This window comes from Pseudomonas guangdongensis, from assembly GCF_900105885.1.
GTDB lineage: Bacteria > Pseudomonadota > Gammaproteobacteria > Pseudomonadales > Pseudomonadaceae > Geopseudomonas > Geopseudomonas guangdongensis.
The window spans coordinates 2,124,670-2,234,847 of sequence record NZ_LT629780.1; the positions used below are offsets into that span (position 1 = coordinate 2,124,670).

Consider the following 110,178-nt stretch of genomic DNA (forward strand, 5'->3'; position numbering starts at 1 on the left):
CGAGATCAACCTCCTGCGCGCGGGGCGCAACTACGGCTGGCCGCGGGCGACCCACGGCATCAACTACAGCCTGCTGCCGATTCCCGAGGCCGAAGGGCGGACGCTGGCCGGGACCGAGGCGCCCCTGCACGTCTGGGCGAAGTCGCCGGCGATCAGCGGCATGGCCTTCTACGACGGCCAGCGCTTCCCGGCCTGGCGGCATAGCTTGTTCATCGGCGCGCTGGCCGATCGGGCGCTGCTGCGACTGACTCTGGAGGGCGACCGCGTGGTGGCCGAGGAGCGGCTGCTGGAGTCGCTGCAGCGGCGCATTCGCGACGTGCGGGTGGGGCCGGACGGCTGGCTCTATCTGCTCACCGACGAGCGCGACGGTCGGGTACTGCGCCTGGGACTGGCGCAGCCCTAGAGGGCTGCATGGCGGAGGAGGTTGCCCGGCCTGATGTACGGGCAACTGCGCGCGTGGCTCAGAAACGCTCGTGAGCGCCCAGGTAGCGCCACTGGCCGGCCGGCAGCTTGGCCATGGCCAGACGACCGATGCGGATACGGCGGATGCCCTGCACCTGCAGGCCGACGGCCTGGCACATGTGCTGCAACTGGCCCGGTTGTGGCGCCTTGAGGGCAAAACGCAGGCGGGTTTCGCTTTGCCAGCTGACCTTGCAGGGCGTCAACGGGCGGCCCCGGTAGCTCAGGCCGAATTGCAGGCGCTTGAGCTGCTCCTCGCTCAGGCTGCCGTCGACCTCGACGATGTATTCCTGCTCGATCTTGCTGAAATCGTCGGTCAGCTTGCGGATCACGCCCCAGTTCTGGGTCATCACCAGAAGGCCGGAAGCGCTGTTTTCCAGCGCCAGCGGCGTGCTCAGGCGCTGCAGGTGGCGTTTGAGCAGGCGCTGGCCGGAGGCGTCGTCGGTGCTGCGGGTGGCGGCACCGAGCAGGGCCTGGGCCTGCTCGACGGAGACGCCGGCCGGCTTGTGCAGGATCAGGGTGAGCGGCGGTTGGGATTCGGCGCGGGCGCCGGGCAGCAGGACGACGTCCTGCCCCGGCTGCACCTTGAACTGCGGCTCCTCGACCGTCTGGCCGTCCACGCTGACCCAGCCGCCCTCGATGTACAGCTCGGCCTCGCGGCGCGAGCAGGGCAGCAGTTCGGCGAGGCGCTTGGACAGACGGACCGGATCGCTCATGGGATCACTTCTTGCCAATGGTGATCTGGCGCGAGCTGCCGTAGACCTGGCCGCTCACTCCGCGGGGGATCTGCTGGACTTCGCCGCCGGCCTTGAGGAAGGCGGCCATCTGCTCTTCGAGCGTGCGGCGGGCCTCGGCGGAGGGCACGGGGGCAATCTTCTGCTTGGACGCACCGGGTTTGCTTTGCATGATGGTTCTCCTGTCTGCAGATGAAAAGACCGACCATTGTACACGATCTGGAGGGTATTTTTTAGCGAACTGGCAGGATCTGGAAAGTATTCCCCGCAAACCTGCCGAGGTGCGCAGTTCAGAGCCCCGCCGCCAGCAGCCGGTAGCTGTTCAGGCGGTCGGCGAAGCTGTGGGTCACGGTGACCAGGCCCAGCTCGTCGAGCTGGTAGTCGCGGGCGTGGGCATGGAACTGCTCCCAGCACTGCTCGGGAGTGCCGACCACCATGGCGTCGCGGGTGGCGTCCAGCTCGGCCAGGTCGCTGGCGCTCAGGCTACGGCGCCGCTGGTCGATCTCCTCGGGGCTGAGCAGTGGTTCGCGGGCGCCGCGGCCGGTCATCATCTTGCGCCAGGCGGCGGTGCTGGCGACGCGCTGCGCCTCCTCCTCGGTTTCCGCGCAGATCACCGCCAGGGCCAGCATGCGCGACGGCCGGTGGTCGTGGCCCGCTTCGCGGAAGTGGCGTTCGTAGTTGGCGAAGATCGTCGGCGAGCAGGCCTGCGGGGCGATGAACTTGGCCACCGACAGGCCCATGCCCAGGTAGCCGGCCAGCGACGAGCTGCCGCCCCCGGAGCCGAGCATCCACAGCTGCGGTGCCGGGTCGTTGTCCGGCAGGCAGTGCAGGCGGCCGTAGGGGTGGCGGGCGGGGAATTCGTTGCGCAGGAAGGCGCACAGCTCGGCGGCCTGTTGCGGGAAGGTGTCTTCCTCCAGTTGCTCGTAGGGGGCGGCGAGGGCGGCCGAGGCCAGCGGCGTACCGCCCGGGGCGCGGCCGATGCCGAGGTCGATGCGTTCGGGGAACAGGCTGGCGAGCATGCGGAACACCTCGGCCACCTTGTACGGGCTGTAATGGGTCAGCATCACGCCGCCGCTGCCGATGCGCATGTGCTGCGTGGCGCTGGCGATCCGCGCGATCATGATTTCCGGACAGGGGTTGGCAAACTGGATGCTGTTGTGGTGTTCGGCCAGCCAGTAACGGTGATAGCCCAGCTCGTCGCAGGCGCGGGCCAGCTCTACCGAGCTGTCGGGGGCTTGGCGGGACGGGCGGTCGCCGTGGACGGGGGTCTGGTCGACGATGGTCAGCTTCAACGACATCGGCTGTATCTCGTGGCGGGGGAGCAGGAGCGGGCGGCCCGGTGTGGGGCGCCAGAAAGCAAGAACCCCGCACGAGGGCGGGGTTCCTTGTACAGCGCGAGGCGGGTGATCAGATCACCTGCACCTCGTCGGCCTGCAGGCCTTTCTGACCTTGCACGACCAGGAAGGAGACCGCTTGGCCTTCCTTCAGGCTCTTGAAGCCGTCAGATTTGATAGCGCGGAAGTGAACGAAGACGTCCGGGCCGCTCTGCGGGGTGATGAAGCCGAAGCCTTTTTCATCATTGAACCACTTGACGGTGCCGGTCTGACGATTAGACATGAATGTCTCCTTGAAACAGTATTGACTGCGACGCCGGAACTGCCCGGGGTCGGAACTGAGTGCAAGGAGCCAAGAAAACCGCGATGGGATTGGATCAAGATCTAAACCAGTCGATTACGATGACACTGCAACACAGTGGCACCACCCTACGCGGTAATGCGGTCGGGTGCAAATCCTTTCTGCGGCCTGCGCGCGGGAGTAGTCAGGCGTATGTTTTGCTATCACGCAGAGTGCCTTTGAAATCAAGGAGTTGGGTCACTCTGACGAAAGTCTGGGGTTATGCGCAGTCGTCGGTCGGGCGCCCGCAGTCATGTCTCATGGCCTGCGTCGATCGGCCGGTATTTGCCGGGCGATCTCGGCTAGAATGCTGCCCCTGGCAATCAAGGTATGCGACATGGCACTGATCGGGCAGTTCAACACTCTGCAGGTGGTCAAACACACGGATTTCGGCCTCTATCTGGATGGCGGTGCCGACGGCGAAATTCTGCTGCCTCGGCGCTATGTGCCCAAGGACGAACCGTGCGAGGTGGGCGACTGGCTCAACGTGTTCGTCTACCTGGACAGCGAGGATCGCATCATCGCCACCACCCAGAAGCCCAGGGTGCAGGTCGGCGGTTTCGCCAGCCTCAAAGTGGTGGCGATCAACCATGTCGGTTTGTTTCTCGACTGGGGACTGCCCAAGGACCTGTTCCTGCCGCATTCCGAGGAAAAGCGGCCGCTGCAGGTCGGCGACTACTGCGTGGTGCATGTCTATCTCGATCCGCGCACCCGGCGCATCACCGCCACCGCGCGTCTCGACCGCTATCTCGACAAGACGCCGCCCGCCTACCGGCCGGGCCAGGCGGTCGACCTGCTGGTGGTCGAGCGCACCGACCTGGGCTTCAAGGCCATCGTCGAGGGCCGCCACTGGGGGTTGATCCACAAGAACGAGCTGTTCAAGTTCCTCCGGGCGGGCCTGCGCGAGACCGGCTACATCAAGGAAGTGCGCGCCGACGGCAAGATCAGCCTGAGCCTGCAGCCGGTCGGTCGGGCGGCGGGCGACCAGTTGAGCGAGCAGATTCTTTCCCGGCTGCGCGAGGCCGGCGGGCGTCTGGCGCTGAACGACAAGAGTGCGCCGGAAGAGATCGTTCGCCTGTTCGGGGTGAGCAAGGGCAACTTCAAGAAGGCCATCGGCGGCCTGTACAAGCAGGGGCTGATCGTCATCCACGACGACGGCATCGAGCTGCGCTGAGCGGCCGCGCGGCGGCAGAGGTCGCGGCGCTCCTTTGCGGCGGGCTGGCGCGATAGTCGGCAGCCCGCGGTACGTCTCCCTCAATTCCAGACTGATTCACTGTGTGCCGCGCCCGATGCGCTCCGGAGGCGGCGGCTTGCGGCTGCGCGTTCTGCGTCGCCGTGACTCCCGCGGTGGATGACCTGCCGTTTTGGCAGTGACTGTAGCGCCGCCCGTCGCCCGTCGGGGTTTTCAGCAGTACGGCCGCGATTTGTGCAAGTGCAGTTGAGCCCGCTCTTTCGGTTGTTTGGCGCTCGGTGTTCCGTTTCGTTGCGATGTCGCGCGTTTCGCTGAAAAACCCGGCGAACCAGCGAGTTGTACTGCTCGCTGGAGCTGTCCTGGGCTGTTTGGTGGGCTATTCGTACGCTTGGTCAGGCCCCATGCTTGCCACGAAAAGTGCAATTGACTCTATGAAAGGTGCATTCAGCACGGCTGTTCGGCAACCCATAATGCCGGCCACGGACCGCTGGCCGGCCGGGCAAATCGCCTGGAATCGACCAGACTGAGAGCGTGTGGTCATTCCTGCCAAGCGTCCTCGTGCCTTGTGTCCCCGACGTATCGACAGTACACACAATAAGTATCTGCCCGGACATCACCATCATGAAACGATCGAATCCCCTGCTGGAAAAGCTGCAAACCATCCTGCCGGCCATCGCCGCCAACGCCGCCAAGGCGGAGCAGGAGCGCAAGGTGCCGGAGGAGAACATCGCTCTGCTGAAGAGCATCGGGATGCACCGCGCCTTCCAGCCCAAGGCCTACGGCGGTCTGGAAATCTCCCTGCCCGAGTTCACCAACTGCGTGGCCGCGCTGGCCGGCGCCTGCGGCGGCACCGCCTGGGCCTTCAGCCTGCTGTGCACCCACAGCCACCAGCTGGCGATGTTCCCCAAGCAGCTGCAGGACGAGATCTGGGGCGACAACCCCGACGCCACCGCCAGCAGCAGCATCGCACCGTTCAGCACCATCGAGGAAGCCGAGGGCGGCGTGCTGCTCAGCGGCGAGATGGGCTGGAGCAGCGGCTGTGACCACGCCGAGTGGGCCATCGTCGGCATGCGCCGCAAGAATGCCGAAGGCGAGCTGGTCTACAGCTTCGGCGTGCTGCCGCGCAGCGATTACGAGATCCGCGACGACTGGTTCTCCGTCGGCATGCGCAGCAGCGGCTCGAAGACCCTGGTGATCAAGAATGCCTTCATCCCCAACCACCGCATCCAGGCGGCCAAGGACATGATGGAAGGCAAGTCCGCGGGCTTCGGTCTGTACCCGGACAGCAAGATCTTCTACACCCCGTACCGTCCGTACTTCGCCTGCGGTTTCTCCGCCATCAGCCTGGGCATCGCCGAGCGCATGCTGGTCGCCTTCAAGGAAAAGCAGAAGAACCGCGTGCGCGCCTACACCGGTGCCAACGTCGGTGCCGCCACCCCGGCGCTGATGCGTCTGGCCGAGTCGACCCATCAGGTCGCCGCTGCCCGCGCCTTCCTCGAAAAGACCTGGGACGAGCATGCCGAATACGGCGAGCGCAAGCAGTACCCGAGCCGCGAGACCCTGGCCTACTGGCGCACCAACCAGGCCTATGCGGTGAAGATGTGCATCGAGGCCGTCGACCGCCTGTTCGGCGCCGCCGGTGCCACCAGCTGGTTCGAGAACAGCGAGATCCAGCGCCTGTTCCGCGACTCGCACATGACCGGTGCGCATGCCTACACCGACTACGACGTCTGCGCGCAGATCCTCGGCCGCGAGCTGATGGGCCTGGAGCCGGATCCGACTATGGTGTAAGGCTGGCTTTGCCCGGAGATTCCGGGTGGCGAAACGAAAGGGGGTGCTGCTTGCAGCACCCCCTTTTTGCGTCCGGGTCAGAGCGATGGCCGGAAGCTCAGTGCGCCAGCTTGAGCCCGATCAGTCCGCAGACGATCAGCAGCACGCTGCACAGCCGCAGCGGGGCGAGCGACTCGCCGAACAGCAGGATGCCGGCGATCACCGTGCCGACCGCGCCGATGCCGGTCCAGATCGCATAGGCGGTGCCCAGCGGCAGCTCCTTCATGGCCAGACCGAGCAGGCCGATGCTGACCAGCATGGCGGCGACGGTAAGCAGGGTGGGCAGCGGGCGGCTGAAACCGTCGGTGTATTTCAGGCCGATGGCCCAGGCGACCTCGAACAGGCCGGCGAGCAGCAGGATGAGCCAGGACATGGCGAACCTCCGTGGGTGGCAGGTTGGGGCCGTCCCCGGATGGTCGCAGGATGCGGTGAGGTCGTCCTCACAGGAGGCCGCGATTGTGCACGGAATCCGTCCTCGGGCCAATCGTGGCGGGGCCGGGAGCGCGTGCGTCGAGCCGGTGCGGGTCGCCATGTGCATGCCCGGCATGCCGATGGGCTCCGCCGGTCGGCGGGCATTGCAGGTAAATACTTAGTTTGCTAATAATTAGCTCATTGAGTATTTCCGAGGGCTTGCCCGTGGCTACCACAGATCATCAGTTCGGTGCGGAAATCGCCTTGCTGGCGCGCACCTGGCGCGCCGAACTGGATCGCCGGCTCAATCATCTAGGCTTGTCACAGGCGCGCTGGCTGGTGCTGCTGCACCTGGCGCGACACCCGCAGGCGCCGACACAGAGCGAACTGGCCGCGCTGGTGGGGGTGGAGTGCGCCACGCTGGCGCGTCTGCTCGACGGCCTCGAGGCGCAGCAACTGGTGCGCCGCGTCACGGTCGCCGAGGACCGGCGCGCCAAGCGCATCGAACTGCTGCCGCCGACCGCGGCGCTGATCGAGCGGATCGAGGCGATCGCCACCGAGTTGCGCGGCGAGATTCTCGCCGACATCGACGATGAAGAACTGCGTGTCTGCCAGCGTGTGCATGCGCGGATGCTGGCCAACCTGGAGCGGCGCTGATGGGCCACGATCTCGACAGTCTCAAGCAGCGTTTCGGTGCCGGCTACCCGCGCTGGCTGCTGGCGTTGCTGATCGTTTCGACCATGACCATGGTGCTGGCCTCGACCAGCGTCAACGTGGCGCTGCCCTCGATCATGCAGGAGTTCGCCATCGGCCGGCCGCTGGCGCAGTGGCTGATCACCGGCTTTCTCGCGGCGATGACCTCGGGCCTGCTGCTGTCTTCCTGGGCGCAGGCGCGTTTCGGCGCTCGCGCCACTCTGCTGTCGACCTTCGCGGTGTTCCTGCTCACCTCGCTGCTGGCGCCGCTGCTGGAGTCGATCTGGGCGCTGATCGCCGTGCGCATCCTGCAGGGCGTGTGTGCCGGCATCGTCCAGCCGCTGTCGATGGTGCTGATCTTCCGCGCCTACCCGGACCGGGGGCGCGGGCTGGCGCTCGGCCTGTTCGGCCTGGGGGTGATGATGGCGCCGGCGCTCGGTCCGACCCTGGCCGGCTATCTGGTCGACCATTTCGGCTGGGGAGCGATCTTCTGGCTGCCGGCGCCGATCTGCGTGCTCAGCCTGATCGGCGGGGCGCGACTGCTGCCCAGCCTGCGCGCGCTGGCCCCGCCGCGTCTGGACGTGCCGGGCTTCATCCTGCTCAACCTGGCGCTGTTCGGCACGCTCGGTGCGCTGGCCGAGGCGCAGCGCTTCGGCTGGCTGGCGCCGATCACCGTGTTGCCCGGGGTGGTCGGTCTGTTCGCGCTGCTGGCCTTTCTCTGGCGCTGCAACCGCCATCCGGCGCCGCTGCTGGCGCTGCGGCTATGGCGCGACGCCAGTTTCCGGCGAGCCAGTTGGGTAGCGCTGGTGCTGGGGCTGGGGCTGTTCGGCATCACCTACCTGATTCCGCTGTTCGTGCAGACCGTGGAGGGTTACAGCGCCGGCGAGGCCGGTCTGCTGCTGCTGCCCACCGGTCTGGTGCTGGGCGTCGCGGCCTTCTGCGGCGGCTGGCTGAGCGACCGGCTGGCCGCGCGCTGGCTGCTGGTCGGCGGGCTGGCGCTGCTGGCCCTGTCCGCCGGCGGGCAGGCGTTGCTCGGCAGCGGCGCGGGATTCTGGGTCATCTGCCTGTGGGCGTCGCTGGGGCGTATCGGCCTGGGCGGCATCCTGCCCGGGGTGAGCACCGCGGCGGTGCAGGATCTGCCCGCCGAGGAGCTGTCACGCGCCACAGGGGCGATCACCTTCATGCGCCAGCTCGGCGGGGCCTTCGGCATCAACCTGCTGACCTTCTTCCTCGAATGGCGGCATGTCGCCGAGGGCGCCAGTCTGGCCGGCGATGCCCGGGCGTTCCAGCAGGGTTTCTGGCTGCTGGCGGTGCTGTTCGCCCTGGCCATCGTGCCAGCCTGGCGCCTGCGCCCGGCGGCCGTGCGCGCCTGAGGACGGGGCAGGGCGCTATGATGGCGCCCCGACCACTGCCCGTCAGAGCGCCTGCCCCATGAGCCAGAGCAAGCCCGAGATCGTCATCACCTACTGTACCCAGTGCCAATGGTTGCTGCGCGCCGCCTGGCTGGCCCAGGAGCTGCTTTCCACCTTCGGCGAGGACCTCGGTCGGGTGAGCCTGGAGCCCGCCCGCGGCGGCCAGTTCCGCATCACCTGCGATGGCGTGGAAGTCTGGGAGCGCAAGGCCGACGGCGGCTTCCCCGAGGCCAAGGTGCTCAAGCAGCGGGTACGCGACCGGATCGACCCGGACCGCGATCTGGGGCACAGCGACCGTCATACCCGCTAGCCTGCTCGTTCAGCGGGGCAGGCGCACGCTGAGGATGATCGCCAGGACGATCAGCGCGCCGCCGGCGAGGGTGCGTGCGCCGGGCACCTCGGCGAACAGCAGCCAGGCGAACAGGATGCCGTAGACCGGTTCCAGGGCGAAGACCACGGCGACGCTGCGGGCCTTGAGCACGCTCAGGCTGGCGACGAACAGGCTGTGCGCCATGCCGGTACACAGCACGCCGAGCAGGGCCACCCACAGCCAGTCGCTGGGCGGCAGTTGCGGGACCTGCGCGGCGGCCAGCGGTAGCAGGCAGAGAGCGATGGTCAGGTTCTGCCACAGGGCAGCCTGCACCGGGCCGATGTCGCGGGCGCTGGCGCGGTTGAGCAGCGACAGCAGGGCGAACAGCAAGCCGGAGAGAATGGCCCAGAGCAGGCCACGGCTGGCGTCGGCGTCGAGATCGAAGCCTGGGGTGACCAGCAGCAGGCCCATGGCGATCAGGCCGACCACGGCGAACTCCGGCAGGCGCAGGCGCTCGCGGAACAGCAGGCCTTCGAGCAGCAAGGTAAAGGCCGGAAAGCTGGCGAAGCCCAGGGTCGCCACCGCGACGCCGGAAACCTTCACCGCGACGAAGAAGGTCAGCCAGTGACTGCCCAGCAATATTCCCCCGAGAGCCAGCCGGGCGAGCTGCGCGAGGCTCGGCAGGGCGCGGCCGCCCCGCGACAGGCTGGCAAGCAGGCCCAGGGCCAGCACGGCGAAGGCGGCGCGCAGGGCGGTGATCGCCAGGGGCGAAGCCTCGGCCAGCTTGCCGAGTACGCCGGTAAGGCCGAACAGCAGGGCGCCGGCATGCACGGCGAGCAGCGCCTGGCGAAGGGTGAGGGGCGAGGAAAGCATGGGTGTCCGCATCCTGAACGGGCCGGCAGTTTAAATCTGTCCGGGTGACGGCGTCCGCGTACCGTGCGCTAACCCTGATCTTCGCCGCGTTGCTCGCCGGTGAAGCGCAGCGGCCCCCGGCAGCGCCGGCACAGGTACTGGCGACCGCGCAGCACCAGCGCATGGCGCTGCGGGGTGAAGGCGAACTCGCCGTCCGGGCATCGGCAGCGATATAGATAGTGGCGCTGCCGACGCTCGACCGCATAGTGGTGGCAGCGCTCGGCCGGCAGATCGTAGACCTGGCGCATGATCGCCTGCCAGTGGCTGCCGTGCGGGCGGATGCGGGCGCCGTAGAGCTGGTGGGCGACCAGATGGGCGACCTCGTGGGCCACGGTCTGGCGCAGGAAGTGTTCGCGGTTCTCGCGATACAGCTGGGCGTTGAAGCGCAGGCGGTTCTCGTCGAGATGGGCGACGCCGGCCTTGAGGCCGCGCAGGCGCAGGCTGACTTCGGGGCGGGCGAAACGGCGGTCGAAGAAGCGCTCGGCCTGCAGGAAGCAGGCCTCGACACGGGCGAGCAACTGTTCGGGCATGGGCGGGTCCATGGGAAGGGACGCACGATTATGCCGTGGCCGACAGGGAAACAGCAGAGCCGCCTGCAGGCGGCTCAAGTGACGGCTTGTTCTTGTTGACACCGCCTGTTGTTGTTCTCGCGGCTAGCTGGTGTAGACCGGGCCGAGGCCGAAGCCCCACAGCACCACGGATACGGCGATCATCGCGACCAGCACCACCAGGCCGACGGCCAGCACCGAACTGGAGAACATGAACCCCTCGTCCTTGGGAATGTTCATGAAGGCCGGGATACCGACATACAGCAGGTAGGCCGTGTAGCACACCGCCGCGGTGCCGATGAACATGGCCAGCCACAGGTTGGGATACAGGGCGGCCAGCCCGCCGATGAACAGCGGCGTGGCGCAGTAGGCGGCAAACACCACGCAGTCGGTCAGGCTCGGCTTGGCATCGTAGGTGCGCGACATCCAGTGGATGAAGGCCCCCATCACCGCAACGCCGGCGAGCATCGCCAGGTAGGACAGCACGGTCATCTGCAGGGCGCTGCCGGTGGTCAGACGCACGGCATCGCCACCGCCGATCGACCAGCCGACCTGGGTGGTGCCGATGTAGGCGGATACGACGGGAATGGCGGCAAGGATGAGCACATGGCTCAGATACATGTGGCTGATGGTTTCTTTCTCGCCACGAATCTCTTGCCATTCTTGATCAGGATGGGCGAAGAGCCCCCAAACGTGGTGGATCATGGTCGTTCACCTCCTCGTTATATGGGGATCGCCCCTGACACATCACGGCGCCGCCTGTGCGGCAGGCGTCGGTATCGAGCTGTCCGTTGCGACCCTGTGTCGCAGTATAGGTGCGCCACGGGCCGGCAGGCGGCCGCCCTATAGAGCGATTTGTCCTTTCAAGGGTATCGGCTGATAGCCAGGCTGCATGGGTGGCACGGCGACCGTTGGCGCCGGCGAGTGCGCGAATGGGCTGGGGCGGCGGCGTGTTTGTGCGTAAAATCGCCGGATTTCGCAACTCCCCGGATTTCACGCTCATGGGCACCCTTTCGGTCAACCAGAACAAGCTGCAGAAACGCCTGCGTCGCCTGGCCGGCGAAGCTGTCACCGACTTCAACATGATCGAGGACGGCGACAAGGTCATGGTCTGCCTGTCCGGCGGCAAGGACAGCTACACCATGCTCGACGTGCTGCTCTATCTGCAGAAGGTCGCGCCGATCAAGTTCGAGATCGTGGCGGTGAACATGGACCAGAAGCAGCCGGGCTTCCCCGAGCACGTGCTGCCCGAGTACCTGAAGTCCATCGGCGTCGAGTACCACATCATCGAGAAGGACACCTACTCGGTGGTCAAGGAGAAGATCCCCGAGGGCAAGACCACCTGCTCGCTGTGCTCGCGCCTGCGTCGCGGCACCCTGTACACCTTCGCCGACCAGATCGGTGCGACCAAGATGGCCCTCGGTCACCACCGCGACGACATCGTCGAGACCTTCTTCCTCAACATGTTCTACGGCGGCACCCTCAAGGCCATGCCGCCCAAGCTGCTCTCCGACGACGGCCGCAACGTGGTGATCCGCCCGCTGGCCTATTGCAGCGAGGCCGACATCGAGGCCTACGCCAGGCTCAAGGAATTCCCGATCATCCCCTGCAACCTGTGCGGCTCGCAGGAGAACCTGCAGCGCCAGGTGGTCAAGGAGATGCTCCAGGAGTGGGAGCGCAAGTCGCCGGGGCGTACCGAGATCATGTTCCGCGCGTTGCAGAACGTGGTGCCCTCGCAACTGGCTGACCGCAACCTGTTCGATTTCACCAGCCTGCGCATCGACAGCCAGGCCACACCGCGCTTCATCGACGTGATGAGCCTCTGAGGCGCAGCGGCCCACCATGCGCGACTACCCATGGCTGCACGAGTACTGTCTGAACCGCTTCGGCTCGGCCGCGGCGCTGGAGGCACGCCTGCCGCAGGCGAGGTCGGCGGACGAGCTGCGCGCGATCCCCGACGACCGCTACCTGTCGCTGCTCAGCCTGCGGGTGTTCCGCGCCGGTCTCAAGCACAGCCTGGTGGATGCCAAGTGGCCTGCCTTCGAAGCGGCGTTCTTCGCCTTCGATCCGCACAAGGTGGTGCTGATGGGCGCCGAGCATCTGGAACGGCTGATGCAGGATGCGCGGCTGATCCGCCATCTGGCCAAGCTCAACAGCGTGCCGCGCAACGCCCAGTTGGTGCTCGACATCGCCCGCGAGCACGGCAGCTTCGGCGCTTGGCTGGCCGACTGGCCGGTCGATGACATCGTCGGCCTGTGGCGCCAGCTGGGCAAACGCGGCAGCCAGCTCGGCGGCCTATCGGCGCCGCGCTTCCTGCGCATGGCCGGTAAGGACACCTTTATCCCCACCGACGACGTGGTCGCCGCGCTCAGGGCCCAGGGCGTCGTCGACAGGGCGCCGACCAGCCAGCGCGACCTGGCCGCGGTACAGGCCGCCTTCAACGCCTGGCAGATCCAGAGCGGACGGCCGCTGTGCCAGCTGTCGGCGATGCTGGCCTTCACGGTCAACCACTGAGTCGCCGAGCCGGGGCGCGCCTAGACGGTCCGGCGCAGGCGGCGAGTCACACTCCGGGCAATAAAATTTGCAAATGAGGTCGATAGACGGCATAGTCCCGCGTCATCAATTTTCAACGACACGGCTGTGCCCATGCTCAAACGCTTCGCACCCCTCGTGCCAATTACCCTGGCCCTTCTGCTGACCGCCTGTGCCACGACCCAGGCTCCGCAGCAGTCCTACGACTCGGCGCAGCACGCGCTGTCCTTCGAACGCGAGACCGCCGCGGTCGCCAAGGCCGAGGAGTCGGCCGCCGAGCAACAGCTGCTCGACGACAAGCCCTACGAGCTGCCGACCCTGAGCGCGATCCTCGAACGCGGTTTCGAACTGATCGGTACGCCCTATCGCTACGGCGGCTCCTCGACGCGCACCGGCTTCGATTGCAGTGGTTTCATCGGTTACCTGTTCCGCGAAGAGGCCGGCATTCAGCTGCCGCGCTCGACCCGCGAGATGATCAAGCTCGATGCGCCCAAGGTGGCGCGCCACGACCTGCAGCCGGGCGACCTGATCTTCTTCGCCAACCGTGGTCGCGTCGACCATGCCGGCATCTATATCGGCGACGGCGAGTTCATTCACTCGGCCAGCAAGCGCAGCGGTGGCGTGCGGGTCGACAAGCTGTCCAGCCGCTACTGGAACAGCCGTTATCTGATGGCCAAGCGCGTGCTGGACTGATCGCCCGCCGCTTCCGAGCCCTTCTCGAAAAGCCCATCGGTCCCCCGATGGGCTTTTTGCATCATGGCCATCTATATTTGCCCCACCTTGCCTGGCCGGGCTTGCGGGCGCGTGCGACGCGCGGCACAGTGGCAGGCGTTTTTTCGCAGGGATTCGCTGCTCATGTCCGTACCCGCCCGCCTTCTCGTCGTGACCCTCAGCCTGCTGCTCGGCGCCTGCGCGTCACGGGCGCCGGTCGCGCTACCGCCGGTCAGCCAGACCCTGCCGGCGTCCGGGGTCGCCGAGGATGTGCTGATCCGCGCCATCGGCCTGGTCGGCACCCCCTATCGCTGGGGCGGCAACACCCCGGACAGCGGTTTCGACTGCAGCGGGCTGATCGGCTACGTCTATCGGCATGCCGCCGGGCTGCAGCTGCCGCGCACCACCGGCGAGATGAGCGCGCTGCGCGTGCCGCAGGTGGCGCGTCAGCACCTGCGCTCCGGCGATCTGGTGTTCTTCGCCACGGCCGGCGGGCGCCGGGTCAGTCATGCCGGCATCTACGTCGGCGACGGCCGCTTCGTGCACGCGCCACGCACCGGCGGCACGGTGCGTCTGGACAGCCTGAGCAACAGCTACTGGCAGCGCCACTACCTCGACGCCCGCCGCGTGCTCGGCGACGGCCAGCTGGCCGGCAATCCCTGATACGGCGGCGCTCCCTGCCGCCCCTTCGCATTCCTGCCCGCTCGGCACTGCGCCCTGTCGTTGCCCTGCGCGACCGATGAGCCCTGCGTCGTTCGCAGGCCTCAGTCGCGCTTCCAGCTGACGTCGAGGTGGGTTTCGTTGTCGGTGTAGGTGTAATGCGCGGTGCCGTCGTAGGCCGCCTCCAGGGCGTGCGCGATGCGGTTGGCCAGGTGCGTGCCGGTGGTGCTGACCATCAGCCGTTCGCCCTCGTCGGCGATGTCGATCAGCCGCTCCAGGGCGTGTTCCTTGCTCTCCTGGGCCTCGGTGTGGCGGATCAGGTTGACGATTTCCGTGCGATGGGCCTGCAGGAACGCCCCCGACAGGCTGAGGTTGCCCGCCGCGTTGTGCTCGGCGATGCGCCGGCAGGCCGGGCAGGTGACCGTTTCGCAGGGGCTGTCGGCCGGCGGCGCCTGCCAGGACCAGCGCCCGGTGCTGAAATAGGCGCCGCAGCCGCTGCAGTGCTGGTGGCCGGCGTGATGCTGGTGAGCCCGATCCCGGTCGTGGTGCTGTGGCTGGGTCAGCGCTGCCTTGTTGCCTCGTTGATGCTTGTCCATGACCGACTCCCGCTTGAAGGAATTCATCTGCCGAACGCAGTCCGTCTGCGCGGCTCGCATGTCCTTTCCAGTGTCGAAAAGCGAACCGGCGGACAGTTTGAGTATGGTCAAGGCCTGCACGGTTTCTTTAGGCGCTTTTGCTGTTTGCAGAGTGCTGCAGATCGCCAAGGGTGATCAGACGAGGCCGCCTTGCGAGCGTCGCCGGCCGGTATAGGCTGTCGTAACCAGGCCATGCCCGCAGGAGGTTCCATGCAGCCCAAGACGCCGATGGCAGTGCCGATTCCCGACCGGATGGCGGCCGGGCGTGCCCTGGCCGGATTGTTGGAAGACTATCGTGGCAGCGACGCCATCGTTCTCGCCCTGCCGCGCGGCGGCGTGCCGGTGGCCTGGGAAATCGCCCGCGCCCTGGATTTGCCGCTGGATCTGCTGCCGGTGCGCAAGCTCGGCATGCCCGGCCATGCCGAATATGCCCTGGGCGCCATCGCCGGCGGTGGCGTGCGGGTGCTCAACCCGCAGGCGCTGCACGGCGCGGCGCCCGATCCCGAGTATCTGGAGCAGGTCACCGCGCGCGAGCGCCGCGAGCTTGAGCGCCGCGAGCAGCTCTACCGCGGCGAGCGGCCGCCGCCATCGTTGCGTGGGCGTACGGTACTGCTGGTCGACGACGGCCTGGCTACCGGCGCGACCATGCGCGCGGCGGTGCAGGCGGTGCGCCGTCAGGCCCCGGCGCGCATCGTGCTGGCGGTGCCGGTGGCCTCCCGCGAGGCGCTGGCCGAGCTGCGTGCGCGGGTCGAGGAGATCGTCTGCCCGCTGGTGCCGGACTGGCTCTCGTCGATCGGCGAGTGGTATCTGGACTTCGCCCAGACCGAGGATGCCAGGGTGCTGGCGATCCTCGCCGAGGCCTGGGCGCGCCCGCTCTGAGCCGGCGCCCCGGGACTCACTCCCAGCGGCCGGGCTGGTAGGAGAACACCGGCAGCGACCACGACCAGCGGATCGCCGCCAGGCGCAGGGCCAGGCCGAAGCTGAAGGCGGCCAGCAGGTTGATATCGTGGTTGATCCCCAGTTTCTCCATCAGCAGGTAAAGCATCGCCACCAGCATCGACACGCTGGCGTACAGCTCGTGGCGCAGCACCACCGGCACGCGCTGGCAGAGGATGTCGCGCAGGATGCCGCCGAAGATGCCGGTGATCATGCCGGCCATGATCACCACCGGGGTCGAGTACTCCAGCTGCAGGGCGACGTTGCAGCCGATCACCGTGAAGGCGATCAGGCCCATGGCGTCGAGCACCAGGAACACCTTGTGCAGGTGGTGCATGAAGCGCGCCACCAGCATGGTGAACAGGCCGGCGCCGATGGTCAGGTAGATGTAGGGCGGGTGCTGGGTCCAGCCGACCGGGAAGTTGCCGAGCAGCAGGTCGCGCACGGTGCCGCCGCCCAGCGCGGTGATGAAGGCGATCAGCGCGACGCCGAACATGTCCATGTTGCGCCGCCCGGCGGCGAGCGCGCCGGACATGGCCTCGGCGGTGATGGCGATGATGTAGATGTAGGTGAGCACGGGAGGACTCCTCGAAGTCTGGGGTCGCCTCTCCCTCTGTCCTGTGTACCTGAGAGTTTTCACGGCCGTTCGGCCGCTTTGCCCCTTCGGTGGGTTGCTCGCGGCAACCTCTCTCCAGTTGGCGTCATGGGTGCTTCGCAGTTCAGGGGCCTGAGCGATTATGGGAGTTTGCGCCTTCGGCGGAGCGTTCGGGGTGGCCGCAACGCTCGCTCTCCTGCGAGCGGGTGGATTATACGGTGCGCGTCGCGGCTTTGCCGAGGTTCGCCGGCGCCGTCGGACGCAACAGTTCGATGCTCAGCTCGGCCTCGTAGGGCGGTACATGGCACTCGACCACATCCCCCGGCGCCACCTGCAGGTGCAGACCGACCACGTCGGCATGCACCGGCTGGCGACTGACGCGGCGGTTGACCAGCACCGCGGTGCGCAGCTCGGCGGCGCCCAGGCCGGCCAGCCAGGCGCAGGCGCGCAGCAGCGAATGGCCCTGGTAGAGCACGTCGTCGACCAGCAGCAGGCGGGTGCGCGGCAGGTCGAGGGCGGCCAGTTCGGGATTTTCGGTCAGCGCGGTGTGCGGGTGCAGCAGGCGCAGGTCGTCGGCGTAGCGCTGCAGGCGCAGCGGGTACAGCGGCCAGCGTGGCGCACCGCGGGCGACCAGGTGCTGGCGCAGGCGCTCGGCCAGCGGCATGCCGCGGCGCAGGATGCCGACCATCGCCACGTCGCGGCGCTCGCCGAGCAGGGCGGCGATGCGCGCGGCCATGTCGGCCAGCACGGGTTCGAGCTGGGCGGCGTTGTAGAGGCGAAAGCGCTCGCCGGCGGGATGATCGGTCATGGCGGCCTCGCGGGGCAGGGGCGACTGTCTACAGCGTAGCCAGTCGCCGGCGCCGGGCCATCAGTCGGAGAGGTAGTACTCGACGGTCGAGACCACCCGCACGCGCTTGATGTGCGGGTTGTTGGTGTCGCGCGGCTCGATGCTGAACTGGCCCTGGGAGGCCTTGCGGATCTTGCCCAGGCTGCTCTGCGAGTCGGCGGCGAACTTCTCCGCCACCTCGCGAGCCTGGCGGGTGGCCTCCTCGATCATCTGCGGCTTGACCGCGTTGAGGCGGGTGAACAGGTACTCGGGCGCGGCCTGGAAGTCGCCGCCGCCGAGGGCGATGCCCTGCTTGCCGAGTTCGCCCAGGTTGCCCATGGCCGCGCGCACCGGGTCGATCTGCGGCGAGTAGACGGTGACCGTCTGGGTGGCGGTGAAGCGGAAGGGCGCCTGGCCGGCGTCGCCGTAGCGCTGCGCCGACTTGTCGGTGATCTCCGGAGCCGAGACGCTGATTTCCGCCGGGTCGATGCCGTTCAGGGCGAGGAAGGCGCGCACCTTGCCGGTGCCGTCCTCGATCTGCGCGTAGAGGCCGGCCAGGTCGTTGTCGGCCACTGTGAACTGCACCGGCCAGATGACGATGTCGGCCGGGTACTCGTGTTCCGAGAGGCCCTTGACCGTGACGCTGCGCTCGAAGGCCTTGACCTGCACGGCGGCGCTGCCCAGCTGGTAGCCGAGGCCGGCGAGGCCGAAGAACAGTGCGGCGCCGAGCACCAGGGCGCCGGAGCGGTTGATGAGTGGGTTCATGTCTGCTGGCAGGCGGGCGGCCAAGGACGGCGCACCGCGCCCGCGTCCTCCCTGGTGGCGGTGGGTGTATGGATCGGACCGCGCGGCGCGGCGAAGGTTGCCGGCTCAGTGTGCCCCGGCGCGCTCCAGGGCCGCCAGCAGCGGGGCGTCGAGACGGTACAGGTCGGGGCGGTACAGCGCGCCCTCGGCATCGGTGGCGACGGTCCAGTAGGCCATCAGGATCGGCAGCGGGCGCGGCAGGTCGACGTTGCGCGTCTCGCCGCTGGCGAACCAGGCGTCGATGCGCGCGCGCCGCGCCGGGGTGGCGCCGTCGAGCAGCAGGTCCATCAGGCGTAGCGCGCCCTCGACCCGCACGCAGCCGGAGCTGAACACCCTGGGCAGCTTGTCGAACAGGTACTGGCTGGGGGTGTCGTGCAGGTAGACGGCGAACGGGTTGGGGAAGCGGATCGCCACCCGGCCGAGGGCGTTGTGGCGGCCGGGGTCCTGGCGCAGCAGCACGGCGCCGGGGTTGTTCCAGTCGATGCCCTGCGGGTCCAGTTCGTTGCCGGCGTAGTCGAGCACCCGCAGGTGGTTGCGCTGCAGGTAGCCGAGATCGCGGCGGATCTCCGGCAGCTTGTCCTGCTTGAGGATGGTCGGCGGCACCGTCCAGGTCGGATTGAGGGTCAGGTGGCTGATTCGCGACTTGAGCTGCGGCGTCGGCCGCTCGGCGCGGCCGACCTGGGTGCGCGACTGCCACTGGAGGGCGTCGTCGCGGTAGTAGCTCAGCTCGGCGCCGGCGATGTCGACCAGCAGCAGGTTCGGCTCCAGCTCACCGGCCAGCCAGCGCCAGCGTTCGAGGTTGACCCGCAGCTGGTCGCGGCGGGTCTGCGCCGGCACGTTCAGCTCGGCCAGGGTGGCCGGTCCGAGCACCCCGTCGGCCTGCACGTGGTGGCGCTGCTGGAAGCGGCGCAGCGCGGCGACCAGCGCCGCGCCGTAGTGCTCGTCGGCGGCCGCGGCCTCGGCTGCGGACAGGTAGCCCTCGGCGGCCAGCCGCTGCGCCAGTGCCGGCACCCGCGGGTCGCGCCGTTCGGGGCGCAGCAGCGCGCCGGCCGGCAGGCTCGTCCAGCTCGGCAGCGGCTGGCGGCGTTGCGCGGCGTAGACGCGGCGCAGCTCGCGGTATTGCGCCGCCGCCGGGCGCGCCTGCTCGAAGGTTGCCGGCAGGTCGTCGAGTCCGCGCAGGGCGACATCCGGGGCGAGCACCGAGGCGACCGGCGGCGGGGTGCTCTGGGCGTGCCACAGGGCTTCGCGCGCCTGCGCAGCGAGACGGCCGTGGCGCAGGTGCTGCAGGGCGAGCAGGTAGGCGTGGCTGGCCAGCGCCTCGCGGCAGGTCGGGGCGAGGTCGTCGGGCCGCGCCAGCGCCTGGCGGTGGTAGTGACCGGGGTCGAGGCCGTCGTCGGCCAGGGCGTCGAGCTGCTGGCGCAGCGCGGCCAGGCGCGTGGCGTCCCACAGCGGCGCGAAGTGCTGCATCTGGTAGAGCGCCTGCAACGCCGCGCGCATTGCGGCATCGGGCTCCTGTGCCGCGCAGCCCAGGCGCGGCTGCTGGAGCAGGCGCTGCAGGGCGTTCTCGGCGGTCGTCGGCGTTTCCGCCAGCGCGTTCGGCAACGGCCCGGCCAACAGCAGAATGGCCAACCAGCGTGTACATTTTCTAGACAAGCGTGCGACTCCAGTCCGTGGCATGGCTGTTAGAATGCCCGATCTTTGCGGGACCGGCATGCGCTTTGCGATGCGCCTGTCGGCCTCCCGCAGCGTCCGGGAAGACATTTCCACGACAGGGCGTCACCGGCAGGCAGTCCGCCGACTGGGGCATGCGCGCAGCGACGCGTCAGGCGCCGCGGGGCTGCCATACCCACAGAGGACACCTTTTTCATGACCAGACTGCTGCGCTCGTTCTGGCTGGCCGCCGGCCTTCTCGCGGCTTCCGTCCATGCCCCCCTGCAGGCCGCCGGCGTGGGCCAAGCGACCCTCTACGAACGTCTGGCCCGCGCCGCGCCGACCCTCGACCGCGAAGCCCTGCGCCACGCCCTGGCGGCCATGCAGTGCGCGGTCAACAACGGCGCCGAACCGGCCGAGCGCCTGGCGGTGATCGACTACTCGCTACCCTCCAGCGAGCAGCGCCTGTGGATCTTCGACCTGCGCCGTCAGCGCCTGCTGCTGCAGGACCTGGTCGCCCACGGCAAGGAGTCCGGCGAGCACCACGCCACCCGTTTCTCCAACGTCGAGGGCAGCCACCAGTCGAGCCTCGGACTGTTCCGCACCGAGGAAAGCTACATCGGCCAGCACGGCTATTCGCTGCGCATGGACGGCCTGGAGCCGGGGATCAACGACCGCGCCCGCGAGCGCGCCATCGTCATCCACGCCGCCGACTACGTCGACCCGGCCTGGGTCGAGAAGCACGGCCGCCTCGGCCGCAGCCTGGGCTGCCCGGCGGTGCGCCCGGAAGTGGCGCGCATGGTGGTCGACAGCCTCAAGGGCGGGCAGTTCATGTTCTCCTGGTACCCCGACCGGGAATGGCTGCAGTCCTCCGCCTACCTGAACTGCCAGCCGCAGCGGGTGGTCGGCGTGCTGGCCAGACGCAAGGGCTCGCAGAGCTGAAGCTGCGCCGCCCGCGCCTGCTCAGGGCCGGTCGGGCGGCGCGCCCTCGGCGCACTTGCGGCACTCCAGCGGGTGCCCGAGCATCTGCGCCCGGCCGTCCTCGCTCATCACCCACGGCCGGTTGAACCAGGGCGGCAGGTGGCGCACGTGCTGGTTGTGGCCGCAGGCCAGCTCGGCGACCCAGTGCCGTTCGTGATCGAGGTGGTAGCCGGTGATGGGTTGTCGCATGGCGGCAGATTAACCGCAGCGGCAAGGTTCCTGCGACACCGACGGTCGCACCCCAATGGCACAATGCGCGCTCTGTCGGCAGTGGGGAGCGTGTCATGCAGGACAACGAAGGGCTGACGCCCGGCTTCATGGTGGTGCACGGCAACCGCCTGGAGGAGCTGCGCGAGCTGGTGGTGGCGTGGATGCGCCGCCATCCGCTGGCGCCGCTTGAGAACGAGGTGGTGCTGGTGCAGAGCAACGGCATCGCCCAGTGGCTGAAGCTGGCGCTGGCCGAGCAGGACAGTTGCGGCATCGCCGCCGCCGTGCAGGTGGAGCTGCCGGGCAGTTTCCTTTGGCGCAGCTACCGCTCGGTGCTCGGCGGCGACAGCATTCCCCGCGAGTCGCCGCTGGACAAGGCGCCGCTGACCTGGCGGCTGATGCGCCTGCTGCCCGGCCTGCTCGCCGAGGAAGCCTTCGCGCCGCTGCGCCGCTTCCTCGAAGACGACAACGACCTGCGCAAGCGCCACCAGCTGGCCGAGCGCCTCGCCGACCTGTTCGACCAGTACCAGGTGTACCGCGCCGACTGGCTGGCCGACTGGGCCGAGGGCCGCGACCGGCTGCGCGACGCCCGCGGCCAGTTCCGCCTGCTGGACGAGGCGCTGCGCTGGCAGCCGGCGCTGTGGCGGGCGCTGCTCGCCGACGTCGGCGCGGCCGAGATGGCCGGCAGTCGCGCCGGGGTGCATCCGCGCTTCGTCGAGCGCTTGCGTCACGCCGAGTGCCGTCCGCACGGCCTGCCGCGGCGGATCATCGTGTTCGGCATCTCCTCGCTGCCGGCCCAGGCGGTCGAGGCGCTGGCCGCGCTGGCGCGCTTCAGCCAGGTGCTGCTGTGCGTGCACAACCCCTGCCGGCACCACTGGGGCGACATCGTTCCCGACCAGGACCTGCTGCGCCACCAGTACCGCCGCCACGGGCGCCGCGCCGGCATGGCGCCGGGGCTGTCCGCCGACGAGCTGCACCAGCACGCCCACCCGCTGCTGGCCGCCTGGGGCAAGCAGGGCCGCGACTACATCAACCTGCTCGACCAGCACGACGATCCCGACTACTACCGCCAGCGCTTCGACGCGATCGGCCAGCGCATCGACCTGTTCGGCAGCGCCGACACCGGCAGCCTGCTCGGCCAGTTGCAGGACGACATCCTCGACCTGCGCCCGCTGGCCGAAACCCGCGCCACCTGGGCGCCGCTCGACCCGGCCGCCGACCGCTCGCTGCGTTTCCACATCGCCCACAGCGCCCAGCGCGAGGTGGAGATCCTCCACGACCAGCTGCTGGAACGCTTCTCCGCCGATCCGACCCTGCGCCCGCGGGAGATCATCGTCATGGTCCCCGACGTCAACGCCTACGCGCCGCACATCCAGGCGGTGTTCGGCCAGTACGCCCAGGACGATCCGCGTTTCATCCCCTTCACCCTGGCCGACCAGGGCCAGCGTGGCTGCGAGCCGCTGCTGATCGCCGTCGAGCACCTGCTCAAGCTGCCGGAAGGGCGGCTGACCGTCGGCGAGGTGCTCGACCTGCTCGACGTGCCGGCGCTGCGCGCGCGCTTCGGCATCGACGAGGGCGAACTGCCGACCCTGCACCGCTGGATCGAGGGTGCCGGCATCCGCTGGGGCCTGGACGCCGAGCGCCGCGCCGCGCTCGGCCTGCCGCAGGGCCTGGAGCAGAACACCTGGCGCTTCGGCCTGCGCCGCATGCTGCTCGGCTACGCGGTGGGACGCGGCGCGGCGCTCGGCGAGATCGAGCCGTTCGACGAGATCGGCGGCCTCGACGCCGCGCTGATCGGCCCGCTGGTCAGGCTGCTCGATGCCCTCGACACGCTGCACCGGCGCCTCGACGGCAAGGCCGCGCCGGCCCGCTGGGGAGAGATCCTGCGTGCCCTGCTGGCGGAGTTCTTCGTTGCCCAGAACGAGCGCGACGAGACCCTGCTCGGCCAGCTGGAGACGGCGCTGGACGACTGGCTGGCGCTGTGCGCCGGCGTCGCCCTGGAAGAGTCGCTACCGCTCAGCGTGGTGCGCGAGGCCTGGCTCGGCGCGCTGGACCAGGGCCGTCTCAGCCAGCGCTTCCTCGCCGGCGCGGTGAACTTCTGCACCCTGATGCCGATGCGCGCCATCCCGTTCCGCCAGGTCTGCCTGCTCGGCATGCACGACGGCGACTACCCGCGCAGCGTGACGCCGCTGGACTTCGACCTGATGGCCGGCGACTACCGCCCCGGCGACCGCTCGCGCCGCGAGGACGACCGCTACCTGCTGCTCGAAGCCCTGCTCGCCGCCCGCGAGCAGCTCTACATCAGCTGGGTGGGGCGCAGCATCCGCGACAACGGCGAGCGCCCGGCCTCGGTGCTGGTCGGCCAGTTGCGCGATCACCTGAGCGCCGGCTGGACGCTGGCCGACGGCGGCGACCTGCTGGCGGCGCTGACCACCGAGCACCCGCTGCAGCCGTTCAGCCGCGCCTACTTCGGCGGCGGCGACCCGGCGCTGTTCAGCTACGCCCACGAATGGGCCGAGCTGCACCGCGCCGCTGGCGAGGACGCGCCCGCCCGCACACTGCCGCCGTTCGACGCCGACGCGCCGCTCGGCCTGGAAACCCTGCAGGGCTTTTTGCGCGACCCGGTCAAGCACTTCTTCACCCAGCGCCTCAAGGTGCATCTCGACGAGGCGGCGCAGGCGCAGCTCGACGAGGAACCCTTCGGCCTCGACGGCTTGCAGCTCCACCAGTTGCGTCAGGAGCTGCTCGGCGCCGCCACTCTGGCGCTGGACGCCGGCGCGGCGGTCGAGCCGGCGCTGCAGGACGCCGCCGCTCGTCTGCAGCGCAGCGGCCGGCTGCCCCTGGCCGGCTTCGGCGCGCGGCTGCGCGAGGCCGTGCTGGCGCCGCTGCCGGCGCAGGTGCAGCGTTTCGCGGCGCTCTGCGCGCTGTGGCCGGAGCGCCTGGAATCGCCCCGGCCGCTGCGCTTCGCCCATGCCGGCGTCGCGCTGGACGGCTGGCTCGGCGGCCTGCGCCATGGCGGCGCGGACGACGCGCTGGCGCGCATCGAGCTGCAGCCCGGCGCGCTGAAGAAGGGCAAGGGCTGGAAGTGGCACCGCCTGCTGCGCCCGTGGGTGGCCCATGTCGCCGCCGCAGCCTGCGGGCTGCATCTGACCAGCCTGCTGGTCGGCGAGGACGTCGCGCTGCGCTTCGCCCCCGTCGATGCCGAGCGGGCTCAAGGCATCCTGCGTCTCTGGCTGGAAGGCTACGTCGCCGGGCTGAACGCGCCGTTGCCGGTGGCGCTGGACACCGCCATCGCCTGGCTGTCGGCCGAGGACGAGGAGAAGGCGGCCAGGGCGGCCTGCGAAACCTACGAGGGCGGCTACCAGCGCAGCGGCGAGGTCGAGAAGAGCGCCAGCCTGGCCCGCCAGTACCCCGACTTCGCCGCGCTCGCCGCCGACGGCGACTTCCCGGCCTGGAGCCAGGACCTCTACCAGGCGCTGCTCAAGGCAGACATCGAAGAACTCAAGGAGGGGGCCGACGCATGAGCCCGATCACCCACGACCAGCGCCCGCTGGCGCTGCGTTTCCCGTTGCGCGGCAGCCGGCTGATCGAGGCCAGCGCCGGCACCGGCAAGACCTTCACCATCTCCGCGCTGTACCTGCGTCTGGTGCTCGGCCACGGCGAGGGCGCAACCGGCTTCGGTCGCGAGCTGCTGCCGCCGGAAATCCTCGTGGTGACCTTCACCGACGCCGCCACCCGCGAGCTGCGCGAGCGCATCCGCGCCCGCCTGGTGCAGGCCGCCCGGGTGTTCCGCGCCGAGGAGGCCGGCGACGACCTGCTGCAGCAGCTGCGCGGCGACTTCATGCCCGAGCGGTGGCCGGCCTGCGCGCGGCGCTTGGACATCGCCGCGCAGTGGATGGACGAGGCGGCGGTGTCGACCATCCACGGCTGGTGCCAGCGCATGCTGCGCGAGCACGCCTTCGACAGCGGCAGCCTGTTCGAGCAGCGCCTGGAGACCGATCACGGCGAGCTGCTCGCCGAAGTGGCGCGCGACTACTGGCGCCAGCAGTGCTACCCGCTGGACGGTGCGGCGCTGGACTGGGTGATCGCGCACTGGCAGCACCCGGACAGCCTGCCGGGCCGCGTGCGGCCGCTGCTCGGCGAGGCCGCCGAGCCTTGCGGCACGCCCCTCGGCAGGCTGCTCGACGCTGCGCTGGCCGAGCAGGCACGCGAGCTGGCCGCGCTCAAGGCGCCCTGGCCGGCGTGGGCCGACGAGCTGGAGCGGCTGCTGGACGCGGCCGTGGCGGGCAAGTGCGTGGACGGACGCAAGATCCAGGCCCGTTATTACCAGCCCTGGTTCGCCCGCCTGCGCGAGTGGGCGGGTGGCGCGGCGACGGAGCTGGACCTGGGCGCCGGCTTCGCCCGTCTGACTCCGGACGGCCTGGCCGAGGCCTGGAAGAAGGGCAGCACCCCCGACCACCCGGCGCTGCCGGCCATGGCCGCGCTGCCGGCGCGCCTCGCCGCCCTGCGCGGCCCCGCCGAGGCCGCCCAGCGCCACGCCGCCGCCTGGATCGGCCAGCGCTTCGAGGCGGAAAAACGCCGCCGCGCCGAGATGGGCTTCGACGACATGCTCGCCCGCCTCGACGCCGCCCTGCGCGGCGACAGCGGCGCGCGGCTGGCCGCGGTGATCCGCCAGCAGTTTCCGGTGGCGCTGATCGACGAATTCCAGGACACCGACCCGCTGCAGTACCGGATCTTCGACGCCATCTACCGCGTCGAGAGCGACGATCAGGCCACCGGACTGTTCCTGATCGGCGATCCCAAGCAGGCGATCTACGCCTTCCGCGGCGCCGATATCCACACCTACCTGCACGCCCGCCGCGCCACCGCGGGCCGCCACGAGAACCTGGACACCAACTTCCGCTCCAGCCAGGCGCTGGTCGCCGCGGTCAACCGGGTGTTCGCGCTGGCCGAGCGGCGCGAGGCCGGGCAGGGCGCCTTCCTGTTCCGCGAGGGCGATGACAACCCGCTGCCGTTCCTCGCGGTGCGTGCCCACGGCCGCGCGGAGGTCTGGCAGGTGGCGGGCGAGACGCCGCCGGCGCTGAACTTCTGGCACCTGGCCGGCGCCGAGCCACTATCCGCCGGCGCCTATCGCAGCGAGATGGCGGCGCGCGCGGCCAGCGAGATCGTTCGCCTGCTGCGCCTCGGCCAGCAGGGCCGCGCCGGCTTCGCCAAGGCGGACGCTTTCGCCGCGCTGCAGCCCAGCGACATCGCCGTGCTGGTGCGCGACCGCAAGGAAGCCGAGGCGATCCGCAGCCAGCTGGCGCGGCGCGGGGTGCGCAGCGTCTACCTGTCCGACAAGGATTCGGTGTTCGCCAGCCAGGAGGCCCGCGACCTGCTGCTGTGGCTGCGCGCCTGCGCCGAGCCGGACCTCGACCGTCCGCTGCGCGCCGCACTGGCCAGCCGCACCCTGGGCCTGGAGCTGGCCGAGCTGGAGCAGCTCAACCAGGACGAGCGCCACTGGGAGCGGCGGGTCATGCAGTTTCGCGGCTACCGCCAGCGCTGGCAGCGCCAGGGCGTGCTGCCGCTGCTGCACCGGCTGCTCCACGACTTCGCCCTGCCGCAGCGGCTGATGGCGCGCGCCGACGGCGAGCGCGCGCTGACCAACCTGCTGCACCTGGCCGAGCTGCTGCAGCAGGCGGCCGCCGAGCTGGACGGCGAGCAGGCGCTGATCCGCCACCTGGCCGAGCTGCTGGCCGGCGCGCCGCAGGGCGCCGACGAGCAGGTGCTGCGCCTGGAAAGCGACGCCGCGCTGGTGCGGGTGGTGACCATCCACAAGTCCAAGGGGCTCGAATACCCGCTGGTGTTCCTGCCGTTCATCTGCGCCTTCCGCCCGGTCGACGGCGGCCAGCCGCTGCAGGTTCACGACGGCGAGCGCCGCCGCCTGGTGCTGCAGCCGGACCAGGCGACCATCGAGCGGGCCGAGCGCGAGCGCCTCGGCGAGGACCTGCGCCTGCTCTACGTGGCGCTGACCCGCGCCCGCCACGCCTGCTGGCTGGGCGTCGCCGACCTCAAGGACGGTCGCGCCAACACGTCCGGACTGCACCGCGCGGCGCTCGGCTACCTGCTCGGCGGCGGTACGCCGCTGCCGGACACTGCCGCGCTGGCGCAGTGGCTGGCGCCCCTGGCGGTGGCCGGGGAGAGCGCCGTGCTGGCGGCGCCCGAGGTCGACGCCGCGCAGTTTGTCGAGCCGTCGTCGGCGGCGGCCGAACTGCGCTGGCGGGTGCCGCAGCGCAAGGCCGCCGAGCACTGGTGGATCGCCTCCTACAGCGCCCTGCGGCTCGGTGAGGTCGAGGCGCCGCCGAGCCGCTTCGAGGACGCCGCGCCGGACAGTCCGGCGGCGCAGAAGGCCGCCGACGACGAGCGCGAGAGCGTCGCCGTGGCGCTCGGCGCGCGCGAGGCGCCGAGCCTGCACCGCTTCCCCCGTGGCCCCAATCCCGGCACCTTCCTCCACGGCCTGCTGGAACTGGCCGGCCGCGAGGGCTTCGCCGCGCTGGCCGCCGAGCCTGAGCGGCTGCGCGAGCAGATCGCCCGGCGCTGCCAGCTGCGCGGCCTGACCGCCTGGGTCGAGCCGCTCGCCGACTGGCTGCTCGACCTGGTCCGGCGCCCGCTGGCGCTCGGCGAGGGCGGCGCGGTGGCGCTGGCGCAACTGGCCAGCTACCAGCCGGAGCTGGAGTTCTGGTTCGAGGCGCGCCATGTCGACGTGCGCCGCCTCGACGCCCTGGTGCAGGAGTACGTGCTGCCCGGCATGGCGCGTCCGGCGCTGAGCCGCGACACCCTCAACGGCATGTTCAAGGGCTTCATCGACCTGGCCTTCGAGCACGACGGCCGCTACTACGTGGTCGATTACAAGTCCAACTGGCTGGGCGAGGACGACGCCGCCTACACGGCGGAGGCCATGCAGCGCGCGGTGGCCGCGCAGCGCTACGACCTGCAGTACGTGCTCTACCTGCTGGCCCTGCACCGCCAGTTGCAGGTGCGCCTGAGCGACTACGACTACGACCGCCACATGGGCGGCGCGCTCTACCTGTTCCTGCGCGGCAGCCGCGCGGACGGGCAGGGCATCCACCACGCCCGCCCGCCGCGGGTGCTGATCGAGGCGCTGGATGCGCTGTTCAAGGGCCAGTCCGTGGAGATCCCGGCATGAGCGAAACCCTGTCCTTCGACCTCGCGCCGGCTGGCGCCCTGCACGACGGCGCCGCGCTGCTGCAGCTCCTCGGCACCTGGGTGGAGCGCGGCTGGCTGCGCGAGCTGGACCGCGCCCTGGCGGCGTTCTTCGCCGAACTGGAGCCGGCCAGCCCGCCGCTGGCGCTGCTCGCCGCCGCGCTGGCCAGCCACCAGCTCGGCCACGGCCACGTCTGCCTGGACCTGGCCGCCACCCTGGCCAGCCCGGACTTCGCCCTGTCGCTGCCGCCCGAGGGCGAGGACGCGGCGCGGGCGACCCTGCTGCCCTCCCAGGTGCTCGCCGGACTGGGCGTGGCCGACTGGCTGACGGCGCTGCGCGCCAGCGCCCTGGTGGCGGTCGACGGTGCGGACGAGGCCGCGCCGCTGGTGCTGCACGGCGAGCGCCTCTACCTGCGCCGCTACTGGAGCTACGAACAGGCGGTGGCCGCCGCCTTGGCGGCGCGCCTGGACGATGCGCCGGCGCTGCCGGGCGATCTCGCCGCGCGCCTGGCCCGGCTGTTCCCCGAGCCGCTGCGGGTCGACGGCGAGCGCCAGACCGACTGGCAGAAGCTCGCCTGCGCGCTGGCCGCGCGCGGCAGCTTCGCGCTGCTCACCGGCGGCCCCGGCACCGGCAAGACCACCACGGTGGTGCGCCTCTTGGCGCTCTTGCAGGAGCCGGCGCTGGCCGCCGGCCAGCCGCTGCGCATCCGCCTGGCGGCGCCCACCGGCAAGGCCGCCGCGCGGCTCACCGAGTCGATCGGCGCCCAGGTCGCCTCGTTGCCGGTCGAGGCGCACGTGCGCGCGCAGATACCCAGCGAGGTCGCCACCCTGCACCGCCTGCTCGGCAGCCGGCCGGACAGCCGGCACTTCCGCCACCACGCCGGCAACCCGCTGCCGCTCGACGTGCTGGTGGTCGACGAGGCCTCGATGATCGATCTGGAGATGATGGCCTGCCTGCTCGACGCGCTGCCGCGCCACGCCCGGCTGGTGCTGCTCGGCGACAAGGACCAGCTCGCCTCGGTGGAGGCCGGCGCGCTGCTCGGCGACCTGTGCCGCGACGCCGAAGGCGGTTTCTATGCGCCCGCGACCCGCGCCTGGCTGGAGGAGGTCGGCGGCGAGACGCTGGCCGATCCGGCGCTGCAGGACGGTGCGGCGGACAGTCGCCCGCTGGCCCAGCGCACCGTGATGCTGCGCCACTCGCGGCGCTTCGCCGGCGGCTCGGGGATCGGCCGTCTGGCCCGCGCGGTCAACGGCTGCGATCCGGCCGCGGCGCGGGCGATCCTCGCCGAAGGCCGTGACGATCTGCACCTGCTGGCCCTGCGCGGCGAGCAGGACGCCGCGCTGGAGCGCCTGCTGCTCGACGGCCGGCCGGCGCAGGGCGGGCAACGGCCGCAAGGCTACGCCCACTACCTGAATGTGCTGCACGCCGGTCGCCCGCCGGCCGACACTCCGGCGGACGCCATGGCCTGGACGGACTGGGCGCGGCAGGTGCTCGCTGCCTTCGACGACTTCCAGCTGCTCTGCGCGGTGCGCAAGGGGCCGTGGGGCGTCGAGGGCCTCAACCCGCGCATCGCCGCCGCCCTGCAGCGGCGCGGCCTGCTGGAGAGCGACCAGGGCTGGTACGAGGGGCGTCCGGTGCTGGTCACCCGCAACGACTACAGCCTGGGGCTGATGAACGGCGACATCGGCATCGCCCTGCGCCTGCCCGAGCCCGCCGAACGGCCGGGCGAGGCGCCGCGCAGCGTGCTGCGCGTGGTGTTCCCGCGCAACGACGGCTCGGGCGCGCTGCGTTACATCCTGCCCAGCCGGCTGAGCGCGGTGGAGACGGTGTTCGCCATGACCGTGCACAAGTCCCAGGGCTCGGAGTTCGCCCACACCGCGCTGATCCTCCCCGACACCCTCAACCCGGTGCTGACCAAGGAGCTGGTCTACACCGCCGTCACCCGCGCCCGGAACTGGTTCAGCCTGATCGAGAGCCGCTCGGGGGTGTTCGACGAGGCCGTCAGGCGACGGGTGCAGCGGCGCAGCGGGCTGGTGGAGGCGCTGGGGGGCTAGGGCCGGCGCGTCTGTCCTGTCGAATAAGGGAGTCCGCCCCCTGGCCGGTATCGGGCGGGGGGCGTTTTGCTGAGCCTTGGCGCGTTGCCCGCAATGCGGCGGGAGCGCTGTCGGGTAGGGGCGGGCGGCAGGGCGCTCTGGGCAGGCAATAAAAAAGCCCCAGACTTGCGTCTGGGGCTTTGCTATCTGGCTCCGCGACCTGGACTCGAACCAGGGACCCAATGATTAACAGTCATTTGCTCTACCGACTGAGCTATCGCGGAACAACGGTGCGCATCTTACTGATTCCTAAGGTGAAGTCAACACCCTGCGATGTCGGCTGCGCCTGCCGGATCAGAGCACCTCGACGATGGCGCGGCTGACCACTTCGAGGTTCTTGCTGTTCAGCGCGGCGACGCAGATGCGCCCGGTGCCGACGGCGTAGATGCCGAACTCGTTCTTCAGGCGCTCGACCTGATCGCCGGTCAGGCCGGAGTAGGAGAACATGCCGCGCTGGGCGTTGACGAAGGAGAAGTCGCGCTTGGCGCCGAGGGCGGCGAGCTGCTCGACCATGCCGTTGCGCAGCTGCTTGATGCGCTGGCGCATCTCGCCCAGTTCCTCTTCCCACAGGGCGCGCAGCTCGGGGCTGTTGAGCACCGCGGCGACCACGCTGGCGCCGTGGGTTGGCGGGTTGGAGTAGTTGGTGCGGATCACGCGCTTGACCTGCGACAGCACGCGGCCGGCTTCCTCCTTCGACGCGGTGACGATGGACAGCGCGCCGACGCGCTCGCCGTACAGCGAGAACGACTTGGAGAAGGAGCTGGAGACGAAGAACTGCAGGCCGGAGTCGGCGAACAGGCGCACCGCCTCGGCGTCCTCGACGATACCGTCGCCGAAGCCCTGGTAGGCGATGTCGAGGAACGGCACGTGGTCGCGCTCGCGGACCACCTCCAGCACCTGCTGCCAGTCGGCGCTGGACAGGTCGACGCCGGTCGGGTTGTGGCAGCAGGCGTGCAGCACGACGATGGAGCGGGCCGGCAGGGCGCGCAGGTCGGCGAGCATGCCGGCCAGGTTCAGGCCCTGGGTGGCGGCGTCGTAGTAGCTGTAGTTCTCGACCTGGAAGCCGGCGGATTCGAACAGGGCGCGGTGGTTTTCCCAGCTCGGGTTGCTGATCGCCACCACGGCGTCGGGCAGCAGGCGCTTGAGGAAGTCGGCGCCGGTCTTCAGCGCGCCGGTGCCGCCGAGCGACTGGGTGGTGACCACGCGGCCTTCGGCCAGCAGCGGCGAGTCCTCGCCGAACAGCAGCTTCTGCACGGCGCTGTCGTAGGCGGCGATGCCTTCGATCGGCAGGTAGCCGCGCGGTGCGCGGGCTTCCAGACGGGCCTTCTCGGCCTCGACCACGGCGCGCAGCAGCGGAATGCGGCCTTCCTCGGTGAAGTACACGCCAACGCCCAGGTTGACCTTGTTCGGACGGGGATCGGCGTTGAAGGCTTCGTTGAGGCCCAGGATCGGATCGCGGGGCGCCATTTCGACGGCGGAGAACAGGCTCATGTTCGGCAGCTCGGAGAATGAGGGGGTGGGAGCGATGCAACGCCCTGCTGCCACTGGCGCTAGGGGGTTGCGCGGACGGGGCGATATTATAGACAGCCCCGTCCCGGCGCGGCGATACGCGCAGGGGACGAAATTGGCATTCGTGCGACCGGGCATCCGGTGCCGGGCGGCAGCCTGTGCCGCCGTTGCCCCGCCGGCTGATCCCGCCTCGCGAACGAGGGAGTTCCATGTCCGCATTCAAGCTCGTCACCCGCTTCAAGCCCGCCGGCGACCAGCCGGAGGCGATCCGCCAGATGGTCGAGGGCCTGGAGGCCGGGCTGTCGCACCAGACCCTGCTCGGCGTGACCGGCTCGGGCAAGACCTTCAGCATCGCCAACGTGATCGCCAGGGTGCAGCGCCCGACGCTGATCCTCGCGCCGAACAAGACCCTGGCGGCGCAGCTGTACGGCGAATTCCGCAGCTTCTTCCCCGACAACGCGGTGGAGTACTTCGTCTCCTACTACGACTACTACCAGCCCGAAGCCTACGTGCCGTCCTCGGATACCTACATCGAGAAGGACGCCTCGATCAACGACCACATCGAGCAGATGCGCCTGTCGGCGACCAAGGCGCTGCTGGAGCGACCGGACGCGATCATCGTCGCCACGGTGTCGTCGATCTATGGCCTGGGCGATCCCGAGTCGTACCTGAAGATGGTCCTGCATGTGGATCGCGGCGACCGGCTCGACCAGCGCGAACTGCTGCGCCGGCTGGCCGAACTGCAGTACACCCGCAACGATGTCGACTTCGCCCGCGCCACCTTCCGCGTGCGCGGCGACGTGATCGACATCTATCCGGCCGAGTCCGAACTGGAAGCGATCCGCATCGAGCTGTTCGACGACGAGGTGGAGAGTCTGGCGGCCTTCGATCCGCTGACCGGCGAGGTGATCAAGAAGCTGCCGCGCTTCACCTTCTATCCCAAGAGCCACTACGTCACCCCGCGCGAGACGCTGCTGGAGGCGGTGGAGCAGATCAAGGTCGAGCTGCAGCAGCGCCTGGAGTACCTGCGCGGCGCGGGCAAGCTGGTCGAGGCGCAGCGCCTGGAGCAGCGCACCCGCTTCGACATCGAGATGATCCTCGAACTGGGCTACTGCAACGGCATCGAGAACTACTCCCGCTACCTGTCCGGCCGCACGCCGGGCGAGGCGCCGCCGACCCTCTACGACTACCTGCCGGACAACGCGCTGCTGGTGATCGACGAGTCCCACGTCAGCGTTCCGCAGGTCGGCGCCATGTACAAGGGCGACCGCTCGCGCAAGGAAACCCTGGTGGAGTACGGCTTCCGTCTGCCCTCGGCGCTGGACAACCGGCCGATGAAGTTCGAGGAATGGGAGGCGGCCAGCCCGCAGACCATCTTCGTCTCCGCCACCCCCGGCCCCTACGAGGCCGAGCACGCCGGACGGGTGATCGAGCAGGTGGTGCGCCCCACCGGGCTGGTCGACCCGCAGATCGAGGTGCGCCCGGCGACCACCCAGGTCGACGACCTGCTCTCGGAGATCCACCAGTGCGTGGCTGCCGGCGAGCGGGTGCTGGTCACCACCCTGACCAAGCGCATGGCCGAGGACCTCACCGACTACCTGGGCGACCACGACGTGCGGGTGCGCTACCTGCACTCGGACATCGACACCGTCGAGCGCGTGGAGATCATCCGCGACCTGCGCAGCGGCGCCTTCGACGTGCTGGTCGGCATCAACCTGCTGCGCGAGGGGCTGGACATGCCCGAGGTGGCGCTGGTGGCGATCCTCGACGCCGACAAGGAAGGCTTCCTGCGCAGCGAGCGCTCGCTGATCCAGACCATCGGCCGCGCCGCGCGCAACCTCAAGGGCCGGGCGATCCTCTACGCCGACCAGATGACCGGCTCGATGCAGCGCGCCATCGACGAGACCGAACGGCGCCGCGCCAAGCAGATCGCCTTCAACGAGCAGCACGGCATCGTCCCGCAGGGCGTCAAGAAGGACGTGCAGGACATCCTCGAAGGCGCCGTGGTGCCCGGCTCGCGCAGCCGCAAGCGCGGCGCTGCGGCCAAGGCGGCGGAGGAGAACGCGCGCTACGAGGCGCAGCTCAACTCGCCCAGCGAGATCACCAAGCGCATCCGCCAGCTGGAAGAGAAGATGTTCGAGCTGGCCCGCGATCTGGAGTTCGAGGCCGCCGCGCAGCTGCGCGACGAGATCCAGAAGCTGCGCGAGCGGTTGCTGGCGTTGTAGAGGCCGGATGGGTGACCGTTGCCATGCGTCCGCGAGGGGGCGTCCAGCGGGACGCTCGGCGCCCCCTGTCCCGGTGCCCGGCGTGGAGCCGGGCAGGGTGGGTTAGCCGCGCCGCGGCGTAACCCGCCACCGTGACCGTCAGGTCGCACCTGGCCCGATCGGCGGGTTACGGCCCTTGGCCTAACCCACCCTACGGTTCAGCCGGCCATTCAGCACCGCGCTGGCCAGGGCGCCGGCGACCAGCCCCCAGAACGCCGCGCCGACGCCTAGCAGGCTCACCCCCGAGGCGGTGACCAGGAAGGTGATCAGCGCCGGTTCGCGCTGGGATACGTCCTGCAGGGCGCCGGCCAGGCTGTTGCTCAGGGTGACCAGCAGGGCGAGGCCGGCGATGGCCAGCACCAGCGCCTCGGGAAAGGCGGCGAACAGGCTGGCCACGCCTGCGCCGCACAGGCCGATCAGCAGATAGCAGCCCCCGGCGCAGACCGCCGCCCAGTAGCGCCGCTGTGGCTCCGGGCCGGCCTCGGGGCCGGCGCAGATCGCCGCGGTGATCGCCGCCAGGTTGATGGCGAAGCCGCCGAACGGGGCGAGCAGCAGGCTGGCCAGCCCGGTCCAGCCGATCAGCGGCGAGACCGGCACCTGCAGGTAGCCGGCGCCGCGCAGCACCGCCACGCCGGGCAGGTTCTGCGAGGCCATGGTGACCACGAACAGCGGAATGCCCACGCCGATCAGCGCCGCCCAGGAAAACGCCGGCGCGATGAACTGCGGGCGGGCCAGGGACAGTTCGATGCGCTGCAGCTGCAGCAGATCCAGCCAGCCGGCCAGCAGGATGCCCAGCAGCAGGACGACGAGGATGGCGTAGCGCGGCAGCAGGCGCTTGCTCAGCAGGTAGGCGGCGAACAGGCTGCCGACCAGCAGCGGCTGGTTGCCGCCGGCGACGAACAGGTCGAGGCCGAAGCGCAGCAGCACCCCGGCCAGCATGGCGGCGGCCAGGGCCTGGGGGATGCGCTGCATGAGGCGCGCGAACAGCCCGGTCACGCCGCTCAGGGTGATCAGCGCGGCGCTGAACAGGAAGGCGCCGACTGCCTCGGCCATGCTGAAGCTGCCCAGGCTGCCGGCCAGCAGCGCGGCGCCGGGCGTCGACCAGGCGGTGAGCAGCGGCGCGCGGTAGTACAGCGACAGGCCGATGCTGGTCAGTCCGCAGCCCAGGCACAGCGCCCACAGCCAGGAACTGGCCTGCGCGGCGTCGGCTCCGGCGGCGGCCGCGGCCTGGAAGATGATCGCCGCCGAGCTGGTGAAGCCGACCAGCACGGCGACCAGGCCGGCACCGAGGTGGCTGGGGGAGGGCAGTGCGTGCATGGGGGCCTCGTCTGGACGGCAGCGCCGCTGGGGGCTCCCCGCTGGCGGGGCGCGGCGCGGATGATGCGTGTGGTTCAGGGGCGTTGGGCGCGGCACGGCCGGTCCGCTTGTCCCGGCCGGCCGCGCCGGCGGATCACTGCGGTCCCAGCTCGCGTTCGTGCCACTCGATCAGCTTCTGCGGCGCGCCGAGCTTCTCGCCGTAGATCACCGAGTAGGACAGCACGTTCTGCACGTACTGGCGGGTCTCGTCGAAGGGGATGGTTTCGATCCAGATGTCGAAGGGCATCTGCTCGTTGCCGCGCAGCCACTGGCGCACCCGGCCGGGGCCGGCGTTGTAGGCGGCCGAGGCGAGGATGCGGTTGCCGGAGAACTGGTTGTAGACCTGGCTGAGGTAGGCGGCGCCGAGCTGGATGTTGACCTCCGGGGTGTAGGCCTGCTGCGGCGAGCGCAGCGGGATGCCGAAGCGCCGCGCGGTTTCCTTGGCGGTGGCCGGCATCAGTTGCATCAGGCCCATGGCGCCCACATGGGAGCGCGCATCGGCCATGAAGGCGCTTTCCTGGCGGGTGATGGCGAATACCCAGCTCGAATGCAGGCCGCGGTTGCGTGCCTCGCGGGTCAGGGTGTGCTGGTGGGCCATCGGGAAGCGCACTTCCAGGTCGTCCCAGTACTGCGCCTGGGTGATCGAGCGGATCGCCGGGAAGTACCAGCCCATCTCGTAGCCCAGGCGCGCCTGGGCGAGCAGCTCGTCGCGGCCGAACAGGCGACTGGCGTGATACCACTCGCGGCGCCCGTCGGCGATCAGGCCGCGGGTATGGAACTCCACCGCGCGACGAATGCCGGCGCTGTTGCGCACCTTCTGCATCAACTTGGGGTCGATGGCCGGCGGGCGGTGGTTGAGCTGGTAGGGGGCGTCGATGCGGTCGGCGGAGAGGAAACCGTAGAAATCGCGCTCGCCGGCCACCGGCAGGTACAGGCGGATCGGGTCCTTGCTGTTGGGCTGGGCCAGCTGCAGGCTGCGCGCCTGCCAGTAGCGCCAGCGGCTGGAGGCGGCCAGGTCGCCGGGCATCTGCCGGGTCAGCTGGTGGGCGTCTGCCCAGCGGCCGAGGCGCAGCAGCAGGCGCGCGCGCCATTCGCTGACCGTGTTGTCGCGCAGCTCGGGGTCGTACTGGCTCATCACCTTGAGGGCGCGGGCGTCGAAGCGCCGCGCCAGGGTCAGGCCGATCTCGCGGGCGATGGCCACCTTCTCGTCGCTGGAGAACGGCAGGCGCGCGCTGTATTCCTCCAGCAGGGCCAGCGCCTGTTCGGGGTTCTGCCGGGCCAGACGGCGCAGGCCGAGGCCGACCGCATCGGCGGTGTGGCGGTCGTTGCCGGCGAAGCGCTGGCGCTGCAGCAGCAGCTCGGGCTTCTGCGCCGCGTCGAGCAGCAGCTGGCCCTGGGCGGCCTGGCTGCCCAGGGTCTTCTGCAGGTGGCTGGCCAGGCCGTAGTTGCGCGCCTCGGTGGCCAGCTTCAGGCGCTGCCAGCGCATTTCCGCGGTCAGTCCGCCCTGGGCGCGCCACAGGTCGAACAGGCGGTCGCAGGTGTTGGGCTGCGACTTGCCGGAGAGCCACAGGCGCTGCGCGGTCTGCGCGCCGTCGGCGGCCTGGCCGTGGCGGAACTGGTACTCGCCGAACAGGCAGTGCAGTTCGGTGAATTCGAGGGACGGGTCGTAGTGGCGAATGAAGGTCTGCCATTCGCCGCGCTCGGCCAGCCAGCGCAGCCAGCGCAGTTTCATCCAGCCGATCTGCGGCAGGTCGCCGTGTTCGGCGAGGAAGGTCTCGATCTCGGCGTTGCTGGCGTTCTTCAAGCGCAGGGTCAGCTCGTCGTAGGCCAGGTAGGGCTCCAGCACGTAGCTCTGCAGCGCCTGGCGGTTGCGCAGGTAGGGCGCCGGATCATTCTTGGCCAGCGCGCGCTTGGCCTCGTCGTAGAGGACGCGCTGCTGCTGCAGGGAGATGGCGGCAGCAGGCTGCATGTGCAGGCCGCAGAGGCTGGCCAGGCAGACGAGCAGGAGTAACGGGCGGGGGCGCATGGCGGTTCCGATGGCTGGGTGAGCGGGCGGCGCAGGGTATGCGGCAAGAGTAGCCTGCTCCCCGGGCGGATTGAAGCATTGTCCCTCGCCGCGGGCCGGAGGCGGTAGAATGCAGCCCGCATTTTCTGGAGGCCGTTGTGCGATGACCCTGCTCAAGTTCACCGATGTATCCCTCGCCTATGGCGTCATGCCGCTGCTGGACAAGGTCTCCTGGCAGATCGCCCGCGGCGAGCGGGTGTGCATCATCGGCCGCAACGGCACCGGCAAGTCCAGCCTGCTCAAGCTGGTCAAGGGCGACCAGCGCCCGGACGACGGCGAGATCTGGCGCGCGCCGACGCTGAAGATCGGCGAACTGCCCCAGGAGCTGCCGAGCGCCGACGAGCGCACGGTGTACGACGTGGTGGCCGAGGGCCTGGCCGAGGTCGGCGAGCTGATCGCCCGCTACCACCACCTGTCCCAGCACATCCAGGGCGACGACGACCTGACCGAGCTGTCGCGCGTCCAGCAGGCGCTGGAGGCGCGCGACGGCTGGCGCCTGCAGCAGCTGGTGGAAAATACCCTGAGCCGCCTGCAGCTGCCGGCCGACAAGACCCTCGCCGAGCTGTCAGGCGGCTGGCGCCGCCGCGTGCTGCTGGCCCAGGCGCTGGTCGCCGAGCCGGACCTGCTGCTGCTCGACGAGCCGACCAACCACCTGGACATCGGCGCCATCGCCTGGCTGGAAGAAGCGCTGCTCGGCTTCAACGGCGCGGTGCTGTTCATCACCCACGACCGCGCCTTCCTGCAGAGCCTGGCGACGCGCATCCTCGAACTGGATCGCGGCCACCTGATCGACTGGAACGGCGACTACGCCAGCTTCCTGGTGCACAAGGAACAGCAACTGGCCGCCGAGGAGGCCGCCAATGCGCTGTTCGACAAGCGCCTGGCCCAGGAGGAGGTGTGGATCCGCCAGGGCATCAAGGCGCGGCGTACCCGCAACGAAGGCCGGGTGCGCGCGCTCAAGGAGATGCGCAACGAGCGCCGCGAGCGGCGCGAGCGCCAGGGCAAGGCCAGCTTCCAGCTGGAAACGGCGGACAAGTCCGGCAAGCAGGTGATCGTCGCCGAGCATGTCAGCTACGCCCATCCGGGCGGCGAAACCCTGATCCGCGACTTCTCCATGGTCCTGCAGCGCGGCGACCGCATCGGCCTGCTCGGCGCCAACGGCAGCGGCAAGACCACCCTGCTCAAGTTGCTGCTCGGCGAGCTGCAGCCGACGCGCGGCAGCATCAAGGTCGGTACCCGCCTGGACGTGGCCTACTTCGACCAGCTGCGCAACCAGCTGGAGCCGGAGAAGACGGTGATCGACAACATCGCCGAGGGCCGCGAGTTCATCAGCATCGACGGGCAGAACCGCCACGTGCTGAGCTACCTCGGCGACTTCCTGTTCAGCCCGCAGCGCGCGCGCTCGCCGGTCAAGGCGCTGTCCGGCGGCGAGCGCGCGCGCCTGCTGCTGGCCAAGCTGTTCAGCAAGCCGGCCAACCTGCTGGTGCTGGACGAGCCGACCAACGATCTGGACGTGGAAACCCTCGAGCTGCTCGAAGAGGTGCTGCTCGGCTTCACCGGCACCGTGCTGATGGTCAGCCACGACCGGGCCTTCCTCGACAACGTGGTGACCAGCACCCTGGTGTTCGAGGGCGACGGCCGGGTCAGCGAGTTCGTCGGCGGCTACCAGGACTGGCTGCGCCAGGGTGGCTCGCCGCGCCTGCTCGGCGTCGGCAAGGACGAGGGCGACAAGCCGGCCCGCGAGGACAAGCCGGCCGCCGTCGCCGCTGCGCCGGTCGCTGCGGTGGCAGCGGCGCCGGCACCGCGCAAGAAGCTCAGCTACAAAGACCAGCGCGAGCTGGACGCCCTGCCGGCGCGCATCGAGGCGCTGGAGAACGAGCAGGCCGCGCTGCAGGAGGAAACCGCCACGCCGGAGTTCTATCAGCGTCCGGCCGAGGAAACCCGCGTGGCGCTGGCCCGCCTGGAGGCCATCCAGGCGGAGCTGGATGCGCTGCTGGAGCGCTGGGCCGAACTGGACGGCTGATCCGCACCTTCGTCATGCAACGCAAAGGCCGCACCTGGGTGCGGCCTTTGCGTATGCGCTGCGCCGGCGTGGCGCCAGCGGCTCTTATTCGGGCTTTTTCAGATGCACCGCCAGCACATCGCAGGGCGCGGCATGCAGCAGGTCGTTGGAGGTGGAGCCGAGCAGCAGGGCCAGGCCGTGACGGCCGTGGCTGCCGGTGACGATCAGGTCGCAGCCGTGCTCGCTGGCCATGCGATGGATTTCCTGACGCGGCTGGCCGAAGGCCAGGTGGCAGTTCTCCTTGCCCAGTTCCGGGTGCTGGGTGGAGAAGGCCTCCATGCGCTCGCGGGCCTGGTCGATCTGCTGCTGCTGCAGCATCGACAGGTCCATCGGCACGTCGCCGCCGAAGGCCATCGCCATGGGCTCGACGACATGGACCAGCGACAGGCGCGCCTGGCAGCTCTTGGCCAGGTCGGCGGCGCGCTGGATCACGATATGACAGTCTTCAGCCATGTCGACGGCGACCAGCAGGTGTTGGTAGGTCATGGGGGAATCTCCTTGGCACGGTGGAATAGTCAGCAGTATGGCTCACCGCGGCGCACGGCTGAAGCGCTGCGCGCGCTGTCCATGATCCCGGTCAGGCGCAGGCCGGCCGTAGCGTCCTCCACGGCCCGCGGGTGGCCGCCGGGGGCGCGATTGACAGGCCGGGGGAATTGCTCGAAGGTGTCCCGAAACGCCCCGAACGCCTGCCCGAAGCCGGCCTTCGGCGCCTTTCGTGCACGGCCCCGACGGGCTGCCGCCGCGTCTGGCGACTATCCTCAACAGTGGCAGGCGCGGCTCCTGCGCCGCTGCCCGGTCATGGTTGCGGGCTTTCACGGCATGGAGATCAGCTGATGATGTACCAAGGCAAAGCCATCACGGTGCAGCGGCTCGACGAGGGGATCGCCGAGCTGCGTTTCGACCGCTGCGGCGAGTCGGTCAACAAGTTCGACCGCCTGACCCTGAACGAGCTGCGCGAGGCGCTGGCGGCGCTCGGCACGCCGCCGCAGCTGCGCGGGGTGATCGTCACCAGCGCCAAGGACGGTTTCATCGTCGGCGCCGACATCGGCGAATTCCTCGCCACGTTCGACCTGCCGGAAGCCGAGCTGCTGGCCGGCAATCTGGCGGCCAGCGCGATCTTCAGCGCTTTCGAGGACCTGCCGCTGCCGAGCGTGGCGGCGATCAACGGCATTGCCCTCGGCGGCGGCCTGGAGATGTGCCTGGCGGCGGACTTCCGGGTCATGGCCGAGGAGGCTCGCGTCGGCCTGCCGGAGGTCAAGCTGGGCATCAATCCGGGCTTCGGCGGCACCGTGCGCCTGCCGCGGCTGATCGGTGCGGACAACGCCATCGAGTGGATCTGCACCGGCAAGGAGTACGACGCGGCCAGCGCCCTGAAGGTCGGCGTGGTCGACGCCGTGGTGCCCGCCGGGCAATTGCGCGAGGCGGCGCTGGACCTGTGCCGGCGCGCCATCGCCGGCGAGCTGAACCACCTGGCGCGGCGCCGGCCGAAGCTGGCGCCGCTCAGGCTCAACCAGATCGAGCAGATGATGGCCTTCGAAAGCGCCAAGGCCTACGTCGCCGCCCAGGCCGGTCCGCACTATCCGGCGCCGCTCGAAGCGGTGCGCAGCATCCAGAAGGCCGCCATGCACGGCCGCGACAAGGCCCTGGAAATCGAGGCCCAGGGTTTCGTCAAGCTGGCCCGCGGCGAGGTGGCGCGTAGCCTGGTCGGGCTGTTCCTCAACGACCAGGAGCTCAAGCGCAAGGCCCGCGGCCACGAGCGCCAGGCGCGTCCGGTGCGCCTCGCCGCCGTGCTCGGCTCCGGCATCATGGGCGGCGGCATCGCCTACCAGTCGGCGCTCAAGGGCACGCCGATCCTGCTCAAGGACATCCGCGAGGAGGCCATCCAGCTCGGGCTGGGCGAGGCCTCCAAGCTGCTCGCCCAGCGCGTCGACAAGGGGCGCATGACGCCGCTGCAGATGGCCGGCGCGCTCAACGGCATCCGCCCGACTCTGTCATACGGCGACTTCGCCCAGGTCGACCTGGTGATCGAGGCGGTGGTGGAGAATCCCACGGTCAAGCAGGCGGTACTCGCCGAGGTGGAGGGCCGGGTCGGCGCGGACGCCATCCTCACCACCAACACCTCGACCATCTCGGTCGATCTGCTGGCCCAGGCCCTGCAGCGGCCGGAGAACTTCTGCGGCATGCACTTCTTCAACCCGGTACACCGCATGCCGCTGGTCGAGGTGATTCGCGGCAGCCGCAGCAGCGCCGCGACCATCGCCACCACCGTGGCCTATGCGCGGGCGATGGGCAAGACGCCCATTGTGGTCAACGACTGCCCGGGCTTCCTGGTCAACCGCGTGCTGTTCCCGTACTTCGCCGGTTTCGCCCGCCTGGTGGCCTGTGGCGTCGACTTCCAGCGTATCGACCGGGTGATGGAGCGCTTCGGCTGGCCGATGGGCCCGGCCTATCTGCTCGATGTGGTCGGCATCGACACCGCCCACCATGCCCGCGCGGTGATGGCCGCCGGCTACCCCGAGCGCATGGGGGCGGACGGGCGCGGCGCCATCGACGTGCTGTTCGAGGCCGGCCGCCTGGGGCAGAAGAGCGGCCGGGGCTTCTATCGCTACGAGGCCGACAAGGGCGGCAAGCCGAGGAAGCTCGACGATCCCGAGGTCGCCGCGCTGCTGGCGCCGCTGGCGGGCGAGGCGCGCGAGCTGTCCGACGAGGACATCGTCGCCATCATGATGCTGCCGCTGTGCCTGGAAACCGTGCGCTGCCTGGAGGAGGGCATCGTCGAGAGCGCCGCCGAGGCGGACATGGGGCTGGTCTACGGCATCGGCTTCCCGCCGTTCCGCGGCGGAGCGCTGCGCTACATCGACAGCCTCGGCGTCGCCGCCTTCGTCGCCCTGGCCGAGCGGCATGCCGACCTCGGTGCGCTGTATGCGCCGACCGACGGCCTGCGGGCGATGGCCGCCAGCGGCCGGACCTTCTTCGGCCAAGCCTGACGCATTGGAGCGAGAATCCCATGACTCTGAACGCCAAAGATGTGGTCATCGTCGACTTCGGTCGCACGCCGATGGGCCGTTCCAAGGGCGGCATGCATCGCCACACCCGCGCCGACAGCCTGTCCGCCGCACTGATCAGCGCGCTGCTGGCGCGCAACCCGCAGATCGATCCGGCCGAGGTCGAGGACGTGATCTGGGGTTGCGTCAACCAGACCCTGGAGCAGGGCTGGAACATCGCGCGGATGGCCGCGCTGCTCACCCCGATACCCCACAGCGCCGGGGCGCAGACCGTCAGCCGGCTGTGCGGCTCGTCGATGAGCGCGCTGCACAGCGCCGCTCAGGCGATCCAGACCGGCAACGGCGAGCTATTCGTGGTCGGCGGGGTCGAGCACATGGGCCATGTGGCGATGGCCCACGGCGTCGATCCCAACCCGCAGCTGTCGCTGCAGGTGGCCAAGGCCGCCGGGATGATGGGCCTGACCGCCGAGCTGCTGGGCAAGATGCACGGCATTTCCCGCGAGGCCCAGGACCGTTTCGGCCTGCGCTCCCACCAGCTAGCGCACCGGGCGACCGTCGAGGGACGTTTCAGGGACGAGCTGATCCCCATGCAGGGCCACGACGAGCATGGCCGCCTGCGCCTGTTCGACCACGACGAGACCATCCGTCCGGAAACCACCCTCGAAGGACTGGCGGCGCTCAAGCCGGTATTCGATCCGAAGCACGGCACGGTGACCGCCGGCACCTCCTCGCAGATCACCGACGGCGCCTCGTGCATGATCGTGACCAGCGGCCAGCGCGCCATGGATCTGGGCCTGACGCCGCTGGCGCGGGTGCGCGCCATGGCGGTGGCCGGGGTCGATCCGTCGATCATGGGCTACGGCCCGGTGCCGGCGACCCGCAAGGCGCTCGAGCGCGCCGGGCTGAGCATGGCCGACATCGATTGCGTGGAACTCAACGAGGCCTTCGCCGCCCAGGTCCTGCCGGTACTCAAGGACCTCAAGCTGCTCGACTGCCTGGACGACAAGGTCAACCTGCACGGCGGCGCCATCGCCCTCGGTCACCCGTTCGGCTGCTCCGGGGCGCGGATTTCCGGCACCCTGCTCAACGTGATGAAGCAGCGCGGCGCCACCCTGGGGCTGGCCACCATGTGCATCGGCCTCGGCCAAGGTATCGCGACGGTGTTCGAGCGCGTCTGAATCGCCGATGGGAAAAAAGGCCGGGGCCCGTGCTCCGGCCTTGCGTTTCCGCTGCGATGCTCTGCGAGGTGCGACATGACGCTGCAAACCGGACTCTACCGGCATTACAAAGGCCACGAATACCGGGTGCTGGGCCTGGCCCGGCACTCCGAGACGCAGGAAACCCTGGTGCTCTACCAGGCGCTGTATGGCGAATACGGGCTGTGGGTGCGGCCGCTGAGCATGTTCGTCGAGACCGTGGAGGTCGAGGGCGAACTGCTGCCGCGCTTCGCCCTGGTACGCGCCGAGACGGTCGAATTTCGCCACGACGGCGCGACAGGGGCGCCGCCCCACGCTTGACCTTGCTGCGCGGGCCACTATATATAGCGTGGCCTTACCCAGGCGCCGCCATCCCCACTTGCATATTTCGCGCCGACGGCCTGGCCGTTCATCTCGATCTCTTTTCAGGAACTCTCCGATTCATGGGCAAATCACTGGTCATCGTGGAATCGCCGGCCAAGGCCAAGACGATCAACAAGTATCTGGGCAACCAGTACGTGGTGAAGTCGAGCATCGGCCATATCCGCGACCTGCCCACCAGCGGCTCGGCCAGCAAGGAGCCGGCCAAGCGCGGCAAGGCCGCGGCGAGCGAGGCGCCGGCGCTGTCGCCGAAGGAAAAGGCCAAGCGTCAGCTGTTCGCGCGCATGGGCGTGGACCCCGAGCACGACTGGAAAGCCAAGTACGAGATCCTGCCCGGCAAGGAAAAGGTCATCGAGGAGCTGCGCCGCCTGGCCAAGGATGCCGACACCATCTATCTCGCAACCGACTTGGACCGCGAGGGGGAGGCCATCGCCTGGCACCTGCGCGAGGCCATCGGCGGCGACGAGAGCCGCTACAAGCGCGTGGTGTTCAACGAGATCACCAAGAAGGCCATCCAGGAGGCCTTCTCCCGGCCCGGCGAGCTGGACATCAACCGGGTCAACGCCCAGCAGGCGCGGCGCTTCCTCGATCGCGTGGTCGGCTACATGGTCTCGCCGCTGCTCTGGGCGAAGATCGCCCGCGGCCTGTCGGCCGGGCGCGTGCAGTCGGTGGCGGTCAAGCTGGTGGTCGAGCGCGAGAAGGAAATCCGCGCCTTCGTGCCGGAAGAATACTGGGAAGTCCACGCCGATCTGGCCAGCCTGCCGGGTGAGACGGTGCGCTTCGAGGTGATCCGCCAGCGCGGCGAAGCCTTCAAGCCGCTCGACGAGGCCCAGGCGATGGCCGCGGTGACGGCGCTCAAGGCCTCGGCCTACCGGGTCGCCAAGCGCGAGGACAAGCCGACCTCGACCAAGCCGGGCGCGCCCTTCATCACCTCCACCCTGCAGCAGGCGGCCAGCACCCGCCTGGGCTTCGGGGTGAAGAAGACCATGATGATGGCCCAGCGTCTCTACGAGGCCGGCTACATCACCTACATGCGTACCGACTCGACCAACCTGTCCGCCGACGCCATCGAGATGGCCCGTGGCTTCATCGAAGGCGAGTTCGGCGCGCAGTACCTGCCGGCCAAGCCGAACCTGTACAGCAGCAAGGAAGGCGCCCAGGAGGCCCACGAGGCGATCCGCCCCTCCGACGTCAACCTCAAGCCGGCCCAGCTGTCCGGCATGGAGCGCGACGCCGAGCGCCTTTACGAACTGATCTGGCGCCAGTTCGTCGCCTGCCAGATGCCGCCGGCGCAGTACCTGTCCACCAGCGTTACCGTGCAGTCCGGCGACTACGAGCTGCGCGCCAAGGGTCGCATCCTCAAGTTCGACGGCTTCACCCGCGTGCAGCCGCCGCAGGGCAAGGCCGGCGAGGACGACGTGCTGCCGGAGATGAGCGAAGGCGACGTGCTCGATCTGCTCCGCCTCGATCCGACCCAGCACTTCACCAAGCCGCCGGCGCGCTTCTCCGAAGCCAGCCTGGTCAAGGAGCTGGAGAAGCGCGGTATCGGCCGCCCGTCGACCTACGCGGCGATCATCTCGACCATCCAGGAGCGCGGTTACGTGGCGGTCCACAATCGGCGCTTCTATGCCGAGAAGATGGGCGAGATCGTCACCGAACGGCTGTCGGAGAGCTTCCCCAACCTGATGGACTACGGCTTCACCGCCGGCATGGAGGAGCACCTCGACGATGTCGCCCAAGGCGAGCGTCAGTGGAAGCACCTGCTCGACGAGTTCTACGCCGACTTCCGCAAGAAGCTCGACGTGGCCGAGGCCGGCGAGGGCGGCATGCGTGCCAACCTGCCGACCCTGACCGACATTCCCTGCAAGGACTGCGGTCGGCCGATGATGATCCGCACCGCCTCCACCGGGGTGTTCCTCGGTTGCTCCGGCTACGCGCTGCCGCCCAAGGAGCGCTGCAAGGCGACCATGAACCTGGTGCCGGGCGACGAGATCGCCGACGACGACGAGGGCGAGTCCGAATCCCGCGTGCTGCGCGGCAAGCATCGCTGTGCCAAGTGCGGCACGGCGATGGATGCCTACCTGCTCGACGAGACCCGCAAGCTGCACATCTGCGGCAACAACCCGGACTGCTCGGGCTACGAGGTCGAGGAAGGCCAGTACCGGATCAAGGGTTACGAGGGGCCGAGCCTGGAATGCGACAAGTGCGGCAGCGAGATGCAGCTCAAGACCGGCCGTTTCGGCAAGTTCTTCGGCTGCACCAACAGCGCCTGCAAGAACACCCGCAAGCTGCTCAAGAGCGGCGAGGCGGCGCCGCCGAAGATCGACCCGATCAAGATGCCCGAGCTGCGCTGCGCCAAGGTCGACGACGTGTACGTGTTGCGCGACGGTGCTTCCGGCCTGTTCCTGGCGGCCAGCCAGTTCCCCAAGAATCGCGAAACCCGTGCGCCGCTGGTCAGCGAGCTGATCCCGCACCGCGAGGAGCTGGATGCCAAGTACCACTTCCTGCTCGACGCCCCGGTGCAGGACCCCGAAGGCCGCCCGGCGGTGATCCGCTTCAGCCGCAAGAGCAAGGAGCAGTACGTGCAGAGCGAGGTGGACGGCAAGCCCAGCGGCTGGCGCGCCTTCTACGTCGACGGCCAGTGGAAGGTCGAAGACAAGCGCTGAGCCTCCTCGGGTGCTAGCGACGAAGCCGGCTTGGGCGTGCGAACGCCCGGCCGGCTTCGTCGTTTCCGGGCGCTGCGGCGCTGCGGGGTGGCGGCGTATACTCGGTCCTCTGTCGAGGATTCCGTCATGGCCAACGAGCTGTATACCCGCACCAACCAGAAACTCTATTTCGCCGGTCTGGCCCTGGAGGCCTGGCAGGCCGCCGAGGCGGCGCAGGCGCTCAATGCGCAGACGCAGATCCAGGCCGCCCGCGAGACCGCGCTGTTTCACCTGTACGGCGCGCTGCTCGGCCTGTGCCACGAGATCGCCGGCTATTACCGTCTGCCCCAGGCGGGTGCCGGGCGGGTCGAGGAACTGCTGGAGCGGGCCGTGCTGGAGGCCGCGCCCGGCCCCGAGCTGGCCGAGCTGGTCGAGCTGGCCGAGGATCGCCACAGCTGGCTGGCCGAGCTGCTGACGGCCTGGCGCCAGTTGTTCGAGCCGCCGCGCGAGGCACGCAAGGCCAAGGTCGATCCGTCCGTGGCGGTGATCGTGGCGGTCGAGGTCGGCGGCGCGCAGCCGGCGGCGCCGGACCTTGCGATGCTGGGCGACTGGCAGCGGCAGATCCGCGCGCTGGCGCTGCGTTTTCGCCAGGGCATGAGCGAGTGGTGAGGGGCCGGGCGGGCTAGGGCGCGCTGGCCGGGCGCTGGTACAATGCCGGCCTTTGTCTGCGGAGCACCCCTAAATGCCGACCTCCTTTCTGGAAATCGTGGAGCTGTCTGACGGCCGTATCGTCCTGCGTCGTGGCGACGACGAGGAGGCGCTGGTGACCCTCGAATTCTCCGAAGAGGCCAAGGCATTCCTGCAGGGCCAGCACATCGAGGTGGCCAAGGCGATGTTCAATGTCGGCGTGGAAGTGGCCGGCAGCATGGTCGACGGCGACTACGAGGCGGAGTTCGAGGAGCAGGCGCGGGTCCTGCACTGAGGCAACGCCCGGCGCTGTTGCGCCGGGTCTGTCCACGGGTCAGCGGCGGATCACGCCGACGCTGAGGCCCTCAATGACGAAATCCTGTTCCGGGCTGTCCAAATCGACGACGATCGGTGCGAAGTCCGGGTTCTCCGCCAGCAGCTGCACCCGTTTGCCGCGCCGCTGGAAGCGCTTGACGGTGACCTCGTCGCCGATCCGCGCCACCACGATCTGGCCGTTGCTGGCCTCCCGGCAGGCATGCACGGCGAGCAGGTCGCCGTCGAGGATGCCGGCGTCCTTCATGCTCATCCCGTGGACGCGCAGCAGGAAATCGGCGCGTGGCGAGAACAGCTCCGGACTGATCCGGCAGCTGTCCTCGATGTGCTGCTCGGCGAGGATCGGCGCGCCGGCGGCGACGCGGCCGATGATCGGCAGCTCGTCCTCGCGCGGTGCCGGCTCGCTGCCGGGGATGCGGATGCCGCGCGAGGCGCCGGGAATCATCTCGATCGCTCCCTTGCGGGCCAGTGCGCGCAGGTGCTCCTCGGCGGCATTCGGCGAGCGGAAGCCCAGCTGCTGGGCCATCTCGGCACGGGTCGGCGGGTAGCCGTGCTCGTCCAGCCAGAGCTTGATGAAGGCGAGGATCTCGCCTTGGCGCGGTGTCAGTTTCTGCATGAGCCGTGCTCGGTTTGCTGTCTGTAGGCTGGAAGTATATACAGGGGGTGGGGTGTGGCAACCTCTTTGCGCGCCGCCTGGGCGTTGCGCGTCGTGCCGACTGGGGCAGGCGTGGCCCCCTTGACAGGGCGAACGGCTGAAACGTATGTTTCAAACGAATGTTCGTCAGAGGTGGGGTGTCCATGGCTCAGTCGGAAACCGTCGAGCGCATTCTCGATGCGGCCGAACAGCTGTTCGCCGAGAAGGGCTTCGCCGAGACCTCGCTGCGCCTGATCACCAGCAAGGCCGCGGTCAATCTGGCGGCGGTGAACTACCACTTCGGTTCCAAGACTGCGCTGATCCAGGCGGTCTTCGCCCGCTTTCTCGATCCCTTCTGCCAGAGCCTCGAACGCGAGCTGGATGCGCGCAGCGGCCAGGCCGCGCCGTCGCTGGAAGCACTGCTCGACCTGCTGGTCAGCCAGGCGCTGGGCGTCAAACCCCGCGGTGGCAGCGATCTGTCGATCTTCATGCGTCTGCTTGGCCTGGCCTTCAGTCAGAGCCAGGGCAATCTGCGTCAGTATCTGGAGGACCAGTACGGCGCGGTGTTCCGTCGCTACAGGCAGCTGATGCACGAGGCGGCGCCGAACATTCCGCCGCTGGAGCTGTTCTGGCGCATGCACTTCATGCTCGGTGCCGCGGCGTTCAGCATGTCGGGGATCAAGGCGCTGCGCGGCATGGCCGAGAGCGACTTCGGCGTGCACACCTCGACCGAGCAGGTAGTGCGCCTGATGGTGCCGTTCATGGCCGCCGGCCTGCGTGCCGACAGCGTCCTGCACGATGCGGCGCTGATCGCCGCGCAACGTCTGCCGCGCGGCCAGAAGGTCGCGACCACGCACGACTGAGCTGCCGGCGGGCGGCGGATCGGCTAAGCTAGCCGTCCATTCCCGCCAGTCCCCGCGCCATGCTCGACGCCCTGCATATCTCGATTGCCGACCAGTGCCTGTACGGCTTCGCCGCCGGCCGCCTGCGCCTGCGCCTGGCGGTGTCGACCGCCCTCAACGGCCCCGGCGAGCGCCAGGGTTCGGGCTGCACGCCGCGCGGCCGGCATCGGGTGCGGGCGAAGATCGGCGCCGGACTGCCCTCGGGGGCGGTACTGGTCGGGCGGCGCTGGACCGGCGAGATCTGGACCCCCGAACTGGCGGCGCACTTTCCGCAGCGCGACTGGATCCTCACCCGCATCCTCTGGTTGAGCGGCTGCGAGCCGGGGCGCAACCGCCTCGGCGCGGTCGACACCTTCCGCCGCTACATCTACCTGCACGGTACGCCCGACAGCGAACCCATGGGCGTGCCGCGCTCCCACGGCTGCATCCGCCTGCGCAACGCCGACCTGCTGGCGCTGTTCGAGCAGGTGCCGGCCGGTTGTCCCGTGTTCATCGACGAGGCGCCCTGTCCGCAGTGGCAGGCGCTGCCTTGCACGCAAGGAGACTGAATGTCTGGTTCCCTGATGCTGGATATCGCCGGCACCTGGCTGAGCGCCGAGGATCGGCAGATCCTGCGCCAGCCCGAGGTCGGCGGGCTGATCCTGTTCGCCCGCAACATCGAAGATCCGCGCCAGGTGCGCGAGCTGTGCCTGGCGATCCGCGCCCTGCGCCCCGACCTGCTGCTGGCGGTCGACCAGGAGGGCGGCCGGGTGCAGCGTCTGCGCAACGGCTTCGTCCGTCTGCCATCGATGCAGGCCTTGGCCGCCGCTCCCGACGCCGCGGCGCTGGCCGGACACTGCGGCTGGCTGATGGCCACCGAGGTGCTGGCCGCCGGCCTCGATTTCAGCTTCGCTCCGGTACTCGACCTCGATCATGGGCGCAGTACGGTGATCGGCTCGCGCTCGTTCGGCAGCGACCCGGCGCGCGTCGTCGAACTGGCCGGGGCCTTCATCGACGGCCTGCACGCGGCGGGCATGGCCGCCACCGGCAAGCATTTCCCCGGGCATGGCTGGCCGGAGGCCGACTCCCACGTGGCGATTCCCCGCGACGAGCGCAGTCTGCAGGCGATCCGCGCCTGCGACCTGCAGCCCTTCGCGCAACTGGCCGGGCGGCTCGACGGCATCATGCCTGCCCATGTGATCTACCCGCAGGTCGATGCGCAGCCGGCCGGTTTCTCGCCGCGCTGGCTGCAGGACATCCTGCGCGGCGAACTGGGCTACCGGGGGGCGATCTTCAGCGACGACCTGAGCATGGCCGGCGCCCACGTGGCCGGTGCCGCCGATGCGCGGGTCGCCGCGGCGCTGGCCGCCGGCTGCGACATGGCGCTGGTGTGCAACGATCGCGCCGCCGCCGAACTGGCCCTGAGCTACCTGCAGCGCCAGGGCGTGCGCCCCGCGCCGGCGCTGGCCGGCATGCGCGCGCGGCGCTGGCCGGGCGAGGACTACCGGAGCCAGCCGCGCTGGCTCCAGGCGCTGGGCGCGTTGCGCTCGGCCGGACTGATCGACTGAGGAGAACGACATGGCAGTGCTAGCAATCATCGGCGGCACCGGACTGACCCAGCTCGAGGGCCTGAGCCTCCGCGAGGCGGTGTCGGTGGACACGCCCTACGGTGCGCCTTCGGCGGACATCCTGCGCGGCGACTTCGGCGGTCGCGAGGTGCTGTTCCTCGCCCGCCATGGCCATCCGCACCGCATCCCGCCGCACCAGGTCAACTATCGCGCCAACCTGTGGGCGCTGAAGCAGGCCGGCGCCCAGGCCGTCGTCGCCGTCAACGCCGTCGGCGGCATCCACCGCGCCATGGGCAGCGGCCACCTCTGCGTGCCCCACGACCTGATCGATTACACCTGGGGCCGCGCCGCCACCTTCTTCGAGGGCGAGCTGGAGCACGTCACCCACATCGATTTCAGCTACCCCTACGACGAGGCCCTGCGCCAGCAACTGATCGCCGCCCTGCGTGCCGAGGGTTGCGACTTCAGCAGCCACGGCGTCTACGCCGCGACCCAGGGGCCGCGCCTGGAGACCGTGGCGGAGATCGCCCGTCTGGAGCGCGACGGCGCCGATATCGTCGGCATGACCGGCATGCCCGAGGCGGCGCTGGCCCGCGAGCTGGAGTTGCCCTACGCCTGTCTGGCGCTGGTGGTCAATCCGGCGGCCGGCAAGTCCAGTGGGGTCATCACCATGGCCGAGATCGAGCAGGCGCTGGCCGACGGCATGGGCAAGGTCAAGGCGGTGCTGCAGCGGGTGCTGGCGCAGGCCTGAGGCTGCCGGCCCGCAACGGGCCGGTCGTGTGCGTCCGAAAAGGGGCGGCAGAGCGCATCTGTCGCCCCTTTTTCGTGCCCGTGTCGTCCGGCGTCAGCGCGGGCGCACGCGGATCAGCGCGCCCAGGCTCGGATGGTCGAGGTAGGTCAGCTGGCCGGGAATCAGGCGGCGCTTGTGCTGCAGGCGCTCGCTGGCGACGAGAAAGCCGTCGGCGTCGCAGCGGTTGACCCAGGTGTGCAGCTCCAGCTCCAGATGGCGCTCCTGGCGCAGGCTCAGCAGCCCTTCGACCGGCGCGTGGCGGTCGCACGGCGTGCCTGCGGCGAAGCGCACGGCGCGCGGCGGGTCGTCCGCCGCCTGTTGCCAGGCCTGGTGCAGCAGCACCGGGTAGCCGAGGGTCTCGTTCAGCTGTCGGGCGGTGTCCTCCAGCGCCGGACTGCGTTGCGCCTCGGCGGCGATGGCCGGTGCCGCGCCGGCCCAGTCCTCGGGTACCGGCTGGCTGGCGTCGACCGGCGGTGCCTGGCGGAACACGATCAGCTCGACCTGGTAGAGGGTTTCGGCGTAACCCGGCGCGGCGATCAGCAGCAGCGCGAGCAGCAGGGGGCGAAGCGTGGTGGGCATGCGCGGATCCTTCAGGCGGCGGGTGGGGTCAGGCGCTCGAGCAGCGCCTCCAGGGTGTTGAAGCGCTGTTCCGGACGTTCCATCGGCACCTGGAACTTGAAGGCGGTGCCGCCTTCGAGCTTGTAGCGGGCCGGCTGGCCCTGAATCAGCTGGATCAGGGTCAGCGGATCGACGCAGGTGTCGGCGGCGAACTCGATGCGTCCGCCCTGCGGGCCGGCCTCGACCTTGCGGATGCCCAGGCGCTCTGCCTTGAGCTTGAGCAGGGTCAGGCGCATCAGGTGCTTCGCCGGTTCCGGCAGCAGGCCGAAGCGGTCGATCATTTCCACCTGCAGCTCGTTGAGCGCGCGCTCGTCCTCGGCCGAGGCGATGCGCTTGTAGAGGATCAGCCGCGCGTGCACGTCGGGCAGGTAGTCGTCGGGGATCAGCGCCGGCAGGCGCAGGTTGATCTCCGGGCCGCCGCCCAGCGGCTGCTCCAGATTGGGCTGCTCGCCCTTGCGGATCGCCTTGACCGCGCGCTCGAGCATTTCCATGTACAGGGTGAAGCCGACGGCCTGGATCTGCCCGCTCTGGCCTTCGCCGAGCAGTTCGCCGGCGCCGCGGATCTCCAGGTCGTGGGTGGCGAGGACGAAGCCGGCGCCCAGGTCCTGGGCGTTGGCGATGGCCTCCAGGCGCTTCTGCGCGTCCTCGGTCATCTGCTGGCGCGGCGGGGTGAGCAGGTAGGCGTAGGCCTGGTGGTGGCTGCGCCCGACCCGGCCGCGCAGCTGGTGCAGCTGGGCCAGGCCGAACTTGTCGGCGCGCTCGATGACGATGGTGTTGGCGCTGGGCACGTCGATGCCGGTCTCGATGATGGTCGAGGCCACCAGCACGTTGAAGCGCTTGTGGTAGAAGTCGCCCATCACCTGTTCCAGCTCGCGCTCGCGCATCTGCCCGTGGCCGATGCCGATGCGCGCCTCGGGAACCAGTTCGGCCAGCTCGGCGGCGCACTTCTCGATGGTCTTGACGTCGTTGTGCAGGTAGTAGACCTGGCCGCCGCGCAGCAGCTCGCGCAGCAGGGCTTCCTTGATCACCGGCTTCTGCTGTTCGAGGACGAAGGTGCGCACCGACAGGCGGCGCGCCGGCGGGGTGGCGATGATCGACAGGTCGCGCATGCCGGAGACGGCCATGTTCAGGGTGCGCGGGATCGGCGTGGCGGTCAGGGTGAGAATGTCCACCTCGCTGCGCAGGGCCTTGAACTGTTCCTTCTGGCGCACCCCGAAGCGGTGTTCCTCGTCGATGATCACCAGGCCCAGATCGTGGAACTTGACCTCGTCCTGCAGCAGCTTGTGGGTGCCGATGATGATGTCGATCTTGCCCTCGGCCAGCTCGCCGGCGGCGGCGGCGACGTCCTTGGCCGACTTGAAGCGGCTCATCACCTCGACGCGCACCGGCCAGTCGGCGAAGCGGTCGCGGAAGCTGTTGTAGTGCTGCTGGGCGAGCAGGGTGGTGGGCACCAGCACCGCCACCTGCTTGCCGCTGTGCACGGCGACGAAGGCGGCGCGCATCGCCACCTCGGTCTTGCCGAAGCCGACGTCGCCGCACACCAGACGGTCCATCGGCTGGCCGCCGAGCATGTCGCCGAGCACTGCGTCGATGGCCGCCTGCTGGTCGGGGGTTTCCTCGAACGGGAAGCCGGCGGCGAAGGCCGCGTAGTCGGTCTGCGGATCGCTGAAGGCGAAGCCCTGACGCGCGGCGCGGCGCGCGTAGACATCGAGCAGCTCGGCGGCGACGTCGCGCACCTGCTCGGCGGCCTTGCGCTTGGCCTTCTGCCACTGCTCGGAGCCGAGGCGGTGCAGCGGCGCCAGGGCGTCGTCGCTGCCGCTGTAGCGGGCGATCAGGTGCAGGCTGGCCACCGGCACGTAGAGCTTGGCCTCGTCGGCATAGGCGAGCATGAGGAACTCGGCGGCCTGGCCGTCGACCTCCAGGGTGACCAGGCCCTGGTAGCGGCCGACGCCGTGGTCGATATGCACCACCGGCGCGCCTTCGCGCAGCTCGGTGAGGTTCTTGATCACGTTGTCGCCGCCGCCCTGGCCCTTGTCGCGGCGCCGGCGCTGCATGACCCGCTGGCCGAACAGCGGGCTTTCCGGAATCAGCGCCAGGCTGTCGAGCAGCAGGCCCTCGTCGAGCGGCGCGATGGTGATCGCCAGGCGCTCCTCGGCGGCGGCGAAACCGGCCCAGCCGTCCACCTCGCGCGGCTTGAGCTTGAGGCGTGCGAGCAGTTCCAGCAGCACCTCGCGGCGCCCTGCCGACTCAGCGCAGAACAGCACCCGGCCGGGGTATTCCTCGATGAAACGGCGCAGCGCGGCCAGCGGCTCGCCGGCCTTGGCCTGGATCGCCAGGTCGGGCAGGGCGCGCGCGGCGAAGCGCTCGCGACCGACGCCGGGCTCCAGGTCGTGCGGATCGACCACCACCCGCGGCCATTGCTTGAGGCGCGCGAAACAGTCCTCCACCGGCAGGAACAGCTCGGCCGGCGGCAGCAGCGGGCGCTCGGGGTCGACGCGACGCTCCTCGAAACGGCTGCGCGCGTCCTGCCAGAACTGCTCGGCGGCCTGTTCGATGCCGGGCAGGGAGAACACCTGGGTGTCGGTCGGCAGGTAGTCGAACAGGCTGGCGGTGGCGTCGAAGAACAGCGGCAGGTAGTACTCGATGCCGGCCGGGATCAGCCCGCTGGACAGATCCTGGTACAGCGGGCAGCGCCGGTAGTCGACGTCGAAGCGCTCGCGAAAGCGTGCGCGGAAGTCGGCCACGGCCTTCTTCTCCAGCGGGAACTCGCGCGCCGGCAGCAGGCGGATCGATTCGACCTTGTCCACCGAGCGCTGGGTCTCGGGGTCGAAGGTGCGCAGGGTCTCGATCTCGTCGTCGAACAGGTCGATGCGGTAGGGCAGCTCGCTGCCCATCGGGTAGAGATCGAGCAGCGCGCCGCGTACGGCGAACTCGCCGTGGTCGTAGACGGTGTCCACGCAGCGGTAGCCGGCGGCTTCCAGGCGGGTGCGCATGTCGTCGACGTCGAGCTTCTGGCCTACGTCCAGCACCAGGCTGGAGCCGAGCAGGAAGCTCGGCGGCGCCAGGCGCTGCAGGGCGGTGGCGATCGGCACCACCAGCACGCCGTGCTTCAGCTCCGGCAGCCGGTAGAGGGCGGCGATGCGCTGGGAGATGATGTCCTGATGCGGCGAGAACACGTCGTAGGGCAGGGTTTCCCAGTCGGGGAAATGCAGCACCGGAAGCGTGGGGGCGAAGAAGCGCAGCTCCTCCTGCAGGCGCTCGGCGCTCTGGCTGCCTTCGGTGAGCAGCAGGGTGAAGCGCTTGGCGCGGCTGGCAGCCTCGGCGATGGCCAGGCTCTGGGCGGCACCGGGCAGGTTGCCCCAGTGCTGTTTGCCGGCGGCGGCCGGCAGGCTCGGAAGACGCAATACGGACACGGTCGACTCGCAAGGGCTGCAAAGCTGCGATTCTAGCGATGCGCTCCGCCGGCTGTCAGTGTCGTTGACGGTGCGTTGCCCCCGCGCGCCGGCGCCGTCATAATGTAGCCCCTTTTTTCATCTCCTACATGTGGAAGGTATCGCCCGTGACCCAGAAGCCCGACCAGTGCCTCGGTGAGTGGATTGATCGTGAGGCCCTCGCTGAGGCCATGATTCCGCTGATCGGTCAGCTCTACCGCAATAACAAAGTGGTGACCTCGATCTATGGCCGTGGCCTGATCAACCGTTCGGTGATCGGTATCCTCAAGGCGCATCGCTTCGCCCGCCAGATCGACGACGCCGAGCTGTCGGTGCACGACACCTTCCCGATCCTGCAGGTGATGAGCCAGCTGGAGCTGGGTGCCGCCTCCGTCGACCTCGGCCGCCTGGCGGTCAAGTTCAAGCACGAAGCCAACGGCCGCAGCGTCGAGCAGTTCGTCCGCGAAGAGCTGGCCGACGTGGCCGGCAAGCAGGGCAGCAACGGCCACCAGGGCACCGACGTGGTGCTCTACGGGTTCGGCCGCATCGGCCGCCTGCTGGCGCGCATCCTGATCGAGAAGACCGGCGGCGGCGACGGCCTGCGCCTGCGTGCCATCGTGGTGCGCAAGGGTGCCGAGAACGACCTGGTCAAGCGCGCCAGCCTGCTGCGCCGCGACTCGGTGCATGGCTCCTTCAACGGCACCATCACCATCGACGAGGAAAACAACACCATCCTCGCCAACGGCAACCTGATCCAGGTGATCTACTCCAACGATCCGACCACCGTGGACTACACCGCCTACGGCATCCAGGACGCCATCGTCGTCGACAACACCGGCAAGTGGCGCGACGCCGAAGGCCTGGGCCAGCACCTGAAGTGCCCGGGCGTGGCCCGCGTGATCCTCACCGCGCCGGGCAAGGGCGAGATCAAGAACATCGTCCACGGCATCAACCACCAACTGATTACCGCCGACGACAAGATCCTCTCCGCCGCCTCTTGCACCACCAACGCCATCGTGCCGGTGCTCAAGGCCGTCTACGACAAGTTCGGCATCGTCCATGGTCATGTAGAGACCGTCCACTCCTACACCAACGACCAGAACCTGATCGACAACTTCCACAAGGGTAACCGCCGTGGTCGCAGCGCCGCGCTGAACATGGTGATCACCGAGACCGGTGCCGCCACCGCCGCCGCCAAGGCGCTGCCGGTGCTCAAGGGCAAGCTGACCGGCAACGCCATCCGCGTGCCGACGCCGAACGTCTCCATGGCCATCCTCAACCTGGCTCTGGAGAAGGCCACCAGCCGCGAGGAGATCAACGAGTACCTGCGCCACATGGCGCTGCACTCCGAGCTGCACAAGCAGATCGACTTCACCAACTCGCCGGAAGTGGTGTCCACCGACTTCGTCGGCTCCCGCCATGCCGGCATCGTCGATGCCGAGGCGACCATCTGCAACGACAACCGCGTCGTGCTCTACGTCTGGTACGACAACGAGTTCGGCTACAGCTGCCAGGTGGTGCGCGTGCTGGAAGACATGGCCGGGGTCAACCCGCCGGCCTTCCCGCGCTGATCCGCGCAGGGCACTGAGAAAAACGGGAGCTTCGGCTCCCGTTTTTCGTTTCCGGCGCCGGGCGGCTCAGCGCTCGGCGAGCAGGCGCTGGCGCAGGGGTTCGGAGAGACCGTCGCGGGCCAGCCAGATGCCCATGTAGGCGCGCGCCAGTTCGGCATCGTCGCTGCGCAGCAGTGTCTCGCCGTTGCGCTCCAGGGTCAGGCCCTGGCGCGGGTCGTACTGCAGGGCGTAGCGGTCGCCGGGGCGGATGTCGCGGAAACTGGCGTGCAGCCGCTCGATGCCGGTGCGCAGGCGCGCCAGGGTGGCCGGGTCGTGCTGGCGTTCGAGCACCGTCCAGGCGGCGCGGATCACATCCTCGCGGGCAATCTTCTGGAAGTAGTAGAGCTCCAGGCGTCGTGCGCGCTGTTCGCGCAGCGCCGCCTGCGGGGCGATGTTCGGTTCGGTATAGAGCGCCGCGGCATAGACGTCGGCCCACAGCCAGGTCAGCAGCGCCCGGTTGCGCAGGACCAGTTGCTGGCTGCCGGGCGGGTGGCTGGCGGCGAAGCCGGCCTGGTCGAGGCGGGCCGCCTCGCTGGCCCACAGGTTGCCGCAGACGACGAGGAGCAGGGCGAGCAGCGTGCGCATGATGTGACCTCCGTGGAACCTTTGTGATGCTCTGGCTGGTGCGGGGCGTGGTCAAGCCCGCAAGTGTCGCCAGTTATTGCCAATCTCCGAAATAATCAAGCGCTTAGGTGGCCAGTGCGAAACGACCTCCCTATAATCGGCCGGATAATTTTTCGAGGGTGCGCAATCGTTTAGCGACGATAAGGGGCGAGGCAGATTGTCACACCCCTGGCCGGCGCCGGCGGCGTACCCGAACCCTTTCATAACAGTGATTAGGCAATACGCATGATTAAGATCAAACGAGGTCTGGATCTGCCTGTCACCGGCGTACCCGCGCAGCGCATCGAGGCCGGTCGGCCGGTGCGCAGCGTTGCGGTCGTAGGCTTCGATTACCCCGGTATGAAGCCCACGATGCAGGTACAGGTCGGCGACCGCGTCAAGCTTGGGCAGCCCCTGTTCTCCGACAAGAAAACCCCAGGCGTGGTGTTCACCGCCCCGGCGGCGGGCGTGATCAGCGCCATCCATCGCGGCGACAAGCGCGTGCTGCAGTCGGTGGTGATCGACATCCAGGGCGACGAGCAGGAAACCTTCGCCAGCTATCCGGTCGGTCAGTTGGACAGCCTGGAGGGCGCCAAGGTTCGCGAGAACCTGCAGGCCGCCGGTCTGTGGACCGCCCTGCGCACCCGCCCGTTCAGCAAGGTGCCGGCCGTCGACGCCACTCCCAGCTCGATCTTCGTCACCGCCATCGATACCCATCCGCTGGCCGCCGATCCGGCGGTGATCATCGCCGAGCAGGCTGCCGACTTCGAGAACGGCCTGAAGGTGCTGGCACGTCTGGCCAAGGTCTTCCTGTGCAAGGCCGAGGGCGTCAGCCTGCCGGGCGAGGGCGTTGCCGGGGTGCGTGCCGAGAGCTTCGCCGGCCCGCATCCGGCCGGCCTGGCCGGTACCCACATCCACTTCCTCGACCCGGTCAACGCCACCAAGAGCGTGTGGACCATCGGTTATCAGGACGTGATCGCCGTCGGCAAGCTGTTCACCACCGGTCAGCTGTGGACCGAGCGGGTGGTCGCGCTGGCCGGCCCGGTGGTCGACGCTCCGCGTCTGGTGCGTACCCGCTTGGGCGCCAACCTCGAAGAGCTGACCGCCGGCGAACTCAAGGCGGGCAGCAACCGGGTGATCTCCGGTTCGGTGTTCGGCGGTCGCACCGCGCGCGGTCCGCTGGCCTTCCTCGGTCGCTACCATCAGCAGGTGTCCTGCCTGCGCGAGGGCAGCGACCGCGAGATGATGCATTACCTGCGCGCCGGGGTGAACAAGCACTCGGTGCTGAACATCTTCGTCTCCAAGCTGGCCGCGGGGCGTCTGTTCGACTTCACCACCACCACCAACGGCAGCCCGCGCGCCATGGTGCCGGTCGGCAACTACGAGGCGGTGATGCCGCTGGATATCCTGCCGACCCAGCTGCTGCGCTACCTGATCGTCGGCGACACCGAAATGGCCCAGAAGCTCGGCTGCCTGGAACTCGACGAAGAGGACCTGGCGCTGTGCACTTACGTCTGCGCCGGCAAGTACGAGTACGGTCCGATCCTGCGCGACAACCTCGCCCGCATCGAGAAGGAGGGTTAAGCCATGGGTTTGCGAGCATTCCTCGACAAGGTCGAGCACAACTTCGAGAAGGGCGGCAAGTACGAGAAGTGGTACGCCCTCTACGAGGCGGTCGACACCTTCTTCTATCGTCCCGGTAGCGTGACCCGCACCACCGCCCACGTGCGCGACGGCATCGACCTCAAGCGCATGATGATCACCGTGTGGCTGTGTACCTTCCCGGCGATGTTCTTCGGCATGTGGAACATCGGCTTCCAGGCCAACCAGATCTTCGCCGCCAGCCCCGAGCTGCTGGCGGCGCAGGACGGCTGGCGTTTCGGCCTGATCGGCGCCCTGGCCGGCTTCGATCCGGGCAGCGTCTGGGACAACTTCATCCAGGGCGCGGCCTACTTCCTGCCGGTCTACCTGACGGTGTTCATCGTCGGCGGCTTCTGGGAGGTGCTGTTCGCTTCGATCCGCCGCCACGAGGTCAACGAGGGCTTCTTCGTCACCTCCGTGCTGTTCGCCCTGATCCTGCCGCCGAGCATCCCGCTGTGGCAGGCGGCGCTGGGCATCAGCTTCGGCGTGGTGCTGGGCAAGGAAGTGTTCGGCGGTACCGGCAAGAACTTCCTCAACCCGGCGCTGACCGGCCGCGCCTTCCTGTTCTTCGCCTACCCGGCGCAGATGTCCGGCGATGCGGTATGGACCGCGGTCGACGGCTTCAGCGGCGCCACCGCACTGAGCCTGGCGGCGGCCGGCGGCATCGAGAACGTGATCGGCCACGGCATCACCTGGATGGACGCCTTCCTCGGCAAGATCCACGGCTCGATGGGCGAGACCAGCACCCTGGCGATCATGATCGGCGGCGGCATCCTGCTGCTGACCCGCATCGCCGCCTGGCGCATCGTCGTCGGCGTGATGCTCGGCATGGTCGCGACCAGCAGCCTGTTCAACGTCATCGGCTCGGACACCAATCCGCTGTTCGCCATGCCCTGGTACTGGCACCTGGTGGTCGGCGGCTTCGCCTTCGGCATGTTCTTCATGGCCACCGATCCGGTGTCCGCCTCGATGACCAACACCGGCAAATGGCTGTTCGGTGCGCTGATCGGCCTGATGGTCGTGCTGGTTCGCGTGGTCAACCCGGCGTTCCCGGAAGGCATGATGCTGGCGATCCTGTTCGCCAACCTGTTCTCGCCGCTGATCGACCACTTCGTCGTTCAGGCCAACATCAAGCGGAGGCTGGCACGCAATGTCTAGTCAAAAAGAATCCACCGTCCGTACCCTGACGGTGGCCCTGCTGGTCTGCCTGGTGTGCTCGGTGTTCGTCGCCGGCGCCGCGGTCGCGCTCAAGCCGACCCAGGTGGAAAACCGCGTGCTGGACAAGCAGCGCAGCATCCTGGCGATTGCCGGTCTGGGCGAGGACGGCATGTCCGCCAGGCAGGTCAAGGCGCTGTTCGCCGAGCGCATCCGCGCCCGTGTGGTCGATCTGCAGACCGGCAAGTTCAGCACTGCCCATGACGCACAGACCTTCGATCCGCTCAAGGCCGCCAAGGATCCCAAACTGTCCGACGCCCTGCCGGGCGATCAGGACATCGCCTCGATCAAGCGTCGCGAGCGCTTCACCACCGTCTACCTGGTGGAGAGTGCCGATGGCGCTGTGGAAACCCTGATCCTGCCGGTACGCGGCTACGGCCTGTGGTCGACCCTGCACGGCTTCATGGCGGTCAAGGGCGACCTCAACACCGTGGCCGGCTTCGGCTTCTACCAGCACGCCGAGACCCCGGGTCTGGGCGGCGAGGTGGACAATCCGAAGTGGAAGGCCCTGTGGCCGGGCAAGACCCTGTTCGACGCCGACGGCAAGGTTGCCGTGCAGATCGTCAAGGGCAGCGTCGATCCGCAGAGCCCGCAGGCGACCCACCAGGTCGACGGTCTGGCCGGTGCGACCCTGACCAGCAAAGGCGTCGACAACCTGCTGAAGTTCTGGCTGGGCCAGGGCGGCTTCGGCTCCTTCATTGCTAACCTGCGCGCCGGGGAGGCCTGATCATGTCGCAACCGACTATCAAAGAAGTTCTGCTCAACCCGATCTTCAATAACAACCCCATCGGCCTGCAGATCCTCGGTATCTGCTCGGCGCTGGCGGTGACTTCGAACCTGAAGACCGCGCTGGTGATGTCGATCGCCCTGACCCTGGTGACCGGCTTCTCCAACCTGTTCATCTCGATGGTGCGAAGCCAGATCCCCGGCTCGATCCGCATGATCGTGCAGATGGTGATCATCGCGTCCTTGGTGATCGTGGTCGACCAGGTGCTCAAGGCCTTCGCCTATGGCTTGTCCAAGCAACTGTCGGTGTTCGTCGGCCTGATCATCACCAACTGCATCGTGATGGGCCGCGCCGAAGCCTTCGCCATGCAGAACCCTCCGGCCCTGTCGTTCTTCGACGGTATCGGCAACGGCCTGGGCTACAGCGCCATGCTGATCGTGCTGGGCATCGTCCGCGAGCTGTTCGGCGCCGGCAAGCTGCTGGGCTACGAGATCATCCCGGTGGTCAATGACGGCGGCTGGTACCAGCCCAACGGTCTGCTGCTGCTGCCGCCCTCGGCATTCTTCCTGATCGGCCTGATCATCTGGGGCCTGCGTACCTGGAAGAAAGGCCAGGTCGAGAGCACGGTCTACAAGATGGCTCCGCATGTCTCCAAGGAGGCTTACTGATGGAACATTACATCAGCCTGTTCGTGAAGGCGGTGTTCGTCGAGAACATGGCGCTGGCCTTCTTCCTCGGCATGTGTACCTTCATCGCCATTTCCAAGAAGGTGGAAACCGCCATCGGCCTGGGTATCGCCGTGATCGTGGTGCAGGCGATCACCGTGCCGGCCAACAACCTGATCTACGCCTACCTGCTCAAGGACGGCGCGCTGGCTTGGGCCGGCCTGCCGGACGTGGACCTCAGCTTCCTCGGCCTGCTCAGCTACATCGGCGTGATCGCCGCCATCGTGCAGATCCTCGAGATGCTGCTGGACAAGTACGTGCCCTCGCTCTACAACGCGCTGGGCGTGTTCCTGCCGCTGATCACCGTGAACTGCGCCATCATGGGCGGCACCCTGTTCATGGTCGAGCGTGACTACAACCTCTCCGAGAGCGTGGTCTACGGCTTCGGCTCCGGCGCCTCCTGGGCGCTGGCAATCATGGTGCTGGCCGGCGTGCGCGAGAAGCTCAAGTACAGCGACGTGCCGGCCGGCCTGCAGGGCCTGGGGATCACCTTCATCACCATCGGGCTGATGTCGCTGGGCTTCATGTCCTTCTCCGGCGTGCAGCTCTAAGGACGGGATGAACAGATGAACTACGAAATCTTCCTCGCCATCGGCATGTTCACCGCTATCGTGCTGGCGCTGGTGGTCATCATCCTGATGGCCCGCGCCAAGCTGGTGTCCAGCGGTGACGTGAGCATCGAGATCAACGGCGAACGCACCATCACCGTACCGGCCGGCGGCAAGCTGCTGCAGACCCTGGCCAACAACAACATCTTCCTGTCCTCCGCTTGCGGCGGCGGCGGCACCTGCGCGCAGTGCAAGTGCATCGTCGAGTCGGGCGGCGGCGAGATGCTGCCCACCGAGGAGTCGCACTTCACCAAGCGCGAGGCCAAGGCCGGCTGGCGCCTGTCCTGCCAGACCCCGGTCAAGCAGGACATGAAGATCGAGGTGCCCGAAGAAGTCTTCGGCGTGAAGAAGTGGGAATGCACGGTGGAGTCCAACCCCAACGTCGCCACCTTCATCAAGGAGCTGACCCTGCGTCTGCCAGAAGGCGAGAACGTCGACTTCCGCGCCGGCGGTTACGTGCAGCTGGAATGCCCGCCGCACGTGGTCAACTACAAGGACTTCGACATCCAGCCCGAGTACCGCGGCGACTGGGACAAGTTCAACATGTGGCGCTATGTGTCCAAGGTCGACGAGACCACCATCCGTGCCTACTCGATGGCCAACTACCCGGAAGAGCGCGGACTGGTGAAGTTCAACATCCGCATCGCCTCGCCGCCGCCGGGCAAGGACGACATCCCGCCGGGCAAGATGTCCTCGTTCGTGTTCAACCTCAAGCCGGGCGACAAGATCACAGTGTACGGACCGTTCGGCGAGTTCTTCGCCCGCGACACCGACAACGAGATGGTGTTCATCGGCGGCGGTGCCGGTATGGCGCCGATGCGCTCGCACATCTTCGACCAGCTCAAGCGTCTGAAGTCCACGCGCAAGATGAGCTTCTGGTACGGCGCGCGCTCGATGCGCGAGGCGTTCTACGTCGAGGAATACGACCAGCTGCAGGCCGAGAACCCGAACTTCAAGTGGCACCTGGCGCTGTCCGACCCGCTGCCGGAAGACAACTGGAGCGGCTACACCGGCTTCATCCATAACGTGCTCTACGAGAACTACCTCAAGGACCATCCGGCGCCCGAGGACTGCGAGTTCTACATGTGCGGCCCGCCGATGATGAACGCTGCGGTGATCAAGATGCTGCTCGACCTAGGTGTCGAGCGGGAGAACATCCTGCTCGACGACTTCGGCGGCTAGTCTTGAGCCTGGCAGCACTCCTGCGGCCCGTCATCGCTGTCGCCTGCGCGGCAGCCCTGACGGGCTGCCTGTTTTCCGACCCGCTGGAATCCTTCGGCGGTCCGACCATGGGCAGCACCTATTCGGTCAAGTACGTGCGCGGCAGCGGCGTGGCGGAGGCGACTACCCTGCAGGCCGGGGTCGAGGCGATCCTCGCCGAGGTCGACCAGCAGATGTCCACCTACCGCGACGACTCGCTGATCGAGCGCTTCAACCAGGCAGCGGCCGGTACCTGCATGGCCATGCCGCCGGCGGTGCTGGAGCTGGTGCGCCTGGGCGAGGACCTGTCGCAGCGCAGCGGCGGCGCGTTCGACCTGACCCTTGAACCCTTGCTCAACCTCTGGGGCTTCGGTCCCAAGTCGCGCAGCGAGCAGGTGCCCAGCGCCGAAGCCATCGCCGAGGCGCGCCAGCGGGTCGGTCATGCGCACCTGCGCATCGATGGCCAGCGGCTGTGCAAGGATGCGAAGGTCCAGGTCGACTTCAACAGCATCGCCGCCGGGCATGCGGTCGACCGCATCGCCGCCTGGCTGGAAGGGCAGGGGGTCAGCAGCTATCTGGTGGAGGCCACCGGCGAGCTGAAGGCGCGCGGACGCAAGCCCGACGGCGCGCCCTGGCGCATCGCCATCGAGGAGCCGCGCGACGACCAGCAGGTGGCACAGAAGGTGCTTGAGCTGGACGGCCTGGGCGTCTCCACCTCCGGCGACTACCGCAACTACTTCGAGGAGAACGGCCGGCGCTACTCGCACACCCTGGACCCGCGCAGCGGCGCGCCGATCGGCCATCGCCTGGCGGCGGTGACCGTGGTGCACCCGCAGGCGCTGCTGGCCGACGGCCTGTCGACCCTGCTGATGGTGCTGGGGCCGGAAGAGGGGGCGGCGTATGCTGAGCGCGAAGGACTGGCGGCACTGTTCGTGACCCGCGAGGGCGAAGGTTTCGTCACTCGCAGTACCAAGGCTTTTGATGCGCTGTTCCCGGCGCAGGAGGACACACCATGACCTGGTTGCTGGTCTTTGCCGTCATGCTGCTGGTGGTGCTGGGCATGTCGGTCGGGGTGATCATGGGCCGCAAGCCGATCGCCGGCTCATGCGGCGGCATCGCCAACCTCGGCATCGAGAAGGACGAATGCCCGATCTGCGGCGGCGACACCCAGAAGTGCGAGGAGGCCAGCAGCGAGGGCGGCGACAAGGCCCCGCTGGTGCAGGCCATTGACGCGACCCGCGCGCGCTGAACAACCCGACGGGGGCAGTCTGACTGCCCCCGTCGTCATTTGCGGCCCGCGCAGGCGCGATGCCTGCGTGCCTGGCCCGAGGTATGAGGCCCGCCCAGCGGCGGGCCGCAGTTTGTCCATAAGGAGTGGCAGATGGCTGTCTACAACTATGACGTAGTGGTGCTGGGCTCCGGCCCGGCGGGCGAGGGTGCGGCGATGAGCGCCGCCAAGAGCGGGCGCAAGGTGGCCGTGGTCGATAGCCGCAAGCTGGTCGGCGGCAACTGCACCCACCTGGGAACCATTCCCTCCAAGGCCCTGCGTCACTCGGTCCGGCAGATCCTGCAGTTCAACACCAACCCGATGTTCCGCCAGATCGGCGAGCCGCGCTGGTTCTCCTTCCCCGACGTGCTGAAGAGCGCCGAGAAGGTGATCGCCAAGCAGGTCGCCTCGCGCACCGGCTACTACGCGCGCAACCGTGTCGACCTGTTCGTCGGCAGGGCCAGCTTCGCCGACCAGCACACCATCGAGGTGCTCGGCCACAACGGTGTGGTCGAGCGCCTGGTCACCAAGCAGGTGGTGATCGCCACCGGCTCGCGTCCCTACCGCCCGGCGGACGTCGACTTCAGCCACCCGCGCATCTACGACAGCGACACCATCCTCACCCTCAGCCATACCCCGCGCCGGCTGATCATCTACGGCGCCGGGGTGATCGGCTGCGAGTACGCGTCGATCTTCAGCGGCCTGGGCGTGCTGGTCGATCTGATCGACAACCGCGACCAGTTGCTCAGCTTCCTCGATCGGGAGATATCCGATGCGCTGAGCTACCACCTGCGTACCAACAATGTGCTGATCCGCCACAACGAGGAGTACGAGCGCATCGAGGGCCTCGACCACGGCGTGGTGCTGCACCTGAAGTCGGGCAAGAAGATCAAGGCCGATGCCCTGCTGTGGTGCAACGGCCGCACCGGCAACACCGACCAGCTGGCCCTGGAGAACATCGGCCTGGAGGCCAACAGCCGCGGCCAGGTCGCCGTCGACAAGCACTATCGCACCAGCGTGGCCAACGTCTATGCCGCCGGCGACGTGATCGGCTGGCCGAGTCTGGCCAGCGCCGCCTACGACCAGGGGCGTTCGGCGGCGGCCAACATGGCCGAGCACATGGGCTACGAGGGCTGGCACTTCGTCGACGACGTGCCGACCGGTATCTACACCATCCCGGAGATCAGCTCGGTCGGCAAGAGCGAGCAGGAGCTGACCCAGGCCAAGGTGCCCTACGAGGTCGGCAAGGCGTTCTTCAAGTCGATGGCTCGCGCGCAGATCTCCAACGAGCGTGCCGGGATGCTGAAGATCCTCTTCCACCGCGAGACCCTGGAGCTGCTCGGCGTGCACTGCTTCGGCTACCAGGCCTCGGAGATCGTCCACATCGGCCAGGCGATCATGAACCAGCAGGGCGAGGCGAACAGCATCAAGTACTTCATCAACACCACCTTCAACTACCCGACCATGGCCGAAGCCTACCGGGTGGCGGCGTTCGACGGTCTCAACCGGCTTTTTTGACCGGCTCCGACCGGTGGCCTGAGCCGGTCGGAGAGTGGCCGCTCAACGATCCCGGAGTATGGCGCTGGCCAAACCGGGAAAGTCTGTGATCAGGCTGTCCACCCCGCAGTCGGCGAGCCGGCGCATCAGCGCCGGTTCGTTGACCGTCCAGACCGAGACGTGCAGGCCCTGACGCTGCGCCTTGAGCAGACGTGCCGGGCTGCACAGCGTCCAGTTCAGCACCAGCATCCGGCAGTCGTGGCGTGCCGCGACCTTCAGCGGATCCAGCCAGGCATGCTCGGCGACCAGCCCGCGCGCCAGTTGCGGCGCCCGGCGGCGCAGTGCCAGCAGCACGCTGCGCGAGCTGCTGGTGACTATCACCCTGTCTTCCAGACCGAACTCGGCGACCAGCGTGGCGATGGCGTCCACCGTGCGTGCGGCGCGCGCCGGCGAGGCGCTCTTGACTTCCAGTTGCCAGTGCTCGAAAGGGCAGTGCAGGAACAGGCTTCGCAGGCGCGGAATCGGGCAGGGCCAGGGCCATGCGGGACCGGCGGCGCGGGCGTCGAGGCGCTCCAGCTCCGCGGCGCTGTGTTCGGCGACCTTGCCGCGCTGGCCGGTGGTGCGCTTGAGGGTCGGGTCGTGGATCACCATCAGTTCGCCGTCGGCGGAGAGGTGCAGGTCCAGCTCGCAGCGCGTCACGCCCTGGGCGAGGCAGTGCTGGAAGCTGGCCAGGGTGTTTTCCGGAGCCTCGCCCCGGGCGCCGCGGTGGCCATAGATCAGGGTCACGCCTGTACCTCCTTGCGAGGGGAACCATGTCAGCCTTCTAGCATGTGCCGCACGCTTTGGGGAGTGCATGGCGGTGCGCCGCCGGCGGGCTTGCGGTAGACTGCCGCCCGGACCGGCGTGGCGCCGGTCGCCGGCATGTCCTGCACACAGGCTGCAGCCATGCTGCGACAACCGGATGTCTTCCTTTCGCCTGCCAGGCAAGCCCGAGCATGTTCAGACCCTTACCTGTGTTCATCGGCGCGCGCTATACCCGCGCCAAGCGTCGCAACCATTTCATCTCGTTCATCTCCCTCACCTCGATGGTCGGCCTCGCCCTGGGCGTGCTGGTGATGATCCTCGTGCTGTCGGTGATGAACGGCTTCGACCGCGAGCTGCGCACGCGGATTCTCGGCATGGTGCCGCACGCCACCATCAGCAGCTACCAGCCGGTCGACGACTGGCGGGCGCTGGCGGCCAAGGCCGGCGAGCATCCCGAGGTGCTGGCGGTGGCGCCGTTCACCCAGCTGCAGGGCATGCTCACCCACAGCGGCGGCGTGCAGCCGGTGCTGGTCAACGCGGTGCTGCCCGAGGCGGAAAAGCAGGTGTCGATCATCGATCAGCACATGGTCCGCGGGCGCCTCGACGATCTGCAGAGCGGCGAGTTCGGCATGGTCATCGGCGAGCTCACCGCACGGCGCTTCCGCGTCGATGTCGGCGACAAGCTGACCTTCATCCTCCCCGAGGCTTCGGTGACCCCGGCCGGGGTGTTCCCGCGCCTCAAGCGCTTCACCGTGGTGGGCATCTTCAAGGTCGGCGCCGAGCTGGACAGCTCCCTGGCGCTGATCCACGTCGGCGACGCCGCGCGCCTGTCGCGCTGGCAGGAGAACCAGGTCGAGGGGGTGCGCCTCAAGCTCAAGGATCTGTTCCAGGCGCCGCGCGTGGCCTGGGAGATCGCCGGCACCTTCACCGGCGAGGACTACGTCGCCCGCGACTGGACGCGCAGCCACGGCAGCCTGTTCCAGGCGATCCAGATGGAGAAGACCATGATCGCCCTGCTGCTGCTGCTGATCGTCGCGGTGGCGGCGTTCAACATCATTTCCACCCTGGTGATGGTGGTCACCGACAAGAAGGCCGACATCGCCATCCTGCGCACCCTGGGCATGACGCCACGGCAGATCATGCTGGTGTTCATGGTCCAGGGCTCGGTGATCGGCGTGGTCGGCACCCTGATCGGCGGTGTCCTCGGGGTGATCGCCGCCCTCAACGTCACCGCCTGGGTCGCCGGGCTGGAGAAGCTGCTGGGACACAAGTTCCTCAGTTCGGACGTCTACTTCATCAACTACCTGCCCTCGCAGCTGCGCGTCGAGGATGTCGTGCTGATCTGCTCGGCTGCGCTGCTGATGAGCTTCTTCGCCACCCTGTACCCGGCCTGGAAGGCGGCGCGCACCCAGCCGGCGGAGGCCCTGCGCTATGAGTAACGATCAGGCGGTGCTGCTGTGCCGCAACCTCGGCAAGCGTTACGAGGAGGGCCCGCAGTCGGTGCAGGTGCTCGACGGCGTCGAGCTGGCGCTGCTGCCCGGCGAGCGGGTGGCCATCGTCGGCAGCTCCGGCTCGGGCAAGACCACTCTGCTCAACCTGCTCGGCGGGCTCGACAATCCCAGCGAGGGCAGCGTCTGGCTGGCCGGTGAGGAGCTCTCGGCGCTCGGCGAGAAGGCCCGCGGCCTGCTGCGCAACCGCGCCATGGGCTTCGTCTACCAGTTCCATCACCTGCTGCCCGAATTCAGTGCGCTGGAGAACGTCTGCATGCCGCTGCTGATCGGCGCCACGCCGATCGCCGAGGCGCGCCAGCGCGCAACCGCGCTGCTCGAACGGGTCGGCCTCGGCCACCGGCTCACCCACAAGCCGGCCGAGCTGTCCGGCGGCGAACGTCAGCGGGTGGCCATTGCGCGCGCGCTGGTCAACCGTCCGGCGCTGGTGCTGCTCGACGAGCCGACCGGCAACCTCGACCAGCACACCGCGCGCGGTATCCAGGAACTGATGCTGGAACTGAGCAGCTCGCTCAAGACCGCCTTCCTGGTGGTGACCCACGACCTGGCCCTGGCTCGGCAGATGAACCGTGTGCTGCATCTGGAAGGCGGCCGGCTGGTCGAGCGCGACTGACGGCTCTGCCTCGACAGGCTGGCCATGCACGAAAACGCCGCCGTCCGGGATCCGGACGGCGGCGTTTGTGCATCGGCGGACTCAGGAGGAGCGCTGCTGGCGATCGTTCTGGCGTTTCAGCCAGCTGCGCCGCACCCACCAGCGCCAGTAGAGCATGGTTCCGAAGTAACCCAGCGCCGCCAGTGCCAGTCCCGCGACCAGCGAGCCGAGGTACAGCGGCTTCCACAGTACCGCCAGTTCGGCGGTGACCCAGGCCATGCTCAGCTCGTCCGGCATGACGAGGGCTGGCGTATCCATCAGCCAGGTGCCCAGTTTGTAGGTGCAGTAGAACACCGGGGGCATGGTGATCGGGTTGGTCAGCCAGACCAGGCCGATGGCGATCGGCAGGTTGGCGCGCAGCGGAATGGCCAGTGCGGCGGAGGCGAGCATCTGCATCGGCATGGGGATCATCGCCCAGAACAGGCCGACGGCCATGGCGCGGGCAACCGAGTGGCGGTTGAGATGCCATAGGTTGGGATCGTGGATCAGGCCGCCGAGAAAGCGCAGGGACTGGTTGTCCTTGATGCGATCGGGGTGGGGCATGTATCGCTTGAATATGCGGCGCGGCATAAGGACTCTCGGCGAACACGAAGCGCGGCTATTATGCACAGATTCCGTATGCCGCGCTGTCGATGGAACGAATCGCCGGATGGACTGTCGCCAGCCTTTCAAGGATGAAGCCGATGCGCTCGGGATTGCTCGCGCTCGCCGCGGGGTTGCTGCTGCTGCGTTTTCTGCCGGCGCTGCCGTCGACGACCGGGCTGCTGGCGCTGGGGGGCTGCGCGCTGCTGCTGGCGCTGCTGCGCTGGCCACCCGCGCGGCTCGCCGCCCTGTGCCTGCTGGGGCTGCTCTGGGCGTGCCTGACGGCGCAGTCGGCGCTGGACGACCGTCTGGCGCCCGCCTGGGACGGTCGTACCCTGTGGCTCGAAGGGCGCATCGCCGGTCTGCCGGAGCAGGGCGAGGGCGTCACCCGTTTCTATCTCGAACAGGCGCAGTCGCGGCGCACCGCGCTGCCGGCGCGTCTGCGCCTGTCCTGGTATGGCGCGCCGCCGCTGGCTGGCGGGGAGGTCTGGCGCCTGGCCGTCAGCCTCAAGCGGCCGCGCGGCAGCCTCAACCCCCATGCCTTCGACTACGAGGCCTGGCTGAGCGCACGACGCGTCGGCGCCACCGGTTCGGTGAAGGCCGGCGAGCGCCTGCTGGCGGCGGGCGGCGCACCGGCCTGGCGCGATGCCCTGCGCCAGCGGCTGCTGGCCGTGCCGGCACAGGGGCGCGAGGGCATCCTGGCGGCGCTGGTGCTGGGCGACGGCTCGGGGCTGAGCGATGCCGACTGGCAGGCGCTGCAGGCCACCGGCACCGTCCATCTGCTGGTGATTTCCGGCCAGCATGTGGCCATGCTCGCCGGACTGCTGTATGCCCTGGTCGCCGCCCTGTACCGCTGCGGCCTGTGGCCGCGCGAGCGCGCCTGGCTGCCGGCGGCCTGCCTGCTGGCCATGGCCGGTGCGCTGGGCTACGGCGCCCTGGCCGGCTTCGAGGTACCGGTGCGCCGTGCTTGCGCGATGGTCGCCCTGGTGCTGCTGTGGCGCTGGCGCTTCCGCCAGTTGGGCGCTTGGACGCCACTGCTGGCGGCCCTCGTCTTGGTGTTGCTGGCCGAGCCGCTGGCCAGCCTGCAGCCGGGATTCTGGCTGTCGTTCGCGGCGGTGGCGCTGCTGGTCTGGTGCTTCGCCGCGCGCCAGGGGCGGTTCCGCGCCTGGCACCTGCTGCTGCTCACGCAATGGGCGATGACCGTCGGGCTGCTGCCCCTGCTGCTCGGCCTGGGGCTGCCGGTGAGCCTCAGCGGGCCCTTCGCCAACCTGCTGGCGGTGCCTTGGGTCGGTCTGCTCATCGTGCCGCTGGCGCTGCTCGGCACCCTGCTGCTGCCCCTGCCCGGCGTGGGCGAGGGGCTGCTGTGGCTGGCGGGCCTGCAACTGGACTGGCTGTTCGCGCTGCTGCATCGACTGGCGGCCGCCTGGCCAGCTTGGCAGGGGCCGGCGCCGCCGCCCTGGGCGATCTGCCTCGCCGTGCTGGGTGCGTTGCTGGTGCTGCTGCCGCGCGGCGTACCGCTGCGCGCGTTCGGCCTGCCGTTGCTGCTGGTGGCGCTCTGGCCGGCGCCGGCGCGTGTGCCACAAGGGCAGGCCGAGGTCTGGCTGCTGGATGTCGGCCAGGGGCTGGCGGTGCTGGTGCGTACCCGCGAGCACGCCCTGCTCTACGATGCCGGGCCGGCGCGGCGGGGCTTCGACAGCGGCGAGAAAATCGTCGCGCCGGTGCTGCAGGGGCTGGGCGTGCGGCGCCTGCATGGCCTGCTGCTCAGCCACGCTGACAGCGACCATGCCGGCGGCGCGGCCGCCGTGCTGCGGACGCTGGCGGTGGACGATCTGCAGGGCGGCGAGGCCGGGCGGCATAAGCTGCCGCGTCCGGTTCGGCCTTGTCGGGAGGGGCAGCGCTGGCAGTGGGATGGCGTCGAGTTCGTCACTTGGCAGTGGGCGGCGGCGGACAACCCCAACGACGCTTCCTGCCTGCTGCGCATCGAGGCGGCCGGCGAGCGCCTGCTGCTCAGCGGCGATCTTGGCGTGCGCGGCGAGGACTGGCTGCGCGCCAGCGGTCGCGACCTGCGCGCTGACTGGTTACTAGCGCCGCACCACGGCAGTCGCAGCTCGTCGAGTCGCGCCTTCCTGCAGGCGGTGGCGCCACGCGGCGTGCTGATCTCGCGCGGCTGGCAGAACCCGTTCGGCCATCCCCATGCCGAGGTGCTGGCGCGTTATGCTGCGCTCGGCCTGCCCACCCACGACACCGCGCGCGAGGGCGCCCTGCACCTGCGGCTGGGCAGCGGTACGGTGCCGCAGGGCATGCGCGGCAGCGGCGGATTCTGGCAGGAAAAATGAGAACGCCGGCGGTCGGCGGCCCCCGGCCCCTGTGCTAGAGTTGCGCGAATTTTTCGATGGGGATGCCCGACTGTGTGGGAACTGGTCAAAGCCGGCGGCTGGATGATGCTGCCGATCATTCTGTGTTCGATCGCCGCGCTCGGCATCAGTGCCGAACGCCTGTGGAGCCTGCGTCCCTCCCGCATCGCGCCGCCCAACCTGCTCGCCCAGGTATGGCGCTGGATCCAGGAGCGTCAGCTGGACGCCCAGAAGCTCAAGGAGCTGCGCGCTTCCTCGCCGCTGGGCGAGATTCTCGCCGCCGGGCTGGCCAATTCCCGCCATGGCCGCGAGATCATGAAGGAGTGCATCGAGGAAGCCGCCTCGCGGGTCATCCATGACCTGGAGCGCTACCTCAACGCCCTCGGCAGCATCGCCGCGGTGGCGCCGCTGCTCGGCCTGCTCGGCACGGTACTGGGGATGATCGAGATCTTCAGCGGCTTCATGAGCACCGGCATGGCCAATGCCCCGGTGCTGGCCGGCGGCATTTCCAAGGCGCTGATCACCACCGCGGCCGGGCTGATCGTGGCGATTCCGGCGCTGTTCTTCTACCGCTACCTGCAGCGCCGGGTCGACGAACTGGTGATGGGCATGCAGCAGGAAGCCGTGCGCCTGGTGGAGATGGTCCAGGGCGACCGCGAGGTCGATCTCGGCGAGGGCGGTGGGCGGTGAAGTTCCGACGCAAGCCCCGCGAGAACGTCGAGATCAACCTGGCCTCGCTGCTCGACGTGGTGTTCATCCTGCTGCTGTTCTTCGTGGTCACCACCACCTTCACCCGCGAGACCCAGCTGCAGATCGACCTGCCCGAGGCGGCCAGCGCCACGCCGCCGCAACCGAGCGAGCGCAAGCCCCTGGAAGTGCAGATCGCCGCCGACGGCAGCTACGCGCTCAATGGCCAGCCGCTGGCGCGCAGCGACCTGGCGACCCTCAGCAGCGCGCTGCAGCAGGCCTCTGCGGGCGACAGCAGCCTGCCGCTGGTGATCAGTGCCGACGCGCAGACCCCGCACCAGGCGGTGATCACCGCGATGGATGCCGCCGGCAAGCTGGGCTTTGCCCACCTGCGCATCAGCACCGTGGAAGCGGCGAAGCCGGGGCCATGAATCTGGCCGAGCGCCTCAGCCGTGCCTGGTATGCCGGGCATCCGGCCCTGTGCCTGCTGCGCCCGTTGGAGGCGCTGTATCGCTGGATCGTCCGGCGCCGGCGTACTGCCTTCCTCGCTGGTCGCAGTGCGGCTTTCCGTGCGCCGGTGCCGGTGATCGTGGTCGGCAACCTCAGCGTCGGCGGCACCGGCAAGACGCCGATGATCCTCTGGCTGATCGAGCACTGCCGCGCCCGCGGCCTGCGCGTCGGGGTGGTCAGCCGCGGCTATGGCGCCACGCCGCCGAGCCTGCCTTGGCGGGTGCGCGCCGGGCAGTCGGCCGCGCAGGCCGGCGACGAGCCGCTGATGATCGTCGAGCGCAGCGGCGTGCCGCTGATGATCGATCCGGATCGCGCTCGCGCGGTGCGCGCGCTGCTCGCCGAGGAGCCGCTGGACCTGATTCTCAGCGACGACGGCCTGCAGCATTACCGTCTGGCCCGCGACCTGGAGCTGGTGCTGATCGACGCCGCACGGGGCCTGGGCAACCGTCGCTGCCTACCGGCCGGCCCGCTGCGCGAGCCGCCGGAGCGTCTGCAAGAAGTCGATGCCTGTCTGCTCAACGGTGCGGGTGGCGACAGCGAGGCGGGTTTCGCCTTCAATCTGCGCCCTAGCGCGCTGGTCAACCTGGCCAGCGGCGAGCGCCGCCCGCTGGATCATCTGCCGGCGGGACAGGCGGTGCATGCGGTGGCCGGCATCGGCAACCCGCAGCGTTTCTTCGCCACCCTCGAGGCGCTACACTGGCGCCCGGTTCCGCATCCCTTCGCCGATCACGCGGCCTACGGCCCCGAGGATCTGCGCTTCAGCCCGGCCCTGCCGCTGCTGATGACCGAGAAGGATGCGGTGAAATGCCGGGGATTCGCCGCCGCCGACTGGTGGTATCTGGCCGTCGAAGGCCAGCCGTCGCCGGCCTTCGTGGCCTGGTTCGACGCCCAGCTGGCGCGTCTTGCGCCACGCTGACGGGGCCGGCGGCTCCCCCTGACTCCTCTTCCAGGATCGCTGCCATGGACCCGAAACTGCTCGATATCCTCGCCTGCCCGCTGTGCAAGGGCCCCCTCAAACTCAGCGACGACAAGTCCGAGCTGATCTGCAAGACTGACGGCCTGGCCTACCCGGTGCGCGACGGCATCCCGGTGATGCTGGAAGGCGAGGCGCGTACCCTGACCGTCGACGAGCGTCTGGACGCATGAGCATGGACTTCGTCGTCGTCATTCCCGCCCGCTACGCTTCCACCCGCCTGCCCGGCAAGCCGCTGCAGGATATCGCCGGCAAGCCGATGATCCGGCATGTCTGGGAACAGGCGCGCAAGAGCGCCGCCCGCCGCGTGGTGGTGGCCACCGACGATGTACGCATCGTCGAGGCCTGTCAGGGCTTCGGCGCCGAGGTGCTGCTGACCCGCGGCGACCACAACTCCGGTACCGACCGTCTGGCCGAAGTCGCCAGCCAGCTCGGCCTGGCCGCGGATGCCATCGTGGTCAACGTACAGGGCGACGAGCCGCTGATCCCGCCTGCGCTCATCGACCAGGTGGCGGCGAACCTGGCAGCCAACCCGCAGGCCGGCATCGCCACCCTGGCCGAGCCGATAGTCGATGCCGCCCAGCTGTTCAATCCCAATGCGGTCAAGGTGGTCAGCGATGCCGCGGGGCTGGCGCTGACCTTCAGCCGCGCGCCGCTGCCCTGGGCGCGCGATGCCTTCGCCACGGATCGCCAGAGTCTGCCGGACGGGGTGCCGTTCCGTCGCCACATCGGCATCTACGCCTACCGCGCCGGTTTCCTCCACGACTTCGTCGCCTGGGGGCCGTGCTGGCTGGAGGATGCCGAGTGCCTGGAGCAGTTGCGTGCGCTGTGGCACGGCGTGCGCATCCATGTCGCCGACGCCGTCGAGGCGCCGCCGGCCGGGGTCGACACGGCCGAAGACCTGCAGCGCGTCCGTCAGCTGCTGGGAGCCTGAGGTGCGCGTCCTGTTCGTCTGTCTCGGCAACATCTGTCGCTCGCCCACCGCCGAGGGGGTGATGCGCCACCGGCTGCAGCAGGCTGGGCTGGCCGCGCAGGTCGCGGTGGACTCCGCCGGCACCGCCGCCTGGCATATCGGCAAGGCGCCCGACCCGCGCACCTGCGCCGCCGCCGCGCAGCGCGGCTACCGCCTGCACGAGCTGCGGGCCCGCCAGGTGCAGGCCGAGGACTTCGCCCGCTTCGACCTGATCCTCGCCATGGACCACGACAACCTGCGCGAGCTGCAGCGCCTGCGTCCCGACTCCGCGGGCGCCGAGCTGGATCTGCTGCTGCGCCGCGGCGGACTGGCCGAGCATGAGGTCCCCGATCCCTACTACGGCGGCAGCGACGGTTTCGAGCGGGTGCTGGACCTGGTCGAGTCGGCCTGCGAGCGACTGATCGAGCAGATCCGGGAGCGCCTGTGAGCCTGAGCATTCATGAACACTACTCGCTGAAGGCCTGCAACACCTTCGGCGTCGACGTTGCGGCACGCTGGTTCGCCGAAGCCCGCGACGAGGCGCAGGTGCGCGAGGCGCTGGATGCCGCCGCCGCGCGCGGCGCCGAGCTGCTGGTGATCGGTAGTGGCAGCAACCTGCTGCTGACCGCCGATCTGGATGCCTTCGTGCTGCGCATGGCCAGTCGCGGCCGGCGTCTGCTGGGCGAGGAGGGGGGGCGGGTGCTGGTCGAGGCCGAGGCTGGCGAGCCCTGGCATCCCTTCGTGCTGTGGACCCTGGAGCAGGGCCTCGGCGGGCTGGAGAACCTCAGTCTGATCCCCGGCACCGTGGGCGCCGCGCCGATGCAGAACATCGGCGCCTACGGTGTCGAGCTGAAGGACGTGCTGCACAGCCTGGTGGCGCTGGATCGCCAGAGCGGCGAGCTGCGCGAGTTCGCCGCCGAGGAGTGCGCCTTCGCCTACCGCGACAGTCGTTTCAAGCGCGAGGCCGGGCGCTGGCTGATCCTGCGGGTGCGTTTCGCCCTGAGCCGCACGCCGCAGCTGCACCTCGACTACGGCCCGCTGCGCCAGCGCCTGCAGGCGCAGGGCATCGCCGCGCCGAGCGTGCTGGAGGTCAGCCGCGCGGTCTGTGCGATCCGCGCCGAGAAACTGCCCGACCCGCAGGTGCTCGGCAATGCCGGCAGTTTCTTCAAGAACCCGCTGGTCAGCGAAGCGCAGGCCAGCGCGCTGCGCGCGCAGTGGCCGGGGCTGGTCGCGTATCCGGCAGGCGAGGGGCAGGTCAAGCTGGCCGCCGGCTGGCTGATCGAGCAGGCCGGCTGGAAGGGCTATCGTGACGGCGATGCCGGGGTGCATGCCCAGCAGGCGTTGGTGCTGGTGAATCACGGCCGAGCCAGCGGCAGCGAGTTGCTGGACCTAGCCCGGCGCATCCAGGCCGATATCCGTGCCCGCTTCGGCGTCGAACTGGAGATCGAGCCGCTGGTCCGCTGAGCCGCACGCTGGCGCCGCGATTCTTTTCGCAGGCGACAAAAAGGGGGAGTGCCTTGCGGCACTCCCCCTTTTTGTCGGGCGCAACCGGCCGTCAGGCCTGGGGCTTGCGCTCTTCCTCGGCGCTCGCCGGGGCGCTCTCGGCACGGCCCTGCGCGTCGGTCGCGACCTCGGCAGGCATCTCCGCCAGCGGCTCGGTGCTGTCCGGCTGCGCGGTGGCGGCCTCTTGCGCGGCCGGGCTGGCGGTTTCGGCCGGTTCGGCCTCGACGGCGGCTGCCTGCTCGACGACCGGCTCGACGGCTTCCACCTGGGCCTCAGCTACCGGCTGGACGGGGCTGGCCGGTTCGGCTGCAGCCTCGACCTCGGCTGCGCTGACCGCGACGGCGGCGCTGGCGGCTGCCTGGGTGGCAGCCTCGCGTGCCTTGCGCTCGGCTTCGCGACGGCGGCGACGCTCGCGCGGGTCGTTGGGCGCACGGCCACCGGCGGCGGTCTGAGCGCTCTCTTCGCCGGCTTCGGCAGTCGGCTCGGCGGGCTCGCTCGTGACGAGGGCAACCGGCAGTTCGCTGCTTGCCGCGACGGTTTCGACCGGGGTGTCGAGCGGCTGGCTCGCCACTTCGGTGGCGACCGGGGCGGGCTGGGCGGCTACTTCGACCTCGGCGCTTGCCGCCTCGACCGGAGCGGCTTCGCTGACAGGCGCCGCTTCGGCTGCGATGGCGGTCACGGCAGCGCCGGTGGCCAGGATGGCGCCTTCGGCGGCGACCGGCTCGTCGCCCGGCAGTTCGATGCCTGCTTCGCGCTGGCGCTCGCGGCGGTTGCTGCGGCGGCGCTGGCCGCGCGAGCGGCGACGCGGACGTTCGCCGTCGCCGTCGTCGAGTTGCTCGTCCTGCTCCAGTTCCGCGTCGGCAGCGCCGTTGTCCGCTTCCTCGCCGGCTTCCTCGTGGCGCGGGATGCGCGGCGGGCGTTCGCTGCGCGGTTTGCGCTCGCTGCGCTCCTCGCGGCGACCTTCCTGCTCCTGCGGCACTTGCTCGATCACGGTGCTGCCGGCGTCCGCCACATTGTCGGGGGTTTCGCTCGGTACGGCGCGCTCTTCGCGGGCCATGCGCTCTTCGCGCGGCTGGCGCTCTTCACGAGCCTGGCGCTCCTCGCGGGGCTGACGCTCTTCACGCGGCTGGCGCTCTTCGCGGGGCTGACGCTCTTCACGAGCCTGGCGCTCCTCGCGGGGCTGGCGCTCTTCACGCGGCTGACGCTCCTCGCGCGGCTTGCGCTCTTCACGCGGCTGACGCTCCTCGCGCGGCTTGCGCTCTTCGCGGGGCTGACGCTCCTCGCGCGGCTTGCGTTCGCTGCGCTCGCCATCGCGGCGGCGATTCTGCTGGCGACCGTTGCGGCGTTCCTCGTTGCGGGCCTGGCGCTCGGAGCTGCTGGCCTCGGCGCTCGCGGCGGCGGCGACTGGCTTGGGCTCTTCCTTGCCGGCGAACAGGCTGACCAGGGAGCGGATCAGGCCCTTGAACAGGCTCGGTTCGGCGACCGGCTGCACGGGCGCTGCCGGTGCCGGCGCCGCTTCGGCCACCGCCACCTGAGGGGCCGGGCGCTCGGGGGCCACGGTCTTCACCGCCGCTTCCTGGCGCACCAGGGTGCGGGTGGCGGCGACCGGCTGGACTTCCTCGACTTCGCTCGGGGTCATCTCGTAGCTGGACTGGCCGACCTGCAGGTCCGGGCTGTCGTCGCGCAGGCGCTGCACTTCGAAATGCGGGGTTTCCAGGTGGTCGTTGGGCAGAATCACGATGCGCGCACGGGTACGCAGCTCGATCTTGGTGATGGCGTTGCGCTTCTCGTTGAGCAGGAAGGCGGCTACCGGGATCGGCACCTGGGCGCGCACCTCGGCGGTGCGGTCCTTGAGAGCCTCTTCCTCGATCAGGCGCAGGATCGCCAGCGACAGCGATTCAACGTCGCGGATGATGCCCTGGCCGTTGCAGCGCGGGCAGACCACGCCGCTGGTCTCGCCGAGCGAGGGACGCAGGCGCTGACGGGACATCTCCAGCAGGCCGAAGCGCGAGATGCGTCCGACCTGGACGCGGGCACGGTCGGCTTCCAGGCACTCGCGGACCTTGTCTTCCACAGCGCGCTGGTTCTTCGCCGGGGTCATGTCGATGAAGTCGATGACGATCAGGCCGCCGATATCGCGCAGGCGCAGCTGGCGGGCGATTTCCTCGGCCGCTTCCAGGTTGGTCTGCAGCGCGGTTTCCTCGATGTCGCCGCCCTTGGTGGCGCGCGCCGAGTTGATGTCGATGGACACCAGCGCTTCGGTCGGGTCGATGACGATGGAGCCGCCCGACGGCAGCTTGACTTCGCGCTGGAAGGCGGTCTCGATCTGGCTCTCGATCTGGAAGCGGTTGAACAGCGGTACGCTGTCCTGGTACAGCTTGATCTTGCTGGCGTACTGCGGCATCACCTGCTGGATGAAGCTCAGCGCTTCTTCCTGGGCCTCGATGCTGTCGATCAGTACCTCGCCGATGTCCTGGCGCAGGTAGTCGCGGATCGCACGGATGATGACGTTACTTTCCTGGTAGATCAGGAAGGGCGCCTGGCGCTCGCCGGAGGCTTCCTTGATCGCGCTCCACAGTTGCAGCAGGTAGTCCAGATCCCACTGCAGCTCTTCGCTGGAGCGGCCGAGTCCCGCGGTGCGCACGATCAGGCCCATGTCGGCCGGGGCGTTGAGGCCATTGAGGGCTTCGCGCAGTTCGTTGCGCTCTTCGCCCTCGATGCGCCGGGAAATGCCGCCGGCCCGCGGGTTGTTGGGCATCAGCACCAGGTAGCGTCCGGCCAGGCTGATGAAGGTGGTCAGCGCCGCGCCCTTGTTGCCGCGCTCTTCCTTCTCGACCTGGACGATGACTTCCTGGCCTTCGCGCAGTACGTCCTTGATGTTGACCCGCCCTTCGGGAGTCTTGGAGAAGTATTCGCGGGAGATTTCCTTGAGCGGCAGGAAGCCGTGGCGCTCGGCGCCGAAGTCGACGAAGGCCGCTTCGAGGCTGGGTTCGACGCGGGTGATGCGGCCCTTGTAGATGTTGGCCTTCTTCTGCTGGCGAGCGCCCGACTCGATATCGAGGTCGAACAGGCGTTGGCCATCGACCAGGGCAACACGCAACTCTTCGGGTTGAGTCGCGTTGATCAGCATTCTTTTCATGTAGTACCAATGGTTTCCGGGCTGCCGGAAACGGCGGTTGGCACACACGACTCTCATGGTCGGTGTCAGGTGCGCCGGGAGCGGCCAGGCCGTTACCCTTGTCAAGCTGCACAGGCTATCTGGCCTGGCTGCGACTGGCGTCTCCTGCTGACTGTAGGTACAGAAGCACTCTTCGAGGAGGAGGAATCAAACAACGCTGCGGACGATCATGGCGTCTGGAAAGTCGAGTGCTACGCAGTCCGTCGTTTGTGCATCTCCACCCTGCACGTATCCCAGAGAATCGGGTGCCGCTCGCAGAATCCGCAGCGGGTTAGCATTCGCGCGCCACGCTGGGCGTTGCACGCATCATGTCTCGAGGCCTGGTTTTCCGAGTCGCTGCAACGCTTGTGCCCGCGACCCGTCGGACGGCCTGGCGTCCAGTGGTTGTATGTCCGGCGGCAGAACTCGTGTCCTGTATGCGCGCGGAATGCCGCTTTTGACGGCCGCCGGAATATAGCAGCAATCATTAAATGCTTCAATTCGGGGAAAAATTGCTATGATCCGCGCATGACAAATCCCGCTCAAATCTCCACCGGCGTCCAGTTGCTCGAAGTGCAGCCGGAACTGGCCGGGCAACGCATCGACAACTTTCTCCGCACCCAGCTCAAGGGCGTCCCCAAGACCCTGATCTACCGCATCCTGCGCAAGGGCGAGGTGCGGGTGAACAAGGGACGGATCAAGCCCGAGTACAAGCTGCAGGCTGGCGACATCGTGCGCGTGCCGCCGTTGCGCCTGGCCGAACGCGACGAGCCCGAGCCGCTGGCTCAGGGGTTGCTGCAGCGGCTGGAGGCGGCCATCGTCTACGAGGACAAGGCGCTGATCGTGCTCAACAAGCCGGCCGGTATCGCCGTGCACGGCGGCAGCGGGCTGAGCTACGGGGTGATCGAGGCATTCCGCCAGTTGCGCCCCGAGGCGAAGGACATCGAGTTGGTGCATCGGCTGGATCGCGACACCTCGGGTCTTTTGATGATCGCCAAGAAGCGCAGCATGCTGCGCCATCTGCACGAGGCGTTGCGCGGCGACGGCGTCGACAAGCGCTACCTGGCGTTGGTGTGCGGCAGCTGGCCGACCGCTAAGAAGAAGATCAGCGCGCCGCTCTTGAAAAACAACCTGCGCTCGGGCGAGCGGATGGTTGAGGTCAACCCCGAGGGCAAGGACGCGCTGACCGAGTTCCGCGTGGTGCGCCGCTTCGGCGAGTTCGCCACGCTGGTGGAGGCCAGCCCGATCACCGGGCGCACCCACCAGATCCGCGTGCATGCCAAGCATGCCGGGCATTCGATTGCCGGCGACAGCAAGTACGGCGACGACGAATTCACCCGCGAGATCCGCGAGCTGGGCGGCAAGCGCCTGTTCCTGCATGCCCATGCCTTGCGGGTGACGCTGCCTGACGGCGGCGTGCTGGCGCTGGAAGCGCCGGTCGACGAGGTGTGGATGCAGACCCTGGGGCGTCTCGATGCTTGATTACCGCCTGCTGGTCTTCGACTGGGACGGCACGCTGGTCGACTCGATCGCGCGCATCGTCGAGTCGATGCGCGTCGCCGCCGCCGAGTGCGCCCTGCCGCAGCGAGACGAGGCGACGATCCGCGGCATCATCGGTCTCGGCTTGCCGGAAGCGATCCGGAGTCTCTATCCCGAACTGGATGATCCTCGGCAGGTGGAGCGATTCCGGCGCGTCTACAGTGATCACTACATTCAGCTGGAAAGCAGTCCGTCGCCGCTGTTCGAGGGTGTGCTGGACTCGCTGCTGGCGTTCCGCGCGCAGGGCTATCGCCTCGCCGTGGCTACCGGCAAGAGCCGTCGCGGGCTGGATCGGGTGCTGGCCGGGCATGGCTGGGAAGCATTCTTCGATATCACGCGCTGCGCCGACGAAACCGCGAGCAAGCCCGATCCGCGGATGCTGCACGAGATTCTGGTCTGCTGTCGGATCGGGGCAGGGCAGGCGCTGATGGTCGGCGATTCGCCCTTCGACCTGCAGATGGCACAGCGGGCAGGCATGGCGGCGGTGGCGGTGGGCTATGGTGCCCAGCCGCTGGAGGTGTTGCGGGAGTATCGCCCGCAGCTGGCTATCGAGCGCTTCGCTGAGTTGCGCGACTGGCTGGCACGTGGCGACGGCCGCCTGAAGGGAGTGGATGAGCATGCAGTCGGATGAGTGGAAGGCGCCTGCGGCGCCGGAAGACGAAAAGACCTGGAAGCTGCTGGAAAAGGCAGTGCTGGCTGGGGTGATCGAGCAGCGCCGGGCGCGGCGCTGGGGCATCTTCTTCAAGGGGCTCGGCCTGATCTATCTGTTCGGCGTGCTGTTCCTGTTCTCCTCCTGGGGCGATCTGGAGAAGAAGGCAGCGCACCGCCCGCACACTGCGCTGATCGAGTTGCGCGGAATGATCGCCGACGAGGAGCGGGCCAGTGCCGACAATCTGGTCGGCAGTCTGCGTGCAGCCTTCGAGGACAAGAATACCCGCGCGGTGCTGCTGCGCATCAACAGTCCGGGCGGCAGCCCGGTGCAGTCGGGTTATGTCTACGACGAGATTCGTCGCCTGCGCAGCCTGTATCCGCAGATCAAGGTGTATGCGGTGATCACCGATCTGGGTGCGTCCGGCGCCTACTATATCGCCAGTGCGGCGGACGCCATCTATGCCGACAAGGCGAGTCTGGTCGGCTCCATCGGGGTGACGGCCTCCGGCTTCGGTTTCGTCGGGGTGATGGACAAGCTGGGCGTCGAGCGGCGGGTGTACACCTCCGGCGAGCACAAGACCTTCCTCGATCCGTTTGCACCGCAAAAGGAGGAGGAGAGCCGCTTCTGGGGTGGTGTGCTGGAAACCACCCACAAGCAATTCATCGCCAGCGTCAAGCAGGGGCGCGGCGAGCGTCTGAAGGATGCCGAGCATCCTGAGCTGTTTTCCGGGCTGGTCTGGTCTGGCGAGCAGGCGCTGGAGCTGGGGTTGATCGACGGGCTGGGCAGCGCCAGTCATGTGGCGCGCGAGGTGGTTGGCGAGGAAAATCTGGTCGATTTCACCCAGAAGGAGTCGCCGATCGACCGCTTTGCCAAGAAGATCGGTGCTGGCGTCAGCGAGCAGCTGTCGCTGTGGATGGGCTTGCCCGGGCCGAACCTGCGCTAGACGCGCCTTCAGGGAACGCTGATGTTCTCGTTCAGCAGCATGTCCACCAGGCGAATCAGTGGCAGGCCGATCAGGCTGGTGGCGTCTTCGCCTTCGGTGGCGCGAAACAGGCTGATGCCCAGGCCTTCGGACTTGAAGCTGCCGGCGCAGTCGTAGGGTTGTTCGAGCTTCAGGTAGCGCTCGATGCGGGCGTCGTCGAGCGCTCTGAAATGTACGGTGAAGGGGATGCAGGCGTTCTGTGTTCGGCCGCTGTGCGAGTTGTACAGGCACAGTCCGGTGTGGAAGATCACGCTGGAGTTGCTGGCGGCGCGCAGTTGTTCGCGGGCGCGGGCGAAATCGTGCGGTTTGCCGAGGATGCGACCATCGGCCAGGCTGGCGACCTGGTCCGAGCCGATGATCAGGTGCTCCGGATAGCGCGCGGCAAGGGCGCGGGCCTTGGCTTCGGCCAGGCGGCAGACCAATTGCGGGCCGTCTTCGTCGGGAAGCGGGCTTTCGTCGATCTCGGGCGCCGCATGCTCGAAAGGCAGCCGCAGGCGCTCCAGCAGGCTGCGGCGATAGGGTGAGCTGGAGGCGAGAACCAGGTGTGGCATGGCGATTTCCTCGGGAATGGCCGGCAATTCTATGTGTCCTGAGCGTGCGTCGCACGGTCGGGAAATTTCTTTGACAGTTAATAGGGGTGTCCCTAGAATGGCGCGCTTATGTTGAAAGGGCCGATTCCACCTCACATCGATCCGCGAAAGCTTGCCGATCGTGCCATCACTCTCGAAGGTGAGTGGCCGCTTGCGCAGTTTTCGAGGCTCTGCGAGCAGTTGGTCAGCGATGCCGGTAGCGTTCACGCTCGTTTCGAGTTTGGCCGCGACGAGCAGAGGCTGATCGTCATGCGCGGCAATCTCGAGGTCGAGGTGCAGATGGTTTGCCAGCGTTGTCTGGAGCCCGCTCTCCTGCCGGTACACAGCGAGTTTATCTACGCGGTACTCAAGGAAGGCGGTTCTGCGGACGGTCTGCCGAAAGGCTACGACGCGCTGGAGCTGGGAGAAGAACCGCTCGACCTGCTGGAACTGGTCGAAGACGAACTGCTCCTGGCGCTTCCCATTGTGCCGGCCCACGACCCCGAGGAATGCCAGCATCCGGCAGGTTTTGCGGCAGCACCAGAACCGAGCGTCGAAGAGGTTCCGCGGTCCAACCCGTTCGACGTACTGGCGCAGTTGAAACGTGACCCGAACGTTTAGGAGTTAATCATTATGGCTGTTCAGCAGAACAAAAAGTCTCGTTCCGCCCGCGACATGCGCCGTTCCCACGACGCCCTCGAGGCCAACGCCCTGTCCGTCGAGAAGAGCACCGGTGAAGTTCACCTGCGCCACCACGTGACCCCGGACGGTTTCTACCGTGGTCGCAAGATCGTCGACAAGGGCGCTGCCGAGTAATCCTTGTCTGCGCCGGTCATCGCGATCGATGCAATGGGTGGGGACTTCGGTCCCCACTGCATTGTCCCGGCCTGTGTCGACAGCCTGGCCGATTCCCCCCTTCTGCGGCTGATTCTCGTCGGCCAGCACGACATTCTTGAGCAACTGGTTGCTCAGTATCCCCGCCTCGACCGTACCCGCCTTCTGATTCGCCCCGCCGCCGATATCGTCGCCATGGACGCCCGTCCCGCCCAGGTGCTGCGCGGCAGTGCCGATTCGTCGATGCGCCAAGCGCTCGAGTTGGTGCGCCGTGGCGAGGCCCAGGCCTGCGTCAGCGCCGGCAATACCGGCGCCTTGATGGCGCTGTCCCGGCATGTGCTCAAGACCCTGCCGGGGATCGACCGGCCGGCGATGGTCACGGCGGTGCCGACCGCCGCCGGCAGCTGCCTGTTGCTGGATCTGGGGGCGAATATCGACTGCTCGGCGGAGAACCTCTATCAGTTCGCGGTGATGGGTGCGGTGGCTGCCGAGGCGCTGGGCGTCGTGCGCCCGCGGGTGGCGTTGCTGAATGTCGGTACCGAGGCGATCAAGGGCAACCAGCAGGTCAAGCTGGCTGCCAGCCTGCTGCTGCAGGCCCGCGAGCTGAACTATGTCGGTTTCGTCGAGGGTGACGGCCTGTATCGCGGCGAGGCCGATGTGGTCGTGTGCGACGGCTTCGTCGGCAATATCGTGCTCAAGGCCAGCGAAGGGCTGGCCTCGATGATCGCCGCGCGGGTGGCGGCGCAGTTCGCCGCGGGGCCGCTGTCCCGGCTCGTCGGGCTGCTCGCCCTGCCGCTGTTGCGTCGCCTGCAGGGCGAGCTGCGTCCGGCACGGCACAACGGCGCCAGTTTTCTCGGTTTGCAGGGGATCGTGGTAAAAAGTCACGGCGCCGCCGGGCCCGAGGGCTTCCGCAGTGCCATCCGGCGGGCGCTGACGGAGGTCGACGAGAACCTGCCGCAGCGTCTGCATGGGCGTCTCGAACATCTGCTCCTGTGACCCGTGTACGGGGGCGCTCATCCAACGGTTCAGTGTCGTGCGGCCGGCGTTGCCGTACGCTGATCCACCTGTACTCAAGGAACCGGCTTTCATGTCTTCTTCCCTTGCTTTCGTTTTCCCCGGTCAAGGCTCCCAGGCCGTCGGTATGCTGGCCGAACTGGGCGGTCAGCATGCGCTGATTCGCGACACCTTCGCCGAGGCCTCCGCCGCGCTGGGCTACGATCTCTGGGCGCTGACCCAGGAGGGTCCGGCCGAGCAGCTCAACCAGACCGACAAGACCCAGCCGGCGATCCTGGCCGCCTCCATTGCCCTGTGGCGTCTGTGGCAGGCCGAGGGTGGCGCGCAGCCGGCGTTCGTCGCCGGTCACAGCCTGGGCGAGTACTCGGCGCTGGTCGCCGCCGGCAGCCTGGAGTTCGCCGCAGCGGTCACGCTGGTCGAGCTGCGTGGCCAGCTGATGCAGCAGGCGGTGCCGGCCGGGCAGGGCGGCATGGCGGCGATCCTCGGCCTGGACGACGATGCCGTGCGTGCGGCCTGCGCCGAGGCGGCGCAGGGCGAGGTGGTCAGCGCGGTCAACTTCAACGCACCCGGTCAGGTGGTGATCGCCGGTGCCGCCGCTGCCGTCGAGCGCGCCATCGAGGCCTGCAAGGCGCGGGGCGCCAAGCGCGCCATGGCGTTGCCGGTGAGCGTGCCGTCGCACTGTGCGCTGATGCGTCCGGCGGCCGAGCAGTTCGCCGCCGCGGTGGACGCCATCGCCTGGCAGGCGCCGCAGATCGCCATCGTGCAGAACACCAGCGCCCAGGTGCCGGGCGATCTGGGCGTGCTGCGCCAGGATCTGCTCGCCCAGCTGTACAGCCCGGTGCGCTGGGTCGAATCGGTGGAGCTGCTGGCCGCGCGCGGCGTCAGCGAGCTGGTCGAGTGCGGTCCGGGCAAGGTGCTTTCCGGTCTCAACAAGCGCTGCGCTAAGGGCGTCAACACCCACAATCTGGATACCCCCGACGCCTTCGCTGCCGCCCGCGCAGCGCTGGCCTGAACCTCAGGAGAATTCCCCATGAGTCTGCAAGGTAAGGTGGCCCTGGTCACCGGCGCCACCCGTGGCATCGGCCAGGCGATCGCCCTGGAGCTGGGCCGTCAGGGCGCCATCGTCATCGGCACCGCGACCAGCGCCAGTGGCGCCGAGCGCATCGCCGAAACCCTCAAGGCCCACGGCATCGAGGGCGCCGGCCTGGTGCTCGACGTGTCCAGCGACGAGTCCGTGGCCCAGACCCTGGAGCACATCCAGCAGCACCTCGGTCAGCCGACCATCCTGGTCAACAATGCCGGCATCACCCGCGACAACCTGATGCTGCGTATGAAGGACGCCGAGTGGCACGACGTCATCAACACCAACCTGACCAGCATCTACCGCCTGTCCAAGGCGCTGCTCAAGGGTATGACCAAGGCTCGCTGGGGGCGGATTATCAACATCAGCTCGGTGGTCGGCTCGATGGGCAACGCCGGTCAGGCCAACTACGCGGCGGCCAAGGCCGGTGTCGAGGGCTTCTCGCGCGCGCTGGCGCGCGAGGTGGGTTCGCGCAACATCACCGTCAATGCGGTGGCGCCGGGCTTCATCGACACCGACATGACCCGCGAGCTGCCGGAAGCGCAGCGCGAGGCGCTGCTGACCCAGATTCCGCTGGGCCGCCTGGGTCAGGCCGAGGAAATCGCCAGTGTGGTGGGCTTCCTGGCCGGCGACGGCGGGGCCTATGTGACCGGCGCCACGATTCCGGTCAACGGCGGCATGTATATGTGAGTGGGCGTGACGGTCGGTGAGCGCCGGCCGTCAGCCGCTTGTATCGTCAGGTTGTATTGTAATTTTCGGTAGCACTGGTGGATGTACCGGAGGGCGGGGCGGCAAGCGTTTTGCTTGAAAAGCCGAAAACCCTTTCTATACACTACGCGCCACCAGCTACATTGGATTCTCCATAGGAGTGAGAACTGGATATGAGCACCATCGAAGAACGCGTCAAGAAGATCGTCGCCGAGCAACTGGGCGTTAAAGAAGAAGAAGTGACCAACGGCGCTTCCTTCGTTGAAGACCTGGGCGCGGACTCCCTGGATACCGTCGAGCTGGTGATGGCTCTCGAAGAAGAATTCGAGACCGAGATTCCGGACGAGCAGGCCGAGAAGATCACCACCGTTCAGGAAGCCATCGATTACGTCAATGCTCACGGTCAGCAATAAGTAATCGCCGGTTCCGGCATGGAAAAGCCGCACGTCTGTGACAAGACGTGCGGCTTTTCTTTGGAATCAAGGAAGGCGCCGCGACCCCCGGTCGCTCGACGGACTTTCTTGCTGTAGTAGAACAATCAAGAGGAGAGCGCTGTGTCGCGTAGACGCGTCGTGGTCACCGGTCTCGGTATGCTGTCGCCGCTGGGCCCGGATGTGGCCTCCAGCTGGCAGGGTATTCTGGCCGGGAACAGTGGTATCGGCCCCATCGAGCATATGGATGTGTCGGCCTTCGCTACCCGCTTTGGTGGTTCGGTCAGGGACTTCAAGGTCGAGGATTACCTCCTGGCCAAGGAAGCCCGCAAGATGGACCTCTTCATCCAGTACGGTCTGGCCGCCAGTTTCCAGGCGATCCGCGATTCCGGGCTGGAAGTCACCGACGCCAACCGCGAGCGGGTCGGCGTGGCCATGGGCTCGGGCATCGGCGGCCTGACCAATATCGAGAACAACGCTCGCTCGCTGTTCGAGCAGGGGCCGCGGCGGATCTCGCCGTTCTTCGTGCCCGGCTCGATCATCAACATGATTTCCGGCTTCCTGTCGATCCACCTGGGCGCACAGGGGCCGAACTACGCCATTACCACCGCCTGCACCACCGGCACCCACAGCATCGGCATGGCGGCGCGCAACATCGCCTATGGCGAGGCCGACGTGATGATCGCCGGTGGCGCCGAAATGGCCACCTGCGGTCTGGGCCTGGGTGGCTTCGGCGCCGCGCGCGCGCTGTCCACCCGCAATGACGACCCGACCCGCGCCAGCCGTCCCTGGGATCGCAATCGCGACGGCTTCGTGCTGGCCGACGGCGCCGGCGCGCTGGTGCTCGAGGAGCTGGAGCATGCCCGGGCGCGCGGTGCGAACATCTACGCCGAGCTGGTCGGCTTCGGCATGAGCGGCGACGCCTACCACATGACCGCGCCGCCGGAGACCGGCGACGGCGCCGCGCGCTGCATGCAGAATGCCTTGCGCGACGCCGGTCTGAACCCGGAGCAGGTGCAGTACATCAACGCCCACGGCACCTCGACCCCGGCCGGCGACCTGGCCGAGGCAGCGGCGGTCAAGCGGGTGTTCGGCGAGCATGCCTATCGACTGGCGGTCAGCTCCACCAAGTCGATGACCGGCCACCTGCTGGGCGCCGCCGGCGCGGTGGAGGCGATCTTCAGCATCCTCGCCCTGCGCGACCAGGTGGCGCCGCCGACCATCAACCTCGACGAGCCGGACGAGGGCTGCGATCTCAACTTCGTGGCGCACGAGGCCCAGGCCCTGCCGCTCGACGTGGCGGTGTCCAACTCCTTCGGCTTCGGCGGCACCAACGGCACCCTGGTGTTCCGCCGCTTCGCCGGCTGATGCTGGCGTGGATCGACGGTCGGCCGGCGGAGCAGCTGCCGCTGACCGACCGCGGTCTGGCCTACGGCGATGGGCTGTTCGAGACCATCGCCGTGCGCGCCACGCGGATGCCGCTGCTGGAGCGGCATCTGGCGCGGCTGGCGCAGGGCGCGCAGCGCCTGGCACTGCCGCTCGACCTCGAATCCCTGCGCGCCGAGCTGGAGGCTTTCGCCGATCAGCTCGGCGACGGCGTCGCCAAGCTGATCGTCACCCGTGGCGATGGGCTGCGCGGTTACGCGCCGCCGCCCGCCGCCCGCTGCCGGCGCATCCTGACCGGCAACCCGCCTGCGGCCTATCCCGCCGCCCACCGCGAGCGCGGTGTGCGCCTGTTTCCCTGTGCGACCCGGCTGGCCGAGCAGCCGCTGCTGGCCGGCCTCAAGCACCTCAACCGTCTCGAACAGGTGCTGGCCCGCGGCGAATGGCAGGACCCGGCCTTCGCCGAAGGCCTGATGCGCGATACCGCCGGGCGGGTGGTGGAGGGCGTGTTCAGCAACCTGTTCCTGGTGCGGGAGGGCGTATTGCTGACTCCGGCGCTCAAACGCTGCGGGGTGGCCGGCACCATGCGTGCGGAAATCCTCGCCCGCGCCGCGCAGACCGGCATCGCCACCCAAGTGCGCGACATCGACCACTCCGAACTGCTGGTCGCCGACGAGGTGTTCCTCTGCAACAGCCAGTACGGCATCTGGCCGGTGGTGGCGCTGGAGGAACGGCGCTGGGCGGTCGGCGAGACGACCCGTAAACTGCAGGGCCTGATCGACGACCTGCTGGGAAATTCCCCGTGAAACGTGCATTGCTTTATCTGCTGCAGGGCACCGCGCTGTCCGTCGGCCTGTTCCTCGTCTTCGCCGGCTGGCGCCAGCAGGTGGCCCTGGAGCAGCCGCTGCGCCTCGCCGAGGAGCGTCTGCTGGAAGTGGGCGCCGGCTCCACGCCCAATGGCCTGCTCAACGGCCTGGAGGGCGAGGGCGTGCTCGATGGCGCCCTGTGGCTGCGCCTGTACTGGCGCTTCAATCTCGACGGCCAGCCGCTGCATGCCGGCGAATACCGCCTGACTCCCGGGCAGACGGCCCGCGAGCTGCTCGGCCAGTGGCAGCGCGGCGAGGTGGTGCAGTACAGCCTGACCCTGGTCGAGGGCTGGAACTTCCGCCAGTTGCGCGCCGCGCTGCGCGCCCAGGAGCGTCTGGAGCAGACCCTCGCCGAGGTCGACGACGCCACCCTGATGGAGCGCCTCGGGCTGCCCGGCGAGCACCCCGAGGGGCGCTTCTTCCCTGACACCTACCACTATGTACGCGGCATGCGCGACATCGACCTGCTGCGCCAGGCCCACGAGCGCCTCGGGCAGGTGCTCGACGAGGAGTGGGCGCGGCGTGCCGAGGGCCTGCCCTACCGTGACGCCTACCAGGCGCTGGTGATGGCCTCGCTGGTCGAGAAGGAGACCGGCGTGCCCGACGAGCGCGCCGAGATCGCCGGGGTGTTCATCCGCCGTCTGCGTCTGGGCATGTTGCTGCAGACCGATCCGACGGTGATCTACGGCCTCGGCGAGCGCTTCGCCGGCAAGCTGACCCGCGCCCACCTGCGCGAGCCGACGCCTTACAACACCTACACCAACCCGGGGCTGCCGCCGACGCCGATCGCCATGGTCGGTCGCGAGGCGATCCGCGCCGCGCTCAACCCCGCCGACGGCGACACTCTGTACTTCGTCGCCCGCGGCGACGGCTCGCATGCCTTCTCGCGCACCCTCGACGAACACAATCGCGCGGTGCGCGAATATCAGCTCAAGAGACGCGCGGACTACCGTTCCAGCCCGCCGCCCAGCCAGGAAAAGACCCCGTGAGTGGCCTGTTCATCACCCTCGAAGGCCCCGAAGGGGCCGGCAAGAGCACCAATCGCGACTATCTGGCCGAGCGCCTACGCGCCGCCGGCTGCGACCTGCTGCTGACCCGCGAACCCGGCGGCACGCCGCTGGCCGAGCGGATCCGCGAGCTGCTGCTGGCGCCCAGCGCCGAGCCGATGGCCGCCGACACCGAGCTGCTGCTGGTGTTCGCCGCCCGCGCCCAGCATTTGGCGCAGGTGATCCGCCCGGCGCTGGCCGCCGGCAAGGTGGTGCTCTGCGACCGCTTCACCGACGCCACCTACGCCTACCAGGGCGGCGGCCGCGGCCTGGCCGCCGAGCGCATCGCGGTGCTCGAACAGTTCGTCCAGGGCGAGCTGCGCCCCGACCTGACCCTGGTGTTCGACCTGCCGGTGGAGGTCGGCCTGGCCCGCGCCGCCGCGCGCGGCCGGCTGGACCGCTTCGAGCAGGAGGCGCAGGACTTCTTCGAGGCGGTACGCCAGACCTACCTGGCCCGCGCCCGCCTGGCGCCGCAGCGCTATCGCCTGCTGGACGCCGCCCAGCCGCTGGCCGCCGTGCAGGCCCAGCTCGATCGTCTGCTGCCCGAGCTGCTGGAGCGCGCCCGTGGCTGAGGCTTATCCCTGGCAGGCCGGGCTCTGGCAGCAGCTGGCGCGGCGCGAGCGTCACGCCCATGCCTACCTGCTGCACGGCCCGGCCGGGATCGGCAAGCGCGACCTGGCCGAGCGCCTCGGTGCGCTGCTGCTGTGCGGCGCCGTGCGGGACGATGCCGCCTGCGGCGCCTGCAAGTCCTGCCTGCTGCTGCGCGCCGGCAGCCATCCGGACTTCTTCGAGCTGCAGCCGGAGGAGGCGGACAAGCCGATCCGCGTCGACCAGGTGCGCGAACTGGTCGATTTCGTGGTGCAGACCGCCCAGCTCGGCGGGCGCAAGCTGGTGCTGCTGGAGCCGGCCGAGGCGATGAACCTCAACGCCGCCAACGCCCTGCTGAAAAGCCTCGAGGAGCCCTCGGGCGAGACCGTGCTGCTGCTGGTCAGCCACCAGCCCAGCCGTCTGCTGCCGACCATCCGCAGCCGCTGCCAGCAACTGGCCTGCCCGCAGCCCGCGCCGGCGCAGGCCGCCGCCTGGCTGGGCGAGCGCCTGCCGGGCGTCGACGAGGCGGCGCGTCGGCGCCTGCTGGCGCTGGCCGCCGGCTCGCCGCTGCGCGCCCTGCAGCTGCAGCAGGAGGGCGTGCTGGAGCAGCGTGCCCTGGTCGAGGAGGGCCTGAAACGGTTGCTTAAGCAGCAGGTGGCGGCCCCGGAGCTGGCCGAGAGCTGGAAGCCGATCGCTCTGCCGCTGCTGCTCGACTGGTTCTCGACCTGGGCGCTGCAGGTGCTGCGCGTGCAGATGGCCGGCATCGAGGCGGTCGAGGACGACGGCATGGCCAAGGTGCTCGGCTATCTGGCCGAGCGCGCGCCGCTGGCGCGCCTGCTCGAACTGCAGGACTGGCTGCTGGCCGAGCGGCAGAAGGTGCTGGGCAAGGCCAACCTCAACCGCGCCCTGCTGCTTGAAGCGCTGCTGGTGCGCTGGGCCGCCCTGCCGGGCGGCGCCTGAGTGCCGGCGGGCCGGCAGTTGCGGCGCGCCGCGGCCGGCCTGCTAGAATCGCCAGCCAATCCATCAGGAAGGAACCTGTCCATGTCGGCGACTCCCGCTGCCCGCAACGCCATCATGAGCCTGGTGCTCAAGGACAAGACGCAACTCTACGCCGCCTACATGCCGTTCCTGCGCAACGGCGGCCTGTTCGTGCCGACCGCCAAGCCCTATCGACTGGGCGACGAGGTCTTCGTGCTGCTCAGCCTGCCGGGCGAGGCGGAAAAGATCCCGGTCGCCGGCAAGGTGGTGTGGATCACCCCGCAAGGCGCCCAGGGCAACCGCGTGGCCGGGATCGGCGTGCAGTTCGGCGACGGCGACCAGGCCCTGCGCAACCGCATCGAGACCTGTCTGGCCGGCACCCACCATTCCGAACGGCCCACCCTGACCCTGTGAAGATGCTCGTAGACTCCCACTGCCACCTCGACCGCCTTGACCTCTCCGCCTATGACGGCAGCCTCGACGCCGCGCTGGACGCAGCGCGCGCCCGTGGCGTCGGCCGCTTCCTGTGCATCGGCGTCAGCGCCGGCAACGCCGCGGCGGTCCGCCAGCTGGCCGACACCTACGCCGACGTGTACTGCTCGGTCGGCGTGCATCCGCTGGACCTGCAGGCCGGCCAGGCGCCGGCCCTCGACTGGCTGCTGGCCGAGCTGAACCACCCGCGGGTGGTGGCCATCGGCGAGACCGGCCTGGACTACCACTACCAGCCCGAATCCGCGCCGCTGCAGCAGGACAGCTTCCGCCTGCATCTGGAGGCGGCGCGGCAGACCGGCAAGCCGGTGGTCGTGCATACCCGCGAGGCGCGCGCCGATACCCTGGCGCTGCTGCGCGAGGCCGACCTGTCCCAGGCCGGGGTGCTGCACTGCTTCACCGAGGACTGGGCGATGGCCCGCGCCGCGCTGGACCTGGGCTACTACATCTCGCTGTCCGGCATCGTCACCTTCCGCAATGCCGAGGCGCTGCGCGAGGTGGCCCGGCAGGTGCCCGCCGACCGCCTGCTGGTGGAAACCGACGCGCCCTATCTGGCGCCGGTGCCCCATCGCGGCCGGCCGAACCTGCCCGAGTATGTGCGCGACGTCGCCGAGTACCTGGCGGTGCTGCGCGGGGTCGACGTCGAGACCCTGGCGGAGCAGACCACCGCCAACTTCGCCCGGCTGTTCCCGCTGGCCGGCTGAACGGCGGGCAAAAAAAACCCGGCTTCTGGGGGAGGAATCCGGGTCAAAGACCATTAGGAGTAGAACCGGAACGGACGTCCCACGCCGTTCCGCCTGACGGGTACTTGGGGGGAGTACCGCAGATCAGTGAGCTGAGTATTGATCAATATTTGACCGCTCGCCGCATGGGGAGCCCCCGTTCTTAAACGGATTTGCAATAGATCGCCACCGTCTGAGTGCGCTTGGCGACAAGATCGCCGCCTATCCCTCAGGCAAGCGTGCGCAGCAGCTGCAGCGTTTCCTCCAGGACCGTCTCCGGCGTATAGAAGTGCGGCGACAGGCGGATGCCGCCGCCGCGCTGCGCGCACACCACCTGCTGCGCCTTGAGCTGCTCGAACAGCGTGGCGTTGTCCCGGCCGTCGAGGCTGAAGGTGACGATGCCGGCGCGCCGTTCGGGCTCGGCGGGGCTCAGCAGCCGGGCGCCGGGGAGCGCGGCGAGGGTCTCGTGCAGGTGGCGCACGCGCTCCTCCAGCAGGCCGGCCACCTGTGCCATGCCGACCTCTTCGAGCAGCGACAGGCTGGCCTCCAGGGCCATGGCGCCGAGCATGTTCGGACTGCCGCACTCGAAGCGCCGCGCGCTGCGCGCCGGCTGCCAGTCGCGGCGCTCGTAGTTGCCGACATCCTCCAGCATGTGCCAGCCGTACTCGTGCAGCTTCAGCTGCTCGCGCAGGTCGCGGCGGCAGTAGAACACACCCAGGCCTTCCGGGCCGAGCAGCCACTTGTGGCCGTCGGCCATGGCGAAGGCGCAGTCGCTGGCCTGCACGTCGAAGGGCTGGGCGCCGAGCTGCTGGATGGCGTCGACGCAGAGCAGCACGCCGCGCGCCCGGCAACCGGCGCCGAGACGCTGCAGGTCCAGGCGCAGGCCGCTGGCGTACTGCACGGCGCTGATCGCCAGCAGGCGGGTGCGCGCCGTGCAGGCGGCGAGCAGGGCGCCCTCCGGGTCGTGTCCGGCCAGTCCGACCTCGATCACCTCCACGCCCAGCGGGCGCAGCGCCTCCCAGACCACCCGGTTGGAGGGAAACTCCTCGTCGCTGATCAGCACCTGATCGCCGGCGCGCCAGTCGAGGCCGAAGGCGACGAAGGACAGCGCCTCGGAGGTGTTCTTCACCAGCGCCACGTCGGCCACCGAGGGGGCGTTGAGCAGGTTGCGCAGGCGCTGGCGCAGGCGGTTCTCGACCTGCAGCCACTGCGGGTAGTCGCGGGCGCCGATGCGCAGGTTCTGCTCGGCGAACGCGCTGACCGCGTGGCTGGCGCGGCGCGGCCAGGGGGCGACGGCGGCGTGGTTGAGGTAACGCAGGCCGGGCTGCTGGGGAAATTCGTCGTGCCAGGAGTGCATCGTGACGGGCTCCGTGAAGTCGGGTCGGTTGCGGGCATAATAGCGCGTGCACGCGGTGCGACCCGACGTGGACAGTCTGGCCCGCCGGGGTGTGGGTGAGCGCCGGGCAGTCGGTGTCCGATGGCTAACGAGGGAGACGGTGATGAGCGAGACGAAGGGGAGTGCGGAGGCGCTGCTGGGGCAGATTCCGCGTCAGGAGGCGGGGCCGGCGCCGGTGCATCTGTGGAATCCGCCGTTCTGCGGCGACATCGACATGCGCATCGCCCGCGACGGTCGCTGGTTCTACCAGGGCACGCCGATCGGCCGGCCGGCGCTGGTGCGGCTGTTCTCGAACATCCTGCGCCGCGACGGCGACGACTACTTCCTGGTGACTCCGGTGGAGAAGGTCGGCATCCGCGTCGAGGATGCGCCCTTCGTAGCGGTCGAGATGCAGGTCGAGGGGGAGGGCGAGGCGCAGGTGCTACGTTTCGTCACCCAGGTCGGCGACAGCGTGGTGGCCGATGCCGAGCATCCGCTGCGGGTGGTGGTCGATGCGCAGAGCGGCGAGCCGGCGCCCTATGTACGGGTGCGCGCCAATCTGGAGGCGCTGATCCATCGCAACCTGTTCTACCGACTGGTGGATCTGGCGGTGCCGGTGCAGGTCGGCGGTGCGTCCGCTCTCGGCGTGTGGAGTGGCGGTCGGTTGTTCGGGCTGGGGACGCTCTGAACGGACAAGGCCCTGCAGTGCAGGGCCTTGTGGGAGTGGCTTACATGTTGGGGTAGTTCGGCCCGCCGGTGCCTTCCGGGGCGACCCAGGTGATGTTTTGCGCCGGGTCCTTGATGTCGCAGGTCTTGCAGTGCACGCAGTTCTGCGCGTTGATCTGGAAGCGCTGGCCGCCGTCGTCGCCGGCGACGATCTCGTAGACCCCGGCCGGGCAGTAGCGCTGCGCCGGCTCGTCGTACAGCGGCAGGTTCTGCGCCAACGGGATGCTCGCATCGCGCAGCTTCAGGTGGCAGGGCTGGTCTTCCTCGTGGTTGGTGTTGGAGAGGAACACCGAGGACAGTTTGTCGAAGCTCAGCTTGCCGTCCGGTTTGGGGTAGACGATCTTCGCGCAGGCCGCGGCCGGCTTGAGGCGGGCGTGGTCGGGGGTGGTGTCGCGCAGGGTGAACGGCAGCTTGCCGCCGAACAGGTTCTGGTCGACGAAGTTGAACGCCCCGCCCAGCAGGGTGCCGAACTTGTGGATCGCCGGGCCGAAGTTGCGGCTGCGCTGAAGTTCGTCGTACAGCCAGCTGGCCTCGAAGGCCTTGACGTAGTTGTTCAGTTCGTCGCCGCCCTCGCGGCCGGCGGCCAGCGCCTCGACGATGGCGTCGGCGGCGAGCATGCCGGACTTCATCGCGGTGTGGCTGCCCTTGATCTTGGCGAAGTTCAGGGTGCCGGCGTCGCAGCCGATCAGCGCGCCGCCGGGGAACACCAGTTTGGGCAGCGAGTTGAGGCCGCCCTTGCAGATGGCGCGGGCGCCGTAGGCGATGCGCTTGCCGCCTTCCAGGTACCGGGCGATGGTCGGGTGGTGCTTGTAGCGCTGGAACTCGTCGAACGGTGACAGGTGCGGGTTGCTGTAGGACAGGTCGACGATCAGGCCGACCACCACCTGATTGTTCTCCAGGTGGTAGAGGAAGGAGCCGCCGGTGTTCTCGCTGCCGGTGATGTCCAGTGGCCAGCCGGCGGTGTGCACCACCAGGCCCGGTTCGTGTTTCGCCGGGTCGACTTCCCACAGTTCCTTGATGCCGATGCCGTAGTGCTGGGCGTCGGCCTCGGCATCCAGCTTGTAGCGGGCGATCAGCTGCTTGCCGAGGTGCCCGCGGCAGCCCTCGGCGAACAGGGTGTATTTCGCGCGCAGTTCCATGCCGGGGGTGTAGAGGCCGTCCTTGGGGTTGCCTTCGTGGTCGACGCCCAGGTCGCCGGTGACGATGCCGCGCACCACGCCCTGCGCGTCGATCAGCGCTTCCTGGGCGGCGAAGCCCGGATAGACCTCGACGCCGAGGGCCTCGGCCTGCTGGGCCAGCCAGCGGCACAGGTTGCCGAGGGAGATGATGTAGTTGCCCTCGTTGTGCATGGTCCTGGGCACCAGGGCATCGGGGATGCGGGTGGCGCTGTCGGCGTTCTTCAGCAGGTAGATGTCGTCGCGCTTGACCGGGGTGTGCAGCGGCGCGCCCCGCTCCTTCCAGTCGGGGAACAGTTCGTTGAGGGCGTGCGGCTCGAACACCGCGCCGGAGAGAATGTGTGCGCCGACTTCGGAGCCTTTCTCCACCACGCAGACACTGACGTCCTGTCCGCTGGCGGCGGCCTGCTGCTTCAGTCGGCAGGCGGCGGAGAGACCGGCGGGGCCGGCTCCGACGATGACGACGTCGAATTCCATGTATTCGCGTTCCACACTCAATCTCCTGTACAAGGCTTCAAGGTCTGCTTTTTCTGGAATTGCCGTGCTTCGGCTTATTGGATCGCAGTATATCCGGGGTGTGCAGAGCGTCCAATACAAACGTTCGTTTGAATCCGACGAAACACGCATATAATAAGGCTTTGCGCCCGGTGGACGAAAGGCTGGGCGTATTGACCGGGTAGGGGGATGCGGTCAAGATACCGGCGATTTTGGTGGTCGCGGTATAGCTGAGGGTCGGTTCTGGCCGACAGTCATCCCGGCCGGGTGCGCCTTGGCGTTACCTTCTTAACTCACCGGAGAACACGAGGAATCCATGAAGATTCTGGTAGCTGTCAAACGAGTGGTCGACTACAACGTCAAGGTTCGCGTCAAGGCGGACCACTCCGGCGTCGACCTGGCCAACGTGAAGATGTCGATGAACCCGTTCTGCGAGATCGCCGTGGAAGAGGCGGTGCGCCTGAAGGAAAAGGGTGTCGCGACCGAGATCGTGGCCGTGTCCGTCGGCCCGGCCCAGGCCCAGGAACAGCTGCGCACCGCACTGGCCCTCGGCGCCGACCACGCCATCCTGGTCGAGTCCGCCGACGAGTTGAACTCCCTGGCCGTGGCCAAGCTGCTCAAGGCCGTGGTCGACCGTGAACAGCCGCAGCTGATCATCACCGGCAAGCAGGCCATCGACAGCGACAACAACCAGACCGGGCAGATGCTCGCCGCGCTGACCGGCTTCGCCCAGGGCACCTTCGCCTCCAAGGTGGAAGTCGCCGGCGACAAGGTCAACGTCACCCGCGAGATCGACGGCGGCCTGCAGACCGTGGCCCTCAAACTGCCGGCCATCGTCACCACCGACCTGCGCCTCAACGAGCCGCGCTACGCCTCCCTGCCCAACATCATGAAGGCCAAGAAGAAGCCGCTCGACGTGCTGACGCCCGAGGCCCTCGGCGTGTCCACCGCCTCCACCGTGAAGACCCTCAAGGTCGAGGCGCCGGCCACCCGCAGCGCCGGCATCAAGGTCGGCTCGGTGGCCGAGCTGGTCGAGAAACTGAAGAACGAAGCGAAGGTGATCTGATGGCAATCCTGGTACTCGCCGAGCACAACAACGCAGCCCTGGGCGCTGCGACCCTGAACACCCTGGCCGCAGCCCAGCAGATCGGCGGCGACATCCATGTGCTGGTCGCCGGCAGCGCCTGCGCCGCCGTTGCCGAAGCCGCCGCCCAGGTGGCCGGTGTCGCCAAGGTGCTGGTCGCCGACAGCGCCGCCTTCGCCCACCAGCTGCCGGAAAACGTCGCCCCGCTGCTGGCCGAGCTGGGCAAGGGCTACGGCCATGTGCTGGCCGCCGCCACCACCACCGGCAAGAACGTGCTGCCGCGCGTTGCCGCGCTGCTGGACGTCGACCAGATCTCCGAGATCGTCAAGGTCGAGAGCGCCGACACCTTCCAGCGCCCGATCTATGCCGGCAACGCCATCGCCACCGTGCAGTCCAGCGCGGCGATCAAGGTGATCACCGTGCGCGGCACCGGCTTCGATGCCGTGGCAGCCGAAGGCGGCAATGCACCGATCGAAGCGGTGAGCGGCGGCAGCGATGCCGGCATCTCCGCCTTCGTCGGCGAAGAGCTGGCCAAGTCCGAGCGTCCCGAGCTGACCGCCGCCAAGGTGGTGGTCTCCGGCGGTCGCGGCATGCAGAACGGCGAGAACTTCGCGCTGCTCTACAAGCTGGCCGACAAGCTGGGCGCCGCGGTCGGTGCCTCGCGCGCGGCGGTGGACGCCGGCTTCGTGCCCAACGACATGCAGGTCGGCCAGACCGGCAAGATCGTCGCGCCCGAGCTGTACATCGCCGTCGGCATCAGCGGCGCGATCCAGCACCTGGCCGGCATGAAGGACTCCAAGGTGATCGTGGCGATCAACAAGGACGAGGAGGCGCCGATCTTCCAGGTCGCCGACTACGGCCTGGTCGCCGACCTGTTCGACGTGCTGCCGGAGCTGGAGAAAGCCCTCTGAGGGTTTGAGGCTCGACGAAAAACCCGCTCATCCGAGCGGGTTTTTCATATCGACGGGCGTCGGTCGCCATGACGCCTGCGGTTACACTGGCGGCGGTCCGTTGCCGTCTGCCGAGCGCGAGGTTATCCATGTCCACCCGAGCAATCCTGGCCCATCTGGGGCTGGCCCTGCTGCTGTTGCCCGTCGCCCAGGGGGCGCTGGCCGCCGGCAAGTGCGAGCGCCTGGTCGCCACCGGTCATCCCGACCAGCCGCCCTATCTGTGGCGCGACCCGCAGCAGCCCAAGCAGTTGATCGGCGCCAGCGCCGACCTGCTCAAGGCGCTGGGCAAGGAGCTGGGCGTGCGCATCGACGTGCTGCACAGCGGCTCGCGAGCGGCCGCCGAGGGCGCCGCCCGCAGCGGGCGGGTCGATCTGCTGGCCGGCAGCTACCTGAGCGTCGAGGCGCTGGAGCAATTCGACTTCATTCATCCGGCCTACCTGGAGGTGCCGGTACAGGTCTGGAGCCTGGCCGACAAGGCGCCGCTGTTCACCCGCCTGGACGATCTGGCGCGGCATCGCGGCGCGTTGCTCGGCGCCGGCGACTATCCGCCGGCGCTGCGCAGCCAGCTCGAACAGGGGCTGGCTCTGCGCCCGGCCACCGAGCCGGCGACGGCCCTGCAGCAGTTGCGCCAGGGCCGCCTCGACTTCCTGGTGATCGAGCGCCAGGCCGGTCTGGCGCTGCTGCAGCGCGCCGGCGCAGCGGGCGAGGTGCAGGCCCTGAGGCCGGAGCTGGGCAGCGAGCCGCTGTACCTGGCGCTGTCGCACAACTCGGCCTGCAACGACCCCTGGCTGCGCGGGCAGTTGGCGAAGAAACTGACCGAATTCCGCGCCGCCGGCCTGCCCGAGCAGTTGCTGCAGCGCAATCTGGCGGCGTGGCAGGCCCAGCAGGGCCAGGGCACGCCTTGACACGAGATACCCGTATGATCAGACACACCATGGCCCTGCTGGCCGCGCTGCTGCTCGGCGCCTGCGCCAGCGATCCGGCGCCCAGCCAGCAGATGCGCCTGAGCGAGCAGGCGCTGGAGCAGGCACGCAGCGTCGTCGGCGCGGACGCGGCGGCGTTGGAGGCGGCGACTGCCGGGCTGGCGGCGGCGCAGGACGCCTACGCCCGCGAAGACTACCGCGCCGCGCGGATGCTGGCCGAGCGCGCTGAACTGGACGCCCGGCTGGTCGAGGCGCAGGCGCTGACCGGCAAGAGCCGCAGTCAGCTGGCAGAACTGCGCAGCCGCATCGCCGGGCTGCGCCAGCAACTGGGGGAGTTGCCGTGAAGGGTTGGAGCCTATCGCTGCTGTGCGGGCTGGCGCTGCTGGGCGGGTGCGCCGCGCAGCAGGAGGCGCGTCAGGCGCTCGACCAGGCGCGCAGCGGTTTCCGCGCCCTGGAAAGCGAGCACGGCGTGCTGGCCGGGGCGCCGAAGGACGTGGCGCGTGCCGGCGAGTCGCTGGCCCGTGCCGAGCGGCTGGCCGATTTCTGGGGCAGCGACGAGGATGTCGCGCACTATGCCTACCTGAGCCAGCGCTATGCCGACATTGCCCGCGAACACGCCGCCCAGGCGCGCGAGCAGCAGGAGATCGTCCGCCTGCAGCTGGAGTTCGAGCGCCTGCAGCTGGCCCTGCGCGAAGTGCGCCTGGAGGATGTCCGCCAGCAGAACCGCTGGCTCGAAGAGGAGCTGGTCAGTCTGGCCACCGCCGAGACCGAGCGCGGCCTGGTGGTGACCCTGGGTGATGTGCTGTTCGATGCCGGGAGTGCCGACCTGCGCGCCAATGCCAGCCGCACCACCCTCAAGCTGTTCCGCTTCCTGCAGCTCAATCCGCAGCGGCGCATCCGCATCGAGGGCTATACCGACAACCTCGGTCGCGCCGAGGAAAATCTGCGCCTGTCGCGGGCCCGCGCCCAGGCGGTGGCCGACACCCTGATCGAGCTGGGCACCGCGGCGGCGCGCATCGAGGTGCAGGGCTATGGCGAGGCCTTCCCGGTAGCCGCCAACGCCTCCTCGCGGGGGCGGGCGCAGAATCGCCGGGTGGAAATCGTCTTCTCCGATGCGCAGGGGCAACTCGGCCCGCTGCGCCAGTAACCGGTCCGTGCCGGTCGAGCTGCGGCTTCGCTGCCAGGCCGGCGGCGGAGCCTGCGATGAGGTGAGGATGTCCGCATACCTGCGTTGCGGCGTGCTGCTGCTGGCTGTGCTGCTGGGCGCCTGCGAGGGCGAGCGTCCGGAGCCGGCGCCGCGTTCCGCGCCCGCTCCGACGGCCCCCGAGCAGCCGGCGCCGCCGTTGCCGGCCGAGCCGCCCGCCGAGTCGCCCGCCGCCCGCGAGGAGGTGCCGGCGTTGCCCGAAACGCGCCCCAAGGCGCCGGCAGACCGCTCGGCGGAGACCCCGGCGGCGCCTGCCGAGCCGGTGCCCGCGCCGGCCAGCGTGGCGCGTCCGGCGCCGCGTCCAGCCGCTGAGCGACCCGCGGCGCCACCGCCGACTGCCGTGCCGGCGGCGCCGCTGGATCTCAGCGTGCCGCGCGAACTGGTCGAGAACTTCCAGCTGAGCGACCCGCTGCCGCCGGCGCCGGCCTTGCTGCCACCGCTGTTCGCGCCACAGCCGGAGACGCCCCAGGCCTTCGAGCTGGGCGGGCGGCTGATCACCAGCGAGCGGGCGGACGACGAGGATTCCGGCTCCTGGCATGGCGTCGAGGGCGCCGAGCTGCAACTGCGCTTCCGGCGCTGAGGCGGCGGATCACTCGTCCTCGCCGTCGTCGAGGCGCTTCTTGGCGTCCAGTTCGGCATTGCGCTCGCGCATGCGCTGCAGCTCTTCCTCGCTGAGCGGCATCTTGTTGGCGCTGTCGCGCAGCAGCAGCAGGCTGCCGGCCACCGAGCCGAAGGCCAGGGCCAGGAACAGCCAGGCAAACCAGGGCATGGTCTTCTCCTCCTGATGGGTCGATGCCCTCACCATAACCCTGTGCGGCGCGGCTGTCTGCTCGCCGCTGGCCGGTGCGGCGGGGCGCGACCTCGGGGCTGGCGGCGCGGCGCTGCTCCGGGGCCCCGACAAGGGGGCCGTTGCGGGCTCGTCGGCGCGTTGCCCCGGAGCGCGCCGGCAACTGCGTTACAATGCGCCGGTTTCTGCCTACAGAGAGCCTGTCATGTCCTGCCAGACCCCGATCATCGTTGCCCTCGACTTCCCCAGCCGCGACGCCGCGCTGGACCTGGCCGCCCGTCTCGACCCGGCGCTGTGCCGGGTCAAGGTCGGCAAGGAGCTGTTCACCCGCTGCGGCCCGGCCATCGTCGAAACCCTGCAGGCGCAGGGCTTCGAGGTGTTCCTCGACCTGAAATTCCACGATATCCCCAACACCACGGCGATGGCGGTCAAGGCGGCGGCCGAGCTGGGCGTGTGGATGGTCAATGTGCATTGCTCCGGCGGCCTGCGGATGATGGCCGCCTGCCGCGAGACCCTGGACACACTGAACGGGCCGAAGCCGCTGCTGATCGGCGTCACCGTGCTGACCAGCATGGAGCGCAGCGATCTGGCCGGCATCGGCCTGGATGTCGAGCCGCAGGCGCAGGTGCTGCGCCTGGCCGGCCTGGCCGCCGAGGCCGGCCTCGACGGGCTGGTCTGCTCGGCCCAGGAAGCGCCGGCGCTGAAAGCCGTGCAGCCGCAGCTGCAACTGGTCACCCCGGGCATCCGTCCGGCCGGTAGCGCCCAGGACGACCAGCGGCGCATCCTCACTCCGCGGCAGGCGCTGGACGTCGGTTCCGACTATCTGGTGATCGGCCGGCCGATCAGCCAGGCCGCCGATCCGGCCGCGGCCCTCGCCGCGGTGGTCGCCGAACTGCGCGGCTGAGGCGCGCGGCGATGGCCGGGCACAATCCCTACGCGCCGCCGCGCGCGCCGCTGATCGAGGTGCCCCTGCCGGCGGCGTTCGTCGCCGGCGACTGGGCGCCCGGCCAGTTGCGGGTGCTCGGCGCGCTGGCGCTGGGTTGTCTGTTCGGTGTGCTGGCGCTGCTGGCCCAGGGCATCTGGGCGGCGCTGAACCCGCAGCACCCGGCGCTGCCCTGGGCCTACCTGCTCGGCCTTCTGCTGGCGCTGCTCTGGGGCTATCTGCTGCTGCGCCTGAAGGGGCTGCTCGGCGACCGCTTCGCGGCTCGCGGGCTGGGCTGGCCGGTGGGCGTCCAGCTGTTCGCCGGGCTGCTGCTCAGCGGCCTCGCCGCACTGGGCGAGGCGCCGGCGCTGGCGCACCCCGGCGCGCTGGAGCTGGGCTATTTCGCCCTGTGCGTGGCGCTGGGGCTGAGCCAGGCCTGGTTCGCCCTCGGCCTGCGGCGCATCCGCCAGGCCTGGACGGCGCTGCGGCTGTTCGCCTTCCTGCTGTTCGCCGGCGGCATCCTCTGCGCCAGCGTGGTGCTGCTGGTGCCGGCGCTGCTGCTCGGCATGCTGGCCTGTCTGGCGCTGGCGCGGGTGTTCTTCGCCGCGGCGGCCGAGCTGCAGGGCGCGCCGGGCCGCTCCGGAGAGCAGCCCGGGCGGGTCAGCCGATCAGGCTGAGGAACTCGCCGCGGGTGGCCGGATTGGCGCGGAACTCGCCGAGCATCACCGAGGTGACCATCGCCGAGTTCTGCTTCTCCACGCCGCGCATCATCATGCACATGTGCTGCGCCTCGATCACCACCGCGACGCCCAGGGCGCCGGTGACCTGCTCGATGGCTTCGGCGATCTGCCGCGACAGGTTCTCCTGGATCTGCAGGCGCCGCGCGTACATGTCGACGATCCGCGCCACCTTGGACAGACCGAGCACCTTGCCGTTGGGGATGTAGGCCACGTGGGCCTTGCCGATGAACGGCAGCAGGTGGTGCTCGCACAGCGAGTACAGCTCGATGTCCCGGACCACCACCATTTCGCTGTTGTCGGAGCTGAACAGGGCGCCGTTGGTGACTTCCTCCAGGCTCTGCGCGTAGCCGCGGCAGAGGTACTGCATGGCCTTGGCGGCGCGCTTGGGCGTGTCGCGCAGGCCTTCGCGGTTCACGTCTTCGCCGAGCAGGCCGAGGATTTCGGTGTAGTGCTGTTCCAGGGACATGGGGTTTCCTGTGGTTGGACAAAGGCGCGCAGGGTAGGGGGCCGTCCGGCCGCTGGCAAGTGCGCGGCGGTCGGCGGATGAGCCGTGTGCAGGGCGAAGATGCGCGCGGCTCATCGCTGCGGGCTATTCGTCGCGCCCTTCGAGCATGGTGCGCTTGAGCAGCACGTAGACCGCGCCGGTGCCGCCATGCTTGGCCAGGCAGGAGGTGAAGCCGAGCACCTGCGGGTGCTGGCGCAGCCAGGTGTTGACGTGGCTCTTGACCATCGGCCGGCGGCCGTCGATGCGCGCCGCCTTGCCGTGGGTGACGCGCACGCAGCGCACCTCGAAGCGCGCCGCCTCGGCGAGGAAGTCCCACAGGGTGGCGCGTGCCGTCTCCACGTTCATGCCGTGCAGGTCGAGGCTGCCCTCGAAGGCGATCTGCCCGGCCTTGAGCTTGCGCATCTGGCCTTCCTGCACGCCGTCGCGCGCCCAGTACAGCTCGTCCTCGGCGCCGACGTCGATGACGAACAGGTCGGACAGACCGTCGACCGTGGTGGTCTGCTGGGTGAGGATGGCGTTCTGCTGGCGCTGGGCGAGCTGCTGGCGGTCGGCCTTGGGCTTGCCGGTGTCGGCGCGCGCCTCGACCCGGATGCGCTTGACTCCGCGCATCTCGTTCTGAAACAGGGAAAAATCGTCGTCTTGCATGCTGGCTCTCCGCAACAGGCGCGCATTTTAGCGGAACTTGGCGCCTGTGCGGATGCCGCCCCGGGCTCAGGCGTCGAGGTCGGCGGCCTCGGCGACCACGCAGGCGAACAGGTCGGCCAGCGCCGCCAGCTCCATGCGGTGCAGGCTGGCGGCGTCCACCACGGCGCCGTCGATGCCCGGCAGGTCGCGGGTCGCGCAGGCGGCAGCGACCACCGTGCTGCGGTAGCCGAGGTCCTTGGCGGCGCGCACCGTGGCGCTCACGCACATGTGGGTCATGAAGCCGACCACCACCAGTTCCTCGCGGCCCAGTCCACGCAGCACGGCGTCCAGCTCGCTGTGGGCGAAGGCGTTGGGCAGCGGCTTGTCGACCACCGCTTCGCCGGGCAGCGGGGCCAGTTCCTCGAGGATCGCGCCGCGCGGCCCCTGGGGATCGAACAGGTAGCCGGGCACGCCGATGTGGCGCACGTGCACCACCGGGGCGCCGGCGGCCCGCGCCGCCTCCAGCAGGCGGTGGATCTGCGCGGCGGCCGGCTCGATGCCCGGCAGGCGCAGGTCGCCGCTGCGGTATTCGTTCTGCGCGTCGATGATCAGCAGGGTGGCGTCGGCCAGGCGGGCGGCCGGATGGGCGCTGCCGGTGAGCTGGAACAGGGTGTGCGGGAGGTTCATCTGCGACTCCGGAAGGATGGGTTCGCGACCATTGTGTACGCGCCGCCGGCCGGCCAGAACACCTATCCTTGCCGCCCCGGAATGCAATTTTGCAGGGCTGCGATGAGCTTCGACTGGAACGACATACCCCTGCTGCTGGCGCTGGCCCGGCAGGGCACCCTGGCGGCGACGGCGCGCGAACTGGGGATCAACCCGACCACCGTCGGCCGGCGCCTGCAGGGCGCCGAGCAGGCGCTGCAGGCGCGGCTGTTCCTGCGCGAGAACGGCCGCTACCGGCCAACGAGCGCCGGCGCGGTGCTGATCGAGCGGGCGGCGGCGCTGCAGGGCGACGTGCGCGGCATGCTCAGTGCCGCCCGCGAGGAGGATCGCCGGGTGGCCGGCACGGTGCGCCTGACGTCGGTGGAGTTCCTCATCGCCCACTGGCTGGTGCCGCAGTTGCCGGATCTGCGCGCCCTGCATCCGGGGCTGGACCTGCAGCTGATCGGCGACAACCGCGACCTGTCCTTCACCCGTCACGAAGCCGATCTGGCCCTGCGCCTGGCCCGGCCGCAGCAGGACGCCGCGCTGGTGATGCGCAAGGTCGGCGAGCTGGGCTATGCGGTGTATGCCGCGGCGGAGCTGGGCGTAGCGGCGGGGGCGTCCTGGCAGGAATGGCCCTGGCTGGGCTACGACGACAGCCTGGGCCATCTGCCCGAGGCGCGCTGGCTGCGCCAGCAGTGCCCGGCGGCGGATGTCCGTCTGCGGGTGACGGCGCTGACCTCGTTGCAGCGCGCCTGCCAGGCCGGTCTCGGTCTGGCCCTGCTGCCTTGCCTGTTGGGCGAGGCGGGCGGCCTGCAGCGCTGCTCGCCGGTGCTGCTGCACCGCGAGCTGTGGCTGCTCTGCCATCGCGACCTGCGCCGCACCCTGCGTTTTCGCGCCCTGGCCGATTGGCTGGCCGCGCGTCTGCAGGCGGACGCCGGACGTCTGGCGGGGGTGTCGGCCGGCGGCGCGCGGCAGCCGGCCGGAGCGGCTCAGTAGAGGCCGAACACGCTGAACTGCAGGTACCAGACGCCCAGCGAGCCGAAGAAGTTGACCAGGATCGCCGGCAGGAACTTGAGGTGGACGCCGAAGCTGTAGCTCTTGTCCAGGCTCATGGCCATGATGCCGGCCGCCGAGCCGACCACGGTCAGCGAGCCACCGATGCCGACCATCAGCGCATTGAGCGCCCACTGGTCGGCGCTCAGGTTCGGGTTGGACATCAGCGCGGCGGCTTCCACCGGCACGTTGTCGAGCACCCCGGAGAACACCCCGAGCAGCACGTTCACCGTGGTCGGATCGAGCACCTCGAACAGCCGGGCGATGTAGCTCAGCCAGCCGACATGGTTGAGGCAGGCCACCGCGGTGATGATGCCGATGAAGAACAGCAGGGCGTTCCACTCCACCTTCTGCAACTGGTCCTGCCAGGGCAGTTCTATGCCGCGGCGCATCAGCAGCCAGGCGTAGAGGGCGACCATGCCCAGGCCGATGCCGATGGCGAACTCGATGCTGACGTTGAGGAAGATGTTGCACAGCACCGCGCCGACCACGGCGAGGAAGCCGACCACCGCCAGTCCGGCGCCGCCGGGCTTGAGGCCGGACTCTTCCGGGTCCACCTCGCGGATCAGGCCCTGGCTGCGCAGCGGGCGCAGGTAGAACCAGTGCATGGTCAGGGCGAACAGCATCCAGCCGATCAGCGACGAGGGGATCAGCAGCAGCAGGCCGGCGATGCTGATCTTGCCGGCCAGCACCACCATCAGCGAGGTGGAGGTGCCGAGGAACCATACCCCGGTGTTGGAGGCCACCACGATGTTGCACAGCGCGGCGTGGGTGTAGCGCTGGTTGATCGAGATGTTCTTCACCGTCTTGCCGAAGATCATCGCCGTGGTGATGTTGTTGAGGAACGGCGAGAGCAGCGCGCAGAGCGCGCCGGTGGCCCAGAACATGCCGCGCGCGCCGAGCCCGCGGGCGAGCAGGAAGCCGTTGAGGGCGGTGAACACGTTCCGCTCGTTGAGCAGCTCGACGATCATCCACATGAAGGCCATGAAGGCGATCAGGCCGAACAGTTCTTCCTTGGTGTGGTTCTGCGCTTCGAGGAAATGGGCAAGGTGCGCCGGATCGGTGACGGCGTAGTGGACGCCGATGACGATCAGGCCGGACATCATGAACATGGCCGGTTTGAACTTGTCCATTTCGAGTTGCGCCTCGAAGACAATCATGGTCATGCCGATCAGGAATATCGCCAGGACCAGCAGGCCGGTCAGCGAGAAGGGTTCGATGCTCATGGGAGGGGGGAGCCTGGAAGGGGAATGGATGGGAAGGGTTCAAAATCGTTGCAAATTGTATCGCAGGCCCTGGGACGCCCATAACAGAAGAATGCACCTACATTCGTAGGAACTGGCAAGTGCCTGGGTAGGGGGGGCTCGGCTAGAATGCGCGGCTACTTTCCGGAGGCCTTCCATGACCGAATTCACCAGCCGCCTGCGCAGCATCCGCGACCTGATCCGCTGGGGCGTCAGCCAGTTCCACGCGCACGAACTGTTCTTCGGTCACGGCACCGACAACGCCTGGGACGAGGCGCGCCTCCTGGTGCTCGGCGCCCTGCATCTGCCCTGGGAAATCTCCGCCGACTACCTCGACTGCCGCCTGGAGGCCGACGAACTGGAGGCGGTGCGGGCGCTGCTGCTGCGCCGCATCGAGGCGCGCATTCCGGCCGCCTACCTGCTCGGCGAGGCCTGGTTCTGCGGGCTGCCCTATGTGGTGGACGAGCGCGTGCTGGTGCCGCGCTCGCCGATCGGCGAGCTGATTGAGGGGCGCTTCGCGCCCTGGCTGCAGGGCACCCCGGCGCGCATCCTCGACCTGTGCACCGGTTCGGGCTGCATCGGCATCGCCTGCGCCCATGCCTTCCCGGCGGCCGAGGTGGTGCTCGCCGACCTGTCCTTCGAGGCGCTGGAGGTGGCCAACCTCAACATCGAGCGCCATGGTGTCGAGGAGCGCGTCTACACCGTGCAGGGCGACGGCTTCGACGGCCTGCCGGGGCAGCGCTTCGACCTGATCGTCTCCAATCCGCCCTATGTGGACGCCGAGGACTTCGCCGACATGCCGGCCGAGTTCCACCACGAGCCGGAGCTGGGCCTGGCCTGCGGCGAGGACGGTCTCGATCTGGTGCGGCGCATGCTCGCCGAGGCCGCCGACCACCTCAGCGACGACGGCCTGCTGGTGGTCGAGGTGGGCAACAGCCAGGTGCATGTCGAGGCGGCCTACCCGGAGGTGGAGTTCGCCTGGGTCGAGTTCGCACGCGGCGGCCATGGGGTGTTCGTGCTGAGCGCCGAGCAGTGCCGCCGCCACCAGGCGCTGTTCCGCGCTCGCCTGCAGGGCGCCTGAGCAACCGGCCAGCCGCATCGCCGGAAGCCGGCGCGGCATGGCCGCAAGACCGGGCAGGCGCCTGGAGCTGACGCAGCCCGGCAGGCGACCCGTTTTCGCGCCGATGCCGGCGGATCAGTGCGGCGAGAGTGCCGCTTCCGGAGGTTGCCGCGCCCTGCAGGGCTGGCAGGCGCCAGCCCCAGGTCGCCGGGATGGCGCGCCCGGGGCTGGGCGCGTCATCGGCCGCAAGGCTCAGAGGCCGGGGAATAGTACCCGGGCTACATCGACGTAGCGGCTGGCGAAGTGCACGGTCAGGCCTTCCTTGAGGTAGTCCGGCAGTTCCTCGAAGTCGCCGCGGTTGGCCTCGGGGAGGATCAGCTCGTCGATCTTCTGCCGCCGCGCGGCGATCACCTTCTCGCGCACCCCGCCGATGGCCAGTACCTGGCCGGTGAGGGTCAGCTCGCCGGTCATCGCCACGTTCTTCTTCGGCGCCTGGTGGCGTGCCAGGGACA

At 69.0% G+C, this 110,178-nt stretch carries 108 protein-coding genes, 1 tRNA gene and 2 riboswitches (2 of these 111 cut by a window edge); of the genes, 74 read left to right on the top strand and 35 right to left on the bottom strand.

Annotated elements, in window-relative coordinates; genetic code table 11:
• A protein-coding gene (locus tag BLU22_RS10025; RefSeq protein WP_090214080.1) for a PQQ-dependent sugar dehydrogenase crosses the window boundary here: on the top strand, positions 1-403 show its 3' end. It extends 752 nt beyond the left edge of the window; the window shows 403 of its 1,155 coding nt (coding positions 753-1,155); its start codon lies off the left edge, out of view; the stop codon is at positions 401-403.
• A 58-nt stretch (positions 404-461) separates the two neighbouring features.
• Here BLU22_RS10025 and BLU22_RS10030 read toward each other — a convergent pair whose 3' ends face one another.
• From BLU22_RS10030 to BLU22_RS10045, 4 genes are all read right to left on the bottom strand, one after another.
• The gene (locus tag BLU22_RS10030; protein ID WP_090214082.1) at positions 462-1,175 is read right to left on the bottom strand and encodes an rRNA pseudouridine synthase; all 714 of its coding nucleotides are present in this window, start codon (positions 1,173-1,175) and stop codon (positions 462-464) included.
• A 4-nt stretch (positions 1,176-1,179) separates the two neighbouring features.
• Positions 1,180-1,365, bottom strand: a complete 186-nt coding sequence (locus BLU22_RS10035) for a hypothetical protein (protein ID WP_090214083.1) — start codon at positions 1,363-1,365, stop codon at positions 1,180-1,182.
• 118 nt (positions 1,366-1,483) lie between these two features.
• Positions 1,484-2,491, bottom strand: coding sequence for an MsnO8 family LLM class oxidoreductase (locus BLU22_RS10040; RefSeq protein ID WP_090214085.1), 1,008 nt, complete (start codon positions 2,489-2,491; stop codon positions 1,484-1,486).
• A gap of 109 nt (positions 2,492-2,600) precedes the next feature.
• Entirely contained in the window at positions 2,601-2,810 is a 210-nt protein-coding gene (locus BLU22_RS10045; RefSeq protein WP_090214087.1) for a cold-shock protein, read from the bottom strand.
• A 394-nt stretch (positions 2,811-3,204) separates the two neighbouring features.
• On the opposite strand from BLU22_RS10045, the gene BLU22_RS10050 reads away from it, so the two are divergent.
• Positions 3,205-4,041, top strand: a complete 837-nt coding sequence (locus tag BLU22_RS10050; RefSeq protein ID WP_090214088.1) for a CvfB family protein — start codon at positions 3,205-3,207, stop codon at positions 4,039-4,041.
• Positions 4,042-4,680: 639 nt separating this feature from the next.
• On the top strand, positions 4,681-5,850 hold the full coding sequence (locus BLU22_RS10055; protein ID WP_090214090.1) for a p-hydroxyphenylacetate 3-hydroxylase oxygenase component: 1,170 nt from the start codon (positions 4,681-4,683) through the stop codon (positions 5,848-5,850).
• 97 nt (positions 5,851-5,947) lie between these two features.
• Here BLU22_RS10055 and sugE read toward each other — a convergent pair whose 3' ends face one another.
• Complete coding sequence (gene sugE, locus BLU22_RS10060; RefSeq protein ID WP_090214091.1) at positions 5,948-6,262, bottom strand: quaternary ammonium compound efflux SMR transporter SugE; 315 nt, start codon at positions 6,260-6,262, stop codon at positions 5,948-5,950.
• Positions 6,263-6,519: 257 nt separating this feature from the next.
• On the opposite strand from sugE, the gene BLU22_RS10065 reads away from it, so the two are divergent.
• Genes BLU22_RS10065 through BLU22_RS10075 form a run of 3 tightly spaced genes read left to right on the top strand, consistent with a single transcriptional unit; the run spans position 6,520 to position 8,715 of the window.
• The gene (locus BLU22_RS10065; protein WP_394327520.1) at positions 6,520-6,957 is read left to right on the top strand and encodes a MarR family transcriptional regulator; all 438 of its coding nucleotides are present in this window, start codon (positions 6,520-6,522) and stop codon (positions 6,955-6,957) included.
• Positions 6,957-8,366: a DHA2 family efflux MFS transporter permease subunit gene (locus BLU22_RS10070; protein WP_090214095.1), complete on the top strand. Its 1,410-nt coding sequence runs from the start codon at positions 6,957-6,959 to the stop codon at positions 8,364-8,366. The genes BLU22_RS10065 and BLU22_RS10070 overlap by 1 nt, the downstream gene beginning before the upstream one ends.
• 58 nt (positions 8,367-8,424) lie before the next feature.
• Positions 8,425-8,715: a SelT/SelW/SelH family protein gene (locus BLU22_RS10075; RefSeq protein WP_090214096.1), complete on the top strand. Its 291-nt coding sequence runs from the start codon at positions 8,425-8,427 to the stop codon at positions 8,713-8,715.
• Between the two features lie 9 nt (positions 8,716-8,724).
• On the opposite strand, the gene BLU22_RS10080 is transcribed toward BLU22_RS10075, so the two are convergent.
• The 3 genes from BLU22_RS10080 to BLU22_RS10090 form a co-directional block, all read right to left on the bottom strand.
• A complete protein-coding gene (locus tag BLU22_RS10080; protein ID WP_090214098.1) occupies positions 8,725-9,588 on the bottom strand; it encodes a DMT family transporter in 864 nt (287 codons plus the stop codon).
• A 68-nt stretch (positions 9,589-9,656) separates the two neighbouring features.
• The gene (locus tag BLU22_RS10085) at positions 9,657-10,157 is read right to left on the bottom strand and encodes a SprT family zinc-dependent metalloprotease (protein WP_090214100.1); all 501 of its coding nucleotides are present in this window, start codon (positions 10,155-10,157) and stop codon (positions 9,657-9,659) included.
• Between the two features lie 123 nt (positions 10,158-10,280).
• Positions 10,281-10,880, bottom strand: coding sequence for a Yip1 family protein (locus BLU22_RS10090; RefSeq protein ID WP_090214102.1), 600 nt, complete (start codon positions 10,878-10,880; stop codon positions 10,281-10,283).
• A gap of 296 nt (positions 10,881-11,176) precedes the next feature.
• On the opposite strand from BLU22_RS10090, the gene ttcA reads away from it, so the two are divergent.
• The 4 genes from ttcA (at position 11,177) to BLU22_RS10110 (ending at position 14,081) form a co-directional block, all read left to right on the top strand.
• Positions 11,177-12,001 (top strand): tRNA 2-thiocytidine(32) synthetase TtcA, encoded by an 825-nt coding sequence (gene ttcA, locus BLU22_RS10095; RefSeq protein WP_090214103.1) that lies wholly within the window; start codon positions 11,177-11,179, stop codon positions 11,999-12,001.
• 16 nt (positions 12,002-12,017) lie between these two features.
• Positions 12,018-12,689 carry a DNA-3-methyladenine glycosylase I gene (locus tag BLU22_RS10100; RefSeq protein ID WP_090214105.1) on the top strand — a complete coding sequence of 224 codons (672 nt, stop codon included), beginning with the start codon at positions 12,018-12,020 and terminating at the stop codon, positions 12,687-12,689.
• Between the two features lie 132 nt (positions 12,690-12,821).
• Positions 12,822-13,400 (top strand): C40 family peptidase, encoded by a 579-nt coding sequence (locus BLU22_RS10105; RefSeq protein ID WP_090214106.1) that lies wholly within the window; start codon positions 12,822-12,824, stop codon positions 13,398-13,400.
• A gap of 162 nt (positions 13,401-13,562) precedes the next feature.
• Positions 13,563-14,081: a C40 family peptidase gene (locus BLU22_RS10110; RefSeq protein ID WP_090214108.1), complete on the top strand. Its 519-nt coding sequence runs from the start codon at positions 13,563-13,565 to the stop codon at positions 14,079-14,081.
• Positions 14,082-14,182: 101 nt separating this feature from the next.
• Here BLU22_RS10110 and BLU22_RS10115 read toward each other — a convergent pair whose 3' ends face one another.
• A complete protein-coding gene (locus tag BLU22_RS10115; RefSeq protein WP_157718990.1) occupies positions 14,183-14,674 on the bottom strand; it encodes a BCAM0308 family protein in 492 nt (163 codons plus the stop codon).
• A gap of 249 nt (positions 14,675-14,923) precedes the next feature.
• Here BLU22_RS10115 and BLU22_RS10120 point away from each other — a divergent pair, with 249 nt between their 5' ends.
• Complete coding sequence (locus BLU22_RS10120) at positions 14,924-15,592, top strand: phosphoribosyltransferase (protein WP_090214111.1); 669 nt, start codon at positions 14,924-14,926, stop codon at positions 15,590-15,592.
• Positions 15,593-15,608: 16 nt separating this feature from the next.
• Here BLU22_RS10120 and BLU22_RS10125 read toward each other — a convergent pair whose 3' ends face one another.
• From BLU22_RS10125 to BLU22_RS10140, 4 genes are all read right to left on the bottom strand, one after another.
• Positions 15,609-16,184, bottom strand: coding sequence for a trimeric intracellular cation channel family protein (locus BLU22_RS10125; RefSeq protein ID WP_231975302.1), 576 nt, complete (start codon positions 16,182-16,184; stop codon positions 15,609-15,611).
• A gap of 68 nt (positions 16,185-16,252) precedes the next feature.
• Positions 16,253-16,354, bottom strand: a riboswitch (glycine riboswitch).
• Positions 16,355-16,453: riboswitch (glycine riboswitch) on the bottom strand.
• Between the two features lie 2 nt (positions 16,454-16,455).
• Positions 16,456-17,052, bottom strand: a complete 597-nt coding sequence (locus tag BLU22_RS10130; protein ID WP_090214114.1) for a phosphoribosyltransferase family protein — start codon at positions 17,050-17,052, stop codon at positions 16,456-16,458.
• 60 nt (positions 17,053-17,112) lie between these two features.
• Positions 17,113-17,835 carry an SIMPL domain-containing protein gene (locus BLU22_RS10135; RefSeq protein ID WP_090214116.1) on the bottom strand — a complete coding sequence of 241 codons (723 nt, stop codon included), beginning with the start codon at positions 17,833-17,835 and terminating at the stop codon, positions 17,113-17,115.
• A gap of 105 nt (positions 17,836-17,940) precedes the next feature.
• Positions 17,941-19,503: a L,D-transpeptidase family protein gene (locus BLU22_RS10140; protein WP_231975236.1), complete on the bottom strand. Its 1,563-nt coding sequence runs from the start codon at positions 19,501-19,503 to the stop codon at positions 17,941-17,943.
• A gap of 237 nt (positions 19,504-19,740) precedes the next feature.
• Here BLU22_RS10140 and BLU22_RS10145 point away from each other — a divergent pair, with 237 nt between their 5' ends.
• On the top strand, positions 19,741-20,466 hold the full coding sequence (locus BLU22_RS10145; protein ID WP_090214119.1) for a murein L,D-transpeptidase catalytic domain family protein: 726 nt from the start codon (positions 19,741-19,743) through the stop codon (positions 20,464-20,466).
• A 21-nt stretch (positions 20,467-20,487) separates the two neighbouring features.
• Here BLU22_RS10145 and BLU22_RS10150 read toward each other — a convergent pair whose 3' ends face one another.
• Positions 20,488-20,694, bottom strand: coding sequence for a DUF3565 domain-containing protein (locus BLU22_RS10150; protein ID WP_090214121.1), 207 nt, complete (start codon positions 20,692-20,694; stop codon positions 20,488-20,490).
• 95 nt (positions 20,695-20,789) lie between these two features.
• On the opposite strand from BLU22_RS10150, the gene recC reads away from it, so the two are divergent.
• The 3 genes from recC to recD are packed head-to-tail and all read left to right on the top strand — an operon-like array spanning position 20,790 to position 29,970.
• Complete coding sequence (gene recC, locus BLU22_RS10155; protein WP_090214122.1) at positions 20,790-24,236, top strand: exodeoxyribonuclease V subunit gamma; 3,447 nt, start codon at positions 20,790-20,792, stop codon at positions 24,234-24,236.
• Positions 24,233-27,898: an exodeoxyribonuclease V subunit beta gene (gene recB / locus BLU22_RS10160; RefSeq protein WP_090214124.1), complete on the top strand. Its 3,666-nt coding sequence runs from the start codon at positions 24,233-24,235 to the stop codon at positions 27,896-27,898. The genes recC and recB overlap by 4 nt, the downstream gene beginning before the upstream one ends.
• A complete protein-coding gene (gene recD, locus BLU22_RS10165) occupies positions 27,895-29,970 on the top strand; it encodes an exodeoxyribonuclease V subunit alpha (protein ID WP_090214126.1) in 2,076 nt (691 codons plus the stop codon). Before recB ends, recD begins: the two co-directional genes overlap by 4 nt.
• Before the next feature lie 187 nt (positions 29,971-30,157).
• Here recD and BLU22_RS10170 read toward each other — a convergent pair.
• A tRNA-Asn gene (locus BLU22_RS10170) sits at positions 30,158-30,233 on the bottom strand.
• Between the two features lie 70 nt (positions 30,234-30,303).
• On the bottom strand, positions 30,304-31,500 hold the full coding sequence (locus BLU22_RS10175; RefSeq protein WP_090214127.1) for an amino acid aminotransferase: 1,197 nt from the start codon (positions 31,498-31,500) through the stop codon (positions 30,304-30,306).
• Between the two features lie 227 nt (positions 31,501-31,727).
• On the opposite strand from BLU22_RS10175, the gene uvrB reads away from it, so the two are divergent.
• Positions 31,728-33,743, top strand: coding sequence for an excinuclease ABC subunit UvrB (gene uvrB, locus BLU22_RS10180; RefSeq protein WP_090214128.1), 2,016 nt, complete (start codon positions 31,728-31,730; stop codon positions 33,741-33,743).
• Between the two features lie 180 nt (positions 33,744-33,923).
• Here uvrB and BLU22_RS10185 read toward each other — a convergent pair whose 3' ends face one another.
• Together BLU22_RS10185 and BLU22_RS10190 are read right to left on the bottom strand one after the other, a co-directional pair.
• On the bottom strand, positions 33,924-35,099 hold the full coding sequence (locus BLU22_RS10185) for a benzoate/H(+) symporter BenE family transporter (protein ID WP_090214129.1): 1,176 nt from the start codon (positions 35,097-35,099) through the stop codon (positions 33,924-33,926).
• A gap of 133 nt (positions 35,100-35,232) precedes the next feature.
• Positions 35,233-37,164, bottom strand: coding sequence for a transglycosylase SLT domain-containing protein (locus tag BLU22_RS10190; protein ID WP_090214131.1), 1,932 nt, complete (start codon positions 37,162-37,164; stop codon positions 35,233-35,235).
• Between the two features lie 142 nt (positions 37,165-37,306).
• Between BLU22_RS10190 and BLU22_RS10195 the strand changes: the two genes are divergently transcribed.
• Complete coding sequence (locus BLU22_RS10195; RefSeq protein ID WP_090214133.1) at positions 37,307-39,226, top strand: ATP-binding cassette domain-containing protein; 1,920 nt, start codon at positions 37,307-37,309, stop codon at positions 39,224-39,226.
• A gap of 84 nt (positions 39,227-39,310) precedes the next feature.
• Here BLU22_RS10195 and BLU22_RS10200 read toward each other — a convergent pair whose 3' ends face one another.
• Entirely contained in the window at positions 39,311-39,751 is a 441-nt protein-coding gene (locus tag BLU22_RS10200; protein WP_090214134.1) for a universal stress protein, read from the bottom strand.
• A 347-nt stretch (positions 39,752-40,098) separates the two neighbouring features.
• Between BLU22_RS10200 and fadB the strand changes: the two genes are divergently transcribed.
• From fadB to BLU22_RS10230, 6 genes are all read left to right on the top strand, one after another.
• On the top strand, positions 40,099-42,252 hold the full coding sequence (gene fadB / locus BLU22_RS10205; RefSeq protein WP_090214136.1) for a fatty acid oxidation complex subunit alpha FadB: 2,154 nt from the start codon (positions 40,099-40,101) through the stop codon (positions 42,250-42,252).
• Positions 42,253-42,272: 20 nt separating this feature from the next.
• Positions 42,273-43,448, top strand: a complete 1,176-nt coding sequence (fadA, locus tag BLU22_RS10210) for an acetyl-CoA C-acyltransferase FadA (protein WP_090214137.1) — start codon at positions 42,273-42,275, stop codon at positions 43,446-43,448.
• Between the two features lie 75 nt (positions 43,449-43,523).
• The gene (locus tag BLU22_RS10215) at positions 43,524-43,787 is read left to right on the top strand and encodes a DUF1653 domain-containing protein (RefSeq protein WP_090214139.1); all 264 of its coding nucleotides are present in this window, start codon (positions 43,524-43,526) and stop codon (positions 43,785-43,787) included.
• A 122-nt stretch (positions 43,788-43,909) separates the two neighbouring features.
• Entirely contained in the window at positions 43,910-46,513 is a 2,604-nt protein-coding gene (gene topA / locus BLU22_RS10220) for a type I DNA topoisomerase (protein ID WP_090214140.1), read from the top strand.
• A gap of 126 nt (positions 46,514-46,639) precedes the next feature.
• The gene (locus BLU22_RS10225) at positions 46,640-47,161 is read left to right on the top strand and encodes a DUF6586 family protein (RefSeq protein ID WP_090214142.1); all 522 of its coding nucleotides are present in this window, start codon (positions 46,640-46,642) and stop codon (positions 47,159-47,161) included.
• Between the two features lie 73 nt (positions 47,162-47,234).
• The gene (locus BLU22_RS10230) at positions 47,235-47,474 is read left to right on the top strand and encodes a hypothetical protein (RefSeq protein ID WP_090214144.1); all 240 of its coding nucleotides are present in this window, start codon (positions 47,235-47,237) and stop codon (positions 47,472-47,474) included.
• Between the two features lie 39 nt (positions 47,475-47,513).
• Here BLU22_RS10230 and lexA read toward each other — a convergent pair whose 3' ends face one another.
• Entirely contained in the window at positions 47,514-48,128 is a 615-nt protein-coding gene (gene lexA / locus BLU22_RS10235) for a transcriptional repressor LexA (protein ID WP_090214146.1), read from the bottom strand.
• A gap of 182 nt (positions 48,129-48,310) precedes the next feature.
• Here lexA and BLU22_RS10240 point away from each other — a divergent pair, with 182 nt between their 5' ends.
• Genes BLU22_RS10240 through BLU22_RS10255 form a run of 4 tightly spaced genes read left to right on the top strand, consistent with a single transcriptional unit; the run spans position 48,311 to position 51,346 of the window.
• Entirely contained in the window at positions 48,311-49,009 is a 699-nt protein-coding gene (locus BLU22_RS10240) for a TetR/AcrR family transcriptional regulator (protein ID WP_090214148.1), read from the top strand.
• Between the two features lie 59 nt (positions 49,010-49,068).
• Positions 49,069-49,596, top strand: coding sequence for a L,D-transpeptidase (locus BLU22_RS10245; protein ID WP_090214149.1), 528 nt, complete (start codon positions 49,069-49,071; stop codon positions 49,594-49,596).
• Positions 49,597-50,595: a beta-N-acetylhexosaminidase gene (nagZ, locus tag BLU22_RS10250; RefSeq protein WP_090214151.1), complete on the top strand. Its 999-nt coding sequence runs from the start codon at positions 49,597-49,599 to the stop codon at positions 50,593-50,595.
• A 10-nt stretch (positions 50,596-50,605) separates the two neighbouring features.
• The gene (locus tag BLU22_RS10255; protein ID WP_090214153.1) at positions 50,606-51,346 is read left to right on the top strand and encodes an S-methyl-5'-thioinosine phosphorylase; all 741 of its coding nucleotides are present in this window, start codon (positions 50,606-50,608) and stop codon (positions 51,344-51,346) included.
• A gap of 93 nt (positions 51,347-51,439) precedes the next feature.
• Here BLU22_RS10255 and BLU22_RS10260 read toward each other — a convergent pair whose 3' ends face one another.
• Together BLU22_RS10260 and mfd are read right to left on the bottom strand one after the other, a co-directional pair.
• A complete protein-coding gene (locus BLU22_RS10260; protein WP_090214154.1) occupies positions 51,440-51,964 on the bottom strand; it encodes a CsiV family protein in 525 nt (174 codons plus the stop codon).
• 11 nt (positions 51,965-51,975) lie between these two features.
• Entirely contained in the window at positions 51,976-55,416 is a 3,441-nt protein-coding gene (gene mfd / locus BLU22_RS10265) for a transcription-repair coupling factor (protein ID WP_090214156.1), read from the bottom strand.
• 128 nt (positions 55,417-55,544) lie between these two features.
• On the opposite strand from mfd, the gene BLU22_RS10270 reads away from it, so the two are divergent.
• On the top strand, positions 55,545-57,005 hold the full coding sequence (locus tag BLU22_RS10270; RefSeq protein WP_162274139.1) for a glyceraldehyde-3-phosphate dehydrogenase: 1,461 nt from the start codon (positions 55,545-55,547) through the stop codon (positions 57,003-57,005).
• A 66-nt stretch (positions 57,006-57,071) separates the two neighbouring features.
• Here BLU22_RS10270 and BLU22_RS10275 read toward each other — a convergent pair whose 3' ends face one another.
• A complete protein-coding gene (locus tag BLU22_RS10275) occupies positions 57,072-57,629 on the bottom strand; it encodes a chalcone isomerase family protein (protein WP_090214159.1) in 558 nt (185 codons plus the stop codon).
• Between the two features lie 264 nt (positions 57,630-57,893).
• Between BLU22_RS10275 and BLU22_RS10280 the strand changes: the two genes are divergently transcribed.
• The 9 genes from BLU22_RS10280 (at position 57,894) to sthA (ending at position 66,548) form a co-directional block, all read left to right on the top strand.
• Positions 57,894-59,231: a Na(+)-translocating NADH-quinone reductase subunit A gene (locus BLU22_RS10280; protein ID WP_090214161.1), complete on the top strand. Its 1,338-nt coding sequence runs from the start codon at positions 57,894-57,896 to the stop codon at positions 59,229-59,231.
• A 3-nt stretch (positions 59,232-59,234) separates the two neighbouring features.
• Positions 59,235-60,446, top strand: a complete 1,212-nt coding sequence (locus BLU22_RS10285) for an NADH:ubiquinone reductase (Na(+)-transporting) subunit B (protein WP_090214163.1) — start codon at positions 59,235-59,237, stop codon at positions 60,444-60,446.
• A complete protein-coding gene (locus BLU22_RS10290; RefSeq protein ID WP_090214164.1) occupies positions 60,439-61,230 on the top strand; it encodes a Na(+)-translocating NADH-quinone reductase subunit C in 792 nt (263 codons plus the stop codon). The genes BLU22_RS10285 and BLU22_RS10290 overlap by 8 nt, the downstream gene beginning before the upstream one ends.
• Complete coding sequence (locus tag BLU22_RS10295) at positions 61,227-61,898, top strand: NADH:ubiquinone reductase (Na(+)-transporting) subunit D (protein ID WP_173867196.1); 672 nt, start codon at positions 61,227-61,229, stop codon at positions 61,896-61,898. The genes BLU22_RS10290 and BLU22_RS10295 overlap by 4 nt, the downstream gene beginning before the upstream one ends.
• On the top strand, positions 61,898-62,506 hold the full coding sequence (gene nqrE, locus BLU22_RS10300; RefSeq protein WP_090214167.1) for an NADH:ubiquinone reductase (Na(+)-transporting) subunit E: 609 nt from the start codon (positions 61,898-61,900) through the stop codon (positions 62,504-62,506). The genes BLU22_RS10295 and nqrE overlap by 1 nt, the downstream gene beginning before the upstream one ends.
• A gap of 15 nt (positions 62,507-62,521) precedes the next feature.
• Positions 62,522-63,745, top strand: a complete 1,224-nt coding sequence (nqrF, locus tag BLU22_RS10305) for an NADH:ubiquinone reductase (Na(+)-transporting) subunit F (RefSeq protein WP_090214169.1) — start codon at positions 62,522-62,524, stop codon at positions 63,743-63,745.
• Positions 63,746-63,852: 107 nt separating this feature from the next.
• Positions 63,853-64,779: an FAD:protein FMN transferase gene (locus BLU22_RS10310; RefSeq protein ID WP_090216385.1), complete on the top strand. Its 927-nt coding sequence runs from the start codon at positions 63,853-63,855 to the stop codon at positions 64,777-64,779.
• Positions 64,776-65,012: a (Na+)-NQR maturation NqrM gene (gene nqrM / locus BLU22_RS10315; RefSeq protein WP_090214170.1), complete on the top strand. Its 237-nt coding sequence runs from the start codon at positions 64,776-64,778 to the stop codon at positions 65,010-65,012. Before BLU22_RS10310 ends, nqrM begins: the two co-directional genes overlap by 4 nt.
• Positions 65,013-65,144: 132 nt before the next feature.
• On the top strand, positions 65,145-66,548 hold the full coding sequence (sthA, locus tag BLU22_RS10320; protein ID WP_090214172.1) for a Si-specific NAD(P)(+) transhydrogenase: 1,404 nt from the start codon (positions 65,145-65,147) through the stop codon (positions 66,546-66,548).
• A gap of 42 nt (positions 66,549-66,590) precedes the next feature.
• Here sthA and BLU22_RS10325 read toward each other — a convergent pair whose 3' ends face one another.
• Positions 66,591-67,313, bottom strand: a complete 723-nt coding sequence (locus BLU22_RS10325) for a glycerophosphodiester phosphodiesterase (protein WP_090214173.1) — start codon at positions 67,311-67,313, stop codon at positions 66,591-66,593.
• Positions 67,314-67,522: 209 nt separating this feature from the next.
• On the opposite strand from BLU22_RS10325, the gene BLU22_RS10330 reads away from it, so the two are divergent.
• Together BLU22_RS10330 and lolD are read left to right on the top strand one after the other, a co-directional pair.
• Complete coding sequence (locus BLU22_RS10330; protein WP_090214175.1) at positions 67,523-68,770, top strand: lipoprotein-releasing ABC transporter permease subunit; 1,248 nt, start codon at positions 67,523-67,525, stop codon at positions 68,768-68,770.
• The gene (gene lolD / locus BLU22_RS10335; protein ID WP_090214177.1) at positions 68,763-69,452 is read left to right on the top strand and encodes a lipoprotein-releasing ABC transporter ATP-binding protein LolD; all 690 of its coding nucleotides are present in this window, start codon (positions 68,763-68,765) and stop codon (positions 69,450-69,452) included. The genes BLU22_RS10330 and lolD overlap by 8 nt, the downstream gene beginning before the upstream one ends.
• An 81-nt stretch (positions 69,453-69,533) precedes the next feature.
• Here the strand turns inward: lolD and BLU22_RS10340 are convergent, their stop codons facing one another.
• Positions 69,534-70,061 (bottom strand): DUF2062 domain-containing protein, encoded by a 528-nt coding sequence (locus BLU22_RS10340; RefSeq protein WP_090214179.1) that lies wholly within the window; start codon positions 70,059-70,061, stop codon positions 69,534-69,536.
• 113 nt (positions 70,062-70,174) lie between these two features.
• On the opposite strand from BLU22_RS10340, the gene BLU22_RS10345 reads away from it, so the two are divergent.
• From BLU22_RS10345 to murB, 8 genes are all read left to right on the top strand, one after another.
• Positions 70,175-72,409 (top strand): DNA internalization-related competence protein ComEC/Rec2, encoded by a 2,235-nt coding sequence (locus BLU22_RS10345; RefSeq protein WP_090214180.1) that lies wholly within the window; start codon positions 70,175-70,177, stop codon positions 72,407-72,409.
• A 72-nt stretch (positions 72,410-72,481) separates the two neighbouring features.
• Complete coding sequence (locus tag BLU22_RS10350; protein WP_090214181.1) at positions 72,482-73,117, top strand: MotA/TolQ/ExbB proton channel family protein; 636 nt, start codon at positions 72,482-72,484, stop codon at positions 73,115-73,117.
• The gene (locus BLU22_RS10355; RefSeq protein ID WP_090214183.1) at positions 73,114-73,545 is read left to right on the top strand and encodes an ExbD/TolR family protein; all 432 of its coding nucleotides are present in this window, start codon (positions 73,114-73,116) and stop codon (positions 73,543-73,545) included. Before BLU22_RS10350 ends, BLU22_RS10355 begins: the two co-directional genes overlap by 4 nt.
• Positions 73,542-74,540 carry a tetraacyldisaccharide 4'-kinase gene (lpxK, locus tag BLU22_RS10360; protein ID WP_090214184.1) on the top strand — a complete coding sequence of 333 codons (999 nt, stop codon included), beginning with the start codon at positions 73,542-73,544 and terminating at the stop codon, positions 74,538-74,540. The genes BLU22_RS10355 and lpxK overlap by 4 nt, the downstream gene beginning before the upstream one ends.
• Positions 74,541-74,584: 44 nt before the next feature.
• Positions 74,585-74,770 (top strand): Trm112 family protein, encoded by a 186-nt coding sequence (locus BLU22_RS10365; RefSeq protein ID WP_090214186.1) that lies wholly within the window; start codon positions 74,585-74,587, stop codon positions 74,768-74,770.
• Positions 74,767-75,531 (top strand): 3-deoxy-manno-octulosonate cytidylyltransferase, encoded by a 765-nt coding sequence (gene kdsB / locus BLU22_RS10370; RefSeq protein WP_090214188.1) that lies wholly within the window; start codon positions 74,767-74,769, stop codon positions 75,529-75,531. The genes BLU22_RS10365 and kdsB overlap by 4 nt, the downstream gene beginning before the upstream one ends.
• 1 nt (position 75,532) lies before the next feature.
• Complete coding sequence (locus BLU22_RS10375; protein ID WP_090214189.1) at positions 75,533-75,997, top strand: low molecular weight protein-tyrosine-phosphatase; 465 nt, start codon at positions 75,533-75,535, stop codon at positions 75,995-75,997.
• A complete protein-coding gene (gene murB / locus BLU22_RS10380; RefSeq protein ID WP_090214191.1) occupies positions 75,994-77,013 on the top strand; it encodes a UDP-N-acetylmuramate dehydrogenase in 1,020 nt (339 codons plus the stop codon). The genes BLU22_RS10375 and murB overlap by 4 nt, the downstream gene beginning before the upstream one ends.
• A gap of 91 nt (positions 77,014-77,104) precedes the next feature.
• Here the strand turns inward: murB and rne are convergent, their stop codons facing one another.
• Positions 77,105-80,191, bottom strand: a complete 3,087-nt coding sequence (gene rne / locus BLU22_RS10385) for a ribonuclease E (protein ID WP_197676752.1) — start codon at positions 80,189-80,191, stop codon at positions 77,105-77,107.
• 546 nt (positions 80,192-80,737) lie between these two features.
• On the opposite strand from rne, the gene rluC reads away from it, so the two are divergent.
• Genes rluC through BLU22_RS10400 form a run of 3 tightly spaced genes read left to right on the top strand, consistent with a single transcriptional unit; the run spans position 80,738 to position 83,343 of the window.
• Positions 80,738-81,691: a 23S rRNA pseudouridine(955/2504/2580) synthase RluC gene (rluC, locus tag BLU22_RS10390; RefSeq protein WP_090214194.1), complete on the top strand. Its 954-nt coding sequence runs from the start codon at positions 80,738-80,740 to the stop codon at positions 81,689-81,691.
• The gene (locus tag BLU22_RS10395; protein WP_090214196.1) at positions 81,684-82,379 is read left to right on the top strand and encodes an HAD-IA family hydrolase; all 696 of its coding nucleotides are present in this window, start codon (positions 81,684-81,686) and stop codon (positions 82,377-82,379) included. Before rluC ends, BLU22_RS10395 begins: the two co-directional genes overlap by 8 nt.
• Positions 82,366-83,343, top strand: coding sequence for a S49 family peptidase (locus BLU22_RS10400; protein ID WP_090214198.1), 978 nt, complete (start codon positions 82,366-82,368; stop codon positions 83,341-83,343). The genes BLU22_RS10395 and BLU22_RS10400 overlap by 14 nt, the downstream gene beginning before the upstream one ends.
• A gap of 8 nt (positions 83,344-83,351) precedes the next feature.
• On the opposite strand, the gene BLU22_RS10405 is transcribed toward BLU22_RS10400, so the two are convergent.
• Complete coding sequence (locus BLU22_RS10405) at positions 83,352-83,933, bottom strand: Maf family protein (protein WP_090214199.1); 582 nt, start codon at positions 83,931-83,933, stop codon at positions 83,352-83,354.
• A 108-nt stretch (positions 83,934-84,041) separates the two neighbouring features.
• Here BLU22_RS10405 and BLU22_RS10410 point away from each other — a divergent pair, with 108 nt between their 5' ends.
• The 13 genes from BLU22_RS10410 (at position 84,042) to BLU22_RS10470 (ending at position 94,073) form a co-directional block, all read left to right on the top strand.
• Entirely contained in the window at positions 84,042-84,572 is a 531-nt protein-coding gene (locus BLU22_RS10410) for a YceD family protein (RefSeq protein ID WP_090214201.1), read from the top strand.
• A 12-nt stretch (positions 84,573-84,584) separates the two neighbouring features.
• Complete coding sequence (rpmF, locus tag BLU22_RS10415; RefSeq protein ID WP_090214203.1) at positions 84,585-84,767, top strand: 50S ribosomal protein L32; 183 nt, start codon at positions 84,585-84,587, stop codon at positions 84,765-84,767.
• Between the two features lie 3 nt (positions 84,768-84,770).
• Positions 84,771-85,781, top strand: coding sequence for a phosphate acyltransferase PlsX (gene plsX, locus BLU22_RS10420; protein ID WP_090214204.1), 1,011 nt, complete (start codon positions 84,771-84,773; stop codon positions 85,779-85,781).
• A gap of 91 nt (positions 85,782-85,872) precedes the next feature.
• Complete coding sequence (fabD, locus tag BLU22_RS10425) at positions 85,873-86,811, top strand: ACP S-malonyltransferase (protein WP_090214206.1); 939 nt, start codon at positions 85,873-85,875, stop codon at positions 86,809-86,811.
• An 18-nt stretch (positions 86,812-86,829) separates the two neighbouring features.
• Positions 86,830-87,570 (top strand): 3-oxoacyl-ACP reductase FabG, encoded by a 741-nt coding sequence (gene fabG / locus BLU22_RS10430; protein ID WP_090214207.1) that lies wholly within the window; start codon positions 86,830-86,832, stop codon positions 87,568-87,570.
• A 191-nt stretch (positions 87,571-87,761) separates the two neighbouring features.
• On the top strand, positions 87,762-88,001 hold the full coding sequence (acpP, locus tag BLU22_RS10435) for an acyl carrier protein (protein ID WP_090214209.1): 240 nt from the start codon (positions 87,762-87,764) through the stop codon (positions 87,999-88,001).
• A gap of 141 nt (positions 88,002-88,142) precedes the next feature.
• Positions 88,143-89,387 carry a beta-ketoacyl-ACP synthase II gene (gene fabF / locus BLU22_RS10440; RefSeq protein ID WP_090214211.1) on the top strand — a complete coding sequence of 415 codons (1,245 nt, stop codon included), beginning with the start codon at positions 88,143-88,145 and terminating at the stop codon, positions 89,385-89,387.
• A complete protein-coding gene (gene pabC / locus BLU22_RS10445; RefSeq protein WP_090214213.1) occupies positions 89,387-90,208 on the top strand; it encodes an aminodeoxychorismate lyase in 822 nt (273 codons plus the stop codon). The genes fabF and pabC overlap by 1 nt, the downstream gene beginning before the upstream one ends.
• Entirely contained in the window at positions 90,205-91,257 is a 1,053-nt protein-coding gene (mltG, locus tag BLU22_RS10450; protein WP_090214214.1) for an endolytic transglycosylase MltG, read from the top strand. The genes pabC and mltG overlap by 4 nt, the downstream gene beginning before the upstream one ends.
• Positions 91,254-91,886, top strand: coding sequence for a dTMP kinase (tmk, locus tag BLU22_RS10455; RefSeq protein ID WP_090214216.1), 633 nt, complete (start codon positions 91,254-91,256; stop codon positions 91,884-91,886). Before mltG ends, tmk begins: the two co-directional genes overlap by 4 nt.
• Positions 91,879-92,862: a DNA polymerase III subunit delta' gene (locus BLU22_RS10460; RefSeq protein ID WP_090214217.1), complete on the top strand. Its 984-nt coding sequence runs from the start codon at positions 91,879-91,881 to the stop codon at positions 92,860-92,862. Before tmk ends, BLU22_RS10460 begins: the two co-directional genes overlap by 8 nt.
• Positions 92,863-92,943: 81 nt before the next feature.
• Positions 92,944-93,294, top strand: a complete 351-nt coding sequence (locus BLU22_RS10465; protein WP_090214219.1) for a PilZ domain-containing protein — start codon at positions 92,944-92,946, stop codon at positions 93,292-93,294.
• 2 nt (positions 93,295-93,296) lie between these two features.
• Positions 93,297-94,073: a TatD family hydrolase gene (locus tag BLU22_RS10470; protein WP_090214220.1), complete on the top strand. Its 777-nt coding sequence runs from the start codon at positions 93,297-93,299 to the stop codon at positions 94,071-94,073.
• A 247-nt stretch (positions 94,074-94,320) separates the two neighbouring features.
• Here the strand turns inward: BLU22_RS10470 and BLU22_RS10475 are convergent, their stop codons facing one another.
• Complete coding sequence (locus tag BLU22_RS10475) at positions 94,321-95,448, bottom strand: aminotransferase class V-fold PLP-dependent enzyme (RefSeq protein WP_090214222.1); 1,128 nt, start codon at positions 95,446-95,448, stop codon at positions 94,321-94,323.
• 142 nt (positions 95,449-95,590) lie between these two features.
• On the opposite strand from BLU22_RS10475, the gene BLU22_RS10480 reads away from it, so the two are divergent.
• Positions 95,591-96,154, top strand: coding sequence for a DUF1285 domain-containing protein (locus BLU22_RS10480; protein ID WP_090214224.1), 564 nt, complete (start codon positions 95,591-95,593; stop codon positions 96,152-96,154).
• Between the two features lie 40 nt (positions 96,155-96,194).
• Here BLU22_RS10480 and BLU22_RS10485 read toward each other — a convergent pair whose 3' ends face one another.
• Positions 96,195-97,859, bottom strand: coding sequence for an electron transfer flavoprotein-ubiquinone oxidoreductase (locus BLU22_RS10485; protein ID WP_090214225.1), 1,665 nt, complete (start codon positions 97,857-97,859; stop codon positions 96,195-96,197).
• A 319-nt stretch (positions 97,860-98,178) separates the two neighbouring features.
• Between BLU22_RS10485 and BLU22_RS10490 the strand changes: the two genes are divergently transcribed.
• The 6 genes from BLU22_RS10490 to BLU22_RS10515 all read left to right on the top strand — a co-directional run bounded on the left by BLU22_RS10490 (position 98,179) and on the right by BLU22_RS10515 (position 102,603).
• Positions 98,179-98,928: an electron transfer flavoprotein subunit beta/FixA family protein gene (locus BLU22_RS10490; RefSeq protein WP_090214227.1), complete on the top strand. Its 750-nt coding sequence runs from the start codon at positions 98,179-98,181 to the stop codon at positions 98,926-98,928.
• Entirely contained in the window at positions 98,928-99,857 is a 930-nt protein-coding gene (locus BLU22_RS10495; protein ID WP_090214228.1) for an electron transfer flavoprotein subunit alpha/FixB family protein, read from the top strand. The genes BLU22_RS10490 and BLU22_RS10495 overlap by 1 nt, the downstream gene beginning before the upstream one ends.
• Positions 99,858-99,985: 128 nt before the next feature.
• On the top strand, positions 99,986-100,801 hold the full coding sequence (locus BLU22_RS10500) for a substrate-binding periplasmic protein (protein WP_090214230.1): 816 nt from the start codon (positions 99,986-99,988) through the stop codon (positions 100,799-100,801).
• A 14-nt stretch (positions 100,802-100,815) separates the two neighbouring features.
• On the top strand, positions 100,816-101,163 hold the full coding sequence (locus tag BLU22_RS10505) for a DUF4398 domain-containing protein (RefSeq protein ID WP_090214233.1): 348 nt from the start codon (positions 100,816-100,818) through the stop codon (positions 101,161-101,163).
• Positions 101,160-101,966, top strand: a complete 807-nt coding sequence (locus BLU22_RS10510) for an OmpA family protein (RefSeq protein ID WP_090214234.1) — start codon at positions 101,160-101,162, stop codon at positions 101,964-101,966. The genes BLU22_RS10505 and BLU22_RS10510 overlap by 4 nt, the downstream gene beginning before the upstream one ends.
• A 67-nt stretch (positions 101,967-102,033) precedes the next feature.
• The gene (locus BLU22_RS10515) at positions 102,034-102,603 is read left to right on the top strand and encodes a hypothetical protein (RefSeq protein WP_090214236.1); all 570 of its coding nucleotides are present in this window, start codon (positions 102,034-102,036) and stop codon (positions 102,601-102,603) included.
• Between the two features lie 9 nt (positions 102,604-102,612).
• On the opposite strand, the gene BLU22_RS10520 is transcribed toward BLU22_RS10515, so the two are convergent.
• Positions 102,613-102,792, bottom strand: a complete 180-nt coding sequence (locus BLU22_RS10520) for a DUF2897 family protein (RefSeq protein ID WP_090214237.1) — start codon at positions 102,790-102,792, stop codon at positions 102,613-102,615.
• A gap of 223 nt (positions 102,793-103,015) precedes the next feature.
• Between BLU22_RS10520 and pyrF the strand changes: the two genes are divergently transcribed.
• Together pyrF and BLU22_RS10530 are read left to right on the top strand one after the other, a co-directional pair.
• Positions 103,016-103,714: an orotidine-5'-phosphate decarboxylase gene (pyrF, locus tag BLU22_RS10525; RefSeq protein ID WP_090214239.1), complete on the top strand. Its 699-nt coding sequence runs from the start codon at positions 103,016-103,018 to the stop codon at positions 103,712-103,714.
• Between the two features lie 11 nt (positions 103,715-103,725).
• Positions 103,726-104,409 carry a hypothetical protein gene (locus tag BLU22_RS10530; RefSeq protein ID WP_090214241.1) on the top strand — a complete coding sequence of 228 codons (684 nt, stop codon included), beginning with the start codon at positions 103,726-103,728 and terminating at the stop codon, positions 104,407-104,409.
• On the opposite strand, the gene folE is transcribed toward BLU22_RS10530, so the two are convergent.
• From folE to BLU22_RS10545, 3 genes are all read right to left on the bottom strand, one after another.
• Positions 104,393-104,938 carry a GTP cyclohydrolase I FolE gene (folE, locus tag BLU22_RS10535; protein ID WP_090214242.1) on the bottom strand — a complete coding sequence of 182 codons (546 nt, stop codon included), beginning with the start codon at positions 104,936-104,938 and terminating at the stop codon, positions 104,393-104,395. The two genes, BLU22_RS10530 and folE, sit on opposite strands and share 17 nt — an antisense overlap.
• Positions 104,939-105,061: 123 nt before the next feature.
• A complete protein-coding gene (locus BLU22_RS10540; protein ID WP_090214243.1) occupies positions 105,062-105,622 on the bottom strand; it encodes a Smr/MutS family protein in 561 nt (186 codons plus the stop codon).
• 66 nt (positions 105,623-105,688) lie between these two features.
• Positions 105,689-106,288 (bottom strand): cysteine hydrolase family protein, encoded by a 600-nt coding sequence (locus BLU22_RS10545; protein ID WP_090214245.1) that lies wholly within the window; start codon positions 106,286-106,288, stop codon positions 105,689-105,691.
• Positions 106,289-106,390: 102 nt separating this feature from the next.
• On the opposite strand from BLU22_RS10545, the gene BLU22_RS10550 reads away from it, so the two are divergent.
• Entirely contained in the window at positions 106,391-107,305 is a 915-nt protein-coding gene (locus BLU22_RS10550) for a LysR family transcriptional regulator (RefSeq protein ID WP_162274140.1), read from the top strand.
• On the opposite strand, the gene nhaD is transcribed toward BLU22_RS10550, so the two are convergent.
• A complete protein-coding gene (nhaD, locus tag BLU22_RS10555; RefSeq protein ID WP_090214249.1) occupies positions 107,299-108,588 on the bottom strand; it encodes a sodium:proton antiporter NhaD in 1,290 nt (429 codons plus the stop codon). The genes BLU22_RS10550 and nhaD overlap by 7 nt on opposite strands.
• 175 nt (positions 108,589-108,763) lie before the next feature.
• On the opposite strand from nhaD, the gene prmB reads away from it, so the two are divergent.
• Positions 108,764-109,687, top strand: coding sequence for a 50S ribosomal protein L3 N(5)-glutamine methyltransferase (gene prmB, locus BLU22_RS10560; RefSeq protein WP_090214251.1), 924 nt, complete (start codon positions 108,764-108,766; stop codon positions 109,685-109,687).
• A gap of 231 nt (positions 109,688-109,918) precedes the next feature.
• On the opposite strand, the gene lon is transcribed toward prmB, so the two are convergent.
• Positions 109,919-110,178, bottom strand: partial view of an endopeptidase La gene (lon, locus tag BLU22_RS10565; protein WP_090214253.1) — the 3' portion only. The gene runs 2,140 nt beyond the window's last position; the window shows 260 of its 2,400 coding nt (coding positions 2,141-2,400); the start codon falls outside the window, past its right edge; its stop codon occupies positions 109,919-109,921.

Bases quoted from the DNA above. Each gene is read 5' to 3' on its own strand.
- BLU22_RS10130 (WP_090214114.1), bottom strand. From the start codon at position 17,052: ATGACCGATCATCCCGCCGGCGAGCGCTTTCGCCTCTACAACGCCGCC.
- BLU22_RS10090 (WP_090214102.1), bottom strand. From the start codon at position 10,880: ATGATCCACCACGTTTGGGGGCTCTTCGCCCATCCTGATCAAGAATGG.
- recD (WP_090214126.1), top strand. From the start codon at position 27,895: ATGAGCGAAACCCTGTCCTTCGACCTCGCGCCGGCTGGCGCCCTGCAC.
- BLU22_RS10040 (WP_090214085.1), bottom strand. From the start codon at position 2,491: ATGTCGTTGAAGCTGACCATCGTCGACCAGACCCCCGTCCACGGCGAC.
- BLU22_RS10230 (WP_090214144.1), top strand. From the start codon at position 47,235: ATGCCGACCTCCTTTCTGGAAATCGTGGAGCTGTCTGACGGCCGTATC.
- recC (WP_090214122.1), top strand. From the start codon at position 20,790: ATGCAGGACAACGAAGGGCTGACGCCCGGCTTCATGGTGGTGCACGGC.
- fabD (WP_090214206.1), top strand. From the start codon at position 85,873: ATGTCTTCTTCCCTTGCTTTCGTTTTCCCCGGTCAAGGCTCCCAGGCC.
- nqrE (WP_090214167.1), top strand. From the start codon at position 61,898: ATGGAACATTACATCAGCCTGTTCGTGAAGGCGGTGTTCGTCGAGAAC.
- BLU22_RS10225 (WP_090214142.1), top strand. From the start codon at position 46,640: ATGGCCAACGAGCTGTATACCCGCACCAACCAGAAACTCTATTTCGCC.
- prmB (WP_090214251.1), top strand. From the start codon at position 108,764: ATGACCGAATTCACCAGCCGCCTGCGCAGCATCCGCGACCTGATCCGC.
- topA (WP_090214140.1), top strand. From the start codon at position 43,910: ATGGGCAAATCACTGGTCATCGTGGAATCGCCGGCCAAGGCCAAGACG.
- folE (WP_090214242.1), bottom strand. From the start codon at position 104,938: ATGTCCCTGGAACAGCACTACACCGAAATCCTCGGCCTGCTCGGCGAA.
- BLU22_RS10125 (WP_231975302.1), bottom strand. From the start codon at position 16,184: ATGTCCGGCGCGCTCGCCGCCGGGCGGCGCAACATGGACATGTTCGGC.
- sugE (WP_090214091.1), bottom strand. From the start codon at position 6,262: ATGTCCTGGCTCATCCTGCTGCTCGCCGGCCTGTTCGAGGTCGCCTGG.
- BLU22_RS10285 (WP_090214163.1), top strand. From the start codon at position 59,235: ATGGGTTTGCGAGCATTCCTCGACAAGGTCGAGCACAACTTCGAGAAG.
- pyrF (WP_090214239.1), top strand. From the start codon at position 103,016: ATGTCCTGCCAGACCCCGATCATCGTTGCCCTCGACTTCCCCAGCCGC.
- BLU22_RS10110 (WP_090214108.1), top strand. From the start codon at position 13,563: ATGTCCGTACCCGCCCGCCTTCTCGTCGTGACCCTCAGCCTGCTGCTC.
- BLU22_RS10145 (WP_090214119.1), top strand. From the start codon at position 19,741: ATGACCAGACTGCTGCGCTCGTTCTGGCTGGCCGCCGGCCTTCTCGCG.
- BLU22_RS10530 (WP_090214241.1), top strand. From the start codon at position 103,726: ATGGCCGGGCACAATCCCTACGCGCCGCCGCGCGCGCCGCTGATCGAG.
- sthA (WP_090214172.1), top strand. From the start codon at position 65,145: ATGGCTGTCTACAACTATGACGTAGTGGTGCTGGGCTCCGGCCCGGCG.
- BLU22_RS10105 (WP_090214106.1), top strand. From the start codon at position 12,822: ATGCTCAAACGCTTCGCACCCCTCGTGCCAATTACCCTGGCCCTTCTG.
- BLU22_RS10495 (WP_090214228.1), top strand. From the start codon at position 98,928: ATGGCAATCCTGGTACTCGCCGAGCACAACAACGCAGCCCTGGGCGCT.
- nhaD (WP_090214249.1), bottom strand. From the start codon at position 108,588: ATGAGCATCGAACCCTTCTCGCTGACCGGCCTGCTGGTCCTGGCGATA.
- BLU22_RS10275 (WP_090214159.1), bottom strand. From the start codon at position 57,629: ATGCGCACGCTGCTCGCCCTGCTCCTCGTCGTCTGCGGCAACCTGTGG.
- BLU22_RS10280 (WP_090214161.1), top strand. From the start codon at position 57,894: ATGATTAAGATCAAACGAGGTCTGGATCTGCCTGTCACCGGCGTACCC.
- BLU22_RS10400 (WP_090214198.1), top strand. From the start codon at position 82,366: ATGCAGTCGGATGAGTGGAAGGCGCCTGCGGCGCCGGAAGACGAAAAG.
- BLU22_RS10490 (WP_090214227.1), top strand. From the start codon at position 98,179: ATGAAGATTCTGGTAGCTGTCAAACGAGTGGTCGACTACAACGTCAAG.
- BLU22_RS10115 (WP_157718990.1), bottom strand. From the start codon at position 14,674: ATGGACAAGCATCAACGAGGCAACAAGGCAGCGCTGACCCAGCCACAG.
- BLU22_RS10365 (WP_090214186.1), top strand. From the start codon at position 74,585: ATGGACCCGAAACTGCTCGATATCCTCGCCTGCCCGCTGTGCAAGGGC.
- rluC (WP_090214194.1), top strand. From the start codon at position 80,738: ATGACAAATCCCGCTCAAATCTCCACCGGCGTCCAGTTGCTCGAAGTG.
- BLU22_RS10405 (WP_090214199.1), bottom strand. From the start codon at position 83,933: ATGCCACACCTGGTTCTCGCCTCCAGCTCACCCTATCGCCGCAGCCTG.
- BLU22_RS10330 (WP_090214175.1), top strand. From the start codon at position 67,523: ATGTTCAGACCCTTACCTGTGTTCATCGGCGCGCGCTATACCCGCGCC.
- nqrF (WP_090214169.1), top strand. From the start codon at position 62,522: ATGAACTACGAAATCTTCCTCGCCATCGGCATGTTCACCGCTATCGTG.
- BLU22_RS10395 (WP_090214196.1), top strand. From the start codon at position 81,684: ATGCTTGATTACCGCCTGCTGGTCTTCGACTGGGACGGCACGCTGGTC.
- BLU22_RS10475 (WP_090214222.1), bottom strand. From the start codon at position 95,448: ATGCACTCCTGGCACGACGAATTTCCCCAGCAGCCCGGCCTGCGTTAC.
- BLU22_RS10260 (WP_090214154.1), bottom strand. From the start codon at position 51,964: ATGCCCACCACGCTTCGCCCCCTGCTGCTCGCGCTGCTGCTGATCGCC.
- BLU22_RS10175 (WP_090214127.1), bottom strand. From the start codon at position 31,500: ATGAGCCTGTTCTCCGCCGTCGAAATGGCGCCCCGCGATCCGATCCTG.
- lexA (WP_090214146.1), bottom strand. From the start codon at position 48,128: ATGCAGAAACTGACACCGCGCCAAGGCGAGATCCTCGCCTTCATCAAG.
- BLU22_RS10080 (WP_090214098.1), bottom strand. From the start codon at position 9,588: ATGCTTTCCTCGCCCCTCACCCTTCGCCAGGCGCTGCTCGCCGTGCAT.
- BLU22_RS10480 (WP_090214224.1), top strand. From the start codon at position 95,591: ATGAGCGAGACGAAGGGGAGTGCGGAGGCGCTGCTGGGGCAGATTCCG.
- BLU22_RS10270 (WP_162274139.1), top strand. From the start codon at position 55,545: ATGTGGAAGGTATCGCCCGTGACCCAGAAGCCCGACCAGTGCCTCGGT.
- rne (WP_197676752.1), bottom strand. From the start codon at position 80,191: ATGAAAAGAATGCTGATCAACGCGACTCAACCCGAAGAGTTGCGTGTT.
- BLU22_RS10120 (WP_090214111.1), top strand. From the start codon at position 14,924: ATGCAGCCCAAGACGCCGATGGCAGTGCCGATTCCCGACCGGATGGCG.
- nagZ (WP_090214151.1), top strand. From the start codon at position 49,597: ATGTCTGGTTCCCTGATGCTGGATATCGCCGGCACCTGGCTGAGCGCC.
- BLU22_RS10050 (WP_090214088.1), top strand. From the start codon at position 3,205: ATGGCACTGATCGGGCAGTTCAACACTCTGCAGGTGGTCAAACACACG.
- ttcA (WP_090214103.1), top strand. From the start codon at position 11,177: ATGGGCACCCTTTCGGTCAACCAGAACAAGCTGCAGAAACGCCTGCGT.
- BLU22_RS10410 (WP_090214201.1), top strand. From the start codon at position 84,042: ATGTTGAAAGGGCCGATTCCACCTCACATCGATCCGCGAAAGCTTGCC.
- BLU22_RS10505 (WP_090214233.1), top strand. From the start codon at position 100,816: ATGATCAGACACACCATGGCCCTGCTGGCCGCGCTGCTGCTCGGCGCC.
- BLU22_RS10255 (WP_090214153.1), top strand. From the start codon at position 50,606: ATGGCAGTGCTAGCAATCATCGGCGGCACCGGACTGACCCAGCTCGAG.
- BLU22_RS10345 (WP_090214180.1), top strand. From the start codon at position 70,175: ATGCGCTCGGGATTGCTCGCGCTCGCCGCGGGGTTGCTGCTGCTGCGT.
- BLU22_RS10200 (WP_090214134.1), bottom strand. From the start codon at position 39,751: ATGACCTACCAACACCTGCTGGTCGCCGTCGACATGGCTGAAGACTGT.
- BLU22_RS10055 (WP_090214090.1), top strand. From the start codon at position 4,681: ATGAAACGATCGAATCCCCTGCTGGAAAAGCTGCAAACCATCCTGCCG.
- BLU22_RS10215 (WP_090214139.1), top strand. From the start codon at position 43,524: ATGACGCTGCAAACCGGACTCTACCGGCATTACAAAGGCCACGAATAC.
- lolD (WP_090214177.1), top strand. From the start codon at position 68,763: ATGAGTAACGATCAGGCGGTGCTGCTGTGCCGCAACCTCGGCAAGCGT.
- BLU22_RS10030 (WP_090214082.1), bottom strand. From the start codon at position 1,175: ATGAGCGATCCGGTCCGTCTGTCCAAGCGCCTCGCCGAACTGCTGCCC.
- BLU22_RS10520 (WP_090214237.1), bottom strand. From the start codon at position 102,792: ATGCCCTGGTTTGCCTGGCTGTTCCTGGCCCTGGCCTTCGGCTCGGTG.
- kdsB (WP_090214188.1), top strand. From the start codon at position 74,767: ATGAGCATGGACTTCGTCGTCGTCATTCCCGCCCGCTACGCTTCCACC.
- BLU22_RS10035 (WP_090214083.1), bottom strand. From the start codon at position 1,365: ATGCAAAGCAAACCCGGTGCGTCCAAGCAGAAGATTGCCCCCGTGCCC.
- BLU22_RS10540 (WP_090214243.1), bottom strand. From the start codon at position 105,622: ATGCAAGACGACGATTTTTCCCTGTTTCAGAACGAGATGCGCGGAGTC.
- BLU22_RS10135 (WP_090214116.1), bottom strand. From the start codon at position 17,835: ATGAACCCACTCATCAACCGCTCCGGCGCCCTGGTGCTCGGCGCCGCA.
- fadB (WP_090214136.1), top strand. From the start codon at position 40,099: ATGATGTACCAAGGCAAAGCCATCACGGTGCAGCGGCTCGACGAGGGG.
- BLU22_RS10470 (WP_090214220.1), top strand. From the start codon at position 93,297: ATGCTCGTAGACTCCCACTGCCACCTCGACCGCCTTGACCTCTCCGCC.
- lpxK (WP_090214184.1), top strand. From the start codon at position 73,542: ATGAATCTGGCCGAGCGCCTCAGCCGTGCCTGGTATGCCGGGCATCCG.
- BLU22_RS10240 (WP_090214148.1), top strand. From the start codon at position 48,311: ATGGCTCAGTCGGAAACCGTCGAGCGCATTCTCGATGCGGCCGAACAG.
- BLU22_RS10150 (WP_090214121.1), bottom strand. From the start codon at position 20,694: ATGCGACAACCCATCACCGGCTACCACCTCGATCACGAACGGCACTGG.
- BLU22_RS10045 (WP_090214087.1), bottom strand. From the start codon at position 2,810: ATGTCTAATCGTCAGACCGGCACCGTCAAGTGGTTCAATGATGAAAAA.
- rpmF (WP_090214203.1), top strand. From the start codon at position 84,585: ATGGCTGTTCAGCAGAACAAAAAGTCTCGTTCCGCCCGCGACATGCGC.
- recB (WP_090214124.1), top strand. From the start codon at position 24,233: ATGAGCCCGATCACCCACGACCAGCGCCCGCTGGCGCTGCGTTTCCCG.
- BLU22_RS10185 (WP_090214129.1), bottom strand. From the start codon at position 35,099: ATGCACGCACTGCCCTCCCCCAGCCACCTCGGTGCCGGCCTGGTCGCC.
- BLU22_RS10340 (WP_090214179.1), bottom strand. From the start codon at position 70,061: ATGCCGCGCCGCATATTCAAGCGATACATGCCCCACCCCGATCGCATC.
- BLU22_RS10500 (WP_090214230.1), top strand. From the start codon at position 99,986: ATGTCCACCCGAGCAATCCTGGCCCATCTGGGGCTGGCCCTGCTGCTG.
- BLU22_RS10075 (WP_090214096.1), top strand. From the start codon at position 8,425: ATGAGCCAGAGCAAGCCCGAGATCGTCATCACCTACTGTACCCAGTGC.
- BLU22_RS10550 (WP_162274140.1), top strand. From the start codon at position 106,391: ATGAGCTTCGACTGGAACGACATACCCCTGCTGCTGGCGCTGGCCCGG.
- nqrM (WP_090214170.1), top strand. From the start codon at position 64,776: ATGACCTGGTTGCTGGTCTTTGCCGTCATGCTGCTGGTGGTGCTGGGC.
- acpP (WP_090214209.1), top strand. From the start codon at position 87,762: ATGAGCACCATCGAAGAACGCGTCAAGAAGATCGTCGCCGAGCAACTG.
- BLU22_RS10515 (WP_090214236.1), top strand. From the start codon at position 102,034: ATGTCCGCATACCTGCGTTGCGGCGTGCTGCTGCTGGCTGTGCTGCTG.
- BLU22_RS10070 (WP_090214095.1), top strand. From the start codon at position 6,957: ATGGGCCACGATCTCGACAGTCTCAAGCAGCGTTTCGGTGCCGGCTAC.
- fadA (WP_090214137.1), top strand. From the start codon at position 42,273: ATGACTCTGAACGCCAAAGATGTGGTCATCGTCGACTTCGGTCGCACG.
- BLU22_RS10465 (WP_090214219.1), top strand. From the start codon at position 92,944: ATGTCGGCGACTCCCGCTGCCCGCAACGCCATCATGAGCCTGGTGCTC.
- BLU22_RS10245 (WP_090214149.1), top strand. From the start codon at position 49,069: ATGCTCGACGCCCTGCATATCTCGATTGCCGACCAGTGCCTGTACGGC.
- BLU22_RS10310 (WP_090216385.1), top strand. From the start codon at position 63,853: ATGGGCAGCACCTATTCGGTCAAGTACGTGCGCGGCAGCGGCGTGGCG.
- BLU22_RS10290 (WP_090214164.1), top strand. From the start codon at position 60,439: ATGTCTAGTCAAAAAGAATCCACCGTCCGTACCCTGACGGTGGCCCTG.
- uvrB (WP_090214128.1), top strand. From the start codon at position 31,728: ATGTCCGCATTCAAGCTCGTCACCCGCTTCAAGCCCGCCGGCGACCAG.
- pabC (WP_090214213.1), top strand. From the start codon at position 89,387: ATGCTGGCGTGGATCGACGGTCGGCCGGCGGAGCAGCTGCCGCTGACC.
- BLU22_RS10100 (WP_090214105.1), top strand. From the start codon at position 12,018: ATGCGCGACTACCCATGGCTGCACGAGTACTGTCTGAACCGCTTCGGC.
- BLU22_RS10545 (WP_090214245.1), bottom strand. From the start codon at position 106,288: ATGAACCTCCCGCACACCCTGTTCCAGCTCACCGGCAGCGCCCATCCG.
- BLU22_RS10085 (WP_090214100.1), bottom strand. From the start codon at position 10,157: ATGCCCGAACAGTTGCTCGCCCGTGTCGAGGCCTGCTTCCTGCAGGCC.
- BLU22_RS10195 (WP_090214133.1), top strand. From the start codon at position 37,307: ATGACCCTGCTCAAGTTCACCGATGTATCCCTCGCCTATGGCGTCATG.
- fabG (WP_090214207.1), top strand. From the start codon at position 86,830: ATGAGTCTGCAAGGTAAGGTGGCCCTGGTCACCGGCGCCACCCGTGGC.
- BLU22_RS10190 (WP_090214131.1), bottom strand. From the start codon at position 37,164: ATGCGCCCCCGCCCGTTACTCCTGCTCGTCTGCCTGGCCAGCCTCTGC.